This window comes from Gilliamella sp. M0320, from assembly GCF_016101635.1.
GTDB classification, from domain to species: Bacteria; Pseudomonadota; Gammaproteobacteria; order Enterobacterales; family Orbaceae; genus Gilliamella; species Gilliamella apis.
On the sequence record NZ_JACFQD010000001.1, the window covers coordinates 70757 to 186099 of the forward strand.

General features: G+C 33.7%; 102 protein-coding genes, 1 tRNA gene and 1 pseudogene (2 of these 104 running past the window's edge). 79 read left to right on the forward strand and 25 right to left on the reverse strand.

All coding sequences use genetic code 11. The annotated features are described in order from the left end of the window. The 5 genes in view from H3T83_RS00315 to yciH are tightly spaced (at most 30 nt apart) and all read left to right on the forward strand, a layout consistent with a single transcriptional unit that may run on beyond the window. Nucleotides 1-1195, forward strand: the 3' portion of a protein-coding gene (locus H3T83_RS00315; RefSeq protein WP_198214792.1) for an MBOAT family protein. Its footprint begins 206 nt before the window's first position; the window shows 1195 of its 1401 coding nt (coding positions 207-1401); its start codon lies off the left edge, out of view; it ends in the stop codon at nucleotides 1193-1195. 18 nt (nucleotides 1196-1213) lie between these two features. Then, a complete protein-coding gene (locus tag H3T83_RS00320) occupies nucleotides 1214-2419 on the forward strand; it encodes an SGNH family hydrolase (RefSeq protein WP_081300023.1) in 1206 nt (401 codons plus the stop codon). Continuing rightward, a complete protein-coding gene (locus H3T83_RS11475; RefSeq protein WP_198214793.1) occupies nucleotides 2412-3581 on the forward strand; it encodes a GDSL-type esterase/lipase family protein in 1170 nt (389 codons plus the stop codon). The genes H3T83_RS00320 and H3T83_RS11475 overlap by 8 nt, the downstream gene beginning before the upstream one ends. Before the next feature lie 30 nt (nucleotides 3582-3611). Then, on the forward strand, nucleotides 3612-4319 hold the full coding sequence (gene pyrF / locus H3T83_RS00330) for an orotidine-5'-phosphate decarboxylase (protein WP_198214794.1): 708 nt from the start codon (nucleotides 3612-3614) through the stop codon (nucleotides 4317-4319). Nucleotide 4320: 1 nt separating this feature from the next. Further along, nucleotides 4321-4641: a stress response translation initiation inhibitor YciH gene (yciH, locus tag H3T83_RS00335; RefSeq protein ID WP_086361093.1), complete on the forward strand. Its 321-nt coding sequence runs from the start codon at nucleotides 4321-4323 to the stop codon at nucleotides 4639-4641. Nucleotides 4642-4690: 49 nt separating this feature from the next. Here the strand turns inward: yciH and tmaR are convergent, their stop codons facing one another. Further along, on the reverse strand, nucleotides 4691-5011 hold the full coding sequence (tmaR, locus tag H3T83_RS00340; RefSeq protein WP_065577725.1) for a PTS system regulator TmaR: 321 nt from the start codon (nucleotides 5009-5011) through the stop codon (nucleotides 4691-4693). Between the two features lie 307 nt (nucleotides 5012-5318). Between tmaR and accD the strand changes: the two genes are divergently transcribed. From accD to H3T83_RS00445, 21 genes are all read left to right on the forward strand, one after another. Further along, nucleotides 5319-6209 carry an acetyl-CoA carboxylase, carboxyltransferase subunit beta gene (gene accD, locus H3T83_RS00345; protein ID WP_065577724.1) on the forward strand — a complete coding sequence of 297 codons (891 nt, stop codon included), beginning with the start codon at nucleotides 5319-5321 and terminating at the stop codon, nucleotides 6207-6209. Nucleotides 6210-6215: 6 nt separating this feature from the next. Continuing rightward, nucleotides 6216-7493 (forward strand): bifunctional tetrahydrofolate synthase/dihydrofolate synthase, encoded by a 1278-nt coding sequence (gene folC / locus H3T83_RS00350; protein WP_232351080.1) that lies wholly within the window; start codon nucleotides 6216-6218, stop codon nucleotides 7491-7493. A gap of 12 nt (nucleotides 7494-7505) precedes the next feature. Next, nucleotides 7506-8048: an SPOR domain-containing protein gene (locus tag H3T83_RS00355; protein WP_086357355.1), complete on the forward strand. Its 543-nt coding sequence runs from the start codon at nucleotides 7506-7508 to the stop codon at nucleotides 8046-8048. A gap of 61 nt (nucleotides 8049-8109) precedes the next feature. Beyond that, nucleotides 8110-8595 (forward strand): CvpA family protein, encoded by a 486-nt coding sequence (locus H3T83_RS00360; RefSeq protein WP_034903542.1) that lies wholly within the window; start codon nucleotides 8110-8112, stop codon nucleotides 8593-8595. Nucleotides 8596-8613: 18 nt separating this feature from the next. Then, the gene (gene purF / locus H3T83_RS00365; RefSeq protein WP_198198465.1) at nucleotides 8614-10131 is read left to right on the forward strand and encodes an amidophosphoribosyltransferase; all 1518 of its coding nucleotides are present in this window, start codon (nucleotides 8614-8616) and stop codon (nucleotides 10129-10131) included. Nucleotides 10132-10580: 449 nt separating this feature from the next. After that, nucleotides 10581-13292 (forward strand): inverse autotransporter beta domain-containing protein, encoded by a 2712-nt coding sequence (locus tag H3T83_RS00370; protein ID WP_198214795.1) that lies wholly within the window; start codon nucleotides 10581-10583, stop codon nucleotides 13290-13292. A 120-nt stretch (nucleotides 13293-13412) separates the two neighbouring features. After that, entirely contained in the window at nucleotides 13413-14555 is a 1143-nt protein-coding gene (locus H3T83_RS00375) for a hypothetical protein (protein ID WP_198214796.1), read from the forward strand. A gap of 176 nt (nucleotides 14556-14731) precedes the next feature. Next, nucleotides 14732-14938, forward strand: a complete 207-nt coding sequence (locus H3T83_RS00380; protein WP_065614372.1) for a YheU family protein — start codon at nucleotides 14732-14734, stop codon at nucleotides 14936-14938. Nucleotides 14939-15022: 84 nt separating this feature from the next. Then, nucleotides 15023-15655, forward strand: a complete 633-nt coding sequence (gene crp / locus H3T83_RS00385) for a cAMP-activated global transcriptional regulator CRP (protein ID WP_034903327.1) — start codon at nucleotides 15023-15025, stop codon at nucleotides 15653-15655. A gap of 46 nt (nucleotides 15656-15701) precedes the next feature. Further along, nucleotides 15702-16427 carry an isoprenyl transferase gene (locus H3T83_RS00390; protein ID WP_034903310.1) on the forward strand — a complete coding sequence of 242 codons (726 nt, stop codon included), beginning with the start codon at nucleotides 15702-15704 and terminating at the stop codon, nucleotides 16425-16427. Next, on the forward strand, nucleotides 16427-17269 hold the full coding sequence (locus tag H3T83_RS00395) for a phosphatidate cytidylyltransferase (RefSeq protein WP_086320413.1): 843 nt from the start codon (nucleotides 16427-16429) through the stop codon (nucleotides 17267-17269). The genes H3T83_RS00390 and H3T83_RS00395 overlap by 1 nt, the downstream gene beginning before the upstream one ends. 13 nt (nucleotides 17270-17282) lie before the next feature. Further along, the gene (gene rseP / locus H3T83_RS00400) at nucleotides 17283-18605 is read left to right on the forward strand and encodes an RIP metalloprotease RseP (protein WP_232351095.1); all 1323 of its coding nucleotides are present in this window, start codon (nucleotides 17283-17285) and stop codon (nucleotides 18603-18605) included. Between the two features lie 25 nt (nucleotides 18606-18630). Then, the gene (bamA, locus tag H3T83_RS00405) at nucleotides 18631-21054 is read left to right on the forward strand and encodes an outer membrane protein assembly factor BamA (RefSeq protein WP_065650804.1); all 2424 of its coding nucleotides are present in this window, start codon (nucleotides 18631-18633) and stop codon (nucleotides 21052-21054) included. A gap of 39 nt (nucleotides 21055-21093) precedes the next feature. Next, nucleotides 21094-21582: an OmpH family outer membrane protein gene (locus tag H3T83_RS00410; protein WP_034903430.1), complete on the forward strand. Its 489-nt coding sequence runs from the start codon at nucleotides 21094-21096 to the stop codon at nucleotides 21580-21582. Next, nucleotides 21582-22610, forward strand: a complete 1029-nt coding sequence (gene lpxD / locus H3T83_RS00415; protein ID WP_086320410.1) for a UDP-3-O-(3-hydroxymyristoyl)glucosamine N-acyltransferase — start codon at nucleotides 21582-21584, stop codon at nucleotides 22608-22610. Before H3T83_RS00410 ends, lpxD begins: the two co-directional genes overlap by 1 nt. Before the next feature lie 108 nt (nucleotides 22611-22718). Continuing rightward, nucleotides 22719-24020, forward strand: coding sequence for a trigger factor (gene tig / locus H3T83_RS00420; protein WP_198198461.1), 1302 nt, complete (start codon nucleotides 22719-22721; stop codon nucleotides 24018-24020). Nucleotides 24021-24110: 90 nt separating this feature from the next. Beyond that, nucleotides 24111-24713, forward strand: coding sequence for an ATP-dependent Clp endopeptidase proteolytic subunit ClpP (gene clpP, locus H3T83_RS00425; protein ID WP_174565253.1), 603 nt, complete (start codon nucleotides 24111-24113; stop codon nucleotides 24711-24713). A gap of 20 nt (nucleotides 24714-24733) precedes the next feature. Further along, on the forward strand, nucleotides 24734-25999 hold the full coding sequence (gene clpX, locus H3T83_RS00430) for an ATP-dependent protease ATP-binding subunit ClpX (RefSeq protein ID WP_065614377.1): 1266 nt from the start codon (nucleotides 24734-24736) through the stop codon (nucleotides 25997-25999). Nucleotides 26000-26175: 176 nt separating this feature from the next. Beyond that, nucleotides 26176-28587, forward strand: a complete 2412-nt coding sequence (gene lon, locus H3T83_RS00435; protein WP_198214798.1) for an endopeptidase La — start codon at nucleotides 26176-26178, stop codon at nucleotides 28585-28587. Between the two features lie 150 nt (nucleotides 28588-28737). Continuing rightward, entirely contained in the window at nucleotides 28738-30606 is a 1869-nt protein-coding gene (locus tag H3T83_RS00440) for a SurA N-terminal domain-containing protein (protein ID WP_198214799.1), read from the forward strand. A gap of 152 nt (nucleotides 30607-30758) precedes the next feature. Next, nucleotides 30759-31064 (forward strand): helix-hairpin-helix domain-containing protein, encoded by a 306-nt coding sequence (locus tag H3T83_RS00445; RefSeq protein WP_198195779.1) that lies wholly within the window; start codon nucleotides 30759-30761, stop codon nucleotides 31062-31064. 40 nt (nucleotides 31065-31104) lie between these two features. On the opposite strand, the gene priA is transcribed toward H3T83_RS00445, so the two are convergent. Next, entirely contained in the window at nucleotides 31105-33273 is a 2169-nt protein-coding gene (gene priA / locus H3T83_RS00450; RefSeq protein WP_198214800.1) for a primosomal protein N', read from the reverse strand. 194 nt (nucleotides 33274-33467) lie between these two features. On the opposite strand from priA, the gene moaC reads away from it, so the two are divergent. From moaC to H3T83_RS00475, 5 genes and pseudogenes are all read left to right on the forward strand, one after another. Next, nucleotides 33468-33962, forward strand: a complete 495-nt coding sequence (gene moaC / locus H3T83_RS00455; RefSeq protein WP_065577707.1) for a cyclic pyranopterin monophosphate synthase MoaC — start codon at nucleotides 33468-33470, stop codon at nucleotides 33960-33962. Further along, a complete protein-coding gene (gene moaD / locus H3T83_RS00460) occupies nucleotides 33959-34204 on the forward strand; it encodes a molybdopterin synthase sulfur carrier subunit (protein WP_198214801.1) in 246 nt (81 codons plus the stop codon). The genes moaC and moaD overlap by 4 nt, the downstream gene beginning before the upstream one ends. A gap of 4 nt (nucleotides 34205-34208) precedes the next feature. Continuing rightward, nucleotides 34209-34652, forward strand: a complete 444-nt coding sequence (gene moaE / locus H3T83_RS00465; protein ID WP_198214989.1) for a molybdopterin synthase catalytic subunit MoaE — start codon at nucleotides 34209-34211, stop codon at nucleotides 34650-34652. A 124-nt stretch (nucleotides 34653-34776) separates the two neighbouring features. After that, nucleotides 34777-35387: pseudogene (locus tag H3T83_RS00470) on the forward strand (Bax inhibitor-1/YccA family protein); the annotation flags it as partial. Between the two features lie 178 nt (nucleotides 35388-35565). After that, on the forward strand, nucleotides 35566-37386 hold the full coding sequence (locus H3T83_RS00475; protein WP_198214802.1) for a sulfatase-like hydrolase/transferase: 1821 nt from the start codon (nucleotides 35566-35568) through the stop codon (nucleotides 37384-37386). Nucleotides 37387-37421: 35 nt separating this feature from the next. Here the strand turns inward: H3T83_RS00475 and sppA are convergent, their stop codons facing one another. The 6 genes from sppA to pcnB form a co-directional block, all read right to left on the reverse strand. Beyond that, the gene (gene sppA / locus H3T83_RS00480; protein WP_198214803.1) at nucleotides 37422-39239 is read right to left on the reverse strand and encodes a signal peptide peptidase SppA; all 1818 of its coding nucleotides are present in this window, start codon (nucleotides 39237-39239) and stop codon (nucleotides 37422-37424) included. A 22-nt stretch (nucleotides 39240-39261) separates the two neighbouring features. Continuing rightward, entirely contained in the window at nucleotides 39262-40077 is an 816-nt protein-coding gene (apaH, locus tag H3T83_RS00485) for a bis(5'-nucleosyl)-tetraphosphatase (symmetrical) ApaH (RefSeq protein ID WP_086353911.1), read from the reverse strand. A gap of 4 nt (nucleotides 40078-40081) precedes the next feature. Continuing rightward, on the reverse strand, nucleotides 40082-40879 hold the full coding sequence (gene rsmA, locus H3T83_RS00490) for a 16S rRNA (adenine(1518)-N(6)/adenine(1519)-N(6))-dimethyltransferase RsmA (protein WP_086320399.1): 798 nt from the start codon (nucleotides 40877-40879) through the stop codon (nucleotides 40082-40084). Next, nucleotides 40872-42185 carry a peptidylprolyl isomerase SurA gene (gene surA / locus H3T83_RS00495; protein ID WP_198214804.1) on the reverse strand — a complete coding sequence of 438 codons (1314 nt, stop codon included), beginning with the start codon at nucleotides 42183-42185 and terminating at the stop codon, nucleotides 40872-40874. Before surA ends, rsmA begins: the two co-directional genes overlap by 8 nt. A gap of 64 nt (nucleotides 42186-42249) precedes the next feature. Then, nucleotides 42250-44628, reverse strand: coding sequence for an LPS assembly protein LptD (lptD, locus tag H3T83_RS00500; RefSeq protein ID WP_198214805.1), 2379 nt, complete (start codon nucleotides 44626-44628; stop codon nucleotides 42250-42252). A gap of 74 nt (nucleotides 44629-44702) precedes the next feature. Further along, nucleotides 44703-46004, reverse strand: a complete 1302-nt coding sequence (pcnB, locus tag H3T83_RS00505; RefSeq protein ID WP_065650793.1) for a polynucleotide adenylyltransferase PcnB — start codon at nucleotides 46002-46004, stop codon at nucleotides 44703-44705. A 421-nt stretch (nucleotides 46005-46425) separates the two neighbouring features. Between pcnB and oxyR the strand changes: the two genes are divergently transcribed. Next, on the forward strand, nucleotides 46426-47352 hold the full coding sequence (gene oxyR, locus H3T83_RS00510) for a DNA-binding transcriptional regulator OxyR (protein WP_198214806.1): 927 nt from the start codon (nucleotides 46426-46428) through the stop codon (nucleotides 47350-47352). Between the two features lie 33 nt (nucleotides 47353-47385). Next, nucleotides 47386-48030 (forward strand): HTH-type transcriptional repressor FabR, encoded by a 645-nt coding sequence (gene fabR / locus H3T83_RS00515; protein WP_034902293.1) that lies wholly within the window; start codon nucleotides 47386-47388, stop codon nucleotides 48028-48030. Between the two features lie 404 nt (nucleotides 48031-48434). Here fabR and pntB read toward each other — a convergent pair whose 3' ends face one another. Next, nucleotides 48435-49826: a Re/Si-specific NAD(P)(+) transhydrogenase subunit beta gene (gene pntB / locus H3T83_RS00520; protein ID WP_034902291.1), complete on the reverse strand. Its 1392-nt coding sequence runs from the start codon at nucleotides 49824-49826 to the stop codon at nucleotides 48435-48437. Nucleotides 49827-49841: 15 nt separating this feature from the next. Then, a complete protein-coding gene (gene pntA, locus H3T83_RS00525) occupies nucleotides 49842-51374 on the reverse strand; it encodes a Re/Si-specific NAD(P)(+) transhydrogenase subunit alpha (RefSeq protein WP_034902289.1) in 1533 nt (510 codons plus the stop codon). A 363-nt stretch (nucleotides 51375-51737) separates the two neighbouring features. Here pntA and rbsK point away from each other — a divergent pair, with 363 nt between their 5' ends. The 3 genes from rbsK to H3T83_RS00540 are packed head-to-tail and all read left to right on the forward strand — an operon-like array spanning nucleotide 51738 to nucleotide 55294. Beyond that, on the forward strand, nucleotides 51738-52931 hold the full coding sequence (gene rbsK, locus H3T83_RS00530) for a ribokinase (RefSeq protein WP_198214807.1): 1194 nt from the start codon (nucleotides 51738-51740) through the stop codon (nucleotides 52929-52931). Nucleotides 52932-52955: 24 nt separating this feature from the next. Then, nucleotides 52956-53909: a nucleoside hydrolase gene (locus H3T83_RS00535; RefSeq protein ID WP_370527995.1), complete on the forward strand. Its 954-nt coding sequence runs from the start codon at nucleotides 52956-52958 to the stop codon at nucleotides 53907-53909. Then, nucleotides 53906-55294, forward strand: coding sequence for an MFS transporter (locus tag H3T83_RS00540; RefSeq protein ID WP_034902285.1), 1389 nt, complete (start codon nucleotides 53906-53908; stop codon nucleotides 55292-55294). Before H3T83_RS00535 ends, H3T83_RS00540 begins: the two co-directional genes overlap by 4 nt. 48 nt (nucleotides 55295-55342) lie before the next feature. Here the strand turns inward: H3T83_RS00540 and H3T83_RS00545 are convergent, their stop codons facing one another. Further along, on the reverse strand, nucleotides 55343-56068 hold the full coding sequence (locus H3T83_RS00545; protein WP_034902283.1) for a DUF4198 domain-containing protein: 726 nt from the start codon (nucleotides 56066-56068) through the stop codon (nucleotides 55343-55345). Between the two features lie 299 nt (nucleotides 56069-56367). On the opposite strand from H3T83_RS00545, the gene mukF reads away from it, so the two are divergent. The 3 genes from mukF to mukB are packed head-to-tail and all read left to right on the forward strand — an operon-like array spanning nucleotide 56368 to nucleotide 62886. Further along, nucleotides 56368-57690 carry a chromosome partition protein MukF gene (mukF, locus tag H3T83_RS00550; RefSeq protein ID WP_034902280.1) on the forward strand — a complete coding sequence of 441 codons (1323 nt, stop codon included), beginning with the start codon at nucleotides 56368-56370 and terminating at the stop codon, nucleotides 57688-57690. A 43-nt stretch (nucleotides 57691-57733) separates the two neighbouring features. After that, nucleotides 57734-58465 carry a chromosome partition protein MukE gene (gene mukE / locus H3T83_RS00555; RefSeq protein WP_081298793.1) on the forward strand — a complete coding sequence of 244 codons (732 nt, stop codon included), beginning with the start codon at nucleotides 57734-57736 and terminating at the stop codon, nucleotides 58463-58465. 2 nt (nucleotides 58466-58467) lie between these two features. Then, nucleotides 58468-62886: a chromosome partition protein MukB gene (gene mukB / locus H3T83_RS00560; protein WP_198214990.1), complete on the forward strand. Its 4419-nt coding sequence runs from the start codon at nucleotides 58468-58470 to the stop codon at nucleotides 62884-62886. A gap of 103 nt (nucleotides 62887-62989) precedes the next feature. Here mukB and lepA read toward each other — a convergent pair whose 3' ends face one another. After that, on the reverse strand, nucleotides 62990-64786 hold the full coding sequence (gene lepA, locus H3T83_RS00565; protein ID WP_232351082.1) for a translation elongation factor 4: 1797 nt from the start codon (nucleotides 64784-64786) through the stop codon (nucleotides 62990-62992). Between the two features lie 133 nt (nucleotides 64787-64919). Between lepA and H3T83_RS00570 the strand changes: the two genes are divergently transcribed. After that, entirely contained in the window at nucleotides 64920-65351 is a 432-nt protein-coding gene (locus H3T83_RS00570; protein WP_198214809.1) for a MerR family transcriptional regulator, read from the forward strand. Nucleotides 65352-65491: 140 nt separating this feature from the next. Here H3T83_RS00570 and H3T83_RS00575 read toward each other — a convergent pair whose 3' ends face one another. Next, nucleotides 65492-66241 carry a DeoR/GlpR family DNA-binding transcription regulator gene (locus tag H3T83_RS00575; RefSeq protein ID WP_198214810.1) on the reverse strand — a complete coding sequence of 250 codons (750 nt, stop codon included), beginning with the start codon at nucleotides 66239-66241 and terminating at the stop codon, nucleotides 65492-65494. A gap of 183 nt (nucleotides 66242-66424) precedes the next feature. Here H3T83_RS00575 and H3T83_RS00580 point away from each other — a divergent pair, with 183 nt between their 5' ends. The 7 genes from H3T83_RS00580 to H3T83_RS00610 all read left to right on the forward strand — a co-directional run bounded on the left by H3T83_RS00580 (nucleotide 66425) and on the right by H3T83_RS00610 (nucleotide 72863). Further along, entirely contained in the window at nucleotides 66425-67273 is an 849-nt protein-coding gene (locus H3T83_RS00580; RefSeq protein WP_198214811.1) for a class II fructose-bisphosphate aldolase, read from the forward strand. A 44-nt stretch (nucleotides 67274-67317) separates the two neighbouring features. Next, nucleotides 67318-67737 carry a PTS sugar transporter subunit IIA gene (locus tag H3T83_RS00585; RefSeq protein ID WP_198214812.1) on the forward strand — a complete coding sequence of 140 codons (420 nt, stop codon included), beginning with the start codon at nucleotides 67318-67320 and terminating at the stop codon, nucleotides 67735-67737. 48 nt (nucleotides 67738-67785) lie between these two features. Beyond that, nucleotides 67786-68277, forward strand: a complete 492-nt coding sequence (locus tag H3T83_RS00590) for a PTS sugar transporter subunit IIB (RefSeq protein WP_065577689.1) — start codon at nucleotides 67786-67788, stop codon at nucleotides 68275-68277. A 36-nt stretch (nucleotides 68278-68313) separates the two neighbouring features. Further along, the gene (locus tag H3T83_RS00595; RefSeq protein WP_065614396.1) at nucleotides 68314-69120 is read left to right on the forward strand and encodes a PTS sugar transporter subunit IIC; all 807 of its coding nucleotides are present in this window, start codon (nucleotides 68314-68316) and stop codon (nucleotides 69118-69120) included. Further along, nucleotides 69117-69953: a PTS system mannose/fructose/sorbose family transporter subunit IID gene (locus tag H3T83_RS00600; RefSeq protein WP_065650784.1), complete on the forward strand. Its 837-nt coding sequence runs from the start codon at nucleotides 69117-69119 to the stop codon at nucleotides 69951-69953. The genes H3T83_RS00595 and H3T83_RS00600 overlap by 4 nt, the downstream gene beginning before the upstream one ends. Nucleotides 69954-69987: 34 nt before the next feature. Further along, the gene (locus H3T83_RS00605; RefSeq protein WP_198214813.1) at nucleotides 69988-71094 is read left to right on the forward strand and encodes a zinc-binding dehydrogenase; all 1107 of its coding nucleotides are present in this window, start codon (nucleotides 69988-69990) and stop codon (nucleotides 71092-71094) included. 1409 nt (nucleotides 71095-72503) lie between these two features. After that, the gene (locus H3T83_RS00610; protein WP_037489287.1) at nucleotides 72504-72863 is read left to right on the forward strand and encodes an MmcQ/YjbR family DNA-binding protein; all 360 of its coding nucleotides are present in this window, start codon (nucleotides 72504-72506) and stop codon (nucleotides 72861-72863) included. 159 nt (nucleotides 72864-73022) lie between these two features. Here the strand turns inward: H3T83_RS00610 and H3T83_RS00615 are convergent, their stop codons facing one another. Continuing rightward, a complete protein-coding gene (locus H3T83_RS00615; protein ID WP_198214814.1) occupies nucleotides 73023-73919 on the reverse strand; it encodes a LysR family transcriptional regulator in 897 nt (298 codons plus the stop codon). Nucleotides 73920-73998: 79 nt separating this feature from the next. Here H3T83_RS00615 and H3T83_RS00620 point away from each other — a divergent pair, with 79 nt between their 5' ends. Beyond that, a complete protein-coding gene (locus H3T83_RS00620; protein ID WP_280523627.1) occupies nucleotides 73999-74640 on the forward strand; it encodes an NADPH-dependent F420 reductase in 642 nt (213 codons plus the stop codon). A gap of 168 nt (nucleotides 74641-74808) precedes the next feature. Here the strand turns inward: H3T83_RS00620 and H3T83_RS00625 are convergent, their stop codons facing one another. The 3 genes from H3T83_RS00625 to secG form a co-directional block, all read right to left on the reverse strand. Beyond that, nucleotides 74809-75042 (reverse strand): primase-like DNA-binding domain-containing protein, encoded by a 234-nt coding sequence (locus H3T83_RS00625; protein ID WP_198214991.1) that lies wholly within the window; start codon nucleotides 75040-75042, stop codon nucleotides 74809-74811. A gap of 81 nt (nucleotides 75043-75123) precedes the next feature. Continuing rightward, a tRNA-Leu gene (locus H3T83_RS00630) sits at nucleotides 75124-75209 on the reverse strand. 7 nt (nucleotides 75210-75216) lie between these two features. Then, nucleotides 75217-75609, reverse strand: coding sequence for a preprotein translocase subunit SecG (gene secG / locus H3T83_RS00635; protein ID WP_034901097.1), 393 nt, complete (start codon nucleotides 75607-75609; stop codon nucleotides 75217-75219). A gap of 178 nt (nucleotides 75610-75787) precedes the next feature. On the opposite strand from secG, the gene thiI reads away from it, so the two are divergent. From thiI to trmL, 4 genes are all read left to right on the forward strand, one after another. After that, nucleotides 75788-77236 (forward strand): tRNA uracil 4-sulfurtransferase ThiI, encoded by a 1449-nt coding sequence (gene thiI, locus H3T83_RS00640; RefSeq protein WP_086353904.1) that lies wholly within the window; start codon nucleotides 75788-75790, stop codon nucleotides 77234-77236. Between the two features lie 125 nt (nucleotides 77237-77361). Next, complete coding sequence (locus H3T83_RS00645; protein ID WP_034901102.1) at nucleotides 77362-78081, forward strand: response regulator; 720 nt, start codon at nucleotides 77362-77364, stop codon at nucleotides 78079-78081. Between the two features lie 30 nt (nucleotides 78082-78111). Then, the gene (gene cpxA / locus H3T83_RS00650) at nucleotides 78112-79485 is read left to right on the forward strand and encodes an envelope stress sensor histidine kinase CpxA (RefSeq protein WP_198195854.1); all 1374 of its coding nucleotides are present in this window, start codon (nucleotides 78112-78114) and stop codon (nucleotides 79483-79485) included. Nucleotides 79486-79503: 18 nt separating this feature from the next. After that, nucleotides 79504-79989, forward strand: coding sequence for a tRNA (uridine(34)/cytosine(34)/5-carboxymethylaminomethyluridine(34)-2'-O)-methyltransferase TrmL (trmL, locus tag H3T83_RS00655; RefSeq protein WP_370527985.1), 486 nt, complete (start codon nucleotides 79504-79506; stop codon nucleotides 79987-79989). A 206-nt stretch (nucleotides 79990-80195) separates the two neighbouring features. On the opposite strand, the gene efp is transcribed toward trmL, so the two are convergent. After that, nucleotides 80196-80762 carry an elongation factor P gene (gene efp / locus H3T83_RS00660; RefSeq protein ID WP_034901106.1) on the reverse strand — a complete coding sequence of 189 codons (567 nt, stop codon included), beginning with the start codon at nucleotides 80760-80762 and terminating at the stop codon, nucleotides 80196-80198. A gap of 32 nt (nucleotides 80763-80794) precedes the next feature. Between efp and epmB the strand changes: the two genes are divergently transcribed. The 6 genes from epmB to nudC all read left to right on the forward strand — a co-directional run bounded on the left by epmB (nucleotide 80795) and on the right by nudC (nucleotide 85268). After that, on the forward strand, nucleotides 80795-81820 hold the full coding sequence (gene epmB, locus H3T83_RS00665; RefSeq protein WP_198214815.1) for an EF-P beta-lysylation protein EpmB: 1026 nt from the start codon (nucleotides 80795-80797) through the stop codon (nucleotides 81818-81820). Between the two features lie 160 nt (nucleotides 81821-81980). Continuing rightward, nucleotides 81981-82121 (forward strand): 50S ribosomal protein L34, encoded by a 141-nt coding sequence (gene rpmH, locus H3T83_RS00670; protein ID WP_025314679.1) that lies wholly within the window; start codon nucleotides 81981-81983, stop codon nucleotides 82119-82121. Nucleotides 82122-82132: 11 nt separating this feature from the next. Further along, nucleotides 82133-82489, forward strand: coding sequence for a ribonuclease P protein component (gene rnpA / locus H3T83_RS00675; RefSeq protein WP_034901111.1), 357 nt, complete (start codon nucleotides 82133-82135; stop codon nucleotides 82487-82489). Next, nucleotides 82456-82779 carry a membrane protein insertion efficiency factor YidD gene (gene yidD, locus H3T83_RS00680; RefSeq protein WP_081298823.1) on the forward strand — a complete coding sequence of 108 codons (324 nt, stop codon included), beginning with the start codon at nucleotides 82456-82458 and terminating at the stop codon, nucleotides 82777-82779. Before rnpA ends, yidD begins: the two co-directional genes overlap by 34 nt. Continuing rightward, on the forward strand, nucleotides 82779-84404 hold the full coding sequence (gene yidC, locus H3T83_RS00685; RefSeq protein ID WP_198214816.1) for a membrane protein insertase YidC: 1626 nt from the start codon (nucleotides 82779-82781) through the stop codon (nucleotides 84402-84404). Before yidD ends, yidC begins: the two co-directional genes overlap by 1 nt. A gap of 60 nt (nucleotides 84405-84464) precedes the next feature. Continuing rightward, the gene (gene nudC, locus H3T83_RS00690; protein WP_065578153.1) at nucleotides 84465-85268 is read left to right on the forward strand and encodes an NAD(+) diphosphatase; all 804 of its coding nucleotides are present in this window, start codon (nucleotides 84465-84467) and stop codon (nucleotides 85266-85268) included. A gap of 23 nt (nucleotides 85269-85291) precedes the next feature. On the opposite strand, the gene H3T83_RS00695 is transcribed toward nudC, so the two are convergent. Together H3T83_RS00695 and hemB are read right to left on the reverse strand one after the other, a co-directional pair. Next, nucleotides 85292-86215, reverse strand: a complete 924-nt coding sequence (locus H3T83_RS00695) for a hypothetical protein (RefSeq protein WP_198198435.1) — start codon at nucleotides 86213-86215, stop codon at nucleotides 85292-85294. A 428-nt stretch (nucleotides 86216-86643) separates the two neighbouring features. Further along, on the reverse strand, nucleotides 86644-87654 hold the full coding sequence (gene hemB, locus H3T83_RS00700) for a porphobilinogen synthase (RefSeq protein WP_198198434.1): 1011 nt from the start codon (nucleotides 87652-87654) through the stop codon (nucleotides 86644-86646). Between the two features lie 182 nt (nucleotides 87655-87836). Here hemB and rpsU point away from each other — a divergent pair, with 182 nt between their 5' ends. The 14 genes from rpsU to H3T83_RS00770 all read left to right on the forward strand — a co-directional run bounded on the left by rpsU (nucleotide 87837) and on the right by H3T83_RS00770 (nucleotide 103723). Beyond that, on the forward strand, nucleotides 87837-88052 hold the full coding sequence (gene rpsU / locus H3T83_RS00705; RefSeq protein WP_034882800.1) for a 30S ribosomal protein S21: 216 nt from the start codon (nucleotides 87837-87839) through the stop codon (nucleotides 88050-88052). Between the two features lie 133 nt (nucleotides 88053-88185). Beyond that, nucleotides 88186-89967 carry a DNA primase gene (dnaG, locus tag H3T83_RS00710; protein ID WP_034901120.1) on the forward strand — a complete coding sequence of 594 codons (1782 nt, stop codon included), beginning with the start codon at nucleotides 88186-88188 and terminating at the stop codon, nucleotides 89965-89967. 82 nt (nucleotides 89968-90049) lie between these two features. Continuing rightward, entirely contained in the window at nucleotides 90050-91888 is a 1839-nt protein-coding gene (gene rpoD, locus H3T83_RS00715; RefSeq protein ID WP_198198433.1) for an RNA polymerase sigma factor RpoD, read from the forward strand. A 63-nt stretch (nucleotides 91889-91951) separates the two neighbouring features. Further along, nucleotides 91952-92923 carry a bile acid:sodium symporter family protein gene (locus H3T83_RS00720; protein WP_198214817.1) on the forward strand — a complete coding sequence of 324 codons (972 nt, stop codon included), beginning with the start codon at nucleotides 91952-91954 and terminating at the stop codon, nucleotides 92921-92923. 68 nt (nucleotides 92924-92991) lie between these two features. Beyond that, a complete protein-coding gene (gene pitA, locus H3T83_RS00725) occupies nucleotides 92992-94506 on the forward strand; it encodes an inorganic phosphate transporter PitA (RefSeq protein ID WP_198214818.1) in 1515 nt (504 codons plus the stop codon). Nucleotides 94507-94570: 64 nt separating this feature from the next. Then, complete coding sequence (gene uspA / locus H3T83_RS00730; protein WP_034901127.1) at nucleotides 94571-95023, forward strand: universal stress protein UspA; 453 nt, start codon at nucleotides 94571-94573, stop codon at nucleotides 95021-95023. Between the two features lie 122 nt (nucleotides 95024-95145). Then, nucleotides 95146-95898 (forward strand): SDR family oxidoreductase, encoded by a 753-nt coding sequence (locus H3T83_RS00735; protein ID WP_198214819.1) that lies wholly within the window; start codon nucleotides 95146-95148, stop codon nucleotides 95896-95898. A 143-nt stretch (nucleotides 95899-96041) separates the two neighbouring features. Then, nucleotides 96042-96371 (forward strand): hypothetical protein, encoded by a 330-nt coding sequence (locus H3T83_RS00740; RefSeq protein ID WP_086320962.1) that lies wholly within the window; start codon nucleotides 96042-96044, stop codon nucleotides 96369-96371. A 321-nt stretch (nucleotides 96372-96692) separates the two neighbouring features. Beyond that, a complete protein-coding gene (gene thrA, locus H3T83_RS00745) occupies nucleotides 96693-99149 on the forward strand; it encodes a bifunctional aspartate kinase/homoserine dehydrogenase I (RefSeq protein ID WP_065578145.1) in 2457 nt (818 codons plus the stop codon). Next, nucleotides 99150-100088, forward strand: coding sequence for a homoserine kinase (gene thrB / locus H3T83_RS00750; protein WP_198214820.1), 939 nt, complete (start codon nucleotides 99150-99152; stop codon nucleotides 100086-100088). It abuts the gene before it with no gap. A gap of 77 nt (nucleotides 100089-100165) precedes the next feature. Further along, nucleotides 100166-101455 (forward strand): threonine synthase, encoded by a 1290-nt coding sequence (gene thrC / locus H3T83_RS00755; RefSeq protein ID WP_198191893.1) that lies wholly within the window; start codon nucleotides 100166-100168, stop codon nucleotides 101453-101455. Between the two features lie 162 nt (nucleotides 101456-101617). Continuing rightward, a complete protein-coding gene (gene nrdR / locus H3T83_RS00760) occupies nucleotides 101618-102070 on the forward strand; it encodes a transcriptional regulator NrdR (protein ID WP_034901142.1) in 453 nt (150 codons plus the stop codon). A 20-nt stretch (nucleotides 102071-102090) separates the two neighbouring features. Then, a complete protein-coding gene (gene ribD / locus H3T83_RS00765) occupies nucleotides 102091-103194 on the forward strand; it encodes a bifunctional diaminohydroxyphosphoribosylaminopyrimidine deaminase/5-amino-6-(5-phosphoribosylamino)uracil reductase RibD (RefSeq protein WP_065651616.1) in 1104 nt (367 codons plus the stop codon). A gap of 76 nt (nucleotides 103195-103270) precedes the next feature. After that, entirely contained in the window at nucleotides 103271-103723 is a 453-nt protein-coding gene (locus H3T83_RS00770; RefSeq protein ID WP_198214821.1) for a hypothetical protein, read from the forward strand. Nucleotides 103724-103839: 116 nt separating this feature from the next. On the opposite strand, the gene H3T83_RS00775 is transcribed toward H3T83_RS00770, so the two are convergent. The 4 genes from H3T83_RS00775 to H3T83_RS00790 form a co-directional block, all read right to left on the reverse strand. After that, the gene (locus H3T83_RS00775) at nucleotides 103840-104277 is read right to left on the reverse strand and encodes a PTS sugar transporter subunit IIA (RefSeq protein ID WP_086320958.1); all 438 of its coding nucleotides are present in this window, start codon (nucleotides 104275-104277) and stop codon (nucleotides 103840-103842) included. Nucleotides 104278-104345: 68 nt separating this feature from the next. Beyond that, nucleotides 104346-105755: a PTS fructose transporter subunit IIC gene (locus H3T83_RS00780; RefSeq protein ID WP_065578139.1), complete on the reverse strand. Its 1410-nt coding sequence runs from the start codon at nucleotides 105753-105755 to the stop codon at nucleotides 104346-104348. A gap of 19 nt (nucleotides 105756-105774) precedes the next feature. Then, nucleotides 105775-106695 carry a 1-phosphofructokinase family hexose kinase gene (locus H3T83_RS00785; protein WP_034901149.1) on the reverse strand — a complete coding sequence of 307 codons (921 nt, stop codon included), beginning with the start codon at nucleotides 106693-106695 and terminating at the stop codon, nucleotides 105775-105777. Between the two features lie 10 nt (nucleotides 106696-106705). Continuing rightward, nucleotides 106706-107560, reverse strand: coding sequence for a tagatose bisphosphate family class II aldolase (locus H3T83_RS00790; RefSeq protein WP_034901151.1), 855 nt, complete (start codon nucleotides 107558-107560; stop codon nucleotides 106706-106708). 335 nt (nucleotides 107561-107895) lie between these two features. Here H3T83_RS00790 and H3T83_RS00795 point away from each other — a divergent pair, with 335 nt between their 5' ends. Beyond that, nucleotides 107896-108714, forward strand: a complete 819-nt coding sequence (locus tag H3T83_RS00795; protein ID WP_198214822.1) for a DeoR/GlpR family DNA-binding transcription regulator — start codon at nucleotides 107896-107898, stop codon at nucleotides 108712-108714. Nucleotides 108715-108719: 5 nt separating this feature from the next. Then, nucleotides 108720-109688 (forward strand): sugar kinase, encoded by a 969-nt coding sequence (locus H3T83_RS00800; RefSeq protein ID WP_198214823.1) that lies wholly within the window; start codon nucleotides 108720-108722, stop codon nucleotides 109686-109688. A 229-nt stretch (nucleotides 109689-109917) separates the two neighbouring features. Here the strand turns inward: H3T83_RS00800 and hemW are convergent, their stop codons facing one another. Beyond that, entirely contained in the window at nucleotides 109918-111051 is a 1134-nt protein-coding gene (hemW, locus tag H3T83_RS00805) for a radical SAM family heme chaperone HemW (RefSeq protein WP_198214824.1), read from the reverse strand. 187 nt (nucleotides 111052-111238) lie between these two features. Here hemW and H3T83_RS00810 point away from each other — a divergent pair, with 187 nt between their 5' ends. The 5 genes from H3T83_RS00810 to mraZ form a co-directional block, all read left to right on the forward strand. Beyond that, nucleotides 111239-112111 (forward strand): D-hexose-6-phosphate mutarotase, encoded by an 873-nt coding sequence (locus H3T83_RS00810; protein ID WP_065651609.1) that lies wholly within the window; start codon nucleotides 111239-111241, stop codon nucleotides 112109-112111. Nucleotides 112112-112297: 186 nt separating this feature from the next. Next, on the forward strand, nucleotides 112298-112582 hold the full coding sequence (gene rplY / locus H3T83_RS00815; protein WP_034901157.1) for a 50S ribosomal protein L25: 285 nt from the start codon (nucleotides 112298-112300) through the stop codon (nucleotides 112580-112582). Nucleotides 112583-112773: 191 nt separating this feature from the next. Next, complete coding sequence (zwf, locus tag H3T83_RS00820; RefSeq protein WP_198214825.1) at nucleotides 112774-114234, forward strand: glucose-6-phosphate dehydrogenase; 1461 nt, start codon at nucleotides 112774-112776, stop codon at nucleotides 114232-114234. A gap of 13 nt (nucleotides 114235-114247) precedes the next feature. Then, nucleotides 114248-114946 (forward strand): 6-phosphogluconolactonase, encoded by a 699-nt coding sequence (gene pgl, locus H3T83_RS00825; RefSeq protein ID WP_198214826.1) that lies wholly within the window; start codon nucleotides 114248-114250, stop codon nucleotides 114944-114946. Between the two features lie 384 nt (nucleotides 114947-115330). Beyond that, a protein-coding gene (mraZ, locus tag H3T83_RS00830; RefSeq protein ID WP_034901162.1) for a division/cell wall cluster transcriptional repressor MraZ crosses the window boundary here: on the forward strand, nucleotides 115331-115343 show its beginning. Its footprint extends 434 nt past the window's final position; only the first 13 of its 447 coding nucleotides appear in the window; the start codon lies at nucleotides 115331-115333; its stop codon lies beyond the right edge, outside the window.

The window sequence follows — 115343 nt, forward strand, 5'->3', positions numbered from 1 at the left end:
CAAACATTATGCCAATCGATGGTTGATTTTAGGGTTGGTTGCTTCAATCATCAATTTAGCATTATTTAAATATTTTGATTTTTTTCGATATGAGTTACAGTCATTATGTAATTATTTAAACTTATCAATTTTAATACCTGTTGTTACTGTTCTTATTCCAATAGGCATTTCATTTTATACCTTCCATTCAGTAAGTTATTTGGTATCAATTAAAAAGAGAGAATTACCCGTAGCGAAATTTTGGGATTTTGCCTTATTTTTAGCTTTTTTTCCTAGTTTAATTGCTGGGCCAATCAATCGAGCAAAAACGTTTCTGCCTCAAATTGCGGTAAGTCAACCTAGAGATATTTTAGAACCTTTCCGAGCTTTTACATTAATTATTCTAGCAGTCATAAAAGTTTATTGTCTGGGTGGATTAATTAGTGAAAATTGGGTAACGCCAATTTTTTCAAACCCTTTAGAATATAGCTTTATTGATTTATTAGTTGGCTTATATGCTTATGCTATGCAAATTTATCTTAACTTCTCTGGTTATACTGACTTAGTGACTGGGATTGCGCTTTTATTAGGTTTCCGGCTGCCGATTAACTTCAATTTTCCTTATTTATCTTCTAATTTACGTGAGTTTTGGGATCGCTGGCATATTAGTTTATCTCATTGGATTAGAGATTATATTTATATTCCATTAGGTGGTAGTCGTCGTGGATTTGTTCGCACTCAAATTAATGTGATGTTAGCTATGTTACTGTCTGGATTATGGCATGGAGCAGGGATTAATTTTATTATTTGGGGCGCTTGTCACGGTATAGGTATTGCCTTTCTTAATATTTTAGACCGTTATATAGGTCGAGGATGGATAACAGAACGTTCGCCAATTGTTGCTCGATTATTAACTTGGCACTATATCTGTTTTACTTGGCTATTTTTCTGTTGTGAGAGTTTAGCGGATGCGTTAGATTATCTAAATGCACTATGCCACAATTTTACAGTCGAACCACATTATATGGCGGCATTTATAAGTATATGTGTCATATTTTTTATATATCCATTATGTAAAAATATTCCTACTTGGTGTACGGTACAGCTTAGTAGAATAAATAGTATTTACCTGCCAGTTTTATTTATCTTTATACTATGGCTAACAATCTATTTAGCACCTTCTGGTGTACCAAACTTTATTTATGCTAATTTTTGATTATGATGAAAAATTAAAATGACATACAAAAAAACATTTTCGAAAAATAGAAGAAATAGGTCCAGAAAAAATGGACAGCAAAATAGAGTATTAAAAAATAATACTTCTAATAATAACAAAAGAACTAAAAACAATTTTAAAAAATCAGATTGTTTACTAAATAATCATGATACGCTTTCTGCAAAAAAAATTTTTTTCCTATTATTTATTACTGGTATTGCATTAATTGCAATTTATCACAGATCAATTTTAATCTATTGGCAACAAACTTATCATTCCGATCTTTTTAATTCAGGAGGTGTTACTCAAGACTTCATAAAAGAAGATTCTGACGAAGCTATAGATGAAATTTTGTTAGGATCACAAGCAACAATTATCGATCATGATGACAATGTAGAAGATACCAATATTCATTTAATTAAAGATATTCTAATTATTCCACAGCCAGATATTGTTAAAAAAAATCAAACGAATAAACCAGAAAACAATCAAGCATCTTTATTAACTGACCTTGAAACACCTAAGATACCAAAGCATGATATTCCATTAATTCATGAACCATTACCAATAGTATTAACCGAAAATGATAAGGTTTTTTTTGCCGGTGATTCATTAATGCAAGGCGTTGCACCATATGTTAAAAAAATGTTATTCAAACAATATAAAATAGAAAGTATTGATCTTAGTAAACAAAGTACGGGACTTGCTTATCCAAAAGCCTTTAATTGGCCAAAAACAATTAGTGATAACTTAATTACCGATCCTTCTATTAAATTACTTGTGGTATTTCTAGGGCCTAATGATCCGTGGGATTTTCCCGTAAAAGGATACCCTAAATACGTTAAATTCAAATCACCTATATGGGAAGAAGAATACCGTTTGCGTATAGCTGCTATTTTAAATAGTGCTTATGAGCATGATGTACAAGTCCTTTGGCTAGCTGCACCTTGTATGCGTAAACCAAAACTCAATGATGGCATGGTGTATTTAAATATGTTGTATCAATCTGAAATAGAAAAAGTACAACAACATTTTTTAACTACTAATCAGTTATTAGGTTGTACTTATGAGAACTTTACAAGTTTTGTTGAATCCGATAAAGGAAAAATAAAAGTAAGGGTTGATGATGGCGTCCATTTTACCTCCACCGGCCAGAAAATTTTAGCCACGGCTATTATGGAAAAAATTATCTTTAAACAATTAGAGGACAATGATAGTGATTAAACTTTTAAAGTATATTTTTACTGTAATGATTGTCACTGTTTCTGTTGGTTGCAGTGTTGCTGAAAGTAGAACAAGTACACTATCAAGTATTGTTGACTTTGGCGATCCCAATAGCAAACAATTTATCCAACATTTAAATTCATTGTCTAAAAATAGTAATCAAGTTGTGAATATTACTCAGCTTGGTGATTCTCACTCAGCGGCCGATTTTTTTACTGGTGAATTTCGAACATTGATGCAACAAAAATATGGTAATGCAGGGATTGGCTGGGTCACTCCGGTTGCGATAAAAGGTCAAAGCCATGCCGGGGTAAGTTGGAAAACAAAAAACTGGAATGTATTAAGTAGCCGTACATTAAGTAATTTAGATTTTCCGATGGGAGGATTTATTGCTAAGCCAACCAAAGATGTAGCGACTATTCAGCTGATGCCTAAAAATGCTGGCAATAAAAATTGGCAAGTACAATTAACCGTTAAAGCTTTAAAAAATAGTCCTAATTTGCTGAATATTTATGATGCTAATGATAAAAAAATAGATATTAATTATTCATCCAAAAGTAATGTCTGGCAGACAATATCTTTTATCACTAAAGCACCTTTTTCTATCAAAGCAACTAGCGATATTGAAATCGGTGGTATATGGTTAACTCGTCACCAACAATCTGGGGTTATTGTCTCTTCGATTGCAACTAATGGCGCCAAACAGACAATATGGCAGAAATGGGGGCCTAACTGGTTAAATGAATTATCGGCCTCAAAAAGCGATTTGATTATTCTTGAATATGGTACAAATGAAAGTTTTGATGAAACCTTAGATGCGAATGCTTATCGTAAAAACTTGGTGAAAAATATTCGTCAAATTCGCAAATCATCACCAAATTCGGTAATATTATTAATGACGCCACCAGATACGATGTTAAATGAAAAGAGTTTTCCAAAATCTTTTGCTAAAGTAATGAGTATCCAAAAACAAGTCGCTAAATCAGAGAAAACGCTATTTTGGGATTGGCAACTGGCTATGGGCGGCCCTCATTCTATTAAAGATTGGCGTAAACGAGGCCTTGCTCGCCCAGATTTAGTACATCAAACTTTACAAGGTTATAAAGAAAGTGCTCGTATATTCTATGCTGATTTAAATGAATTTATTAAAAAGAATAGTTAAAAATTTATAATTAAAAGGAATAACTAAGTTATGTCATCTCCAATTATTGTTGCTGTTGATTTTTCTGATACAAAGTCCGCGTGGAATTTTATTGATAAAGTTGAACCTAAAGATTGCCGTCTTAAAATTGGTAAAGAATTATTTACTCATGCTGGACCTGATTTTATTAAACAGATAAAACAAAAAGGTTTCGATATTTTTTTAGATCTCAAATTTCATGATATACCTAATACGGTAGCCAAAGCAGTAGCTGCTGCTGCTGAACTAGGTGTCTGGATGACAAATGTTCACGCCAGTGGTGGAGTTCGTATGATGGCGGCGGCAAAAGATGCGCTTTACCCATATGGAAAAGATGCACCTTTATTAATTGCGGTCACTGTACTAACGAGTATGGAATCTTCAGATCTTAAAGAAATTGGTATTGAGGTATCGCCATTAGAACAAGCAACTCGTTTAGCATTATTGGCCAAAAATTGTGGGCTTGATGGTGTAGTTTGTTCTGCCAAAGAAGTACAGAGTTTTAGAACACGGCTTGGTAGTGATTTCAAATTGGTTACACCTGGTATTCGTCCAGCAGGTTCTACTCCTGATGATCAGCGACGAATTATGACTCCACAGCGAGCACAAGCAGCGGGTGCCGATTATTTAGTCATAGGCCGTCCTATAACGCAAGCGGAGGATCCAAGCAAAGCATTACAGACTATTTTATCAACCCTTGATTCATCTAAGAGCAATTAGTATGACAGATAATCCAATTGTTTATTCAACTGAGCATGGTCGAATAATGCCTGAAAAAGCCACTAAGCCTCGGCCTAAAGGTGATGGTATCATTCGTATTTCACGTCAGACATCGGGCCGAAAAGGGAAGGGTGTTTGTGTGATTGATGGTTTTGACTTAGATGATAGCCAATTACAGCAATTAGCTGCCGATCTTAAAAAACGTTGTGGTTGTGGTGGTTCGGTTAAGGATGGAAAAATTGAGATTCAAGGTGATAAACGCGATCTATTAAAATCACTAATAGAAGATAAAGGATTTAAAGTTAAACTTGCTGGAGGTTAGTTAACCAAAAAATAATACCCTTTTGAAAAGGGTATTATTTGAAAAAAAATTAATTAGAGCGGTAACCACGCATTTTTTTACTGATGTCGCGACGTTCCTTAGAAATTTCAGCATTTTTGATGATGTAATCATCAACACGATCATCATAATCGCTTTTCATGTTGGCAATAATAGCTTGAAGCTCTTCGTAAGTCATATCAGGTTTAATATAATCACTTAAATTTTCAAGTAATAATACGCGCTTTTGGTTGTCACGAATTTTCTTCTCGTTATCTGAGATTTCGCGTTTTAATTTGTTTAAACGACGTGACAAACGAATGTATTCAAGAACATCTTGAAATGATGGTGCGGCTGATTTTTCCTTGTCCATCTATAACCCCTTATTTCTGAAAAGATGAAAAACAATTATTCTTTAATTATATACTAATAATTTTTTGTGGTCATATTAAATATAGTTTCATTTGTTAAATGATAAATTTAACAATTAACATAGATGGTTATTTTTGTTTTATCTGAACTTTTTTAAAGTTTGGTTGTATATTATTTTTGTGTAGTATCAAAAACGTTATCTAATTACGGATAAATTGGAATAAAAGCAAAAACAAGTATTAAGAATTATTGCAAAGTATTATACAATACGTTGTTAATTGTAAAGAGTACCGAATGAGAGAATCATAATGAGCTGGATTGAAAAAATTCTGAGTAAAAATAATATATCGTCAGATCATAAAAAGGCGAATATTCCAGGTGGTGTTTGGACTAAATGTAGCAATTGTGAGCAGGTCATTTATCAAGCTGAACTTGACCGAAATTTAGAGGTTTGTCCGAAATGTGATCACCACATGCATATTCCTGCCCGAGTTCGCTTATATCGTTTTTTAGATGAAGGTTCTGATGTTGAAATTGGTGCAGAACTTGCGCCAAAAGATATTTTAAGATTTAAAGATACTAAAAAATATAAAGATCGTTTAACTGCTGCGCAAAAAGAAACTCACGAAAAAGAAGCTATGGTTGTTATGAAAGGAACGCTACTAGGCATACCGGTTGTCGTAGCTTGTTTTGAGTTTGCTTTTATTGGAGGATCAATGTCATCAGTGGTCGGTGCTTTATTTACTCGTGCTGCTGAACAAGCAATAGCAGATAAATGTCCATTAATTTGCTTTTCAACCAGTGGTGGTGCTCGTATGCAAGAAGCACTATTCTCATTAATGCAAATGGCAAAAACAAGTGCTATTTTAGCCAAAATGCAAGATGAAGGGTTACCATATATTTCAGTAATGACCGATCCAACAATGGGTGGTGTATCTGCAAGTTTAGCTATGTTGGGCGATATTAATATCGCCGAACCTAAAGCATTAATTGGTTTTGCTGGTCCTAGAGTAATACAACAAACTGTGCGTGAAACCTTACCAGAAGGATTCCAACGTAGTGAGTTTTTACTTGAAAAAGGTGCAATTGATATGATTATTCATCGTCGAGATATGCGACCAAAAATTGCTGGTTTATTGGCTAAGTTAATGAAACTTCCTAACCCTTTTGATAATATCGCTAATGATGAGACAATTTAACTGATCATGCAAAATAAAATCCCAGATGCCATGTCAGATCTTAAGACATGGCTTTGTTATTTGGAACAGTTACACCCTTCAAGTATTGAACTAGGGCTGGAAAGGGTAAAGTCAGTTGCTGAGCGATTAGATCTATTACAACCAGCTCCTTATATTTTTACTGTAGCAGGAACTAATGGCAAAGGGACAACTTGTCGTACCTTAGAAATGATTTTACTTGCTGCTGATAAGCGTATTGGTGTTTATAGTTCTCCACATTTATTGCGTTTTACTGAGCGGGTTAGAATCAATAATCAAGAGTCAACATCGTCTGATACCGTTAAGGCATTTGTAGCGATTGAAAAGGCCAGAGGAGATGTTTCATTAACCTATTTCGAATATGCAACACTTGCAGCTTTATATCAATTCAAGCAAGCCCAACTAGATGTTGTTATTTTGGAAGTCGGGCTAGGTGGTAGACTTGATGCCACCAATATTGTTGATGCTGATATAGCAATTATAACGACAATCGGTATTGATCATGTTGAATATTTGGGAAATACAAGAGAAAGTATTGGTCGAGAAAAAGCCGGTATTTTTAAACCGAAAAGTATTGCTGTTGTTGGTGAACCTGAAATACCATCGTCCATTTTAGACGTTGCTCATGCCGTAAATTGCTCGCTCTTTGCTGTAAACAAAGATTGGTCTTATCAGCAAATTGATAAATTAACATGGCAATTTAATTCTTCAATTAAGCAATATCAAAATCTGCCGATTCCGCAAGTCCCTCTAGGTAATGCCGCAACAGCAATTGCTGCCCTTAGTCATTCACCATTTTCATTTTCTATCACTCAAAAACAAATAGACAGTGCTCTTGAAAAAACTAGCTTAATAGGACGTTTTCAAATTATCCAATTATCACCAACTGTAATTGTTGATGTTGCGCATAATCCTCATGCGGCCAGTTATTTAGTCAAGCAAATTGAGTTATTAAAACAGCAACAATCAACAGTTGGAAAAGTGAGATTTGTGATAGGGATGCTTAAGGATAAAGATATTAAAAGTACTTTATCTATATTTAATGCTGATCAGTGGTATTGTGCTTCACTTTATGGTGAGCGCGGATGTAATGCTGATATATTAAAGCAGTTTTTACAAGAGGGAAATGTAGAGAATATCGCAACATTTGATTCGGTGAATGAAGCATATCAAAAGGCTATGCAAGAAGCAAAAGAAGATGATATTATTGTCGTTTGTGGCTCATTTCATACCGTTTCTGCCGTTTTGGATATAGTAGGCAACTAGGTAAATGTGAACATGGATAATAATCAAGAGAAAATTAAATGTAGCTCAAATAAAGTTAGAAATCAACTTGTTGGTTTTGCTACATTTTTGTTAATAATTGCTATTATTGCCCCTAATATAATCACTGATAAATCTAATTCGCAAACATCAACAGTTCCTATATTACAATCAGGTGTAATAGATGGACAAAACCAAGATGTTGCAGTGAAAAATGAATCTTCTTATACACCTGATTCAGATCAATATCCTAGCCCTTTAGCTTCACCTGATATTATTGATGATAGTGTTGATTCTCAAATAACGACATCTTCTGAACAAACTGATAAACCCTATATGATTCAGCTTGGTGCATTAAAAAATAAGAAAAAAATTGAGGAACTAGTTGCCTTATTAAGGCTGAATAACTATAACGTTAGAGTGATACCAAATAATCCAGGACCAAATCAACTAATAAAATTACAAGTAGGTCCTTATGCGAAAAGAGAACAAGCTGAACAGTTGATTAGTAATTTAAATAATTTAACTAAGTTAAAAGGTGTAATTGTTGTCAATTAATAATCATTTTATGATTTATCAAAATTAAAAAATATTAATGTAAAAATTGTGAGTTATTATGATGAATTGGGTTGATTTTACGATTATCGGTGTGATTATTTTATCTGCACTGATTAGTATTATTAGAGGCTTTGTCAAAGAAGCGCTATCTTTAATTAGTTGGGTGTTAGCTTTCTTTATAGCTAGTCGTTTTTATATGTACATCACTAGTTATTTGACTTATTTTGATAGTGATGTCATTCGGATTGCAGTTGCTATTGCGATACTTTTTATTTCGACATTAATTGTTTGTGCAATCGTCTCTTATCTTATAGGACAATTAGTTCAAAAAACGGGACTATCAAGCACCGATCGAGTATTGGGAATTTGTTTTGGGGTATTAAGAGGTATTTTAGTTGTTGCAGCAGTGCTCTTTTTTGTTGATACCTTTACGCCTTTATCCCAATCTCCGTATTGGGTGCAATCACAACTTATCCCGCATTTCCATTTTATCATTCGCTGGTTTTTTGATTTTATACAGCAGTCGTCTTCATTTTTAGTTCAATAAGTTTGAGGTAATCATTGTATGTGTGGTGTTGTTGGTATTGTAGGATGTAGTACAGTTAATCAATCTATTTATGATGCTTTAACTGTTTTGCAACATCGTGGACAAGATGCAGCTGGGATTGTAACCATTGATGAACAAAATCGCTTTCGTTTACGTAAAGCAAATGGTTTGGTGAAAGATGTATTTCAAGAACATCATATGCAACGATTACAAGGTAACCTAGGTATAGGTCATATTCGTTATCCAACCGCGGGTAGTTCAAGCCCTTCAGAAGCTCAACCTTTCTATGTAAATTCGCCATATGGTATTGCACTGGCTCATAATGGCAATTTAACTAATACTGATCAGTTACGAGATAAGGTGTTTGAATTAGCAAGACGTCACATAAATACTAGCTCAGATTCAGAAGTGTTACTTAATATTTTTGCCAGTGAACTTGATAAATTCCCGACTTATCCATTAACCGCAGATAATATATTTAGTGCTGTCCATCAAGTTCATCAAATTATTAAAGGTGCTTATGCTTGTGTAGCAATGATAATTGGTCATGGGCTGGTTGCTTTTCGAGATCCATTTGGCATCCGACCATTGGTTATTGGTAAAAAAGTCATTGATGATCAAAAAACAGAATATATGGTTGCATCAGAAAGTGTTGCTTTAGATATTCTCGATTTTGAATTTATGCGAGATGTGGAGCCTGGTGAAGCTATTTATATTACTCAAGATGGCCAGCTTTATTCTAAACAGTGCTCTGATAATCCTCAATATTATCCGTGTATTTTTGAGTATGTCTATTTTGCTCGACCTGATTCGTTAATGAATGGTGTATCTGTTTATCAGTCACGGATATTAATGGGGCAAAAACTGGGACAAAAAATAGCCAGAGAGTGGAACGATATTGATATTGATGTCGTCATTCCTATTCCAGAAACATCCTGTGATGCTGCTCTTGAGATTGCTCGTATTTTAGGAAAACCTTATAGACAAGGATTTGTTAAAAATCGTTATGTAGGGCGTACTTTCATTATGCCAGGACAAAATGCCAGAAAACTGTCAGTAAGAAGAAAACTTAATGCGAATCGTATTGAGTTTGAGGGTAAAAATGTGCTTCTTGTTGATGATTCTATTGTACGAGGAACGACATCTGAAAAAATTCTTGAAATGGTACGTTCTGTCGGTGCTAAAAAAGTTTATTTAGCTTCGGCTGCGCCAGAAATTAGACATCCTAATGTTTATGGTATCGATATGCCTGTTGCGAGTGAATTAATTGCTTATAATCGATCAGTTGATGAGATTGCAAAAGAAATTGGAGCAGATAAATTAATATTTCAAGATCTTTCTGATTTAATTGATTCTATTCGAGAACAAAATCCCGATATTCATCATTTAGAATGTTCCGTATTTAATGGCAATTATATTACAGAAGATGTTGATGATAATTATTTTAATCAATTAGAGAATAATAGAGCTGAAACGAAAACATCTTTATCAATTAAAGAATCTGAAAATCTTGAAATTTATAACGAAGAACAATAGCAATTATTTAATCTTGTAAAATTATGACAAGATTATAATAAATAAATCTGAAATATTTTTTCAGATTTATTTATTGAAAAACTAACCAATTTTATTAGTTTAAAATTTGAATATATTTATTAATAAAAAACAGTATTTTTCAATAAATTAATTAAAAAGCTAATTTACCTTCAAAATCGCATCAATATAACCTAATGAAAAATAATAATAAAAATATTCTTTACAAAAAAAATCAAAAAATAAAATAAAATATTTTGATAAATTACTTTTTTGTAATAAAATCCTTATAAATTTGGTTGTTTTGTAAAGAAATATTAATTTTGTAAAAAGTAATTTAAAAAAATATATAAAAACCAATAAATAATTACAACTATTAATGACAATGCAGTAATGATAGAAAACAGAAAAAACATTGTAATATTGTCAGAGGAATATAAGGAATAATTAAGATGACTAAGAGTCTTAATTTAAAAATTATCTCAGCTTTCGTGATTGCAACACTATCTCTACAGCCTGTTTACGCTACAGACTCGGAGACGTCTTCAAATGCAGTTGATAGTAATAAGATAATTGAATTGAAAAATGGCACTAAAGCTCGAGAGATGATAAATAATCAACAGCGCAGCCTATATCAGATTGCGTTGTTAAGTAGTATTTCGATTTCAGAGCTAAGAGCGATGAATGCCGGTCGATTTGACAAGAAAGATGTCGTTGATATTGGTGAGCGTCTAGTTCTGCCTGAAAATTCTCCTTTATTACCTGCTATAAAAATTAATGATGATAAAAAAGATAAATATTCGAATTTACCTAAATTAAGTTCTGACGATAATTATGATGTAAAACAAGATAAAGATGCTTTAGCTACTCAAGTGGCGTCTACATTACAAACTCTCGCTACTCAAGATTGGAAGCAAATTACTTCATCAGATAATGGTGGTATATCAGGACATCTGAAAGACAAAGGTAAAGATTATGCTGAAAATTATGTTCGTAATGGCGTTAAAACGCAAATTGTTGACCCAGTTCGTAATGCAGCACAAGATTTCTTAGGTCGTTTTGGTACAGCTCAATTACAGTTTGATTTGAGTGATAAAGGCCAATTTAATAACGTTAATTTAAAATTATTTAGTCCTTGGATTGATACTGAGGATATGTTGATTTTTAGCCAAATTACATTCCAAGAATATGAACATAATCGCCGTATAGGTAATATTGGTATTGGCCAACGTTGGGATGTAGCCGATAAAAAATGGTTACTTGGTTATAATGTTTTTTTGGATCACGACTTTCAACGTGCACATAATCGTTTAGGTATTGGTGCCGAGGCATGGAGTGATTACATGAAATTCGCGGTGAACTATTATCATCCTCTCTCGGACTGGAAAGAGTCTAAAGATTTTGATGAATATTTAGAAAGAGCTGCTAAAGGTTTTGATATCCGTTTTCAAGGTTATTTGCCACAATATCCACATCTAGGTGGGTCGCTAATGTATGAACAATACTTTGGTGATAAAGTTGCATTGTTTGGTAAAGATAATTTACAAAAAGATCCACGAGCGATAACAGTTGGATTAGATTATACTCCTGTTCCGCTTTTCACGATAAAAGCTCAACATAAACGCGGGCAAGATAATAAAAAAACTACTACAGCAGAATTAACCATGAATTATCGGATTGGTACGCCATTAAAAGATCAATTAGATCCAGATATGGTCCAATCAGCAAGATCCTTAAAAGGCAGTCGATATGATTTAGTTGATCGTAACAACTATATCGTCCTTGAATATAAAGAGAAAAAAATGACTGTCGATTTAGGATTAGAATCTATTCAAATAATCGAAGGTACAACATCTAACATCTTTATAGCTTTGCATAATGCTAAAGGTGTATCCAAGTTGGTGTGGTCTGGTAATATGCAAGATATCGATGATGGTGGTGGTTTCTTATGTTCGGCAATCGGAACTTGTACCGCTTCTTCATGGTTTAATCCTCCAGCAAGTGTTGATAATTGGAAAATAGTTGCTCCAAAGTATCTTGATAAAAATGGTCAACGCCCCCCAGTTAGCACCAATGGTATTTATTCTTTATCGGTAACCGTTACTGATGGAAAGGGGAAAAGATCAGCAACATCTAACTCAGTTTCTTTTGAGGTTCTACCTAATAACGAACTACGCAAAGTGGGCGTTTGGGCTATTGATGTTTATGGTAGACCAAGTGCAGCTCCTGTTCACAATCCTGCGAATGGTAGGGATACCGTTACGTTAATGGCTACGTTGGTCACACCAAAAGAAGGCGTAGAAACTCGGGGCCTAACTGATTATGATGGATTTAGTGATAATATCTTAATGGATAGTATTGGAAATTCGTTTGAAGCTTCCGTTACCGATTTGTGGGTAGCAACTAGTAATGGTAATCCAATTAATTTGATTGATGGAACCACTGGAAATATAACAGCTTGTCCGACAGCAGAACCTTGTGTCATTGTTAAATCATTTGAAAAAATCAAGATGGGACGAAAGATATCTAATAGAGATATAGAGGTAATTGGTGATACTTATGCTATCAATGTTGCTTCTAATATCACTGGTACAGTTGATTTTGTAGCTAAGCTGAATCAATATGGCCAATCTTTAAACCATGCGATTGTTTACTTTAATGGTGGTCAGTCCGGTAGACTTGAAGTTTATCGAAGTTCAGATAATGCATTAGTTGCAGCTACTGATGATAGCCCTTACCTAGTATTTAATCCAAATGGTCCAAATGAGTGGAAAGTTCATAACGAATATTATGTAGTCGCTTATGATCTGGCTGACAACGTAATTCAGGACCCATTTATTGTCTGGTCTCTTGTTGGATCAAATGATAGCGCATGCCCTGGAAATAGAGCGGTTCATCTTGAAAATGCCTTGGGTAATCCTGACTATCGAAATGGACCATGGTTTAATGTGAGTATGGGTAAAAATGCACGTTATAAGATTCGAGGAATCAAATCAACAGTAAATGGCAGTAATATCGACGGTGAAGATAGCTATGCGTTTATTGGTACAAGTATTGAAAAAGTTGAAGGTGCACCTGAGCACGTGAATTGGCAGCAAGTATCTATTCCTGAAAGTGCATGTGCTGGAGACCAAGGTTTCTTATTACAAGTTATTGCTTATTAAAGTTAAAAAGTTTTTTAATTATCACAAATTATCGTTGATAATTTAAAAGGGAACACCAAAAAATGGTGTATTTATATAAATACAACATGTTAATTTATCAAAGAAAATAGGAAGTTAAACATGAAAAATCTAACAATCAAAAAAGTCGCATTAGGCTTATTCTTAGCTGGTTATGCTGCAAGTAGTGCTTACGCAGTAGATATAACGGGCGAAACCGTTAATCAAATACAAGGTAATGCACCGGTTATTTTCGCTAAAGATCATGATATTGAACGTGCTATTACCATTCGTATTACCGAAGATACTGTTGGTAATACAGCTCCTGGTAGCGATAAAAAAGCTAAAGTTGGTGATTATATTCATATTTGGTTTAATTTAAAAGATTCAGATGGTGATATTGATTCAACAGGTGAAATAAAAGACACATTAAGAGTATGGATTAATAAAACTACTGATGATGTGTCATGGTCAAATGTGACTAGTGCTCTTTCTTCACTTACCTATGAAAATACTGGTGAACAAGGTCATATATATTTTAAAATTACTGAAGATATGGCTGGTGCGGTGAAAGTTGGTTTACAACTTCAAGAGAAAACTTCATTTGGTAATCCAAATGTAAATGAATGGTTAAACCTTGCTGATATTTGGAGTACTCAAGCTCCTCAACATCAAGAAACACTAGGTGATAACGAACAACCAGCTCCTAATACTGGTTCTGGTGACCCAGATCCTAACAACCCAGTAGGACCAATTTACTCTGATCAAAGTACAAAAATTGGTATTTTCAAATATAAAACTGATGGTACACTTGACATGGATATAAATATAGCAGCTGCTTTACCAGCTCGACCAACTGGAACTAGTGAGGCAGACTGGGCGAAACGAACAGTTCCACAATATGGTGATCGTTTAGGTGCTGTTGTATGGCAAATAACGGATGGAAATACTACTGGGGATCATAGCTTACCAAATACTGCTGGTACTGATAGAATAATTACTGATTCATATAGCTTCTCATGGTATCTTTACGGTACCTCTAGTGCTAATACAGGTAGTGTAGCTGCACCTGCAGATGCATTAACTACAGGTGTGTATAGTGTAGCTGGAGCTGGTATTAGTGATTCAATTGCCTTAGGTGCGGTAGAAGCAGCTGGTGGCAATGTTGCTACGATAGCAAATACTAAACATAACTCATTATATAATACCTTAACAACGACTAAAGCAGGTATTCAAGGCTTCAAACTTCAAGTTATAGCAAGATAATTATCTATTTAGTTATGAAATTGATAAAAACCACTCTATTGAGTGGTTTTTTTTAATAAAATAAGCTTAATCAAATTAAATTAAATGGATAAAAAGTGTTACGTAATATAATATTTAATTGTGCACTTCTAAGTATTAAATTGATACAATAATTAATCGAATCGATAATTACACCCATGATTATTCCTTGGCAGACTCTTGATCCTCAAACATTAAATAATCTTATTGAATCTTTTGTTTTACGAGAAGGTACCGATTATGGTATGCAGGAAAAAACACTTGCAGATAAAGTCAATGATGTAAAACTTCATTTAATTAATGGAACTGCCGCAATTTTTTGGTCTGAATTACATGAAACAATTGATATCAAAATTATTAAATAATGATTAAAATCGTTTTACTGAGTATATGATTTATTGTGTAACTTTGTTATAGTGTCATTGTAGTAATTGAATGGAGAGGACGGAATAATGATTGGTAAACAGCAATCAGATACAACATTAGAATGGTTTTTATCTCATTGCCATATTCATAAATATCCAGCTAAAAGTACCCTTATTCATCAAGGAGAAAAAGCCGAAACTCTCTATTATATTTTGAAAGGATCTGTTGCTGTATTAATTAAAGATGATGAAGGTAATGAGATGATTTTGTCTTATTTAAATCAAAATCAATTTTTAGGTGAATTAGGTCTTTTCGAAGAAGGAACAGAGCGTAGTGCTTGGGTAAAAGCGAAAACAAGTTGTGAAGTGGCTGAAATTTCTTATAAAAAATTTAAACAGCTTGTACAAGTTAATCCCGATATTTTAATGCGTCTCGCTAGTCAAATGGCAAGTCGATTACAAGTGACATCAGAAAAAGTGAGCAACTTAGCCTTTTTAGATGTTGCTGGACGAATTGCACAAACCTTATTGAATTTAACCAAACAGCCTGACGCAATGACCCATCCAGATGGCATGCAAATCAAAATTACCCGTCAGGAAATCGGTCAAATAGTTGGTTGTTCACGTGAAACAGTGGGTAGAATTTTAAAAATGCTTGAAGACCAACATTTGATTTCAGCACATGGCAAAACAATTGTGGTTTATGGTACCCGTTGATTATCGAAATTATGATTAAAATGATTGAGATATTACGAGATATTAAATGACACAACAAAGATACATCCCAAATCATGTTGCTATTATAATGGATGGTAATGGTCGCTGGGCTCAACAACGTAATCAATTAAGGGCAATTGGTCATCGAGCTGGTTTAAAAGCAGTTCGTAAAATTGTCACTCATGCAGCAAAACTAAATATCAAAGTACTAACTTTATATGCTTTTAGTAGTGAAAATTGGAAGCGACCATCAAATGAAGTTTCAGCTTTAATATCACTTTTTATTTATGCTTTAAATCGAGAAATCCAAAAGTTAAATAAACATAACGTTCGTTTAAATATTATTGGTGATATTTCAAAGTTTAATGAACATCTTCAAAAACTGATTATTGATGCTCAATGCTTAACACAAAATAATACCGGCCTTATTCTCAATATTGCGGCTAATTACGGTGGTCGTTGGGATATTGTACAATCAGCACAAAAAATGACGACTAAAGTTTTGCAAGGAGAGATAAAACTTGAAGATATTAATGAGGATAGTTTTGCCACAACCATTTGCATGAGTGATTTGCCTGAAGTTGAATTAGTTATACGTACTGGTGGTGAGTATCGAATTAGTAACTTTTTATTATGGCAAAGTGCCTATGCAGAATTCTATTTTACCGACACACTTTGGCCTGACTTTAACTCAATATCCTTCGATGAAGCGATAGACGTATTTAATACTAGAGAACGACGTTTCGGCGGTGTTCAAAATGAGGAAATTTAATGTTAATTCACCGTATTCTAACTGCACTAATACTTATTCCACTGGTAATTATTGCCTTGTTTTTTGCGCCATTATCAATATTTTCTTATCTAGTTATCGCTGTTTGTGGAATAGCTGCATGGGAATGGACTAATTTTCTAGCTATGACTAAACCATTACATAAAATTGTTTTTACATTTTCTGTTGTAATGTTATTAAGTTTAGTTTATCTAATTCCAAATACAGCATTAATAAAATATAGATTATTTAATTATATAATTTGTTTATCGATTATTTGGTGGTTAGTTGCATTTTTATTGGTTATTGGTTATCCAAAGTCAGTAAAATACTGGTCTAATTCACTGATTATTAAATTATTATTTGCTTTTTTTACACTGTTTCCTTTCTTTGTCGGTATGATTGAGCTTAGGTCAATTAATTATATATTTAATACTTATACAGGTGCTGTTTGGTTGCTATATGTATTTGTGTTAGTATGGGCAACCGACACCGGTGCATATTTCGTTGGTAGAGCGATAGGTAAACGAAAATTGGCAGCAAAAGTATCACCAGGGAAAACAATAGAGGGCTTTTTAGGTGGGATTAGCTCAGCCATTTTGATTAGTGTGTTTGTTTATTTAACCGGTTATTTCCAAATTAGTTTCATAACTTTTATATTGAGTTCTTTGTTAGCTATTTTAGTTTCAGTATTAGGTGATTTAACTGAAAGTATGTTTAAACGAGAAGCAGGCATTAAAGATAGTGGTAATATTATTCCTGGACATGGCGGTATTTTAGATCGGATTGATAGTTTAACTGCTGCAGTTCCAATATTTGCAGCACTATCTTTACATTTACTTTAAAAGGTTATTGATTTTGCTCTGGTCACTGTTATTATTTCTCATTACTATCAGTATATTAGTCACTGTACATGAGTTTGGACATTTCTATGTGGCTAGGTTATGCAAGGTCCATGTTGAATGTTTTTCGATTGGGTTTGGAAAAAAAATATGGGCGCATAAGTTTTCAAGTGGAACAGAGTTAGTTATTGCTATGATTCCACTAGGTGGCTATGTTAGAATGCTTGATAGTCGAGCTAGTGAATTAGCTCCCAATTTTGAAAAATTTGCCTATGACAAAAAGAAACTATGGCAAAGAGCAGCAATTATTTTTGCTGGTCCATTTGCCAATTTTGTTTTAGCAGTGCTTATTTATTGGATTATTTTTTTGATGGGGGTCATTGAGTACCCCGTTAAAGTAAAAAATGTTATACCTTTAACTCCGGCTGCAACATTGAACATTCCAGCTAATTCAGAGTTAAAAATGATAGATAATACAAAAATTTATAGTTGGAATGATGTAAATATTGCATTAATTACTGCGTTAGGCAATCAAAACGTTAATATTACATATATTGATAGTTCTAATGGTGATAGTAACCAAAAAGAAATCATTAAAAATGTTAATATTAACGATTGGTATTTTGATATTGAGAAAGATTCTGCTATAACAGCTTTTGGTTTTATACCTAAACAGTTGGAAATTTATCCAATTGTGAGTAAAATTGTGACAGATTCGGCTGCTGAACAAGCTGGTTTGCAAGTTGGTGATAAAATTATCAGTTATAATGATCACTTATATACAAATTGGAGTGATTTTGCGAATACAATAAAAAAAGCCGAAATCATGGTATTGAAAGTGGATCGTAATGGTAAAGATATCAATCTGACGCTGACACCCAAAATAAATCAAAATGGAGAGGGGGTTGCGGGATTTTATCCGACATCTGATTCGGTAATTAAGCAGTATAGTTTTTTAAATGGATTTGACAAGGCGATGGAACAAACTATATTAACAACAAAGTTAACAGTTCGATCTCTTTATCAATTAGTAACAGGTGTTATTGGTCTTAAGCACTTATCAGGACCGATAACAATAGCAAAAAGCGCAGGGCAAACAGCAAGTTATGGTTTTACTCCTTACTTATATTTTCTGGCTTTTATTAGTATAAGCTTAGGTGTAATCAATCTTGTTCCATTACCAATGTTAGATGGCGGGCAGCTTCTTTTTTTATTATTTGAAGGAATAAAAGGAAATGCCTTATCAAATAAAGCACAAGAGCGTTTTTTTCGTATCGGATTTGTTTTATTAATGGTAATAATGGGAATTGCACTATTTAATGATATTTTACGATTGTAATGGGATGAGGTTATAAATATATACGATGAAAATAAAAAACTTACTTATAGCATCTTTGCTGTTTAGTACTACAGCAGTATATAGTTCCAATGCATTTTGTGTTGATGATTTTGTGGTTAAAGATATCAAGTTTGAGGGGCTACAGCGTGTAACTGTTGGCGCAGCTATGCTTGAAATGCCAATCCAAGTTGGTGACTATGTAAATGAAGCTGACTTAGGCCGTATTATTAAATCTCTTTACTCAAGTGGTAATTTTGATGATATAACCGTATCAAGAGATGGTGATAGATTGATTGTACATGTGCAAGAACGTCCTACTATTGCTAGCATTACTTTCTCTGGCAATAAATCTGTCAAAGATGATATGTTGAAGAAGAATTTAGATAGTACTGGTATTCGAGAAGGTGATGCATTAGATCGCACTATGCTTTCAGGTATTGAAAAAGGTTTAGAGGATTTTTATTACAGTGTTGGTAAATATAATGCTCAAATTAAAGCTGTAGTTACGCCATTATCTCGTAATCGTGTTGATCTAAAATTAGTTATTGCTGAAGGTAAATCGGCGTTAATTGATCAAATCAATATTGTTGGTGCAAAAGCATTTTCATCAGAAGAACTGATTTCTCGTTTTACATTACGTGATGAGGTTCCTTGGTGGAATATGTTAGGTGATCGTAAATATCAAAAACAAAAATTAGCATCTGACTTAGATGAATTGCAAAGTTTTTATCTAAATCGAGGTTATGCACGTTTCAATATTGAATCTACACAAGTTAGTTTAACGCCAGATAAAAAAGGTATTTATGTAACTATTAACATCCATGAAGGTGAACAATATAAATTATCAGAATTGGATTTTAAAGGTAACTTTGCTGGTCATAAAGAGGCAATAACCAAAATAGCCAAAGAAAAACTGACTGTTGGGGAACTTTATAATGGTAAAAAAATTACTGATATTGAAGATAATGTTAAACGTTTGTTAGCTAATTTTGGTTATGCTTACCCACAAGTAGCTATTCAACCAGAAATGGATGATGCATCACATACCGTTAAATTAATAGTATTAGTTGATGTTGGACAACGTTTCTATGTCCGTAATATTAAGGTTGTCGGAAATACAATTACTAGTGAAAGTGTCGTTCGTCGTGAACTTCGTCAGATGGAAGGCTCATGGTTAAGTAATGGTTTGGTTGAACTAGGTAAAGATCGTTTAAATCGACTTGGATTTTTTGATTCGGTAGAAGCAAATACTGAACGTGTTCCGGGAGTAGATGATCAAGTTGATATTATTTATAAAGTTTCCGAGCGAAATACAGGTAGTATTAAATTTGGTATTGGTGTTGGTTCTGATAGTGGTGTCAGTTTTAATGCAGGTATTTCACAAGATAACTGGTTAGGCACAGGTAACAGTGTTTCTTTTGATATTAATACTACTAGCAATGATAAGACAGCATCGATATCGATAGTAGACCCATATTTTACGGTTGATGGTGTCAGTTTAGGCGGTAGTGTTTATTACAATACTTATAAAACTGATAGCGATGATGATGAATCAGAATATTCAAGTAAAACTTGGGGCGCTACAGCTAATTTAGGTTTCCCAATAAGTGAAAATAATTTTCTCCGCTTTGGCACAGAATTTGCTAACCATCGATTAACTGATATGAATGCGCAATATAATATGTGGCGCTATTTTGAATCCATGGGTGAAAATATGGAAAATAAAGGTAAATCTTTTTCATATGATACCAACGATCTATTATTAAATGCTTATTGGACATATAACTCGTTAGACCGGGGGTACTTTCCTACTGATGGTCTAAAAGTAACTGCAAATATAAAAGCGACAGCACCTGTCTTTGATAATCGATACTATAAGATGGTTACTGATGCATCTTATTACTATCCAATTGACGGAGATCATAATTGGGTGTTCCTAGCACGAGGTCGATTAGGCTATGGCGGTGGATTTGGTGGTAAAGAGTTACCATTTTATGAAAACTTCTATGCTGGTGGTTCAACTGTTTTACGTGGTTTTAAATCAAATACTGTTGGTCCTAAAGCAGTATATTTTGATAAATATGGTTGTAGAACACTAAATGATACATCCAGATGTGAAAAATCTAAAGATGCGATTGGCGGTAATGCCTTAGCATTTGCTAGCACAGAATTGGTTGTTCCAACACCATTTGCCAGTGAAAAATATGCCGATAGTATTCGAACATCAGTATTTTTTGATGCCGGTACTGTTTGGGATACGGAATGGGATCTAAAAGGAAAAAATGTTCCTGATTATAGTTCCCCATCAGATATTAGAATGTCAGCTGGTCTTGCTGTTCAATGGATGTCTCCATTAGGTCCATTGGTATTTTCTTATGCACAACCACTTAAGAAATATAATGGTGATTCAGCGCAACAATTTCAATTTAATATAGGTTCAACATGGTAATACCAAGTTGAGAATAACTAAAATATATAGGTGAATAAAGTGAAAAAAATTATATCTGTTCTTGGCCTTAGTGTTGCATTACTTTTTACTGGTGCAGCGAATGCCGAAATTAAAATTGGTGTTATTGATGTTATGTCAGTATTACAACAAATGCCGCAACGAGAAACAGTTGGAAAGGCTTTAGATAAAGAATTCGAAGCTAGAGCGAAAACACTACAGCAAGAAGAGAAGAAAGCTAATGATGCGGCAGCACGTTTAAAGAAAGATGGTTTAACTTTATCTTCTTCTGAAAAAACAAAATTGAATAAAACTATTTCTGATTTTGAAAATAAAGCAAAAGCGTTTTCAAATGATTATCGTAAACGAGAAACTGAAGAAGCAAGTAAATTATTAACTAAAATTCAAGAAGTAGTTAAAAAAATTGTTGAAGAAGAAAAATATGATTTAATATTAAAAGCTGAAGCAACTTTATCGGCTTCAGATGCTGTTGATATTACAAATAAAGTTTTGGAAAAGGTTAAAAATTAATGTTTGCTTTTCGTTTAGAGCAATTAGCTGAACAGTTGGGTGCTACGTTACACGGTGATGGTGAATTAATCATCACTGGTGTGGCATCAATGAAAAGCGCCACCGAAGGCCAAATAACTTTTTTGTCCGATAAGAAATTCCAAAATAATTTATCTAGCTGTAATGCATCTGCTGTTGTCATGACTGAAGAAAGTCTTAAGTATTGGAATGGGGCAGCTTTAATAGTAAAAAATCCCTACCTATGTTATGCAAAATTAGCCCAAATTTTGGATACAACTCCTTTACCCGCTAAAGAAATTGCTGATTCAGCAGTTATCGATCCTACAGTGCAATTAGGTAACAATGTTGCTGTTGGAGCTAATGCTGTTATTGAAAGTGGTGTAGTTCTTGGTGATAATTGTATTATCGGTGCCGGTTGTTTTATTGGTAAGGATACAGTTATTGGAGCAGGCACTAAACTATGGGCTAATATATCTATATATCATAACTGTGTTATTGGTGAAAATTGCTTAATCCAATCAGGAACTGTAATAGGTGCAGATGGATTTGGTTATGCTAATGATAAAGGTAAATGGATAAAAATTCCTCAACTAGGTCGAGTAGTAATAGGTAATAATGTTGAAATTGGTGCATCAACAACCATAGATCGTGGTGCTCTAGATGATACTGTTATCGGCAATGGTGTTATTATTGATAATCAATGTCAAATAGCTCATAACGATATTATTGGTGATCATACTGCTGTTGCCGGTGGTGTAATCATGGCAGGAAGTTTAACTATTGGTCGTCATTGTTTAATTGGCGGTGCTAGCGTCATTAATGGACATATGGAAATTTGCGATCAAGTTACAGTGACAGGAATGGGAATGGTAATGCGCCCAATTACCGAACCTGGTGTATATTCATCGGGAATCCCTTTACAACAAAATAAAGTATGGCGTAAAACAGCTTCATTAGTATTACATATTGATGAAATGAATAAACGTTTGAAAGCACTTGAGAAGAAGCAGTTAAATATCTCGACGTAGTCGATTACGGTCGGTATAATGCTTTCCTATTTTGTAAAATTAATTAGCTCAATTATTGTTTATAATATGATTATGAGCAAATATATTTAATAATTTCGAGGTATAAAGATGCAAGTTTCGGTAGAAACAACACAAGGTTTAGGTCGTCGTTTATCAATTACTATTAAATCAGAAGATATCACTAAAGCGGTTAATAAAGAACTTTTAAATACTGCAAAAAAAGTTCGTATCGATGGCTTTCGTAAAGGAAAGGTTCCTTTAAAAATTGTTGAACAACGCTATGGTGCTTCTATTTTACAGGATGCTTTAAGCGATTTAATGCAACGTAATTTTGTCGATGCTATTATTCAAGAAAAATTAAACCCAGCTGGTGCACCTGTATATACTCCAAAAGAATATAAAGATGGTGAAGATTATACATTTACTGTTGAGTTTGAAGTTTATCCTGAAATCAAAATTAAAGATTTAGATAAGATCGAAGTTGAAAAACCGATTGCCGAAATTGTTGATGCAGATGTTGACACAATGATTGAAACTTTACGTAAACAACAGGGTTCTTGGAAAGTTGTTGAACAAAAAGCTAAAGAACAAAATCGTGTTACTCTCGACTTTTTAGGTAAAGTTGACGGTGATGAATTTGAAGGTGGTAAAGCTGATGATTTTGCACTTGTTTTAGGACAAGGTCGTATGATTCCTGGTTTTGAAGATGCAATTATTGGTCATAAAGCCGGTGATCAATTTGATATCAATGTTACTTTCCCAGATGACTATCATGCTGAAAATTTAAAAGGTAAACCTGCGGTATTTGCTGCTACACTTAAGAAAGTTGAAGAACTTGAACTTCCAGAACTTACTGAAGATGTGGTTAAAAGATTTGGTATTGCTGATGGAACTGTTGATAGTTTACGTGCAGAAGTGCGCAAAAATATGTTACGTGAACTTAATGCTACAATTCGTAATAAAATTAAATCACAAGCTATTGATGGTTTAGTTAAAAATAACGATATTGAAGTGCCAGCGGCTTTAATTGATCGTGAAGTTGATGTGTTACGTCAACAAGCGGTAACTCGTTTTGGTGGTAATGCTAAACAAGCAATGGATCTTCCTAAAGAGTTATTTGAAGCAGAAGCAAAACGTCGAGTATTAGTTGGATTGCTATTTAGTGAAATTATTGAAAGCAATAAATTACAAGCTGATGATACTAAAGTTCAATCATTAATCGATGAAATTGCAACAGCTTATGAAGATCCAAAAGAAGTAGTAGATTATTACCACAAAGATAAGAAAGCAATGGATAATATCCGTTCTGTTGCGCTAGAAGATCAAGTAGTTGATTTATTATTAGCTAGTGCTAAAGTAACAGAGAAAACCTATTCGTTTTCTGAATTAATGAATCAGCAAGTTGCATAAGCAATTTGTTATTTTATTTAGTTAAAAATTTCTATAAAGCCCAAATAAGGATTAACTGTTTGGGCTATTTTGTTTAATTAGGAGATGAAAATGCCTTTAGAACCATGCATGAGTGTGATTCCAATGGTTGTTGAGCAAAGCTCTCGAGGAGAAAGAGCTTATGACATTTACTCACGACTATTAAAAGAAAGAATTATATTTTTGACTGGACAAGTTGAAGATAATATGGCGAATCTAATAATAGCTCAAATGCTTTTTCTTGAAGCAGAAAATCCTGAAAAAGATATTTACTTATATATTAATTCTCCTGGTGGAGTTGTAACTGCTGGTATGGCTATATATGACACAATGCAGTTTATAAAACCAGATGTAAGTACTATCTGTTTAGGACAAGCATGCTCAATGGGATCTCTACTTTTGACCGCAGGAACTAAAGGTAAGCGTTACTGTTTACCGAATGCACGTGTTATGATTCATCAACCTTTGGGTGGTTTTCAAGGCCAAGCATCTGATATTCAAATTCATGCTCAAGAAATATTACAGGTAAAAAGTCGATTAAATAATATTTTGGCAAAACATACCGGACAAGATATTAGTGTAATTGAGAAGGATACAGATCGTGATAATTTCATGTCAGCTGAGAAAGCAGTTGAATATGGATTGGTTGACGCCATATACAGTAAACGATCTTAAAACTAAATAGGTGGAAAAAAGTGGATAAAGAAAACTCAGAAAAATTACTCTATTGTACTTTTTGTGGTAAAAGTGAGCATGAAGTCCGTAAACTAATTGCTGGGCCATCATCTATTTATATTTGTAATGAATGTATTGGTTTGTGTAATGATATTTTAAAAGAAGAGACCAAAAATTTTCTTTCTCATGAAGAATTTATAAGTAAACCATTGCCAACTCCTCATGAAATACGTGACCATCTTGATGAATATGTCATTGGTCAAGAACGAGCAAAAAAAGTATTATCTGTGGCTGTTTATAATCATTATAAACGCTTGCGTAGTTATTCTACACGTAGTGATGTAGAGTTAGGTAAAAGTAATATTTTATTAATAGGTCCAACTGGTAGTGGTAAAACATTATTAGCTGAAACATTAGCGCGCTTTTTAGATGTTCCTTTTGCTATGGCGGATGCAACAACTTTAACCGAAGCAGGTTATGTTGGTGAAGATGTTGAAAATATTATTCAAAAATTATTACAAAGTTGTGATTATGATGTAGAAAAAGCTCAACGAGGAATTATCTATGTTGATGAAATAGATAAAATCTCAAGAAAATCAGATAATCCATCTATCACGCGAGATGTATCTGGTGAAGGGGTACAGCAAGCATTGTTAAAAATAATTGAAGGAACAGTAGCATCGGTTCCTCCTAAAGGTGGGCGTAAGCATCCACAACAAGAGTTTTTACAAGTGGATACATCAAAGATTCTCTTTATTTGTGGCGGTGCTTTTAGTGGCTTAGATAAAGTTATTGAAAATCGTGTTTCTACCAATACTGGTATTGGTTTTGGTGCAGATGTAAAAAGTAGCAAAAATAAAGCAACAGAGTCTGAATTACTAGCGCAAATTGAAGCAGAAGATTTAGTCAAATTTGGTTTAATTCCTGAATTTATTGGTAGATTACCTGTCATTGGAACTTTATCGGAACTAGATAAAGATGCTTTAGTCAATATATTGACTGAACCTAAAAATGCTTTAACTAAACAATTTAATGCATTATTAGAATTAGACGGTGTAGAACTAGAATTCACACAAGAGGCTTTAGAGGCAATTGCCATAAAAGCGATGAAACGCAAAACAGGTGCTAGAGGATTACGCTCAATCGTGGAAAATATATTGTTAGATACAATGTATGACTTACCATCAATGGATAATGTAAAAAAAGTCCTTGTTGATAAAGAAACTGTTGAACAGTTGCAATCACCTAAATTAATTTATAGTGGAAATACAGAATTGTCAGCTTAATAGATAAACCAATATGTCTTTTTAAGCAGACAAATCGCAGTTAATGTTCAGTTCGCTAAGATACGGATGTGCTTTGAAAGAGCACTTACCGTATTTAAAACATCAAAGGATAAGCTTGAATATCTTAAAATGGCCCCAATATAAGACAGATAAGTTTGTACTACCGAGAGAATAAAATGAAGACAAAACAAACTAAACAAATGATTATGCCTATTTTACCATTACGTGATGTTGTTGTATTTCCTCATATGGTGATTCCTCTCTTTGTCGGTCGAAATAAATCAATTCGTTGCTTAGAAAGTGCAATGGAAATGGATAAGCAAGTTTTTCTTGTTACGCAAAAGCATCCTTCTCAAGATGAACCAAATGTTGAAGATTTATATGAAGTGGGGACAGTAGCTAATGTCTTACAATTACTTCAATTACCAGATGGAACTGTGAAAGTACTGGTTGAAGGGGTTACTCGAGCTAAGATAGGTGATATAGTTGAACGAAAAGAGGATGACTTTTTAATAGCTGATATCAAACCATTAAAAGAGTCGAAAAAAACAGATAAAATCAATCAAGCAATGACAAGAGTACTATTGTCAAACTTTGATGATTATGCCAAACTTAATAAAAAAGTAACACAAGAAGTTGTTGATTCTATTCATCTTATAAAAGAACCATCACAACTTGCGGATTCCATCGCCGCAACCTTATTTATAAAAGTTGAGCAAAAACAAGATATTTTGGTTACTGCTGATTTAGAAAAACGTTTTGAATTACTTATTTCATTAATGGAAGCTGAAATAGACTTGTTGCAAGTAGAAAAGAATATTCGTCAGCGAGTTAAACAACAGATGGAAAAGGCTCAAAAAGAGTATTATCTGAATGAGCAAATTAAAGCAATCCATAAAGAACTAGGTGATATAGATAATAAACCTGATGAATTTGAAGAGTTAAACTTAAAAATTTCCAAGGCAAAAATGCCTCAAGAGGCCAAGGAAAAAACGCTATCCGAACTTAATAAACTTAAAATGATGCCGGCTATGTCAGCTGAAGCAACTGTCGTTCGAGGTTATATCGATTGGATGCTACAGTTGCCTTGGCATAAACGTAGTAAAGTAAAAAAAGATATCCAAGCTGCACAAAAGGTTTTAGATAAAGATCATTATGGGCTTGAGCGTGTAAAAGACAGAATATTGGAATATTTAGCTGTACAGGGGCGAGTTAATAAGGTAAAAGGTCCAATTTTATGCTTAGTTGGGCCTCCAGGGGTTGGTAAAACATCTCTAGGCCAATCTATTGCAAAAGCAACTGGTCGACAATATGTGCGTATGGCTTTAGGTGGTGTTCGTGATGAAGCGGAAATTCGTGGCCATAGAAGAACTTATATTGGATCCATGCCAGGTAAATTAATCCAACGTATGGTTAAAGTTGGAGTTAAAAATCCACTATTTTTGTTAGATGAAATCGACAAAATGGCTTCTGATATGCGAGGTGATCCAGCGTCTGCATTGCTTGAAGTACTAGATCCAGAACAAAATAATGCATTTAATGATCATTATTTAGAAGTAGACTATGATTTATCTGACGTAATGTTTGTGGCAACGGCTAATTCAATGAATATCCCAGCCCCGTTACTTGATAGGATGGAAGTCATTAGACTGTCTGGTTATACTGAAGATGAAAAATTAAATATAGCTAAACAACACTTAATATCTAAACAGATCGCTAACAGTGGCTTAAAAGCCAAAGAAATAGATATTGATGACTCTGCTATCATTGGTATTATTCGCTATTATACTCGTGAAGCTGGTGTGCGTAGTTTAGAAAGAGAAATAGCTAAAATTTGCCGTAAAGTAGTTAAACAATTGGCTTTAAATAGTAAATTACATAAAGTGAATATTAGCCAAGACAATCTAAAAGACTTTTTAGGTGTACAACGTTTTGATTATGGCAAATCAGAAAGTGAAAATCGAATCGGTCAAGTTACTGGTTTAGCCTGGACTGAAGTTGGCGGCGATTTATTGACAATTGAATCGGTAAGTGTAGTTGGGAAGGGGAAATTAACTTACACCGGCTCTCTTGGTGATGTGATGCAAGAATCAATTCAGACAGCACTGACTGTTGTTCGTTCACGAGCAGAAAAACTTGGTATCAATAACGATTTTTATGAAAAACGTGATATACATGTGCATGTTCCTGATGGAGCTACACCTAAAGATGGTCCAAGTGCTGGTATTGCGATGTGCACCTCGTTGGTTTCGACCTTAACAGGTAATCCTGTTCGTTCTGATGTTGCAATGACCGGTGAAATAACCTTACGAGGTGAAGTATTACCAATTGGTGGATTAAAAGAAAAATTATTAGCTGCGCATAGAGGTGGTATAAAAACAGCATTGATTCCTATTGATAATGTCAAAGATCTTGAAGATATTCCAGATAATGTGAAATCTGAAATCGAAATTAAACCAGTAAAATGGATTGATGAAGTATTAACTATCGCCTTACAAAACAATCCATTTGGTATTGAACCTGTAATAGGAAAAGCTAAAAGAAGAAAAGATAGCGTAAAATCTAGCAAAAATATAAATAAATTATAAACCTATTAGCTAATGTTTTTGAGTTTTATGAATGAAAAAGTCAACCGTGTGTTGACTTTTTTTATCGACTTTTAATTGAATAATAGCCTATTTTAGCAAATATGCTATACTTGCGAAATTAAAATTCAGGTGTATGGAGAATAGCCAGTTATGATGGAAACAATTAGAACAGCAGCAAATAGTGTTGTTGTTAAAATAATCTTTGCAATCATTATTTTATGTTTTATTTTTACCGGCGTAGGATTTTTAGGTTTTGGTGGTAGTGGTAATAGTGCCAACGATGAACAATTATATATTGCTAAAGTTGATGGTGAAGGTATCAGTCGTGCAGGATTTGAAGATCAAGTCAAACAATCCTTAGCAAAAACTACTGGTGATGCATCTTTTATCAAAATCTTGCGTCGTAATATTTTAGCTCAGCAAATAGATAATTATTTAGCTTATCAGTTTGCAGATAAAATTAATACCGCCATCAGTAATGAGAATATAAAGAATTATATTAAACAACAAAAAGTTTTCTTTATAGACGGTAAATTTGATAATCAGAACTATTTAGATTTACTGGCTGAAAATGGTTTCACTCCTGATAGTTATGCTGAAATATTAAAAACGTCATTACAACAACAACAAGTTATGGATGCATTAGTACAATCGAGTTTTGTTTTACCATCTGATTCAGAAATAGGATTATTAAAAAATCAAACGAGAAATATTTATGCGACGGTAATTGATTCATCAATTGATGATAATAAAGATATAAATATTTCTGAAGCTGACGAACAAAAATATTATGATGAGCATAAAAATAATTTTCACAAAAAAGAACGTGTAAAAATTAAATATATTTATAATTCTAAAGATCTTATTGCTCAATCAGTTAAAATCAGTGATGATGAAGTTAAAGCAGAGTATAATAAAAATATTCATGAATATAGTTATCCAGCGCAAAAAGCTTTTAGTGTAATTTTTGTAACTGATAAAGCACAAGCATATAAAATTACTAAAGAATTGGCTACAGGTGCTAATTTTGAACAAATTGCGCAAATGCTGAATACAAATAATGATATGTCAGCTTATGGTAAAAATGGTTCATTAGGTTGGTTTGCTGAAGATAATTCTTTACCTGAAGTATTTAAAAAAGCAAATTTAAAAAAAATTAACCAAATTTCAACACCGATACCTACCGATGAAGGGTTTGCAATAATTAAGTTAGATGGTATACAGCCAAGTAAAAGTATGGATCTTGATTTAGTTAGAGCTAGGATTGGAGCAAACATAGCTAATCAAAAAATACAAAAAGAATTCAATGCAATTGAAGATAAAATTAAAGTTGCATTAAGTGAATCACCGAAATCTCTTGAGGAGTTAGCTGAAAAAACAGGGCTTACTGTAAATACGACTGATTGGACAACTTATCAAGATCCATTTTCAATCATGATTCATCCTGAAATAAGCGATTTAGTTTTTAGTGAAGAAATGATAGTTGATGGTCAGTTAACTCATAAAATGTCTGATTTAATTCCAATTGAAAGAAAACAAGGTAGTTATGATTTTGTAATTCAAGTTACTGATAATCGTCCTGAAGGGATAGCACCATTTGATGAAGTTAAAGATACAATTAAACAACAGTTAACTAAGAATATATCTGATAATCGTTTTAAATCTAATGTTGAAAATTTATTAGCTGAATTAAATACTACTGGTAAATCTGATAAAATTAGATTAAGTCAAAGGTATGAGTTAAATAGAGACTCAACCAATTTAGATAAACAGGTTGTCGATATGGTATTTAATTTAGAGCAACCGATTAAAGGTGTTAAATCTGTGACTTATGGAGCACAATTTTTAGAAAATAATACTGCTTATATTGTTGCATTAACTAAAGTAGATACACCAACAGAGTATCAAGATATTTCATCAGAATTATTACCATTATTCGTTGATGATACTTATTATTATCTTCGTGATGATATTCGTTCTAAATCAAAAATTGAAATAATGCCTGATGCGAATATGTGATTGAGATCGAAATAAATTTATATTCGCTGTAATTAAAGTAAAGCCACTTAAGTGGCTTTTCGCATTTTTATTAATAGTAAAATTCATTTTATTAACTTAATGAGATAGTTAACTTGCAAATTTACTTGCATAATTATTTTGGAGTTAATCAAATGAAAATTTTTACAATATTATGTTTTTTATTCTCAAGCTTCTTTTTTTCAACTTTCAGTTTTGCAGAATCAAAATCAGAAACCACTACCACAGAGGTACAAAAACAAGTTGTTCAAGTTAATATCAACACAGCAACAGCTGAAGAGTTAACTAAAGGGTTAATTGGTATTGGTATGAGTAAGGCTCAGAAGATTATTGAATATCGAGAAAAATTTGGTCCTTTTATTTCTATAGAGCAGTTAAAAGAGGTTTCAGGTATTGGTCAAGCAACACTAGATAAAAATATAGGAAAAATTACATTATAAATTTAATCTCTTCCAACTGGTTACCTGTTGGAAGAGATGTTTAATTATCAATCGGATCAACATCAATACTCCATCTTACTTTTGATGTATCTTTCCACTGTTCAATAACTATAAGAAGGTTATCTAATATTTGCTGTAATACTTGTCGGTTGCTATGTTGCAAGAGTAATTGCCAACGATTATAGCCCGCTTTTTTCGGTTGGCTTGCAGGTATAGGCCCAAGTTGCCATAAATCTTGATTATAATTTGCTTTTAGCCAATCATGGATACGCTGTAAAAATTTTGGTGCTTGTAGATTATTACGATCAGCGGCACGAATTAGCACCTGGTAACTAAATGGTGGTAATAATGTTTGCTTACGTTCTTGTAAGGTTTGTTTGGCAAATGCTTGGTAACCTTGCGTTAGTAATATATTTAATAATGGATGTTCTGGATGATAAGTTTGTAGAATAACCTCGCCAGCTTTTGTTTCCCGACCAGCACGTCCTGACACTTGGGTATATATTTGTGCAAATCTTTCTGTGGCTCTAAAATCACTTGAAAATAGAGCGCCATCAACATCCACTATTCCAACTAATGTAACATCGGGAAAATGATGTCCTTTAGCCAGAATTTGCGTACCAACTAAAATATGAGCACCGCCTTTTTGGATGTCATGTAAATAAGTGTTTAATGCCTCTTTTTTGGTTATGGTATCACGATCAATACGAGTGATTTTTATATTCGGAAATAATATATTGAGTTGTTTTTCTAGTTGTTCTGTTCCAAATCCAATCGGTAGTAATTGTGTCGAACCACATTTAGGACATTGTTGTGGGATATTTCTAGGTGTATCGCAATAATGACAAATTAGTCTATTTTGTTTTTTATGAAAGGTATAAGGTCGATCACAACGTGGGCACTCGGCAATCCAACCGCAATCATGACAAATGATTAATGGCGCAAATCCCCTACGATTAAGAAACAACATAACTTGATTATTATTATCTAAATGTTTTTTTATTCGGGCAATTAATGGCTGGGAAAGTCCAGAAGTTAGAGCCATACCGCGAATATCTAAAATAGATTGTTTTGCTAATTTGGCATTACCTGCTCGTTGTGTAAGCTTGAGCTGTTGATACTTATGATTTTGGGCATTATTAATGGTTTCAAGAGAGGGCGTAGCCGATCCTAAAATAATAGGTATATTTTCAATTTTTGCTCGGATGATTGCTAAGTCTCTGGCATTATAACGCCAGCCTTCTTGCTGTTTATAAGAACTATCATGCTCTTCATCAATAATAATAATACCTAAATCTTGAAATGGAGTAAAAAGTGCTGATCGTGTACCTACGACGATAGCATTGTCACCATCTTTACTTTTTAACCAAACATCTAAACGTTCCTTATCAGTAAGGCCTGAATGTAAAATATCAATTGGTGCATTAAAACGTTGTTTAAAACGTTTGATAGTTTGCGGTGTTAAACCAATTTCAGGTACTAATACTAAAGCTTGTTTTCCTTGAGCTAAAACATCAGAAATAATATTTAGATAAACTTCCGTCTTACCAGAACCAGTTATACCATCAAGCAAAAATACACCAAATTGTTTGTTTTGTTTATTAATAGTAGTGATTGCATTTAATTGTTCATGATTTAATTGGATCGGTGCTTTGTTGGTTGAATAATTTGTCTGCCAACAAATTTTATCAGGTTGGCGATAAACAAGCTCGATAATCTGTTTTTTCTGTAATTCTTGATAGATATTCGAACTAAATTCACTTTCATTCAAACAGTTGTTTTTGAGTGAAGATACTAATAATTTTTGTTTTGGTGTTCGTGATAATAGGTTTAAATCAATTTGTTGCCCTTTTGGTGTTAATTGCCAATGTTTTATACTATCTTTGATGGCGGGTCGACCTTGTCTTAGTAGGATCGGCATAGCATGAAATATTACTTCACCAATCGGAAAATGATAATAACTGGTTGCCCAATTTAATAATTGCCAAATTGGTTGAGGAAAGATTTTTTTTGTATCAATAATCTCGGTAATAGGTTTTAAATTTTCGATATCAAAAGTTGTTTGCTGATCAATTTTAACGATGATTCCAATTATTTCTCGCTTACCAAATGGCACTTTAACGCGCATACCAATTTCAGCCTGCGTCGTAAGTGTGTAATCAAACAGTTGATAAAGGGGTACCGGTAAGGCTACATGGGCAATCAGCATTAACAATCACTATTACAGTTATAAAATTGCTATTGTACGCAGATTTTGTTTAACTCGCAAAAATTACGCAGGCAGACTAATTAATTATTTCTAAATTAAATATTAATACTTTATGTATATGCTAGTAGTATCGATAAACAAAATTTGTTATCTTGAGTGACAAATTAAAACATAATGTTTAAGGGTGTTCAAAAATGTCAGCGTCATTTTCACATATTAATCAGCGTGGTGATGCTCATATGGTGGATGTTTCAGAAAAACAGATAACCCATCGAGAGGCTAGGGCAGAATCAATAGTATTAATGAATGAAGAAACATTTAATATGATTATTGAAGGAAAACATCATAAAGGTGATGTGTTTGCAACTGCTCGAATTGCTGGAGTTCAAGCTGCGAAAAGGACATGGGAGTTAATACCACTTTGTCATCCATTACTACTTACTAAAATAGAGGTTAATATTGAACCTCTATTTGAAAATCATAGTGTAAGAATAGAGTCAGTTTGTAAGGTAACTGGTCAAACAGGCGTAGAAATGGAAGCGTTAGTTGCTGCTTCTGTAGCTGCATTAACGATATATGATATGTGCAAAGCTAGTCAGAAAGATATGATTATTAATCAGGTTAGATTATTAAATAAAATTGGTGGAAAATCTGGTGACTATAGCTTAATTAGAAAAGTGAAAGTATGAATAAAATTTATTTTTTTGCACAAATTAGAGAGCTACTAGGAATTGAATCTTTGGAATTAATGGTAGAGCAAATGTCAATAGCACAACTTTTAGATCAGCTGAGTTTACGTGGTGACAAATGGTCATTTGCTTTAAAAGAAAAGACTGTATTATGTGCGGTAAACCACACGCTAGTTGATTATCATCATATAATTCAACATGGTGATGAAATTGCATTTTTTCCACCAGTAACAGGTGGATGACAATATGAATATTATTGAAGTCAACCAATCATATATTGACATAAATTCATTAATAACGTGGCTCTATGAGTTACCTCAAGATGGAGCAGTAGTCACTTTTATTGGGAAAGTACGTAGTTTAGAAAACCAAGTGATTAGTTTAACGTTGGAACATTATCCTCAAATGACAGAAAAAGTGTTGAGGAATATTATTCATCAAGCCAGAGATAGATGGTCAATTAATCGAGTTGCATTAGTGCATCGTGTGGGCAAAATTAATGTTAATGAGAGTATTGTTTTTGTTGGCGTTAGTTCTGCGCATCGAAGTGATGCTTTTGCTGCAACAGAATTTATTATGGATGTATTAAAAAACGAAGCACCATTTTGGAAGAAAGAACAAACTGGTAATGGTGAAAATTGGGTTGAGGCAAAGCAATCTGATGTAAATTCCTTGGAAAAATGGTATTAATCTTTATTTAATATATAATAAGGTATTATGTTACTTTTATGGGAGTTAAGATATATCAAGTTATACTCCTAACGGTTCAGTTAAAGAATAAGCGCCGTATACAACAAAACATGAGTCAAGTATATGGATGGCTGTTGGTTTACTTTTAACTGCTTTTGTTGCTTGGTTTGCATCAACTAGTTTTGAGTTTCTCATTTTATTATCACGAGTAATATGGGTACTTTTAATTGCTGAAATTGGATTAGTATTTGTTATTTCAGGAATGATTAATCGTTTATCTGGTGCTGCCGCGACAACTTTATTTATGCTTTATTCAGTAATAAATGGTTGTACTTTTTCTATATATTTTATTTATTATACGTCATCTTCTATTGCCAGTGTCTTTTTTATTACCGCTGGAATGTTTAGTGCGTTAGCATTTTATGGCTATACGACTAAACGAGATTTATCTGGTTTTGTAGTTTATTATTCATGGGATTAATTGGTATTGTTAGCGCCTCTCTAGTTAATCTATTTTTGCAAGGCGAACCTTTAATGTGGGCGGTAACCTATATTGGCGTATTCGTTTTTGCCGGATTAACAGCTTATAATACGCAAAAACTTAAATAATTGAGTGTTAATTTATCATAAGAAGAGCAAAATATGCTTAGGCGTTATGTGATATTAGATGCATTAGCACTATATTGTGAGTTTATTAATTTATTTATCATGTTAGTTACCGCGAGTATTTGCTGAACGAAGGTAACGATTCATAATATTATAAGAAGACTCTATAACGAGCCCTTTTTGTTAATTTTATATTAATTTCTATACTTTTATTGTTTTTTTGTTAAAAAATTTTTGGAAAGCAATAAATCAAAATAAAAAAAACATTATTATTAAAGAATTTCAGCCTTTTACCTAATGGATTTCTATGAAAAAACTTTATTTGTTCTTGTTAGTAAATATTTTTATTTCGTCAATAATAGCAATCCGATATTTTGGGGTACCTGGCTCTTCGTTTACTTGGGATGGAAGCCTTTTTGCATTTATTGCAGTTTTAGGTCATTTTTTTTCAGCTTATTTATTAATTTTTGTTATATCTATTCCTATCCTTTGGATAAATAAAAAAATAACTAATATCTGCTTGGCACTTATATTCAGTTTATTGCAAATTGTTTTATATATAGATACTATCGTTTTCCAACAATATCGATTTCATATCAATGAGTCGGTAGTATCTATGGTTTTGTCCGGTCAGGTCGTGGATTTTTCAATTCCGACTTATGTATTAATGTTTTTGTTAATATTCGGTTTTTGTGGAATAGAATATTTAATCCTTTATCTATTTGATAAAAAATTTAATCATAAAACTATTCGACCTAAAATATTAATTATACCAACAGTTTTTCTTGCTAGTTGCTTGGTTATCAGTCATTTGATACATATGGTTGCTTTTTATTACGCCTATTCTCCGATTATGGTTATAAAAGAATATATTCCTTTATATCGTCCGTTTACCTCAAAAAAGATAATGGGATATTTTGATAAATCAGGACAACATAAAGTGCTTATTGACAGGGATAGCCAGCACGCAAGTATCTATTACCCTAAAAAAGATCTTATGATTAATCCAGATAATCAAGTAACACCTAATATTATGTTTATTGTGTTAGATTCTTGGCGTTATGATACTTTTAGTCCAGATATTTCCCCCAACACCTATCGTTTTGTTAAACAGAATGATGGCATAATTTTTAATAATCATTATTCAACAGGTAATGCAACTCGTACAGGTATTTTTGGTCTTTTCTATGGTATTCCCGGGACATACTGGGATTCATTTATAAGAAACCGTATTCCATCGTTATTTATAACTACTCTACAAAAAGAAAACTATAATATTGGAATTTTTACTTCAGCTAAAATCACCTCACCTGAATTTGATCGTACTGCTTTTTTAACTATCAAAAATTTAAGAATCAGTAGTAAAGATGGTCTAGCGTCAAGTCGTGATAAACAGATAACGGATGACTGGCTAAATTGGTATGAATCTAGGGACAAATCTAACCCTAGTTTTTCCTTTTTATTTTTTGATGCGCCACATGCTTATGATTTCCCGAAAGATTTTGATGTGAAATTTAAACCAGTTGGTGACCTCAATTATATGACATTAAATAATAATACAGATCCCGTTCCAATTTTTAATCGTTATAAACAGAGTGTCTATTATGATGATTATTTGTTGCAGAAAGTTTATGATGAACTTAAACAGTCTGGTTCATTAGATAATACATTGATTATTATTACTGGTGATCATTCACAAGAAATGAATGATAATAAATTAGGTTTTTGGGGGCATAATGGCAATTATACGGATGCTCAAACTAAAGTACCTTTTATTATTGTTGGCGCAAAAGATCTCCAGTATATAAGTGATAATATAAATAAATTTACCAGTCATGAGGATGTAGTGCCTTCGATAATGCGTAATTATTTACATGTAAAAAATGATATTACTGACTATTCGACCGGTTATGATTTGTTTAGTCCAATAATGGATAGAGATTGGTTACTTATGTCTAATTATAGCTCATATGCGGTACGGACTAAAGACAACATTTATTTTGTTAATCGTCTCGGTATTAGTCATTATTTGGATGCTCATAATAATGAAGTAAATGAAACACCTGATTATAATCTCATTAATGCAGCTATGAATAATATGCGTTATTTTTTCCAAGCAGACAAATAATAGTAAAAAAATCCACCTTAGAGGTGGATTTTTTATTATCTAATATCTGCACAATTTAGGCAGTAAATATAGCGGTTTTGCCCATCTTGGAATTTGTCCCAGAATGAAACTTGCTGTTTGATCTGTTTTATTTCGGGTATTTGTTCGAACAATACCTCTGCTGTTGATTTAGGCATCATTGCAATCATATCTGAATAAAAAGCATTGAGCCAATTACCTTCTTGTTTTTGCCAATCTATTTGATAATCTGAAATATTAGCTAATGTGGCGGCCATTTCGATTGCATCATCAAAATCACCTAACTTATCAACTAAACCGTTTTTACTTCCTTCTGAACCCAGCCACACTTGTCCTTGGGCTATATTATCTACTTGTTCGGTAGTCATATTTCGTGCTTTTGCTACTAAAGAAATAAAAGTGTGATAACCATTGTCAATATTCATTTGGATAAATTGGTTCATTTCACTCGATAGATTTTGAGTTAGGCTTCTATTTGCTAATGGTGATGTTGATACTCCATCATTATAGACTCCGATATGAGAAAGTGAATTTTCAAAGGTTGGTACTATACCGAAGATGCCAATGGATCCAGTAATAGTATTTGGGCTGGCAACAATATAGTCCGATGCAGTTGATATCCAATAACCACCTGAAGCGGCCATACCACCCATGGAGACAACAACTGGAATTTGGTAACTACGTAAAGCTTCTAATTCATTGCGAATCGCTTCTGAAGCATCAACACTTCCTCCAGGGCTATTTACTCTAAGTATGACCGCTTGTATATTATTTTTATTTAAATTTTTACGAATTTTTCTTAATTGCTCAACAATATCCTGGCTTCCAGCAACATTGCTGCTATTTTCACCATTGGTAATTGTTCCATTGACAAAAACAACGGCTATTTTTGGTTCTTTACTTGCGGGCATGGCATTTTCTTTCAGCTGGTAATCATAAATACTTACTCTATTTTTTATATTGATTTCTAGTTCAAATTCTTGATTAGTCGCTATTGCATCGATCAAACCATTTGCTAAAGCGTATTGTGCCATGTTGCCATTAGCTGCTTTTAGTTCTGATAGCATGTTTTCGGGTAATGGTACTAATTGTGAGGGTGCTTTTTTTCGTTCTTGTGAAATGTCACCAAGGTAGTTATTCCACATTAGATTTAACCATCGAGAGGTATTGCTTCTAGCTTCTTCCGACATATTGTCTCGAATGAATGGTTCAATAGCAGATTTATAAGTACCGACACGGAAAACATGAGTATTTACCTTTAAATTATCTAATAATGTTTTGTAATATAAATTATTGGCTGATAACCCAAATACATTTACAGCTCCTAATGGCGTTAAGTAGATTTTATTAGCATAACTGGCTAAATAATATTGGCTTTGATTAAAGTTTGAGCCGATGGCATAAATAGGTTTATTGGCTGCTTTGAATTTCGTTAAATATTTTCCAATATATTGTAGAGAACTCATGTCAGCACCAACAAAATTATCTAATTTCAATACCATACTTTTAATATTAGGATCTGATGTGGCTTGAGATATCTTTTGCACTAAATCAAATAAGCTATTTTCACGAGATAGATTTACTTTTTTGCCATAGATCTTATCTTGTATTTCATAAATTTCATCACTATAAAGTGAGTTGTCAACGACAACTCCCTCAAGATCCATAATTAAAGTGCCAGATTGAGGAATGACATCTTGTTTGTTGACTTCTTTTATTAATGCGATACCACTAAAAATCAAAAGAATAATGATTAAGAAAACGAGATTAAGAAATATTTCTCTGATTAAATTGATAATTTTCCAGATTGATTTTATAACAGATAGTGCAGACATAATAAAATAGCCTTTTTCTAATTTAATTGGTTTCGGTATTTTTCTTTTTGAAGTATTTTTTGTCTTCAAATCGCAAACAAGTTAATTTGCCGCCCCAACAACATCCTGTATCAAGCGCGTAAATATTCTCTGGAGTTCCTTTTCCATTCAGTGCTGCCCAGTGACCAAAAGCTATACTATAACCTGTTGGGATTTTTCCTGGCAGAGCAAACCAAGGTTTAAGTTTTGAGGGTGCTTGATCAGGTTGATTTTTGTAATAAAAATCAAGTCGGCCATCTTCGTAGCAATAACGCATTCGAGTTAATGCATTGGCAATATATCGTAGTCGATCTAATCCTTGTAGATCCATTGACCACTCATCTGGAAAATTACCATACATTTTGTCGAGGAAAAGGGGATATGAATCACTACTTAAAACGACATTTAGATCATGGGCACATTTTTTTAATGTTTCCAAATCCCATTGTGGTGTTACTCCCGCATGAGTCATAATAAGTTTTAGTTTTTCATCTATTTGGAGAAGTGGTTGTTTACGTAACCAGTTCATTAATTCATCAAAATCATCAGCATGAATTAATTCATCGAGATTATCCTTCTTTTTAGAAGGAGTAACATTGGCATAGATTGATAACAAATGTAAATCATGATTACCTAGTACTAATCTAATTTGTTCGCTATTTTTTTTAACAAATCTGATAACTTCCAGTGATTTAGGTCCTCTAGCAACTAAATCACCAGTTAACCATAACGTATCCGATGATGAAAAACCTGCTTTTTCAAGTAAACGCATAAATTCATCATAACACCCATGAATATCACCAATTATTAGATTTGCCATAAGATTATTTCCAAGCGTTTGCCAATAGACAATATTGTTTTACCGTCAAATTTTCCGCCCGTAAATTAGGATCAATATCTAATTCAAGCATTTGTTCTGCCGTAAATAAATTACCTAAGCTATTGCGTATGGTTTTGCGTCTTTGATTAAATGCTTCTGTAGTAATCCGTGAAAGTACTTTGACATCATTAACTAAATAAGGTTTTTGCTTATAAGGTATTAGTTTAACTACAGCTGAATCAACTTTAGGGGCAGGTTTAAAAGAAGTTGGTGGTACTTCTAAAACAGGGATAATTTGGCAGTAATATTGTGCCATCACACTTAAGCGCCCATAGTCTTTACTATTTGGAGCTGCAACTAAACGAGTAACTACCTCTTTTTGTAACATAAAATGCATATCAGCAATAATTGGCGCGTATTCAAATAAATGAAACATTAAGGGCGTCGAAATATTATAAGGTAAGTTACCAAATACTCTTAATTGCTGACCTAATTGATCGAATAATAGATTAAAATCAAATGTTAATGCATCTTGTTCAATCACACTAATTTTATTTTGTAAAAAAGGATTTTCGACCAATCGACTAGCTAAATCCCTATCAATTTCAATCACAGTCAGATGATCAACATGTTTACTTACCGGTATTGTCAATGCAGCAAGTCCTGGGCCTATTTCAACTAAAGCTTGCCCTTGTTTAGGTTGTATCGCTGCAACAATACTTTCAATAATATAATCATCATGTAGAAAGTTTTGACCAAATCGCTTGCGAGCAAAATGTCCTTGATGAACACGACTATTCATTCTTTCCTTCACCTGTAATTTTAATATAAGCATCACCTTTTAGTTCTTGAATCCAAACTTGTGCTTCTTCGGCAAATTTTCGGTTAAAAATAAGTCGGTAAGCTTGATCTTTCTTAACCATATTAGTGCCGTCAGTCTGTCTGGTATCAATTAGTTGAATTAAATGCCAACCGAAAGATGATCTTATTGGCTGACTGATTTCACCTTTTTTCAGTTGTAATAGTGCACTTTTAAAGCCATTATCATAAACTTCAGGTCTATTCCAGCCTAAATTACCGCCATTGTCCTTCGAACCTGTATCTTCAGAATTAGCTTTTGCTGCAGCAGCGAATGTGGTTGCTCCACTAGCAATGGCTTTACGGATATCAGTTAATTTTTGTTTAGCAATTTGATCGGTAACTAATACGTTAGTTTTAATTAATATATGTCGAGCATTCACTTCTTGAAGGGTAATTTTTTTCGGCGCTTCAGAACGAGTATCATCAACTTTTATTATATGAATACCGACACCTGAACGGATAGGACCGACTACACTACCTTTTGCTGCACGAATCAAACGTTCTTCGAATATAGTCGGTAGTTCATTGAGCTTTCGCCATCCCATAGAGCCACCTTTTAGTGCGAGGTCATCATTAGAGTATGATGTGGCTAATTTAGCAAAATTTTCCCCTTTTTTAGCTCGATTAATAATGTCCATGGCTTTATTTGTGGCACTATCAACTTGTTGTTTAGATGCTTTTTCTGGAATGGAAATTAAAATATGACTAATTTTGACATCGATATTATTAGTCGGTTGATTAGTCATTGTTTTAGTTAAGTTTTCTACTTCTCGAGGTGATACTTTGATTCTCGGTCTAACCTCATTTATACGGGCTTGCTCAATCAACATATCATTATGAATACGTTCTCGATAAGTGCTATAACTAATTCCCATTGCAGATAATTTACTTCGTAATTGATCGATTGTCATACCATTTTCAGCTGCAATACTATCAATCGCGCCGGTTACTTCATCATCACTTATGTTAATTTTAGCTTTAGCTGCTTTTTGTAAAATCAAATTTTCAACGATTAAGCGCTCGATGATTTGCTTTCGGAGTACTTTATCGTTAGGTAAAGTTCTCGGATCGGCGCTTGCTTTAATGGTTTTTAACATATCATTAACGTCACTTTCTAAAATGACATTATTATTAACCACCGCAGCTACTTGTTCTATAACTTTGGGAGCTGCATGAGCTGAAAGTGGGGTAAAGAGTGCTACATTAATACTTAAGTTTAATGCAATAAAAAGTTTTAATAATTTCATAGTTATTTAACTCATTATATTGTTGTGATATTAATTCATCACTATAAATTTATTTGTTAGTTTATTAAAATATTGATGTATAAGGTAACTTACCAAAGTCTAACATTTTAGCTTTGTAATCACCATTGTTACCTAAACCTTGTAATTCAAAGTTAATTGAAAGTTTATTTTTATATTTGCTCACATGGGTTTTGTCGTCCCAATCGGTTAGCTTTCGTCCATATTGCATGGTTACTCCCCAGCAACAATCACTATAATGTAGGCCAACAAAGCTATCTGCAGTTTGGTTCTGTTTCATATCAAAATAATACGATCCGACAGCACTTACAGTTGCCGATAATGGCCAACTCGCCATGATACCAGCTTGAGATAGATCTTGCTTATAGCGTTTTTCTGATGAATATTTATATCTGTCATCTACAGTAGTAATATAATTATGGTTTGCATATCGATAAGATAATTGCATTAATTTATCACTGTTAGGTCGATACTCAAAGGTAGTGTTAGCTAAGGCAATGGTGTCAATTCGGGTATCATATTGGATGCCACTACGAAAAACAATATCATTACTTATACGCCAAAAATTATCTGTTGCCCATGTAATACTACCCGTATCTGAATTTTTATCTAATTCATTATTATGCTCACTAGTTTTAGATTTTGTAAAATAAGTAATTTGACCAAGAGATAAATTGAACTTTTCAATTTTATTACTATCATAAACTCGTGTGGTTACCCCTGTAGCAAGTTTGTTAGTCGAGGCTATCCGATCTAAACCGCTGTATGCCAAATCTCTAAATAATCCAACATAATCAGTTTGTAAATAACTTGAGTCATAGTTATCGATATTGGATTGATCGCGATAGGGAATATAAGTATATTTAATGCGTGGTTCAAGTGTTTGGATATAACCATTCTTAAACTCAATGTCACGTTCGAAAATGACTTTACCATCCATCCCAAATTTAGGTATAAAACGATTTACATTACTTTCTAACTTTTTATTTAAGCTGTAGTTTAGCTTATTATATCTTTTGAGGTTTTGCTGTTTGTAATGGGTAGCCATAAAACTTGTTTCAGTCGCTAATGAAGCCCAAGAATTAGTTACTGTATAATTCAGTGTAGGTTCAATGTGAGCTCTCCATGCATTAGGCTGGTTTTTTGCTGAGTTTATAAAATGAGACACCTGTGAAAATGTCTTGAATTTTAGTGCACCCAAATCGTAATTATAGTAGTTAATATCCAATTGTGGTTGGGTCTGATAGATATAATTATAATAAAATGGTTGAAAATGTTTGTAACCTAAAGCTACATCCCAATTTTTATCATTATAGGCTAATTTATAAAATTGTGTTAAATATCCAGCTGTTTGGGAAGCATATTTAGAGCTAAGATCAGTTAAATATTGATTATCACTAACCCGTGTAACATCAGTATATAAGCGCCAATTATAATTTATTAATTCGTCATTTTTCCAATGGAATAACCAGCGATTATTATTATCATCATAATTATTGCCATTTAATAATGTTTTTCTATCTTCTTGGTATTTTTTATCATGTTGTAACCAGTCAAAAGCGATAGTTCCTAATCCTAACTGATTTAAATAGCGAAATTCGGTTTGTAATTGTATACCTCGATGTTGTAATACTCTTGGTGTTAATGTTGCATCATAATTTGGTGCTATATTCCAATAAAAAGGTAAAGCGAAGTCAACACCATCAATACTGTCATAACCAAAAGTGGGTATTAATAAACCAGAACGTCTTTTATTGCCGGTTGGTAATTGTAAATAAGGCGAATATAGAACAGGTACTTTGCCGATGCTAAATACTGCATTCCAGGCTTCAAGCAATTGTTCTTCGTTATCATGAATTATTGTAGTACCTTTAATATTCCAAGTACTATCATCTACTGGACAGGAAGTAAAACTACCATTTTTTAGAATGATATAGCGGTTTTTTTCTAGCTTCATTTCATCGGCTTTACCACGCCCAAGCCGATCAACTAAATGATACTCACTGGGATGCATATCAGAATTATTATTGTTGAGATTTATCGCAGCATGATCACCTTTCATTTTTATTAAATTATCTTGATAAGTGATGTTTCCATCCAATATTGCCATGCGGTTATTTGTATCTTTAGAATCAATAGTTACTTTATCTGCTAGAACGGTGCGATTACCTTGTTCAACATACACGTCGCCACTATAGATAGCTAAATCTGGATAAATTGCTTCGAATTCATTAGATTCTGCATTAACCGGTAATGTATTTATATCACCATTTACAATTGGTCGCTCAAATTTTGGTACATTAATAAGACACTTAGGATTGTTAGTATCATTTTTAGGTAAGCCAATTGCATAGCTAGGACTATTATAATTATACAAAGAAAATGTAACAGCTATAGCAATAAGAGAGAGTGATAATTTTTTCATCAATGATTAGAGTGTAATTATGATTATTTTAATTAAAACATTATAGCGGTTATTTATAAAAGTGCGAATGAAAATTAACGTTTAGTTCGTCGTTTATTGCTTTTGCCTAGTTGTTTAACCATAGATATTTTTCTTTCGGTGGATACATGTTGAAATTCATCCCACCATTTAGCTAAATCTAACAATTCACCTTTTTCAATAGATGATCGCATTTCTAACAAATCATAGGCAGCACGAAATTTAGGATGTTCTAAAATCACAAAGGCGCGTTTCCCTTCTCGTTTCTTCATTCTTAATTGTAAACGCCATATATCACTCATTATATTTGTTAATCGTTTGGGTATTGCGATAATTCGACACTGTTCGCTTAACACATCATTAATGGCCATAGAAAAAGAATCATAATACTGAAGGCCGCTTTCAATACAATTAATCTGAGTTTGTTCTATAATTGGATACCAAAAAAAGGCAGCGTATAAAAAAGCAGGATTGACACGTTGCTCGTTTGCTATTCGATAATCAGTATTTTTTAATACGTGAGCAATAATTTTCTCTAAATTGCCATTATTATTGTGTACAAATAAGCGTTCAACTACCGGGAAAAGTTGTTCAAAAAGTTGGTACTGTTTTAATAAGATATAAGTGTTGTAACCATGACCGCATTGCAATAATTTTAATGATTCATCAAAAAGTCGTGCTGATGGAATATTTTTTAGCAACGGGGCCAGCGTTTTAATGGGATCAGCCGTTGCTTGATCTATTTTCATGTTAAGTTTGGCGGCAAAACGAATTGTCCTTAACATTCTAACAGGATCTTCACGATACCTTGTTTGTGGATCGCCAATTAATCGAATAACGCCATTTTTTAAATCGTTTAATCCGCCACAATAATCACGGATAGTAAAGTCTTTAACGTTATAATAAAGGGCGTTCATCGTGAAGTCCCGTCGGATAGCATCTTGTTCAATCGTACCGTATACATTATCACGTAACAGCATGCCAGATTGTGATCTTTTAGAGATATTGGTATGTTCACTTTGACCATCATGGTCACCACGAAAAGTGGCAACTTCAATTATCTCTTTACCGAACATAATGTGTGCTAAACGAAAACGTCTTCCGATCAGGCGACAATTACGAAACACCTTTTGAATTTGTTCTGGAGTAGCATTTGTGGCAATATCAAAGTCCTTAGGTTTTTTACCTAAGAGAAGATCTCTAATACATCCACCAACTAGATAAGCTTCATATCCTTGTTTATTTAAGCGATAAAGAACTTTTAGGGCATTTTCGCTTATATTTTTACGAGAAATATTATGTTCATTGCGAGAAATGGAGACATAGTGCGATTTTTGCTGTTCTTCATGCTGAAACATTTTACGATAAAAGCGAGAAACTTGTTTAAAAATAGCACACCTCAAATTAATAATAGTCTATATAGCAATCTAGCGCGCGATTATATCGCAATTACTTTTAACTTTCCATTTTTCTTAATATGGCTATGGTAAGTAGAATGATGGGATTTAGTTTATAATCATCAAAGATTCTATTTGATTTTTTAAACATAATTATCAACAATAGCAATTTATATAGTACAATTAATAAAGTTAGCCTATTAAGCATCAAGAAATTATGCATAACAGCAGGTTTTATCTGTATTTAAATGACTAATTAATTTTACTGAATTTGATACTCTTATTTTATAAATGATTTTTATACAAAAAACAGTAGTATTTTATATCTATTTATTATATTTCTGAGTATATAACCATTAACTGATAATTTTTTGGGGACACTATGAATATTCGTGATTTGGAATATTTTGTATCGTTAGCTGAATTTCGGCACTTTCGTAAAGCAGCAGATGCTTGTAATGTTAGTCAACCAACATTAAGTGGTCAAATCAGAAAACTTGAAGACGAATTAGGTGTAATGTTACTTGAGCGAACTAGTCGCAAAGTGTTATTTACCCAAACCGGTATGATGCTTGTTGAGCAAGCCAAAGAAATTTTACGTAATATACAGATTTTAAAAGAGATGGCTAGTCGTCAAGGTGAAGAGATGTCTGGTCCGATGCATATAGGTTTGATCCCAACTATTGCACCCTATTTATTACCGCATGTAATTACCGTTTTACACGAATCTTTTCCTCAATTAGAACTTTATTTGCATGAAGCTCAAACTGCCAATATTGTTGCTCAACTTGAGAGTGGAAAACTGGATTGTGCGATTATTGCTCAAGTAAAAGAAACAGCACAATTTATTGAATTACCATTGTTTAATGAACCTATGTTTTTAGCGGTTCCAGCAAATAACGAATTAGCAACTAAACAAACAGTTAAACTTTCTAATTTAAAAGGGCAAAAATTTTTAATGTTAGAAGATGGTCACTGTTTGCGTGAACATGCGATGGGATATTGTTTTCAAGTCGGAATTGATGAAGACAAACAATTTAAAGCAACAAGTTTAGAAACATTACGAAGTATGATATCTGCTGGGCGTGGTATTACCTTATTTCCAGAGCTTGCTGCACCGAATGAACGTACTCGTGATAATATTTGTTATATTCCTTGTAGTGATCCTATACCAATGCGAAGTATTGCTTTGATTTATCGACCAGGCTCTCCACTAAGAGCACGTTATGAAACTATAGCTAAAACTATTCGCGATCATATGCCAAAAGTTTTTGCAGAAAAAGAGCGGTTATTAGGGCAAACAAACTGATAACTTACATTTGTATCATGCTGAATTTTGAAAATGAAAAACATTAAAACCGGTGGTATCAGAGCGCAGCAAAAGGAAAGAACGCGTCGAAGTTTGATTGATGCTGCGTTTAATCAACTTAATGCTGAACAAGGTTTTGCAAGTTTAAGTTTGCGTGAAGTTGCTCGTGAAGCAGGTATTGCCGCTACCTCATTTTATCGACATTTTCGTGACATGGATGAATTAGGTTTAGCGATGGTTGATGAAAGTGGTTTAACTCTTCGTCAATTATTAAGACAAGCTCGAAAACGTATCGAAAAAGGTGGCAGTGTGCTTCGGACTTCTGTAACCACCTTTATTGAATTTGTAGATAAAAATCCTAAAGTATTTCTATTATTACTGCGTGAAAAAGCTGGAACCTCTTCTGCTTTTCGCTCGGCGATTGCACGTGAAATTCAGCATTTCATTGTCGAGCTTGTTGACTATTTAGATAATGCTAATCAAATGCCACATCATTATAATGAAGCTCAAGCAGAAGCGATGGTTACTATTGCTTTTAATGCTGGTGCTGAAGCGCTTGATTTTGATACTATTCAACGTCAAAAATTAATAGAAGATCTTATTTTTCAACTTCGAATGGTTTCTCGAGGGGCTTATTACCTTTATCATAAAGAACAAGTAAAACTTGAAAATCATTGATCATTTTTTTCATTTCATATTTATTCCCAAATTGTAATTTAGATTTCAATAGTAATAGCCATAAATAAACTTTATTACATCATTTTATAATTATTTTAATTTATTTCTTATTTACAAACATTTCTAGCTAAATCCTCCGCAATTTATATAATTAATCCAGATGTAATGCATTTCAGTTTTATTCAAATTTGTAAATCCAAAGCAAAAGATATCTTAAATCAACAAAAATAAGGTTAGGGTATTTATTGTAAAGATGGTGGTTATCATACAAGAGGTGAGAAACATCGTGAAGTTACAGATCTCATTATTGGCTTTTTGTCTAAAACATTCAAAAAATGAAAATTGCCATTAAAAAAACTGCGACATTAAGTCGCAGTTTGTTGTGATTTATAATGGTAATATCATTATAAATTTTGTAGCACTTTTTCAACACTATCTTTAGCATCACCAAATAACATGTAGCTATTTTCTTTAAAGAATAGTGGGTTTTGCACGCCAGCATAGCCGGTATTCATAGAACGTTTTGAAATAATGACAGTTTTTGCTTTCCAAACTTCTAGAACAGGCATTCCTGCGATAGGGCTATTTGGATCTTCTTCTGCTGCAGGGTTAACTGTATCGTTAGCACCAATTACCCAAACAACATCAGTATCGGGGAAGTCATCATTAATTTCATCCATTTCCAATACAATATCATAAGGAACTTTTGCTTCAGCTAATAATACGTTCATATGGCCAGGTAAACGTCCAGCAACTGGATGGATACCAAAACGGACTTCAATACCCATACCACGAAGTTTTTCAGTAATATTACTTACAGCACCTTGTGCTTGAGCTACAGCCATACCGTAACCAGGTACAATAATCACTGAGCGAGCTTCTTTTAAGGTTTGTGCAACTTCTGCAGGTTGCATTTCACGATATTCACCTTGTTCTTCTTCTGATGAGCTTGATGAACTACCGTCGCTACCAAAACCACCGGCAATTACGCTGATAAATGAACGATTCATTGCTTTACACATAATGTAAGAAAGAATTGCACCTGAAGAACCAACCAAAGCACCAGTAACAATAAGTAAGTCATTACCTAACATAAATCCTGCTGCTGCTGCGGCCCAACCAGAATATGAGTTAAGCATTGAAATAACCACTGGCATATCGGCGCCACCAATTGAAGCAACAAGATGGAAGCCAAACACTAATGCAATGATTGTCATAACTAGTAAACTAACAAGTGCGCCTGCGCCAGTTTTTACACCAATAAAAGTAAACATTAAAATTACTGATACAACAATAGCTGCTAAGTTCCAGTAGTGTTTATATGGAATAGATAGTGGTTTAGAACTAATACGACCATTTAGTTTACCAAATGCAACTACTGAACCAGAGAATGTAACCGCACCAATGAAGATACCAACAAAGATTTCAACTAAATGCACAGTTAATTCATTGCTGGTAATCATTGTATGTGCATCTAAGAAACTATTAAAACCAACAAGAACCGCCGCCATACCAACAAAACTATGGAGAAGCGCAACCAGTTCTGGCATTTGGGTCATTTCTACTTTCTTAGCAAGATATAGACCGATAGCTGCACCAATAACCATAGCAATAATGATCCAGTGCAGTCCACCTTTGATACTAGCAACAGCAGCAATAAGAGCAATTGCCATACCAATCATGCCATAAATGTTTCCAGATTTAGCTGATTCTTGATTTGATAGGCCTCGTAAACTAAAGATAAACAGTAATGCAGCAATAACATAAGCTGCTTGAATGATTCCATGACTTAACATTATCAATAATCTCCTTTACTTGCCACGTTGGAACATTTTTAGCATTCTTTGGGTAACAAAGAATCCACCAAAAATATTGATACTAGCAATCAAAATAGCAACGAAGGCAATCGCCGTAGTTAAGCCATTATCATCACCGACTTGCAATATTGCACCGACTAATATAATACCGGATATAGCATTAGTAACTGACATTAGTGGTGTATGTAATGAATGGGTTACATTCCATACTACGTAATAACCAACTACACATGATAAAGCAAATACAGTAAAGTGGCCTAAAAAGCTCTCAGGCACAGAGTTTGCTAACCAGAAATAGGCAATAATTAATAAAGCAAAAATACCATATTTTTTGGCTGGTGACATTGGTTTAGGTTCAGGTTTAGCCACAGGCTCAACCGCTTTTTTCTGTGGTTGTGCTGAAACTTGAATCGGTGGTGCAGGCCAAGTGATTTCTTTATCTTTGACTACAGTTACGCCACGAATAACCACATCTTCAAAGTTGATATCAATATTACCATCTTTTTCTTTGGCAAGTAATTTTAATAAATTAACAATGTTGGTGCCGTATAATTGTGATGCTTGTGCTGGCATACGGTTAGCTAAATCAGTATAACCAACAATTTTAACATTATTATCAGTTTCAAATACTTCACCTGGTTTAGTTAATTCGCAGTTACCGCCAGTTAATGCTGCTAAATCAACAATAACACTGCCTGGTTTCATTGATTCAACCATCTCTTTTGAGATAAGTTTTGGTGCAGGTTTACCTGGAATTAATGCTGTAGTAATGATGATATCAACATCTTTAGCTTGTTCAGCGAATAATGCCATTTCGGCTTCGATAAATGCGGCAGACATTTGTTTAGCATAGCCGTCACCAGAGCCCGCTTCTTCTTCGAAATCTAATTCTAAGAAGTCAGCTCCCATACTATTAATTTGTTCTGCAACTTCAGGTCGGGTATCGAATGCACGAACAATCGCACCTAAGCTAACCGCCGCACCAATTGCAGCAAGACCCGCTACACCCGCACCAATTACTAAAACTTTTGCTGGTGGCACTTTACCTGCAGCAGTAACTTGCCCTGTAAAGAAACGGCCGAACTGGTTTGCAGCTTCAATAACTGAACGGTAACCGGCAATATTAGACATTGAACTTAATGCATCAAGAGATTGAGCTCGTGAAATACGAGGTACACAATCCATTGCCATTACAGTAATATTTTTAGTTGCAAGTTTTTCTAAAAGATCTTTATGTTGAGCAGGATAAATATAACTGATAAGTGTTAATCCCTCTTTCATTAGAGCGATTTCTTCATCAGTTGGCGCATGAAATTTTAAAATAAGATCATTTTGCCAAATATCCTTTGTACTTTGAATAGTGGCTCCAGCATCAATAAAAGCTTGGTCTTCGAAATGAGCAGCATGTCCAGCACCTTGTTCTACTGAAACTGTAAATCCTAGTTTTAACAGTTGTCCAACGGTTTGAGGTGTTGCTGCAACTCTAGCTTCATTGGCTAACCGTTCTTTTGGTATACCGATATGCATTGCGTTACATCCTTATGTTAAGAAAGATTATTCATGTTTTGTGATTTTAGCATAAATTAGCGACAGTGCGAGTAAGGAATTAATTTTTTATTATCGAAATTAGATTATTATTTTTTATGATAACTTGATATAGGGTTATGAGTTATAGCAAAAGTATAATTGTTTTGCTGATAGTTATTACTAATAGACGTGACAATAATAAGATGGATAGTTTTCATTAAATTTTACTATTTTTAAAGCAGTCGAGTTTAACCTATGTTTGTTCCGTTTGCTTCTGTTTTATCTCATAAGTTATGATTATTATCACTCTTTTAATGATTTAATCCAGCTATACTTTGAATTAATCATCAAGAGGTTTACTTTATGTTCTTAGAAGAAAGACAAAAAGCTATCTTAGATTACTTAGATAAACATGAAAAAGGTAGTGTTCAATATTTTTCGGAAATATTTAAAGTATCTAAAGAGACTATTAGAAAAGATCTCTCTACGCTGGCGAAACAATTATTAGTTATTCGTTGTTATGGTGGAGCCATGATTAAAAGGCATAGATTAGTAAGCAATATTACTGATAAAGAGTGTATTACCTCATTAATGACAAGATATGATAAACAGAAATTTAAAAAACGAGGAGACAGAATGAACGGTAATGTTTGTATTTTAGGTTCATTTAATGTTGATATTGTTGCACAAGTGGCAAGATTTCCCAAAGGCGGTGAGTCAATTCTAGCGCAAAAAAGTATGATTGGTCCAGGTGGAAAAGGTGCTAATCAAGCACTTGCTGCAAGTCATGCCGATGCAAAAGTTCATTTTGTCGCAAAAGTTGGAACCGATCAATTTAGTCAATTTGCTCATGATCATCTATCTTCATCAAAAATTAACTCATTTACTTTGTATCAATCAGATAAAGAACCTACCGGCAATGCTGTCATTTATGTTTCTGAAGAGAATGGCGAGAATATGATTGCCATCTATCCTGGTGCAAATTTAACAATTACTAATAAAGAAATTGTAATGTTAGAAAGTTATCTTAAACAATCTGATATTCTATTAGTTCAACTTGAAAATAATATTGATGCCGTTTTAAATGCAATGAAATTAGCTAAAGCAATGGGGGTTAAAGTGGTGTTAAATCCCGCGCCTTATTCTAAAGATATTCAGCAGTTATTATCTTATATCGATATTGTTACTCCAAATGAAACTGAAGCAAGTTTAATGTCAGGAGTTGAAGTTAATGATTTCGATAGTGCCAAGCTTGCAGCAGAAAAAATCTATTCATTAGGGATTCAAACAGTCATTATTACTTTAGGTAGTAAAGGTTCTCTTATTTATGATGGTAAACATCATCAACATATTAAGCCTTTCTTAGCTGTTCCTGTTGATACAACTGGTGCAGGTGATGCTTTTAATGGAGCTTTTTGTGCTTCATTGGCTAAAGGAGAAACTCTTTACCAAGCAGCAGTTTATGCTTCAGCTTTTGCATCTTTAGCCGTTGAGCGTGAAGGTGCATCAAATATGCCATCGCATCAAAATGTGCTTAAACGAATGGCAAATATATAAATTTACTTGAGGAACCGATTTATGATGAATCAGCCAAAAAAAATTATCCTTGATTGCGATCCCGGTCATGATGATGCTATCGCACTTTTATTAGCTCATGGTAATCCAAATATTGAATTGCTAGCGGTAACTACGGTTGTTGGTAACCAAACATTAGAAAAAGTAACTCGTAATGCATTATCTGTTGCACGTATCGCTAATATTACTAATGTTCCTTTTGCTGCAGGAGCGGTAAGACCTTTAATTAGAAATGTAGAAGTGGCACCGGATATTCATGGTGACTCTGGACTTGATGGCCCCGTTTTACCTGAACCGGCAATTCAATTAGATAAAAGGCATGCTATTGATTTAATTATTGATACCATCATGTCTCATCCCCCTAAAACAGTCACATTGGTTCCAACAGGCGGTTTAACTAATATTGCAATGGCGGTACGTAAAGAGCCGAAAATTGTTGAACGAGTAAAAGAAGTTGTTTTGATGGGTGGTGGGTATCATGTTGGCAATTGGAGTGCTGTTGCTGAGTTTAATATCAAGATAGATCCAGAAGCAGCTCACATAGTATTTAATGAAAAATGGCCAGTTACTATGGTTGGATTAGATCTTACCCATCAAGCATTAGCTACACCAGAAGTAATTGAAAAAATATCTGCAATAAAAACAAAACCAGCTAAATTTGTTTTGGAAATGCTGGAATTCTTCGGAAAAATGTATAAACAAGCTCAAGGTTTTACTTATCCGCCAGTGCATGACCCTTGCGCTGTTGCTTATGTTATTAATCCTGAGTTAATAAAAACTAAACGAGTACCCGTTGATATTGAATTGACAGGTACATTAACTTTAGGAATGACCGTGGCTGATTTTCGTTTTCCTCCTGATGATAGTTGCCATACTCAGGTTGCAACTGAACTTGATCATACTGGTTTTTGGGATTTAATTGTTGACTCCCTAGAACGAATAGGTGAGGTTAATCTATGATTGAAAAAAGTAAAGATAAATCCAGTGTATTTACACTGATGATGGCTTTGCTTGCTGCATGTGTTGCTTTCCAGCTTAATGCTAGTATGTTAAGCCCTGTATTAGTAACCATAGCAAAAGAGTTAGGAACTAATGATGCTGCTGTTGGGCTATCGCAAACCTCGTTTTTCACAGCAGCAGCTTTATTTTCATTATTTTTACCACGATTAAGTGATATAAAAGGGCGAAAAAAAGTCTTAACTGCTATGTTATTAATCATGACATTAGGTACAGTTTTAGCTGCTGTTGCACCAAATATTGAAGTGTTATATGCCGCGAGGATTATTCAAGGTGTCTCAGGGCCAGTCGTACCTCTATGCTTGTTAATGTTAAGTTTTGAAGTAAAAGATGTTAAACAGTATGGTATGTTAATGGGAATAATAACAGCAGTAAATGGTGGTATTGCTGGTGTTGATGCGATAGCTGGCGGTCTACTTGCTACTCATTTCGGGTTTCGTTCTGTATTTTGGGTTATAGCTATAGTTGCCGCAATTTCCACTTTCTTTGTTCATCGTTTTGCCTCCGAATCTAAACCATCGGCAGGCACCAAAATGGATTGGTTAGGTGTTTTACTAATTGTTCTAACCATAGCTGCGCTATTACTCGCACTTAATGAAGCGGGTAAACTAGGTAACGCAAATTGGTTGATTGTGGTAGGATTAACTCTGTTTGCTATCTTATGTTTTATTCTGTTTTGGCATGTAGAAAAAAGAAATAAACAACCGCTTGTTACCACTAATCATTTGAAAAAACGTGCTACATGGGCTTTGTTATTAACAACAACTTTAACCATGACAGGTATTTTCGCTATTGTTAATGGTTTAGTTATGTCAATTGCTCAAAATCATGAGATTGGCTTTGGATTAGAAGCTGATTGGGCTTCACTCATTTTTCTAACTCCTTATGCTTTAATTGGCTGGTTTGTGGGACCATTTTCTGGAAGATTGGCACCAACAATGGGGTATAACAATGTGCTAAAATTAGGTCTTGTGGGCTGTGTTATTGGCATCTTAGTTATTATGTTTTATGGCATTCATTCTCTACCTATTTTATCAGTAGGGGTTATTGTGCTAGGTATTTTCTACGCAGGCATGGCCAATATTATTTTGAATGGCCTAGGTGTTGTTTTATCACCTAGCGAAAACCCAGGTTTTCTACCAGGTATGAATGCTGGGGCATTTAATTTAGGCGCTGGCTTAAGTTTTGCATTATTACCAGCAATTCAAATGATGAATGGTAACTCAATTGATGGTTATTTCAATGGCATGTTACTTGGATTAGTGATCACGGTATTAGCTCTACTTTGTAGTTTTCTTATACCTCGTCCAATCAATGCTGAAGTTTAATAATCGAATTAATAAAAACGGGATAATAATCCCGTTTTTATATGTAAATTAATCTTCTTCAGGAATTAGTGTAAAAACTAGAGTGGTAAAAAACTTATCTTGTGTCGCTAATTGATTATCTTTAAGCGGAAAACCAATTTCAACGCCAATAACGTTTAAACCTTGGTTTGGCACAATAATAGTAGTTTGACCTTTATCATCTGTTTTCACTGTTTTATCTAAGTTATTCACCACATCAACAATAACTGCTGTGTTAGCTAGTGGTTTTCCATCTTTATACACAGTAATTGGTAAACTATCACCACGTTTCAATTTTGTCGGATCAACAGAAGGAACGATTTGTAAAGGAATATCTTCAACCATTTTAGGGTTATTAACGGATGATAAATAATTAACGCTATATTTTATGGCGTGAGTGCCATTACTGGCTCCTTTAACTTTATTCATGGGTAAATTAACATACTTACCTTCTGAATTTTTGGTCCAATAGCCATAATCAAAATCAACCGTTACTACCGCTGTTTGATCTGACGGTTCAATAGTCACAAAATTATCATGTGACTTTTTAGATATCGGTAGCAGTGACCAATTACTATTATAAGCTTTAACATCTTTTACACTTTCAGTCTTATAACCATTGTCTAAAGGCCCTTCACCTAAAACAATTTGTTTTTGATCGACTCGATTAGTAATCCATATACCATGAGCAATTACTGATTGTGAAACCAAACCAATAAAAGTCCCCAATAAAATTGATAATAATACTTTTCGCATAAATACCTCTACATTTTAAGTGAAAACGATAATCATTATCATTTTTATATTTACATAAGTCAATTCAAACCTAATGTTAATTAGATAATAAATTTGCGTTTTTTGTAATGGCAATTAGCGTATTTAAAAAAATTAATTATTGATTATTACTTCTAATAATAAATCCTAAACTTAGCTATTTTTAACTACTACAATTTGTTATATAATCGATAAAATTTTGTCCATAACACAATATATTGTGTTTCTCATATTATTTTAAGATGTCAGGCTTGCTGAACATCCTTAATTAAGGAATCACTATGATGGATTTTTCCCAATCAGTGCCAGAACTGGTCTCTTGGGCAAAAAAAAATGATTTTTCGATTGCTTTGCCTGTTGAGCGATTAGCCTTTTTGTTAGCAATAGCTGTATTAAACAGTGAACGCTTTGATGGTGAAATGACTGAATCTGAATTAATTGATGGTTTTCGACATGTTTCACACATTTTTGAGCAAAGTGAAGATACTATTACTGTCCGTGCTAATAATGCGATTAATGATTTAGTACGCCAGCGTTTAATCACACGTTTTGCTAGCGAAATGACCGATGGTTATTCTATTTATCGATTGACACCTTTGGGAATTGGTATATCTGATTACTATATTCGTCAACGAGAATTCTCGACTTTACGTTTATCAATTCAACTTTCAATTGTTGCACAAGAATTAAAACGTGCCGCAGATGCTGCTCTTGAAGGTGGTGATGATTTACATTGGCATCGTAATGTTTTCGCACCTTTAAAATATTCAGTAGCTGAGATCTTTGATAGCATTGATATCACTCAACGAGTGATGGATGAACAACAAGCTGATGTAAAACAAAATATTTCTGCATTATTAAGTCAAGATTGGCAGGCGGCAATTAGTAGCTGTGAGGGCTTACTGACAGAAACATCGCAAACCTTACGAGAATTACAAGATACATTAGCAGCGGCTGGAGATAAATTACAAGCTAGTTTACTTTCAATACAAGATGCGACTTTGGATAATCCTGAGTTAGATAAAATTAATAACGTGGTTATTGATTTACAAGGTAAATTAGATCGAATCATCGGTTGGGGACAAAAAGCAATAGACCTATGGATAGGTTATGATAGGCACGTTCATAAATTTATTCGTACTGCAATTGATTTAGATAAGAATCGAGTTTTTTCTCAACGATTACGCAAATCGATCCAAAGCTATTTTGATTCACCATGGTCACTTACTTTTGCGAATGCTGAACGTTTACTGGATATGCGTGACGAAGAGTTGGCATTACATGAAGCTGAAGTGACTGGTGAGTTACCTTCTGAACTCGAATTTGAAATGATTGAAGAAATTCAAGAGCATATAGTTGCACATATTGAACAAAATCTATTGATCTTTAAACAAGAAAATAAACCACTTGATATGAGTATTGCTATTCATAGTTATTTAGCTCAGTTCCCACGAGAACAGCATTTTGATATTGCAAGATTGTTTATTGATCAGGCTATTCGATTAGGTATTGCCGAAAGTGATTTACTTGGTATTCCTGCCGAATGGAAACCTATTAACGATTATGGAGCTAAGGTACAAGCACATGTCATCAACAGATACTAAAGATATAGAAATGGAACAAACTGCTCATCATCTTGATGAAGTCATGGGACGTATTGCTGCAAGTTCTCAAGCGTCTATAGATAAATATATGCCAGTCAAATTGGCTCAAGCTATTGCCAATCCAATTTTCCCTGAACTAGATAGTTTATTACGCTCAGGTCGCCATATTGGTATTGATGAACTGGACAATCATGCATTTTTGATGGATTTTCAATTTGAACTTGAACAGTTTTATCAACGTTATAATGTTGAGCTTATTCGCGCACCAGAAGGCTTTTTTTATCTTCGTCCTCGTTCAACCACTTTAATTCCCCGCTCAGTTCTTTCTGAATTAGACATGTTAGTGGGTAAAGTATTGTGTTATCTCTATTTAAGCCCAGAACGATTAGCGCATGAAGGTATCTTTACTTTGCAAGAACTTTTTGATGAGTTGGTTTCTTTAGCGGATGAAAGTAAATTGTTGAAATTAGTTAATCAACGTTCAACGGGATCTGACTTAGATCGTCAAAAACTATTTGATAAAGTAAAAACCGCATTAAATCGCTTACGTCGACTAGGCATGATCTTTTTTATTGTAGGTAATGACAGTAGTCGTTTTCGTATAAATGAATCTATTTTCCGCTTTGGCGCTGATGTTCGCAGTAGTGATGATGCGCAAGAAGCGCAATTACGCTTAATTCGTGATGGTGAAGCGATTAAAATAGAATCATCACTTATTTTGGATGATGATAATAGTGAAGAACAAGATGAAGATGTTAATGAGGAGATTGAATAATGATGATGGGACACGGTAAATTTCATTCATTAACATTAATTAACTGGAACGGTTTTTTTGCCCGAACCTTTGAGCTTGATCAACTAGTTACCACGCTTTCAGGTGGTAATGGCGCGGGTAAATCAACGACTATGGCTGCATTTGTCACAGCGCTAATTCCTGATTTGACTTTATTACATTTTAGAAATACCACTGAAGCGGGTGCCACATCTGGTTCTAGAGATAAAGGTTTACATGGTAAGTTAAAGCCAGGTGTTTGTTACTCTATGCTAGACGTTATCAACTCTCGTAATCAACGAATTATCTGTGGTGTACGTTTACAGCAAGTAGCAGGGCGTGACAAAAAAGTAGATATTAAACCTTTTTTAATACAAGGTTTGCCAGTCAATATTAGTCCAACTGAATTGGTAACAGAACGTTTAAATGATAAACAGGCTCGAATTTTATCATTACCTGAATTAAAAGATAAAATTGAGTCAATGGAAGGAGTTATTTTTAAACAATTTAACTCTATTACTGATTATCATTCAGTCATGTTTGATTTTGGTATATTACCGAAACGGTTACGCTCTTCATCTGACCGAAGTAAATATTATCGCTTGATTGAAGCTTCTCTATATGGGGGGATTTCAAGTGCTATTACACGATCATTACGTGATTATTTGTTACCGGAAAATAGTGGTGTCAGAAAAGCCTTCCAAGATATGGAAGCAGCATTACGTGAAAATAGAATGACGCTTGAAGCTATTCGGGTAACACAATCGGATCGTGATTTATTCAAACACCTTATTACTGAGTCTACCAACTACGTTGCTGCTGACTATATGCGTCATGCTAATGAACGTAGAATTCATATCGAATCGGTTTTAGGATTGCGTCGTGACATGTTTAAAACGCAAGATCTACTGATTAGTAATCAATTTCGCCAAGTTGAAATGGCAAAAGAATTAAAAGAATATCAAGATGCTCAAAGCGATTTAGAAACGGATCTTCAGGCTGCCAATGATCATCTTAACCTTGCGCAAACAGCTTTACGTCAACAAGAAAAAATAGACCGTTATCAAGCGGACTTAGATGATCTGAATTTAAAACTTGAAGAGCAAAATGAAGTTGTCCTCGAAGCCAATGAACAGTATCAAACTTACCGTGATCAGGTTGAACATACTGAGCAAGAAGTTGATGAAATAAAAACCCAATTAGCTGATTATCAACAAGCTTTAGATGTGCAGCAGACTCGGGCAATCCAATACCAACAAGCTATCCAAGCTTTAAAAAATGCTCAGCAACTATGCCAATTACCAAAATTAGGTATAAGTAATGTTGAAAATCATTTTGAAATCTTTGAAGAAAAACAAAAAGAAGTTACTGAACAACTGTTAGAATTAGAGCAAAGACTAAGTGTTTCTGATGCCGCCATTAATCAATTTGATAGAGCTTATCAACTAGTTGTTAAATTAGTTGGGGACGTAGTGCGCAGTGATGCTTGGAGTGCCGCTAGAGAAGCATTAAAGCAGTGGCCTTCACAATGTTACCAAGCCGATCAAGCAGAACATTTACAACTGCAATTAGATGAATTAGAGCAACGCTTTTTTGAGCAAAAAGAAGCTGAATCATTATTAACTCAATTTTGTAAGCGTTTTGGTCATCAACTTAATTATGATGAGCTTGATGAATTCAAACAAGAGCTAGAAGTGCAATTAGACCAAAATGCTGAGCTTGCCAATGAATCAAGTGAAAAACGTATTGAATTTAAGCAAGAGCTTGAGCAAATTCAAACGCAAATTGGTGCTTATCGACAAAAAGCACCAGTATGGTTAAAAGCCCAAGATGCACTTATCGCATTGCAAGAACAAACAGAGCAAACGTTTACTAACAGTCATGCTGTCACGCAACATATGCAACAATTGCTTGAACAGGAACGCACTTTAGTTACACAACGTGATCAAATAAACTTCAAACGCAATCAACTTGATGCACAAATTGAACAACTCAATCAACCAAGTGGTGTTGATGATGGTCGTTTATCGACATTAGCGGAAAGGTTTAATGGTGTATTACTTTCTGAAATTTATGAAGATGTAACCATTGATGATGCGCCTTACTTTTCAGCATTATATGGTCCATCAAGACAAGCTATTGTGGTACCTGATTTATCACTGGTAAAAGCTCAACTAGAAAGCCTGACAAATAGTGAAGAAGATTATCCAGAAGATATCTATTTTATCGAAGGTGATCCATCTTCATTTGACGATAGTGTTTTTGATTGTGAAGAGATGACGAAATCCGTATTGGTTAAAACTGGTGATCGGCAATGGCGCTTTTCCAGCTTTCCTAAGGTACCTTTATTTGGCCGAGCAGCACGTGAAATTCATCTTGAAAAATTATCGGCAGAACGCGATGAACTACATGAACGTTATGCAACAATTTCATTTGATCTGCAAAAATTACAACGTATTGAGCAAAATGTTGGGCAGTTTATTGGTGAATATCTATCTGTAGCATTTGATATCGATCCAGAAGCCGAAGTGCAAAAGTTATCGACAAAACGTAATGAAATCGAACGTCAGCTCTTGGCACAAGAAAGTATTGATAAACAAAATCAACAACAAGTTGCAAATTGTAAAGAGCAGTTAATCACTGTAAATCGATTGGTAGCTCAAATGCATTTATTGGCTGATGATGATTTAGCAGATCGGGTTGATGATCTCCGTGAGCAAGTTGCTGAAGCGCAAGAGGCCGCGCAATATGTTAGTCGTCATCGCCATACTATTGCCGAACTTGAACCCATTGTTGCAGTATTGCAAAGTGATCCTGAGCAGAATGAATCATTACGTGAGCAGTACAATACTGTTAAAGCTCAGCAGCAAACCATTCGCCAACAAGTTTTTGCTTTAACGGAAGTGATGCAACGTCGTGCTCATTTTAGCTATGAAGATTCAGCTGGTATGTTGAATGAAAATAGTGATCTCAATGAAAAATTACGTACTCGATTAGAAGTTGTTGAAGGACAACGAGGTGAAGCTCGTCGTCAAATGCAACAGTATCAAGATAAATATAATCAATACAATCAAACATTAGCATCACTTAAAAGTGCATTTGAAACTAAGCGAGACATGCTTAATGAATTGCATAAAGAGATCGAACAAATTGGTGTTAAAGCGGATGCAATCACTGAAGAGCGAGCACGTATCCGTCGTGATGAAATTCATCAAAAACTCAATAGTAATCGCCAACAATGCACGTCTTTGGAAAAACAACTTATTATGTGTGAAAGCGAAATGACGCAAATGCAAAAACGCTTAACACAAACACTGCGTGATTATAAACAGTTACGTGAACAAGTTGTTGAAGCAAAAGCTGGTTGGTGTTTAGTGTTACGACTCGTTAAAGAAAACAGTGTAGAACGACGATTACATCGACGAGAATTGGCTTATCTCAGCGCTGATGAACTACGTTCTATGTCGGATAAAGCACTTGGTTCATTGCGTTTAGCGGTAAATGATAATGAACACTTACGTGATGTATTAAGATTATCCGAAGATCCGAAACGACCAGAACGTAAAATCCAATTTTATATCGCGGTTTATAAACATTTACGTGAACGAATTCGCCAAGATATCGTCAAAACTGATGATCCGATTGAAGCCATTGAACAAATGGAAATTGAGTTGTCACGCTTAACTGAAGAACTTACTTCACGAGAACAGCAATTGGCTATTAGTTCAAAAAGTGTGGCTAATATTATTCGTAAAACTATACAACGTGAACAAAACCGTATACGTATGCTTAATCAAGGATTGCAAGCAGTGGCATTTGGTCAGGTTAATGGTGTTCGTTTGAATGTTAGTATTCGTGAGGCACACTCTTCATTATTAGCTGCATTAGCTGATGATCAAAATGAACATCAGGATCTATTTAGTAATAATCGTATTACCTTCTCAGAAGCGTTAGCGAAACTTTATCAACGTTTGAATCCACATATTGATATGGGGCAACGAACTGCACAAAATATTGGTGAAGAGTTGCTAGATTATCGAAACTATTTAGAGATGGATGTGGAAGTTAATCGTGGCGCTGACGGTTGGTTACGTGCTGAAAGTGGTGCTTTATCAACGGGGGAAGCGATTGGTACAGGTATGTCTATTCTACTAATGGTTATTCAAAGTTGGGAAGAAGAGTCTAAACGTCTGCGCAATAAGGATATTTCACCATGTCGCTTATTATTCTTAGATGAAGCGGCACGTCTTGATGCTAAATCGATTGCGACGCTCTTTGAGCTTTGTGAACGATTAGAAATGCAACTTATTATCGCCGCTCCAGAAAATATCAGCCCGGAAAAAGGTACCACCTATAAACTAGTTCGTAAGGTTATCAATAACCAAGAACATGTTCATGTTGTTGGATTGAAAGGCTTTGCTTAGTTATTACTGACTAAAAACAGTTTCGCCGGCAATTGCCGGCGAAACTGTTATTTAATGTTGATTAATTATGTGAGTTATGGTTAATTTCGATTAGCATACATCATTAATGAATATCCAACACAGCATGAAAGGCCTCTTGAGGAATCTCAACACCACCAAATTTACGTTGTCTAATTTTATTTTCCTTGATATTTTTAGCTATCTTTTTCTTTTTCGATGCTGAGCCCGAATAGCCACGTCCGGTAACACTTTTGCGTAATGGTGGAATGTCTTCCCGAGCAATGACTTTATTTTCGACTACTGATTGAACCGGCATTGGGTAGAGTTTGCGAGGAATAACATGTTTCATCTTCTGCACAATTTGTTTACCTCGTTCAAAACTTTTATCTCGAGGTAAAATAAATGAAAATGCATCAACAATTTCATCATTCAACCAAATATCCATTTTTACCAAATCCGATGCAATATAGCTTCTATCACGATAATCTATAGATGCATAGCCATGAGTAATCGATTTAAGTGAATCATAAAAATTGTATGCAATTTCTGAAATTGGCAGTTTAAAGGTCAACTCTGCCATTTTATTATTTAGATAAATCATATCGACGTAGATACCTCGTTTTTCCTGACAAAGTTCCATAATTTCGCCAATATTTTCCATAGGAATAATAATTGCTGCATCTATAAATGGTTCTTCAATATAGTCAATTTTTTCAAAACTCGGTAACAACATAGGATTATTAACATTGATGATTTCACTATTTTTTAATGTTACACGGTATTCAACACTAGGAAAGGTAGAGAGAATTTCGATACCATATTCTCTTTCAAGTCTTTCTTGAATAATCTCCATATGTAAAATACCGAGAAAACCACACCTAAAACCAGCCCCCAATGCCATGGAATTTTCTTGTTTATAAATGAAAGCCGAATCATTAAGCGATAATTTTTCAACCGCATCTTTAAGTTTTTCTTGGTCTTCATTTTTTATTGGAAATAATCCAGCATAAACCATAGGTTTGACTTCTTTATAACCAGGTACTGCTTCGGTATTTGGGTGATTAGGATCAATTAGGGTATCACCGACTTTAACATTTGCGACGATTTTAATATTAGTCGAAATATATCCAACTTCACCTGCATCAAGTAAATCAACAGTTTTCATTGCTGGTAAAAATACGCCCGTTTGTAATGCTTCGAACTCAATATCACTTTTGAGCATTTTAATTTTCATTCCGGTATGAATGGCACCATTAAAAACGCGTACGTGTAGCACTACACCGCGATACACATCATAATGAGAATCAAAGATTAACGCTTGCAGTGGCTTATCTTTATTACCTTCTGGCGTAGGAATGTTTTCAACGATCGATTCTAAAATATTATCAACTCCTACGCCGGTTTTAGCTGAAGCTAAAATAACTTTATCTAAGTTTATGCCATCTAACTCTTTGATTTCTTTAATCACGCTGTCAACATCCGCATTCGGCATATCGACTTTATTGATAACTGGAATAATAGTTAAATTCTGCTCTTGAGCCAGTTTTAAATTAGCGATTGTTTGTGCTTGTACGCCTTGGGTTGCATCAATTAGCAACAAAGCTCCTTCACAAGCAGCTAAACTGCGTGAAACTTCATAATTAAAATCAGTATGTCCAGGGGTATCGATGAGATTAAGCTCATATTCAATATTATTAGAAGCTTTATAGTACATGCGTACAGTTTGTAACTTAATGGTAATACCACGTTCTCTTTCGAGATCCATGTTATCTAATAATTGCTCTTTCATATCACGTTCAGAGACAGTATTGGTCATCTCAATTAATCTATCTGCCAGTGTTGATTTACCGTGATCGATATGGGCAATAATACAAAAATTTCTTATATTATTTGGGTTCATGTTAATTTCTCCCATACTTTTCTTAAATGTTGGCGTGAACTATAATGGTTAGAGTAACTCTAAGTCAAGTTTGGCCAAATTATCATACTTGCTAATCTATTTAATTGATTTTTATGAAAACATGGGTATAAATATGGTAAATATAAATGATTGTATTGCATCAATTGCACAAAATGGTGAATTAAACCAAACACCTAAATACTCGGTGACTAAAGCAGCAAAACTATTAGGCTTGTCAGCCCACACGCTTAGGTATTATGACTCACTTAATCTATTTCCATTTTTACAACGCGATCAAAATGAAAAACGGTTATTTTCTGATGCAGATTTACAGTGGGCAAAATTGATTGAATGTTTACGTAACGCCAATATGTCAATTAAAGATGTTCAACACTATGTCAAGCTGTGTCTTAAAGGTGATGAAACATTGGATGAGCGTCTAATTATCATTAATCAACAAGAAAAGATATTAATCGATACTATAACTCAACTAAATGAGCAATTGGCCTTATTGAAATTTAAAAAACAATACTATAAAGCCACTCATCAAACAATAAATAACTAAGCTTTTTCCAATGAAAACTTTACCAATGAAAAAATTTTGAGGAAAGGGGTTTTTTTACTAAAAATTAATTAAATAATTTTAATAGTCATATACCTAAAAACTCCATTTATAAAGTATGTCAGCCTTTATATATTAATGCGCTAATAATGAATTTCAACATTTTCTTTTTCTAATGCATTTTTTAAACTGTTAGGAAATGGTTGATCTGAAATAGCGATATCAATATCTTCTAATGTAAATGTTTGGTTGAAAAATTTTTTGTTAAATTTACTACTATCAACTAATAGAATTATTTTTTCTGCATTACGACAAAATTGTTTTTTTACCATGGAATCCGCTTCGCTAACATCTGTCGCTCCCATATCAGGATCAAGTCCTCGACATGAAGCAAAAAATAAATCAGCATGATAATGTGAAATAAAGTCACAGGATTGTAAACCGCAGATGCTCAAATGTTTAGGTAGAAGTCGACCTCCAGTACAATACACCTCGGCATTGGTCTCTTCAACTAAGATGTTAGCTGTTGTAATACCATTTGTTAGTATAGTTAAGCCTTTTTTTTCATTTAATCTTTTTGCCAAATAGAGGCAAGAACTACTAGCTTCAATAAACAGTGTTTGACCGTCTTCAATAAATGCTAAAGCTAAATCAGCAATATACCTTTTTTGTTCAATATTTTCTTTATTTTTCAGTGTAATAGGTGTTTCAATCGAGCTTTTTTGAACATAAATCGCTCCCCCATGTGTTCTTCTTATTAAACCTTGTTGTTCAAGCTTAGTAAGGTCTCGTCGAATAGTTGCTTGACTGATAAATAATAACTTACAAAGTTTATTAACTGTCACAAAATTCTTTTCTTTTATGATATTTAGTAATTTATCTTCTCTGGTCATCTTTCCTCCAACATGACTGTGATCAAGATCACTAAGATTTGCTCGATATCAATCATATTTTAAAGTTTAACATGACCGAATTTGATTGTTAATCAATATATTCGCCAGCAATTTGCAATGAAATATTTGTCTTTATAATTACTTTAACTATCTAGTTTAAATATCGTTTTATTGGAGGTAAGGATGTTAGTCACATTACGTGAAGTTTTATCAGATGCTCAAAAAAATCAGTATGGAGTAGGATTATTTAATACTATAAATTTAGAAATGGCCAAAGCAGTACTTGAAGCCGCTGAACAATCTAAATCGCCAGTGATAATAGGTACTGCAGAATGTTTTTTAGATATATCCTCATTACAAGAATTAGCTTATTTTTTAATCCCTATGGCGAAAAAATCTAAAGTTCCTGTTGTTGTTCACTTAGATCATGGATTAACAGAAGACGCAATTAAAGAAGCGTTGAGATTAGGCTTTTCTTCAGTTATGTATGACTGTTCCACTGATAGTTATCAAAATAATATAAAACGCGTAGCCAATATTACTAAATTGGTTCATCAATATGGTGCTTCTATTGAAGCGGAATTAGGACATGTAGGAGCTAATGAGCATGCTTCAGAAGGTCATGGTGAGCAAGATAATAGTATCTATACCGATCCTTTAGAAGCTAAGCATTATATTGAACAAACCGGAGTAGATGCCTTAGCTGTAGCTATTGGTACTGCTCATGGTGCTTATAAATCAACACCTAAATTAGACATAAATCGTTTAGATCAAATTGCTCAAGTTGTTAAAGCTCCTTTAGTTTTGCATGGCGGTTCAGGATTAAGTGATACCGATTTTCAAAATTGTATAAAGCATGGTGTCAGTAAAATTAATATTTTTACTGATATTAACTGTGCTGGATTAGAAGCTATTCATCAACTTTATGTTAAAGGCAAAGGTATCTCGGATGTTGCTGTCGCAATGAAAGAAGCGATACGTGAAGCCACGTTAAAAAAGATGTTGATATTTGGTTCTAATAATCATGCATAGTTTTAGTTTGAATAACGTTATTTATAATTAAAAGGATCTAATTAATGATAAAAGTCCTCATCGTAACCCATGGCAAATTAGCAGAAGGTATTGTTAATACATTAAATATGTTAATTGGTGATAAACAAGATATTACCTATATTAATGCTTATATTGATTCGAGTGATTTTACGATTCAAGCTGAAGATTTTTTAAAAAAATACCAACATAATTCTCAAATCATCGTTTTTACTGATTTAAACGGCGGTAGTGTCAATCAAAAATTTGCACAATTAAAAAGTTGTTATTCTTTTCAATTAATAACAGGATTTAATTTACCACTTGTATTAGAAGTTATCCTCACTGATATGCAACTTTCTGAAGAAAATCTAACAGAAATAATCGAACAATCGAGGCAAGAGATGCAACTGGTTAATATACAACCACAGAAACTTCTAGAAGATAACCAATTTTTTGATGATTAAATAAAAAAGAAGTTTTAGGAATAATTATAAAAATACGGAGCAATAATTATGATAGTAGAAATAAGAGTTGATGACAGATTGATTCATGGTCAGGTAGCCTTAGTATGGACCAAAAAACTCAATGCTAAAGCTATTGTTGTGGCAAATGATCATGCAAGTAAAGATCACATTCAACAAATGACATTGAAAATGGCAACCCCGGAAAATGTCAAACTCGCTATAAAATCCATGCAAGATGCTGTGCAATTGATAAATAATCCAAAAGCAAAAGATATGCGCATTTTTGTATTAGTTAATTCAATTTGTGATGCACTGTTTTTGTCTGAAAATATAGATGACATAGAAAGAATCAACATTGCCAATGTTGGTCGTTTTGACGGTGTCGATGAAGCTGAAAAAAGTAAATTGAGTTCTACGATCTTACTTAGCAAATCAGAACAAGTTGCCTTAGAACAATTGCTTGCTAGTAATCGAAAAGTTGTTCATCAGATAGTCCCTGATAATGCAGAAAAGCTTTTTCATGATCTAATGAGTAATTAATTTGGAAAATTTTATTACATAAAAAGGGATAGTATTATGATAATGTCAGCTTTTTTACTTGCAGTTGTTATGTTTATAACTTTTGGTGGTAATTGGCTTATTGGTCAAAATATGGCTGATAGGCCTATTGTTGTTGGCTCATTAGTTGGATTAGTTCTCGGTGATCTGCAATCTGGAGTGTTAATGGGAGCGGCACTAGAAGCTGTTTTTATGGGGGCGGTTAATGTTGGAGGTGCTACACCATTAAATCCTTCCTTTGGTACAGTACTCGGTGCTGGTTTTGCTATGCTCTCAGGTGGTGGTGTAGAAATTGCTATCACATTAGCAATTCCTTTAGCATTGTTAGGTGGTTTATTGGAAACTACTATGAGTGTCGTTTTAAGTTTTTTTGCCGGTCGCTTTGATAAATTAGCACTTGAAGGAAATGATAAAGCTATTGTTGCAATGCACTATGGGTTATGGTTTTTACGCTATATTGTCTTTGCGATTGTTGTTTTTATCGCAATTATGTCAGGTGCGACTCCAGTTAAACTTTTTGTCGAAAATATTCCAGAAGTTATTATGCGAGGTCTGGCTGCTTGTGGTGGATTAATACCCGCAGTCGGCTTTGCGATGTTGCTAAAAATGTTATGGAATAATAAGCTCTCTATTTATTACATTTTGGGTTTTGTCATTGTTGCTTATATCAAAATTCCACTTATCGCATTAGCAATTATTGGTACAGTTATTGCTGTTGCAATCGCTTATCGAGATTATGAAATTCTTAATCTCAAGTCGGATAAATTTCACACTAATAATAATTCAAATTCTATAATGGATGATGATGAGGAGTTCTTCTCATGAGTAATTTAAAATCAATAATTAAACAAATCTCAACTACCGATAGAAAGTTATTAAGAAAAATGTTTTTTCGTTCTTTCACGATATTCGCTCCATTTAGTTTTGCTAAACATGGCGCTTCCGGTTTTTGTTATGCCTTAATGCCGTTTATTAATCATTATTACACTAAATTACAAGATAAAAAAGATGCGTTAACGCGACACATAGTTTGGTTTAATACTACGCAAAATGTGTCAACATTTGTAATGGGATTGGCAGCTTCCATGGAAAAAGAAAATAGTGTTAAAGCGGATTTTGATGCTCAATCTATCAATGCGGTCAAGTCAAGTCTAATGGGGCCACTTGCAGGGATCGGTGATTCTCTATTTTGGGGTGTTTTAAGAGTTGTTGCCGCTGGAGTTGCGCTGAGTTTAGCGCAAGAAGGTAGCTTTCTTGCCCCGATTGTTTTTTTACTCGTTTATAATATTCCCTCTATCGCTTGCCGTTATTTTTTGGGATTAATTGGATTTTCATTAGGCTCTAAATATATTGAAGAATTATATGCTTCAGGCCTAATCAATATTTTGACCAAGGCTGCAAGTGTCCTTGGATTAATTATGGTAGGCGGAATGACAAGTAATATTGTTACTTTTAATTCTGTATTAACAATTAGTTCAGGTGAAAATTCTTCATTATCACTACAAAGCATACTTGATCAGATATTTGTTGGTATTATCCCATTAACTACAACATTACTTTGTTTTTATTTAATGAATAGTAAAAAGGTAAGTTTTAATTTCATCATCATTGGCATCGTTGGGATGAGTATCATATTAGCCACGTTAGGTATTGTTTGATTATCGTCGAATAAATTGTGATTAAGGACATAAAATGAATATTGAAAATCTACCAAAGCAAGCTAACGTAGCTATATTAACTGGTAACAAAAAAATTGAATTAAAATCATTAACATTACCAAATATTAATGATGATGAGATACTCGTTAAAGTTGAAGCTTGCGGTATATGTGGAACGGATGTGCATGAATATAAGGGTGATCCATTTGGTTATATACCAATTCAATTAGGGCATGAGGGAACAGGTACAATAGTAAAACTTGGTAAAAACATTACTCATGACTTTACTGGTAAGCCACTAGCTGTCGGCGATAAAATCGTTACAGGTTTACGTCCTTGCGGAAAGTGTGATATTTGTTTAAACCATCCAGAACAAATTCACTTATGTAATGGAGGTGAAATTTTTGGTTTAATGCCAGGTGAGAACCATTTTTTTAATGGTTGGTTTGGAGATTATATCAAAATAAATAAGGGAGGAATTGTTTTTAATGTTAGTGATATGAGCCTTGATTTACGTGTCTTAATTGAACCAGCGGCTGTTGTAATACATGCAATTGAAAAAGCGAAAGAAATCTTTAATTTCAAACATGATTCAACAGTTTTAATTCAAGGCTGTGGACCAATTGGATTGTTGTTATTGACCATTATTCGAACTATGGGCGTTCGCCATATAATTGCTGTTGATGGTGAGGATAGTCGTTTGCAACTTGCTCAAGAATTGGGTGCGCAACACACCATTAATTTTATTAAAAGTTATGACAGTATCAAGGATGTTATTAAATTGTCAAAACAAGGTGTTGATATGGCGTTTCAATGTACTGGTTCCACAAAAGCTGCTTCCACTATTTGGAAATATATTCGTCGAGGTGGAAGTTTATGTGAACTTGGTTTTTTTGTTAATAATGGTGAGGCGAATTATAACCCGCATTTTGATATTTGTAACAAAGAGATAAAAGTTGTTGGCTCCTGGACTTACAAAACGGAAGATTGGGTACACGCCTGTGAATTCTTAAAAGAAGCACAAGCAAGAAAATTGCCTATTGAGAAGCTCATTTCTCATCGCTATCCATTAAAAGAAATCAATCAAGCTATGGAAATGAATATGAGCATGCAAGGTTACAAAATTATCATTCAAAACTAATGATTAATCAATGGGCTCGAGCATTAAAAAAGTTAGAGCCTATTATCAAAATTACTGCAAACTATTTTTTATTGCAAATGAATTGGAAAAAGAGGTTATTATTAATTAGATAGTTAAAATACTTTTGCCTATTAGTCATTTGTATAAAAACTCTGCGAAGAGTTTTTTAAGAAGAGATTAATTTCTGTCAATTAATCATAAAAAGAGCCTCTTTTTTTAAAAGAAAGATACCCATCGTTGTTAAATTAATTACTGCTAATTATCTGGTGAATCTTCTTCTGTATTATCATTGATTTTGTTTTTTATTCTTTTTACATTTTCGCTAGCCGCTGACGCCATTCTACCCATGGTTTCTCTTAAAATTTTTCCATCATCGGTTTTAAATGAGTCAACTTTTCATGATCACCATAGCTAGAAGCTATATCTGAAATTCGTCGAGCGATATCATGTCCTTTTTTGACGGTGTCATATATATTTTATTGATTTTTTTAATATTTTAAGCTAAACGTCTAAGTTTATTATATTCCAAAAATAACAACACTAAAATTGCTATAAGAATTAAAAATAAAGTAGTTAATATAAATATATAGTCCTATTCATAATTAAATGATCTAATAATCAGATAGGTAGCATTTTTTATAATTACAATGTAGCGTTTACGTGAGGTTAAATTATTGTTACCTTTTATTAATTTATATGACTGGTTCAATCAAAACAATAATTTATCTTACCCCCAAATATACTCCCCATTCTTTTTGGTTGTAAATATATCTTACTGGTGCTTAATGAATAACAAAATAGGCTTTAAGCCTTGTATTTGTTAGTTTTGATGTGTTTTAAAGGATTTAAAAGAATGTTAATGAATATTGAATTGATTGAATTGGTGCGTGGGCGGGACTTGAAAAGCATGTATTAAACCTTTTTAGTAAAAGTGTTTTATCTATTTAAAATTTACTTCGTATACCTAAACGTATACCTAAAACGAAAAGTGACCCCTAAAATTGGGTATTTTTAATGCTCTCTTATTTTTGATTTAAAGTTGATTTTTCGCGGATATAAAAAACTGTCCAAAGAGGCGGTACCCAAATTTGAGTGTTAAAGAAATTAACTATCCCCCATTAAAATAAAATTTTATAAAAAACTGTGCATACTATACATCATTTCTTGTAAGCCTTATTCTATAAGGGTTTACGTTATGTATGGTCTACATTTTAACCCTGCATAACTCTACATTCGAACTGTACATAATTCAGTGGTGTGAAAATTTTTCATTAGATTAGCTAAATAATGGACTATTTATTTTTTATGATTTTGATTAGTGCAAGATAACTATAATGTTATACTTAATGAGATAAACTTCAATGCAGTTAAGTTGTATTTTCTATATCCAACATCTTTAGGAGATTATAATGAATAGAGAAACATTATTTAACTATGCAAAAAAACATTTTCATTCAGAACCTAACTATCTTTGGGAAAATTTACCTAACTATGCAGTATTGCGTCATCATCAGGATGGTGATAAATGGTATGCTATTGTTATGAATGTATCTGGCTCAAAACTTGGGCTAAAAGATGATAAAGAGATTGATGTTCTGGATATTAAAGCAAGGCCTGAACATATAGGCTCTTTAAGGAAAAAAGAAGGTATTTTGCCAGCATATCATATGAATAAAGAACATTGGATCAGCATTATTCTTTCTGGACATTTATCAGATAAAGAAATATTCGATTTATTGACCGAAAGTTATCACTTAACTTCAAAGTAATTTTAGCTTTAGCCTTAATATATTTGTTTATTTCCTTAAGTATCTATTTTGTTTAATACAAAAAACCGCCAATCAAGGCGGTGTAAACAGTAATAAACAATTAGCTTTAGATAGGCTCTTCTGCTTTAGGTAACCGATTTATACAGCCTATTATGATTTCTAACTTTGTTCACATTCACCAAATTTTTTAATACAAAAATCAATAAAACATCTTAGTTTAGGTAGAACATGTCGATTAGATGCATAAAGAATATGCATGGGTCGGGTTGGCACGTGATAGTCAGGTAAAAGATGAACTAACAGTCCTTTTTCTATTGCTGGTGTCACCATTTCGGCTGATTGTAACATAATACCTAATCCAGCAATGGCTGCTGGTAATAGTGCATCACCACTGTCGGTCATAAATCGCCCTGATACAGGTACAGAAAAATGACCTTCAGCTCCCTCAAATTGCCAATGAGTTTGTAATGTTGTGTGAGAAAAACCTAAACATTCGTGATATTTAAGATCTTTTGGCGAATTAATCGGTGGCGAGGATTTTAGATATAAAGGAGCTGCACACAAAATCAATTTATAAGGTTTTAATTTTCTTGCAATTAATCCACTATCAGGTAATTCGCCAACTCTGAAAACTAAATCAAATCCTTCATCAATTAAATCAACAATACGATTAGTAAGTGATAAATCAATGGAAATTTCTGGATAAGTACTTAAAAATTCGGGTAACTTTGGTGCTAATGCATGAGTGCCAAATGTTATTGGTGCACTAATCTTAATTCGCCCTCGAGGTGTGGCATTAATTTGTGCTGCAATCGCTTCTGACTCTTCAACTTCGGCAAGAATATTTTTGGCACGTTCATAAAATGCGCGTCCTACTTCGGTTAAGCTCTGGTGACGAGTTGTTCTATTTAACAAACGAACATTTAGGTGTTCTTCAAGCATGCGGACATGTTTACCGACTAATTGTGGTGACATATTAAATACGTTTGCTGTAGCCGAAAATGAGCCTAATTCAACGGCTTTCACAAAAACAGACATAGAAGTTAATCTATCCATTAGAAACAATTTGTTTTTAAATATGAAATATAACTGAAATTTATCACTTTTTATTTCTATTGTATAGTTTTATCAATTCATTCATAAACAGGAGAAAAAAATGAAAATTGCTATTATTGGAACAGGAAATATGGGGACAGGACTTGCAAATGTACTTGCCACAACAAATCATGATATTGTAATTGCAAGCAGAAACTCAGCAAAAGCTCAGACTCTCGCAAAAAATATCGGTGCTGAAAGTGGTTGTATTGAAACCGCGGTAAAATCAGCCGAAATGGTGATTTTAGCACTACCTTATCAAGCCGTAAAAGAGGTATTACTCTCTTGTGGTGATTTAACCGATAAAATATTAATTGATATCACTAACCCAGTTACGCAAGACTTTAAAGAGTTACTGATTGGGCATGTCACATCAGGCGCAGAAGAAATTCAAGCATTGGCACCAAAGGCGAAAATCGTAAAAGCATTTAATACTATCTTTGCTCAATTATTACCTACATCAGCACGAACAAAACAAACTTTGCAAGTTTTTATTGCTTCTGATGATGATAACGCGAAAACCGTTGTATCAAACATTGCTAATTCAATTGGATTTGAACCGATTGACGCTGGTTCTTTGTGTAATAGTCGTTTTATTGAACCTATTGGTGCAATGAATATTCATTTTGCCTTTTTCCTTGGGCAAGGACCAACAGTAGCCCCGATTTGGGTCAAAGCATAAATACGAAAATAACAGCCAATTTTGTTATTTAATTTATAATGAACAAAATGATATTAAAATTTATATTGCTAAATAGTCGCCATGTACGGTCTATATTTTAACTCAACATTCGTACTATACAAAAAAACCGCCAATCAAGGCGGTTTAAACATTAATAAATAATTAGCTTTAGATAGGCTCTTCTGCTTTAGGTAACCAGTCTTTACTAGCGTTTAAATTAAGTTCTAAATTAGTTTTAACCCCTACTGTAAAGCGCTTCTTCATGTATTGCTTGCCGTTCTCGTTCATTGCATAACTTAAAGATGTACCGAACTGGGTAAGGGATAGGGGATTGCTTAACCCTGTGTTGCAGATGTATTCGACATAAGCATGGTAAAGATACTTTCTTAGATTAAAATGAATAACAAAATAGGCTTTAAGCCTTGTATTTGTTGGTTTTGATGTGTTTTAAAGGATTTAAAAGAATGTTAATGAATATTGAATTGGTGCCGTGGGCGGGACTTGAACCCGCATGCCCTTAGAGCACTACCCCCTCAAGATAGCGTGTCTACCAATTTCACCACCACGGCGCCGTTTTTATTCTGGAATATCGGATGTAGGATTAATCTTTTGTGGTTGAATAACAGGATCAGTAGTTGGAATTACGTCTCCATTACCGCTAGTGCTTTCGGTATTTTGTTGCGTAGTCGCAGGAGCACTATCTCCAATATTTTTAAACTCATCACTTGAAGTTGTGGTTTTTGCGCTGCCAAGATTTGATAAAATAATGCTTAACACAAAAAATAACACACCAAGTATTGTTGTTGTGCGAGTTAGAAAATTGCCGCTTCCTGATGAACCAAATAAAGTTGCAGAAGCGCCAGCACCAAAAGATGAGCCCATGTCAGCACCTTTACCGCGCTGAATTAGCACTAAAACGATTATCGCAAGTGCGATAAATAAATAACCTATAATTAAAAGTTCGTACATTTCAACCTGTCAATTTTTATGTTATAGAACAGAATTTATTGATGCGAAATATTAGCGAAAGAGTGAGCAACAAGCAAGTATATTTTATTATTTTCTGTATTTATCATAATCAATTGTACGTTTTTAGGGGAAAAATCAGTATAATGTCGCCATTTTTATTCTTGGCTAATGCAGTTGTATGAAATTTATAGTTAAACTTTTCCCTGAAATTACCATCAAAAGCGAGTCTGTTCGTTTACGTTTTATTAAAATTCTTACTAGCAATATTCGTAATATTTTAAAAAATGCTATTAATGATGTTGCAGTTATTCGTCATTGGGATTTTATTGAAGTTCGCCCTAAAATTGAAAATAGCGAAAATCAAATTTTAGAACTATTAACAAGAATTCCTGGTATCCATCATATTTTAGTGGTTGAAGAACTTACTTTTACCGATTTACATGATATTTATGAAAAAGCGTTTAATCACTATGCGCCTTTAATTGAGAATAAAACATTTTGTGTAAGAGTTAAACGACGAGGTAAGCACGAATTTACCTCAATTGAGGTAGAGCGTTATGTCGGTGGTGGTCTTAATCAGCATGTTGCGACCTCTAAAGTCAAATTAACTCGTCCAGATATTACGGTTAATCTTGAGATTGATAAAGATAAACTTCTACTAGTTAAAGAACGGCATGCCGGAATAGGTGGTTTCCCAACCGGAACACAAGAAGATGTCATTTCTCTTATTTCTGGTGGATTTGATTCTGGTGTTTCTAGCTATATGTTGATCAGACGAGGCTGTCGAGTCCATTATTGCTTTTTTAATTTAGGTGGCAAAACCCATGAAATTGGCGTGAAACAGATGGCTCATTATTTGTGGGATAGATTTGGAAGTTCTCATAAAGTTCGTTTTATTGCCATTGACTTTTCAGATGTTGTTGGCGAGATTTTGGAAAAAATTGATGATGGCCAGATGGGGGTTATCTTAAAACGGATGATGATTCGCGCAGCCTCTAAAGTTGCACAGCGTTATAATGTTGAAGCTCTGGTTACAGGCGAAGCGTTAGGTCAAGTATCAAGTCAAACCTTAACTAATTTGCGTTTAATCGATAATGTCAGTGATACATTAATTTTACGCCCACTTATCACCCATGACAAAGAAACGATAATTAATCTAGCTCGTCAGATAGGTACTGAAGATATTGCTAAGACTATGCCTGAATTTTGTGGTGTCATATCAAAAAGTCCAACGGTAAAAGCAGTTAAAGAAAAAATAGAAGCTGAAGAGGAAAATTTTGATTTTGCTATTTTAGATAAGGCTGTTGAAGAAGCTGAAAATATTGATATTCGTGAAATAGCTAAACAAACTAATAATACTATTACTCAGGTTGATACTGTTACCACATTAGAAGATAATCACGTTATCATTGATATTCGAGCGCCTGAAGAGCAAGAGGAGTATCCACTTGCAATCGAAAATGTTGAAGTTAAGCTTATACCATTTTATAAATTGGCAACTCAATTTGGTGATTTAGATCAATCAAAGCAATATTTACTGTATTGTGCTAAAGGCGTGATGAGTAAACTACAAGCACTTTATTTAATGGAGCAAGGTTTTAACAATGTTAAAGTATTTAAACTGTAATTCTTAACAATTATTTACGATATTTTTTTCATATATCTATATAATATTTTTTAAAATACAAAGCCTAGTTGTCGTCTATTTAATAGATATAAAATTAAGGATTTCATTACTTATTGAGGATTATAATGAGCAAATTACTTGTAGTTGATGATGATCTAGAAATTGCGTCGTTATTATGTGAATTATTAGAATTGGAAGGGTTCACAGTCGAAGTTGCAAATAATGGTATTGAAGCGTTAGAAAAGTTTGATGATTCCATCGATCTGGTTTTACTTGATATTATGATGCCAGAAATGAATGGATTAAGTGTCTTGTCTTCACTAAGAAGTGAATTCACCGTTCCTGTTATTTTCTTAACAGCTAAAGATAGCGAACTCGATAAAATCAATGGTCTTGAACTTGGCGCTGATGATTATATTCTTAAACCTTTCAATGATCGAGAATTAATTGCTCGAATTAACGCTTTATTGCGTAGGGCTAAATGGGATACTGCCGGTAATGAAAGTAGTGAAAAACCATTACAATATATTATTGATAAACTTGTGGTAAATACCAAACAACAATCTGTTTATTTTGATGATAAATACATCGAATTAACTGGCACAGAATTTCAAGTATTACTTAAATTACTTGAAAATAAAGGGATGACTATTTCAAGGGATACTCTTAGTGAGACAGTGTTAGGGAAAGAATTTATCCCATTAGCACGTTCAATTGACGTTCATGTCTCTAATTTACGGAAAAAACTTCCACCTCGAAGTGATGGCTTACCATGGATTAAAACATTGCGTTCAAAAGGATATCTATTTGTTGTAGATCAAAATGATGATTTGTTGCAAAATTAGCTTTTTTAAATATGGTAAGAATCTATGTGGATTTTTGATCGTCTAACAATTAGAATTTTCACAATATTCTTACTTACTATCGCTTTTTTCCTTGCGCTTGTAATGGTATTGCCCGAACTCGACTCACGTAATTTAACTTATTTAGCCAATAAAGATAAAGAAAGTGGTGAAGTTCTTGCAAGTCAGATAGAAAAAGATCTCACTAAAATACCGAAAGATAGTTTTCGCTGGTGGATGAGATTTATTGTGGTAATGGATAATTATCAAAAAACTGGTCAAGTCCTATTTATTGTTACACCTAATCAGCAAATTATTACTGCAGATACTAAAAATATTGATTTAGTAAAAAGTTTTAGTGAAAAATCGCATGATGTTGATGATCCGGCGAAAAAAATTTATGATAATCAAGAGATTATTGGTCCTTTCCTTATTCATTATGCTAATGATGAATATCAACTATTTTTATTACAGCCCGCATCAGATATTCAATCTCAATTTGTTAATTTGATTTTTGATCATCCTTTCTTACTTTTAACATTAACCATGTTAGCCAGTTCTCCTTTTTTGTTGTGGTTGTCTTGGAGTATAGCTAAACCAGCACGAGGACTTCGATTGGCAGCAGAACAGGTCGCAAATGGTAATTTACAACAGTGGCCTGAGCTTGAAAAAGTTGGTTCTTATGAATATAAAGCCACAGGTGCAAGTTTTAACCATATGCTTAGAGAATTGAAACGGATGCAAGATCTACAGCAACGGCTGTTTTCTGATATTTCCCATGAATTACGTACTCCATTGACCCGATTGCAATTGGCAACTTCGTTATTGCGCCGTAAGCAAGGTGAAAGCAATGAAGTTTTGCGGATAAATAATGAAGCTTTAAAGCTTGATTCGATGATAGGTGACTTATTATCCTTAGCAAGGAATCAGCATGATAATAATGAAGTTCGTGAATTTAAATCATTAGATGTATTATTTAAAAATGTATTGGATAATGCGACTTTTGAAGCCAATCAGATAGCAAAACAATTTTCTATTCAAAATTCTCCTTCTAATCATACAATTTTGTGCTATCCAGAAGCGTTATGTAGTGCGCTTGAAAATGTGATAAGAAATGCATTTCGTTATTCAAATCAAAGGATTGATGTGAATTTTATTATCCAACAACAAACTGTGACTATTACTATTGATGATGATGGTCCAGGTGTTGCCGATAATGAGCTTGAGCAAATTTTTAGACCATTTTATCGTACTAATGAAGCTCGAGACCGAGAGTCGGGTGGTACAGGGTTAGGCTTAGCAATTGTAGCGAATGCTATTACTCGAGATAACGGCACAGTTAAAGCTGAGAAAAGTCAGTTAGGTGGGCTGAAAATTGTGATAGTATTACCACTTCAAAAATATTAATTGTTAAGAGAAATTATTGTGTTGAATGCGCCTTTAAATATTGTGTTGTTTGAACCTGAAATTCCGGCTAATACGGGTAATATTATTCGTTTATGTGCTAATACTGGTTTTAATCTATATATTATTGAACCAATGGGATTTTTTTGGGACGATAAAAAACTAAGGCGAGCAGGACTTGATTATCAAGAATTTGTCGATGTAAAACGTTATAAAAATCTTGATCATTTTTTAGAGGCAAATCAGCTTGATTTGGCTTCACAAGTTTATGCCTTAACCACAAAAGGCCAAAAATCACATAGTGAAGTCAATTATAAACAAGCAGATTTTTTAATGTTTGGCCCTGAAACCCGCGGTTTACCAAATCGCATTCTTGATGTGCTACCACAAGATAGAAAAATTAGAATTCCAATGGTTGCCAATAGTCGAAGTATGAATTTATCTAATTCTGTTGCTGTAGTAGTTTATGAATCATGGCGACAATTAGATTATATTGGTGCTAAATAAACTAAAATTCTTAATTTAGATATTGTTAGTTTATTAGTATTCGCTGGTTTGATTGAGTGCTGGATAGGTAATTGTCGAAAAGCTGAGCCTAATTATTGAAATAAAAACCCCTTTCCTCAAAATAAATATTAACTTTTTTATTTAGTTAATAAAAAAGAGGTCATATTGACCTCTTTTTTAAAAATAGCATTTATATCTCGTTGATATTATTTAACACGTGAAACATATTCACCAGAACGAGTATCAACTTTAAGTACTTCACCAATTTGTACAAATAATGGAACACGTACTACAGCACCAGTTGATAGTGTCGCTGGTTTACCACCAGTCCCTGCTGTATCACCTTTTAGACCTGGGTCAGTTTCAATAACCTCTAGTTCAACAAAGTTTGGTGGCGTTACCGCAATTGGTTGACCATTCCATAAAGTTAAAATACATTCAGCTTGATCAACTAACCATTTAGCATTGTCACCTACAGCTTTAGCATCAGCAGAAAGTTGCTCAAATGTATCGTTATTCATGAAATGCCAGAATTCACCATCAGTATATAAATAGGTTAAATTCATATCAACAACATCAGCGGCTTCAACGGATTCACCTGATTTGAATGTTTTATCAACAGTCTTACCTGAAAGTAATTTTTTTATTTTTACGCGGTTAATTGCTTGTCCTTTTCCAGGTTTATAAAATTCATTTTCAACAATTACACACGGTTCGCCATCTTGCATTATTTTAAGACCGGCTTTAAACTCATTAGTACTAAAAGATGCCATAAAAGCTCCAACTATCATTCTGAATTACAAAAATGAGCCACATTATACAGCAAAATATTGAACAACCAAATAAAGATGAGTGGATTTTTGAACTTGCTAATGTCGTTACCGATATCAAAGAGCTTTATCGTTGTTTGAATTTAGATCCTGAGGAGATTTCTCTGCCTATGTTGCAAGCGAGAAAGCAATTCCCGCTTCGGGTTCCTATGGCTTTTATAAATCGGATGAAAAAAGGTGATAGTCAAGATCCATTGTTGTTACAAGTTCTTTGTGATGAAAAAGAATTAATTAATGTAGCGGGTTTTAGTGAAGATCCTTTAGAAGAGCAGAATAATACCATTCCAGGGTTACTACATAAATATCATAATCGTGCATTATTAATGACTAAAACTGCATGTGCGATTAATTGTCGGTATTGTTTTAGACGACATTTTCCTTATCACGATAATCAAGGAACTAAAAAAAATCTTGGGGCTGCATTGGCATATATTGCAAGCCATCCAGAACTGGATGAAATTATCCTTTCTGGTGGTGATCCTTTAATGGCTAAAGATCACGAAATGGCTTTTTTAATAACCGAATTAGAGAAAATACCTCATATCAAGCGTTTACGTATTCATAGCCGTTTTGCTGTGGTGATACCTAATCGTATTACTAGCGAACTGTGTCGGTTATTTGCTAAAACCAGGTTACAAATTGTATTAGTTACTCATATTAATCATCCAAATGAAATTGATGATAATGTTACTAATGCTATCAAGTGTTTAAAGGAACATCAGGTAACGGTTTTGAATCAAAGTGTATTATTGAGAAAGGTTAATGATGATGCTGATGTATTAGCTTGTTTAAGTAATAAATTATTTTCAATAGGCATTTTACCTTATTACATCCATTTATTGGATAAAGTGCAAGGAGCTGCTCATTTTTTAGTGGATGATGATAATGCTAAGCAAATTATGAGACAACTTGCGAAAAATGTATCAGGTTATCTTGTGCCAAAATTAGCTCGTGAAATCGGTGGTGAAAAAAGTAAGCGAGTCATAGCGATTAATGATTAATAAAGGCGATATATTTATTTAATATAGTCCTTACAATTTATGTATTAAAATCTCATTGACGAAAAATAAAATAGCCTCTATAATTCGGGCCTCTTTAATTAATGCTGTGGAGTTTATACTCTACAACTTGTTGATAAATTAGATTTGGATATAAATCGTCATGAAACGCACATTTCAACCATCAGTATTAAAACGTAATAGAACTCACGGTTTCCGTGCACGTATGGCTACTAAAAACGGTCGTCAAGTTCTTGCTCGTCGTCGCGCTAAAGGCCGTGTTCGTTTAACCGTTGCTAGCTAATTTAAAGTTGAGTGACTAAACTCACTTTTCCTCGGGAGTTACGTTTGTTAACTCCCTTCGATTTTAATCGCGTCTTTCAAGAATCTATTCGTGCAGGTTCGCCCTTTCTTACTTTAGTTACACGGAAAAATGATCTAGCTCATTCTAGATTAGGTTTTGCTATAGCTAAAAAACAGGTTAAACGAGCACACGAGCGTAATCGAATTAAACGATTAGCTAAAGAATATTTTCGTCACCATCAACATCAGTTTCCTAATATCGATTTTATTTTGATGGCTAAACAGCCTGTTATACAATTGAATAATCAACAATTAGTTGAGACATTAGACAAACTATGTCAACAAATCATCAAAAAACAAAGAAACTGAATAAATTAATATTGATATTTAAACAGCATGTTTATGCGTTTAAATATTTGATTATTAATATTTTTGTTTTTACCATTAAAATATACCAGCGTATTATTAGTCCTTTATTAGGACCTAAATGTCGCTTTACTCCTTCTTGTTCTCAATATGCTGTAATTGCATTAAGACGCTTTGGATTAATAAAAGGTAGTTGGCTAACTGTCAAACGTGTATTAAAATGTCACCCTTTACATGAAGGAGGTGAAGATTTTGTACCTCCTAAAACTAAAACCGATAGAGAAAAACACTAATGGGATCTCAACGTAATATTTTAGTCATTGCTTTACTTTTCGTCTCTTTCCTGCTTTGGAAAGCATGGGTAGAAGATCATGCACCAAAACCGCCAGTTGCTAATCAATTGACGCAACAAATAGGTGAAGATTCACCAGCGGATTTTACACAAGGTAAAACAATCACGATAAAATCTGATGTATTGTCATTAACGGTTAATACCTATGGTGGCGATGTACAAGCTGCACAATTGTTAAAATATGAGCAGTCTCTTCATTCTGGTACGCCTTTCCAATTATTAACATCTAAACCTGACTTTATTTATATTGCTGAAAGTGGCTTAACAGGTAAAGATGGTCCAGATAATGCAATTCAAGGAAGTAAACGCCCAGTATATCAAACTGCTCAATCTGAATATGTTTTAGCTGATGGTGTAGATGAGTTGAAAGTTCCATTAACGTATCAAGTTAATGGAGTGACTTATACTAAATATTATATTTTACATCGTGGCAATTATGCTATTGATGTTCAGTATAATATTGATAACCAAAGCCAAAATCCTATAGAAGTATCAATGTATGGTCAGTTAAAACAAACTATTGATTTACCAGATGATGCTGTTACTGAAGGTGGTGGCGGATTAGGATTAAGTGCGTTCCGTGGTACCGCTTATTCCAGTGCTGATACTAATTATAGTAAATATAGCTTTGGTGATATCAAAGATAAGGCTTTATCTGTGGAAACTAATGTCGGTTGGGTTGCTATGTTGCAACACTATTTTGCTTCAGCGTGGATCCCTGCGCAGGATCAAAACAACCTATTTTATTCACGTGCTACGGCTAAAAATTCCCAAGCTACGATTGGTTTTAAAGGTGAAACCGCCGTTATTCAACCAGGTAAAACTCAATCAGTTAGTGCAAAATTATGGTTAGGTCCTGAAATCCAAAGTCAGTTAAAAGAAACCGCTAATCATCTTGATTTAATTGTTGATTATGGTTGGTTATGGTTCTTATCTCAACCACTGTTTTATTTATTAAAATTTATCCATAGTTTTATTGGAAACTGGGGCTTCTCAATAATAGTTATCACCTTTATCGTGCGGGGTATTTTATTTCCACTTACGCGAGCACAGTACCGTTCAATGGCTAAAATGAAGTTATTACAACCTCGTATACAAGCACTAAAAGAACGTTATGGAGATGATAGACAAAAACTGAGTATGGAAACAATGGCACTTTATCGACAAGAGAAAGTTAATCCTCTTCGCGGTTGTTTACCATTGTTGATTCAAATGCCGATCTTCTTATCACTGTTTTATATGTTAGGTAATACAGTAGAGTTACGTCATGCTCCATTTGCTCTTTGGATTTATGACTTATCAGCGCAAGACCCATATTATATTTTACCGTTATTAATGGGTGGTACCATGTTCTTAATTCAGAAGATGTCACCATCACCGGTTACTGATCCATTACAGCAAAAATTAATGACTTATATGCCATTAATCTTTACGGTGTTCTTCTTATGGTTCCCATCAGGTTTAGTTTTATACTATACTGTAAGTAACTTGTTTACGATTGCTCAGCAACGTATAATTTACTGGGAACTTGAGAAAAAAGGTCTTCATGAGAAGAAAAAGAAATAGCTTGATAAAAAGGAGGAGTAATATCCTCCTTTTTAATATTCATTTTTTGGTATTGGTATTATGGATATACAAAAACAATATAATTTAATCGGTAACGAAAAAGGCTACTGGTTTGTGAGTAAAAATGGTCGTTTATGGTTACCTAATGGCGAAGTTCCTAACGGTATCGCCAGCGAATTAGGATTTACCAATAAACTCGCTCAGTCTATTGGTGAATGGAATGGACAAACAGCGTGGTTAATTTGTCAAGAAATGAGTAGTTCCATGGGCTCGATTAGACCTTTACTTAATAGTGCTGATCAGTCTTTGTTTAATATGGCTGGTAGAGCGGTACAATTGTCTGAGTTTTATCGGTCTCATAAATATTGTGGCTACTGTGGCCATGAGATGTATATCAGTCAAACCGAATGGTGTTGTCTATGTGATCATTGTCATCAACGTTATTATCCACAAATTTCACCATCCATTATTGTCGCTATTCGCAATAAAAATAAAATTTTATTGGCAAAACATGTAAGGCATAATCAAGATAATTTATATACTGTATTAGCGGGTTTTACTGAAATTGGTGAAACCATGGAAACGACAGTGGCTAGAGAAGTTTATGAAGAAACAAAAATAAAAATTAAAAATATTCGTTATGTCGGTTCGCAACCTTGGCCATTTCCTAATTCTATGATGATGGCTTATTTAGCAGATTATGACAGTGGTGAGATTACTATCGATAAAAATGAGTTAGTAGAAGCTGATTGGTACCATTATTCTCAATTACCAAAAATACCTGAATATGGCACGATAGCAAGGCGTTTAATTGAGGATACAATTATACTTTGTCGTGAATATGATGAGTTTGGTGAAAACTGATCATATTCACTTTATTTAATAAGTTATAGATACTCGATGGTTCTGGTTAAATTAATTTTGCTGGAACCATTTCCGGTTGTTTCACAAACAGCTTTGGTCCAGTCATTATTTTGGTTATATTCAGAGTAATTACAAGTTTCAGTTGATTCCAATTCTTGTTCATTTTTATCATTAATGATGACTTCACCTTTGGCAGATAATTTAAAGGTTCGAGTAATCGTTTTTTCTAATTGCTTGTTTGCATTATAAATAACATCTTTTTCTCTTACTAAAACGGGTAATTGTTTTTTATCATCCATTTTTACATAAGCGTTATATAATACTTGTTCAACCAGATCATTTTCATAAATAATCTTACTGGTAAAATTAATATTATTATCAGCGAAGTTAGATAAAGTGGTTTCAACTAAACGGCCTTGTTCATCAAATTCACTAATAGCAACAATTTCATCATTACTATTTTTCATACCAATAATATTTTTAGATTCATCGAAGGTAATGTCATAACTGTTTCTGGTATCTTTCATACCATAAATGTATTTAGCTGTATCATAATTTATTTCGCCATATAATCCTTCCAAGTCGTAATCTTTAACATAACCTTTATCGTTATAATTAATAGATTTTTTATCCGAACTTTGAATAGTTTGCTGTTTAATGAGTTTCTTATTAGGTAACAACTCTGGTTCGGTATGAAATAGATAACTATTAGTTACTTGGGTTGGTAACTGTGATTTATTGTCATTACTAGATTTGATTGTATTGTCTTCATTGTTATTTGTTGTACCTGTAGTTTTATCAGTTGTATCATTTTGGGTATTAGTATTAACTTCGTTATTTTGATTAGTCGTTGGAGTTTCATCAGATGATGATTGGCTGTTTTTTTTATTATCACATCCAGTTAATAAGAAAATACTTAATAAAAATAGATAGATATAATTTTTCATAATATTGGCTTCTTAATGTTATTGGTTAAAATTTTATTTATATCTAATAGCGATATTAATATTTCGATTCATCGGTTTATTCTAGCTATGGGCAGAATAATTCTGTTATCGCGTCGTTACTTGATCATTACATCAAACTAATCTTTACTCTCAGCGATTAATTTGTGACTTTTAGTGTCAGAATAAGTAACTTAATATATTTTATCCATAAATTACGATTTTGTAATTGATTTAATTTAATGTTTATAAAAAAAATTAAAACATTAATGATGTTATTTATTATGAAAATTTTTGATTGAGCTAATTTTGGTTATTTTTTTATCTAAAGAGATTCGATTTTGCTTTAAAAAGTTGTGCTTATTTTTCCGTGGTTAATCATATCAATTCACTATAATTAGCAAATTGATATGATAAATATAATGTAGCTATCACTGGTTATTGAGCCATTGAGCTACTTGCTTAGCAAAATAAGTTAACACGCCATCGGCGCCTGCTCGTTTGAAACAGAGTAGAGATTCCATGATAGTAGACTTTTCATCTAACCAACCGTTTTCGATTGCAGCCATTAACATTGCATATTCTCCTGATACTTGATAGGCAAATGTAGGTACTGCAAAAGTTTCTTTTACTCGACGAACGATATCTAGATAGGGCAATCCAGGTTTAACCATGACCATATCTGCGCCTTCACTTAAATCTTGATAAATTTCTTGTAAGGCTTCATTGCTATTGGCTGGATCAAGTTGATAGGTCTTTTTGTTACCACCTTTGATATTATTGGCTGAACCAACTGCATCACGGAAAGGTCCATAAAAGCTAGATGCATATTTTGCCGAGTAAGCCATTATTTGGCTATTAACAAAATTATGTGATTCTAGCTCTTTACGTATTGCGCCAATTCGTCCATCCATCATATCACTTGGTGCAATAATATCTGCCCCAGCATCAGCTTGTATTAATGCTTGTTTTTTTAAAGCTTCGACAGATATATCATTGAGAACATAACCGTTGTCATCAATAATACCATCTTGACCGTGTGTTGTATAAGGATCGAGAGCGACATCGGTTAAAATTCCAAGTTCTGGTATTTCTTTTTTTAATGCTCGAATTGATCTAGGAACTAAACCTTTATCGTTATAAGCTTCTTCGGCCAATAGTGATTTAAGTGAAGAATCAATAGCCGGAAACAATGAGAGTACTGGTATACCTAGTTTAGCAACTTGTTCAGCTTCTTTCACTAATATATCAATACTCATTCGTTTTACATTTGGCATTGATGGTACGGATTGACTGATATTGTTGCCTTCAACAATAAATACTGGATAAATTAGATCATTAACCGTCAAATGATTTTCTGCTACCAGACGACGACTAAAATCTTGTGCACGGTTTCGACGTAAACGTTTTTGTGGATATTGACCAGTAAAGAAAGACGACATAAAACACCTATATATCCTTAATTAAACTATTTTATTATCTGATTGAAAAAGTAGATTAGCAAATTAATTTATCATATAGTAATTATACGATATTTTACTTTACAACCCATACCAAATAGGAGTAAAATTGCGCACTAATTTTAGTCCTTTGTGATATTAAACAAATTTGAGGTGAGAGGCACATGCCAGTAATTAAAGTACGTGAAAATGAACCTTTCGATGTAGCATTACGTCGTTTTAAACGTTCTTGCGAAAAAGCAGGAGTATTAGCTGAAGTTCGTAATCGTGAATTTTACGAAAAACCAACAACTATTCGTAAACGCGCAAAAGCAGCTGCTGTTAAACGCCATGCTAAGAAATTAGAAAGAGAAAACGCTCGTCGCACTCGTCTATATTAATTTTTATACTGAAAATTTAAATTGTTTTTAAAAAACAATTCATTTATATTCTAGATATAAACAATTTTAACAAGCCGTATTATTATTACGGCTTGTTGTCTTTTTATAATGCCATAATTGGTTGAATTTTATCATGAAAGGTCTTATTCCTCGCGATTTTATTTTAGATTTGCTTGCCCGCACAAGTATTCTTGATGTGATAGGTAAGCGCGTTAAAATGAAAAAAAAGGGAAATAATTATTTTGGTTGTTGTCCTTTTCATGATGAAAAAACCGCTTCTTTTTCATTAAATGAAAAAAAACAAATTTACTACTGTTTTGGATGTGGTGCATCAGGTTCTGCTGTAAATTTTTTAATGCAGTATGAACGACTAACATTTCCTGAAGCCATTGAAGAAATTGCTAGTATGCAAGGTATTCGTGTTCCTTACACAGAAAGTAATACTAATCAAGCTGATCAATCAAAGCAAATTGAATCGCGTAATTTGCGTCGTGATCTCTACTCCCTGATGGCAAAAATCACCGATTTCTACCAACAGCAATTAGCATTATCGACTTCAAAAGATGCCCATATGTATCTTGAACAACGTGGTTTAAATCAAGAGATTATAACTAGATATAAAATAGGTTATGCGCCTAATGAATGGCGTTTAACTTCACAAAATGTGGTAAAAACTAAAGCTGAAACAAAATTATATAATCAAGCTGGCATGTTAGTTACCAATGATAGTGGTAATCAATATGATCGTTTCCGTGGTCGTATAATGTTTCCAATTCGCGATAGGCAAGGTAATGTCATTGCTTTTGGAGGTAGAACGATTGTTAATGATTCAGCCAAATATATTAATTCACCAGAAACGCCAATTTTTCATAAAGGTTTCCAATTATATGGTCTTTATGAAGCGCAGGAGGTTAATCGAAATCCAGAACAACTGATTGTGGTTGAAGGATATATGGATGTCGTATCACTTGCTCAATACGGAGTTGATTATGCGGTTGCTGCATTAGGTACATCAACCTCTGAAGAACATATCAAATTATTATTTAGAGCAACTGATTCTGTCATATTTTGTTATGATGGTGATAATGCAGGGCGAAGCGCAGCTTGGCGAGCACTTAATGTATTACTACCTTGTTTGATTGATGGTAAAGAAATTACTTTTGCTTTTTTACCACAAGATGAAGATCCTGACAGTTTTGTGCGTAAAGTTGGTAAAGACGGTTTTGAAGATTATGTAAAAAATTCTCCTAATTTATCTGAATTTTTATTTGATGAATTATTAAAACAAGTTGACCTAAAAACTGCTGAAGGTAAAGCTAAATTGAGTTCGCTTGCCATACCTTTACTTGAGCAAGTTAAAGCAAAAGCATTCAGACTTAATTTACTTCAGAAATTAGGTCGTTACTTAGGTCTACTTGATATATCACAAATAGAACAACTTATTGCCGCTAATCAAAATAAAAGTGAAAATAAACCTATTGAGGCCGTGTCTGCACCGCAGATGAAATTAACGACCATGCGGATTTTGATTGGTTTATTACTGCAATATCCGAATATGGCTAAAATGGTTGCAGATATTAATGTTATGCGACAAGTTAATTTAGCAGGCATAGATATATTTATTGAGCTACTTGAATTATGTCAACAATACCCAAATATAACTACAGCACAGATATTAACAGAGTGTACTAGTCGACCATTTTATAAACAGTTAAGTCGTTTAGCTACATGGGAGTACCATTACCAAGATGATGAAATAGAGTCAATTTTTTCTCATACTTTAAAAGAGTTATATGATAATATACTCGCCCAAAGGCAAGATGAACTGATCGCAAAAGAGAGAGTCTCCGGATTAAGTACCGCAGAGAAAAAAGAATTAGCGACATTAATACTTGTTTTATCAAAAAAAGACTAAATATACAGGGTATATGTAGAAAATTATTTCTTATTCTGCATATATAATATACATGACCGAATAACTAAATGTGGATACCTTTATGGAGCAAAATTCTCAATCACAGTTAAAACTCCTGATCATCCGAGGAAAGGAGCTAGGATACCTGACCTATGCTGATGTCAATGATCACTTGCCTGAAGAAATCATTGATTCAGATCAGATTGAAGATATTATCCAAATGATCAATGATATGGGCATTCAAGTACTTGAAGAAGCCCCAGATTCAGATGAATTATTACTTTCAGATAATGTTCCGGATGAAGAGGCCGTTGAAGCAGCTACAGCACTAGTTTTATCTAATGTAGAATCAGAAATAGGCAGAACGACAGATCCTGTCCGTATGTATATGCGTGAAATGGGTGCAGTTGAACTATTAACTCGTGAAGGTGAAATTGATATCGCTAAACGTATTGAAGATGGTATTAATCAAGTTCAAACCTCAGTATCTGAATACCCAGAAGCGATTACTTATCTTTTAGAACAATACAATTTAGTGGAAAGTGGTGAGGTTCGTTTATCTGATCTTATTACTGGTTTTGTTGATCCTAATGCTGAAGAAGCATCTGAAGATCTTCCAGAAGAGTTGGAAGAGAGTGAAGCTGAAATCGATATCGATGATAACGATGACGAAAGTGAAGAAGATGGCGATTCCTCAGCTGATGATGATGTTTCAATTGATCCTGAAGTGGCAAGAGCGAAATTTTCTGAACTTAAAGAACAGCATGATAAAACCTCAGCAGCAATAAAAAAATATGGCCGTGCTCATAAAAAAGCACAACAAGAAATTGAAAATTTATCTGAAGTTTTCAAACAATTCAGATTAGTAGGTAAACAATTTGATATTCTTGTTAATAATATGAGAAGCATGATGGATCGCGTAAGAGCACATGAACGTGTAATTATGAAGATCTGTGTTGAACAGTGTAAAATGCCGAAAAAACAATTTATGACGTATTTTAGTGGCAATGAAAATAACATGAATTGGTATAAAAAAGCCGTCACAGGTAAAGGCGCTTTTGCTGCTAATTTAATGGAATTTGAAGCGCCAATTGAGGCTGAAATTATCTGTTTACAACAGATAGAAACAGAAACGAATCTTTCTATTGAGCAAATTAAAGACATTAATAGACGAATGTCTATCGGTGAAGCAAAAGCCCGACGAGCTAAGAAAGAGATGGTAGAAGCCAATTTACGTTTGGTAATTTCAATAGCGAAAAAATATACTAACCGAGGTTTACAGTTCTTAGATCTTATTCAAGAAGGTAACATTGGCTTGATGAAGGCTGTTGACAAGTTTGAATATCGCCGAGGATATAAATTCTCTACATATGCGACTTGGTGGATTCGACAAGCGATTACACGTTCAATTGCTGACCAAGCAAGAACAATACGTATACCTGTACATATGATTGAAACAATCAATAAGCTAAATCGAATTTCACGTCAGATGTTACAAGAAATTGGTCGTGAACCAACGCCAGAAGAGTTATCTGAACGCATGCAAATGCCTGAAGAGAAAATTCGTAAAGTATTGAAAATTGCTAAAGAGCCTATTTCAATGGAAACACCAGTTGGTGATGATGAAGATTCACATTTAGGTGATTTTATTGAAGATACAGCACTTGAACAACCATTAGAAGCCGCTACATCTGAAAGTCTGCGTAGTGCAACACGTGATATTTTATCTGGCTTAACACCACGTGAAGCTAAAGTGTTACGCATGCGATTCGGTATTGATATGAATACCGACCACACTCTTGAAGAGGTTGGTAAACAATTTGATGTAACACGTGAACGTATTCGTCAGATTGAGGCGAAAGCATTACGTAAATTACGTCACCCAAGCCGATCTGATGTACTACGAAGCTTCCTAGAGTAAAAGTATAACTTTAGATATATCGCCACTTTTGTGGCGATTTTTTTAACTAATCAAACTAATATCATGAATATAATTCAACGTTTTAAAATTGACTCATTCTTGCTGATTTTGATTTGTGTTGTGATGACGGCAAGTATTTTCCCATGTGAAGGACAAGCAAAGGTTATTTTTGAAACTCTCACAACTTTTGCTATTGGTCTATTATTTTTTATGCATGGAGCAAAATTGTCATTTGATGCAATAGTTATTGGTATAAAAAATTGGCGATTGCATTTATTGATATTTGTTATTACTTTCGTGGTGTTCCCGATTCTAGGGATGATGATGCAACTACTTGTACCAACTTTTTTATCGGAAGATCTTTATCTAGGCTTTGTTTACCTTTGTGTCCTACCGGCTACAGTTCAGTCGGCAATTGCTTTTACATCAATAGCAAAAGGTAATGTGGCTGCAGCAATTTGTAGTGCATCGGCATCGACATTATTAGGTGTATTTATTACTCCCGTCTTAGTCGGTTTATTAATGCATACTCAATCTGCTGCTTCGATGAATATTTTAGATGCCATTGAATCTATTATGCTTAAACTGATGTTACCTTTTGTGGTTGGTCATTTATCTAGACGTTTTATTGGCAAATGGGTGGATAAATATAAAAGTGTTATTTCAAAAACTGACCGTATATCAATATTATTAGTTGTTTATGTTGCTTTTAGTGATGCGGTAGTTAATGGTATTTGGTCTAAAGTCAGCTGGTTATCTCTTGTAGAGATCATTGTTTATTCAATAATTTTGTTAACCATCGTGTTATTAATTACTACTTATAGCTCGCGATTGTTGGGTTTTAGCAAAGAAGATGAAATCACAATTGTATTTTGCGGTTCTAAAAAAAGCCTTGCAAGTGGTATTCCTATGGCTAGTGTGATTTTCCCTATGTCTATAACTGGAATAATGATTTTGCCGTTAATGATTTTTCATCAAGTTCAATTAATGATCTGTGCTGTTCTAGCCTCCCATTATGCGAAACGAAAAATGTAAAAATTGTTTTGCTCATTGCGGTATTCTCAAGGATAATAGAGCCGCTATTAACAACAGAAAGATATATTATGTTTCATCTATTTGCTGATTTAGACTTTTCAACCATTATATTGCTAGTTTTAGCACTATTTTTTGTTCTTTTTTACGAGGCAATTAATGGCTTTCATGATACTGCAAACGCAGTTGCGACAGTAATATATACTAGAGCATTAAAAGAACAGCTTGCTGTTTTTATGGCTGGTATGTTTAACTTTTTAGGAGTATTGCTTGGTGGACTTAGTGTTGCTTATGCAATTGTTCATCTTTTACCTACTGATTTATTATTAAATGTAAGTTCTGCACATGGCCTGGCAATGGTATTTTCGATTTTATTTGCCGCTATTATATGGAATTTAGGTACATGGTATGTAGGTATACCAGCGTCAAGCTCTCATACTTTAATTGGTGCAATTATTGGTGTTGCATTGGCTAATGCATTTATTATGGATACTTCTATTATTGATGCACTTAATATTCCTAAAATGATTCAAATCTTTTTATCATTAATAATTTCGCCTGTTGTTGGTCTTGTTATAGCCGGATTAATGATTTTTTTACTGCGGAAATATTGGACTCGTAAAGGTCAAAGTAAAAAACGTAGTAAAAAAAGAGAGCGTATTTTTATGACGCCCGAACAACGCGAAAAACTCTATGGTAAGAAAAAACCACCATTTTGGATTCGCATAATGTTGATCATTTCTGCTGCTGGAGTAAGTTTTTCTCATGGCGCTAATGATGGACAAAAAGGTATTGGTTTATTAATGCTAGTATTAATGGGAATTGCGCCTGCTGGATTTATTGTAAATATGGGAGCATCAACCTATGAAATTACTAATACCAGGAATGCCATTCATAATATTGAAGAATATTTTATTTCCCATAATGATGAACTTAATACTGTAATAGGAAAACAGTCTGCTGTAGATACTTCAATTCCTGTAAATGATTTAAATCAATATCATTGTGATTACTCTCGTTCGTTTACTACATTAGGGATTGCTAATAATTTGTTTAATAAAATGAATGATTATGGTTCTCTTAATGTAGATCAACGCTCCCAGGCTAGACGTATTTTATTATGTTTATCCGATACGGTATCTCATGTAGCTAAACAACCAAATGTACCTGCAGAAGATAAGCAATACTTAAAATCGCTAAATAATGATTTATTAAAAACTGTAGAGTACGCACCAGTTTGGATTATTATCGGCGTAGCTTCAGCGCTTGCTGTAGGTACTATGATAGGTTGGCGACGGGTTGCAGTAACCATTGGTGAAAAAATCGGTAAAAAAGGGATGACTTATGCTCAAGGTGTCTCTGCACAAATTACAACCGCGTTATCAATCGGTATAGCAAGCTATACTGGAATGCCTGTATCAACAACTCAAGTTCTTTCCTCATCGGTTGCTGGTACGATGATTGTTGATGGTGGTGGGGTACAAAGTAAAACAATTAAAAATATTGCATTAACTTGGATTCTTACATTGCCAATTTCAATTTTGTTATCTGGGTCACTATTTTGGCTTGCTCAAAAATTAATTTAGTAGTAAAAAGGAAATATAAATTCTAATTTAATTAGAGCATCAAAAATAGGAAGGAGTGAATATTATGGCTTATAAACATATTTTAGTCGCAGTGGATTTATCACCTGAAAGTGAAGTTCTTGTTGAAAAAGCAGTTTCTATGGCTAGACCATATAATGCTCAAATATCACTAATTCATGTCGGTATTAATTATTCTGATCTTTATACTGGTTTAGTTGATATTAATATGAATGATATGAAAGATCGTATCACTGAAGATGCTCATATTGCATTGAATAAACTTGCTGATGATGCTGGTTATCCAATTGCACACACTCTTTCTGGCAATGGTGAATTTGGCCAAGTATTAATTGAAGCTATCCATGAATATGGTGCAGATCTGGTTGTTTGTGGTCATCACCAAGATTTCTGGAGCAAATTAATGTCTTCTGCTCGTCAACTAATTAATAATACCCATATTGATACGTTGATTGTTCCTTTGAAAGATGAAGAGCCTTCCGAAGAACCAGCTAAATGAAATATTCGATGTCAACCCGCTATGTAGCGGGTTTTTTTGTATTTAATGCAGAATAATCTATTATTTATTTCAATGTTATAAAGGTAAAATCAGACAATTATCATGAGTAAAGGGGATTGAATATGAATATCGCTTTAGTTACTGGAGCTTCTTCTGGTTTTGGTCAAGCTATTTGTCGAAAACTTATTGCTGACGGTTATAAAGTCATTGGTGCTGCTAGAAGAGGTGATAAATTACAGAAACTTGCTGATGAGTTAGGGGATAACTTTTTACCTTTAACGTTTGATGTAACCAAAAAAGATGCCGTCGAAACCATCTTATTGCAATTACCGAAAGAATTTCAACCGATTGATATATTAATCAATAATGCTGGATTGGCACTGGGATTAGAACCTGCATATGAGGCGAATTATAATGATTGGGAAACAATGATTCAAACTAACATTATCGGCTTAGTTCACCTAACTCATCAAATTTTACCGAGTATGGTTGAACGCAATTATGGTTACATAATAAATCTTGGATCAGTGGCGGGAACTTATGCTTATAAAGGTGGTAATGTTTATGGTGCCTCAAAAGCATTTGTTAAGCAATTTAGTGCTAATTTACGGACAGATTTATTAGGTAAAAGAATCAGAGTAACAAATATTGAACCAGGATTATGTGGTGGTACAGAATTTTCAAATGTACGATTCCATGGTAATGACGAACAAGCTGCGACAGTTTATAGAGATGTTGATTATGTTACTCCTGAGGATATTGCTAATACGGTGTCATGGTTAGTGAATACGCCTAATCATTTTAATGTGAATTCAATTGAAATTATGCCAGTTGCCCAAGCTTCGGCAGGGTTATCTGTTTGTAAACAAGTTTAACATTAAACCAAATTGGCATTGATATATATCAATGCGTTAAACAAAAAATAATAAAAAAATAGAATTGAAAATCAAAATAGACTTGCACTTATGTTAATGGATTGCTATTCTTTTCGCTTGTGATTTTGATTGAGGTTTTAGCAATGACATTTTCTGACGTAACAAAAACATTTGCGACAAGCTTACCTGGTACCGACTCGTATGTAAAACTACGTAAGGCTATGAGGGCTTTAATCCAAAATGATCCAAAAAATGCATCAGTTTATTTTTTGATCTTTGGATTTGCGCGTACTTATGTCATGTTATATGAAGATCAGGAAGTTTCCCCACAATTTGCTGAAGATAATCAAAAACTAATGTTATCGTATCTCAATATACTTGATGAAGCATTAAAAAAACAGGATGCAGAAAGTATCTACCAAGCTTTAAATAAGGTAGTGAATGAATACGAAAACAGCAAAAAAGTTTTTTAATTTTTACAGCCTGACATGAAAATGTCGGGCTGTTTTGTTTAGGGATTTTTTAGGAAAAATAATGAAAACTGTGATGATGATGATTTCAGGTATTATTGGCACCACCGGCACTATTATTAATTATAGGGCGGGTTGATTTTTCCTTAAAAAATATCGAAAAACCCGCCTAAAAAGGCGGGTTTTTTGTTTTATAAAATAAAAAATATTCAAAAACATTAATAACAAAAAAAAGAATTCAAAATATTGATTTTATAAGTGATTTAAAAAAATTACATTTTGAATTGTCATTGGCATAAATTAGAAAAATAAGTAAGGTGTGATATGAAAGTTTTAAAATTTGGAGGAACATCTGTTGCCAACGCAGAACGCTTTTTGCGTGTAGCAGAGATTATTGAGAATAATGCTAAACAAGAACAAACAGCAACAGTTTTATCTGCACCAGCTAAAATTACCAATCATTTAGTCGCAATGGTTGAAAAAACTGTAGCACGGCAAGATATACAAACAAATATTTATGATGCAGAAAAAATCTTTGCGGATCTCTTAGCAGGAATATCACAAGCACTGCCTAATTTTGCCTATGAAGAGATGAAAAAATTTGCACTCAATGAGTTAAATAATGTCAAACAATTGTTAGAAGGTATTCGGTTATTAGGTCAATGTCCTGACAGTATTAATGCTACTATCATTTGCAGAGGTGAAAAACTTTCAATTGCAATCATGCAAGAGGTGCTAAAAGCAAAAGGTCATGCAGTGACCGTAATTAATCCGGTAGCAATGTTAATTGCCGAAGGTGATTATTTAGAATCAACGGTTGATATTGTTGAATCTTCCCATCGCATCAGTGAGATGCGTATTCCACCAGAAAATATTATTTTGATGCCAGGTTTTACCGCCGGAAATGAAAAAGGTGAATTAGTTGTTCTTGGTCGTAATGGATCTGATTATTCGGCATCAGTTTTAGCTGCATGTTTACGTGCAAATAGCTGTGAAATTTGGACCGATGTGGATGGGGTTTATACGTGTGATCCTCGAATTGTTCCAGATGCCAAATTATTAAAAACCATGTCTTATCAAGAGGCAATGGAGTTATCTTACTTTGGTGCAAAAGTGCTTCATCCAAGAACAATTTTGCCAATCGCCCAATTCCAAATTCCATGCTTAATTAAAAATACCAATAATCCAGATGCTCCGGGGACTTTAATTGGTGCTAATGTTGTGGATAGTTCAACTCCAGTAAAAGGTATAACCAATTTAAATAATATGGCGATGATTAATGTATCAGGGCCAGGGCTAAAAGGTATGGTAGGTATGTCTGCTCGAGTATTTTCTGCTATGACTTATGCCGGAATTTCGGTGGTACTGATTACTCAATCATCATCTGAATATAGTATTAGTTTTTGTGTTCCTCAAACCGAACTATATCGTGCTGAAGAGGCATTAAGTGATGAATTTTATTTAGAATTAAAAGATGGCTTACTTGAACCTATCGAAGTGATTGACAAATTGGCAATTATTTCTGTAGTTGGTGATGGTATGCGAACGTTACGTGGTTTATCAGCTAACTTCTTTACTGCATTAGCTCGAGCCAATATTAACATCGTAGCAATTGCACAAGGTTCATCAGAGCGTTCAATTTCGGTTGTGGTTGATAATGATGTTGCTGTAATGGGAGTACGTGTAACGCACCAAATGCTTTTTGGTACAGACAAAATGTTAGATGTGTTTGTTATTGGTGTTGGTGGTGTTGGTGGTGCATTGGTCGATCAAATTGGTCGTCAACAAAAATGGCTTAAAAATAAACAGATCGATTTACGGGTTTGTGGTTTATTCAATTCCAAACATTCTGTACTTAATCGTGATGGTATTGATTTAGCTAATTGGCGTGATCAAATAAAACAAAGTGATACAGATTATACTCTAAATAGTATTATTGATTTTGCTAAAAACAATCGATTACTTAATCCAATTTTAGTTGATTGTACTTCAAGTAGTGATGTATCAGATAAATATGTTGATTTCCTTGCCAATGGCTTCCATGTGGTCACACCAAATAAGAAAGCCAATACAAGTTCAATGGCTTATTATCTTCGTCTACGTCAAGAAGCGGCCAATAGTAAACGTAAGTTTCAATATGATACCAATGTTGGTGCTGGTTTACCTGTAATAGAAAATTTACAAAATCTGCTCAATGCTGGTGATGAACTGATCAAGTTTTCCGGCATATTATCTGGATCGTTATCTTTTATTTTTGGCAAATTAGATGAAGGTATGTCTTTATCAGAAGCGACTAAATTGGCGAAAGAAAAGGGCTTTACCGAACCAGATCCTCGTGATGACTTATCAGGGACAGATGTAGCCAGAAAATTGTTGATTTTAGCCAGAGAATCAGGATTACAACTGGAATTAGATCAAATTAAAGTTGAATCAGTTCTGCCTGCGGAATATTCTCAAGGTAATATCGATGAGTTTATGTCAAAATTACCACAACTAGATGCTGAATTTAAAGAAAAATCAGAAAAAGCAGCCAAAGAAGGAAAAGTATTACGGTATGTAGGTAGTATTGATGGTGGTCAATGTTGCGTCAAAATTGAAGCTGTAGATACAGATGATCCACTTTATAAAGTTAAAAATGGTGAAAATGCTTTAGCATTTTATACTAGGTATTATCAACCAATTCCATTAGTATTACGTGGTTATGGCGCTGGTAATGACGTGACAGCGGCAGGTGTTTTTGCTGATATTCTACGAACCACATCGGGAAAAATTGGAGGCTAAATGAGTCATAAATCATTAACAGTTTATGCTCCTGCATCAATGGCAAACATTAGTGTTGGTTTTGATATTTTGGGGGCGGCAATCAATCCAATTAGTGGTGCAATGTTAGGTGACTGTATTACTATTGAGTCGGCAACGGAGTTTAACCTTACTTGCAAAGGTCAGTTTGTCAAAAAACTGCCAAAAGATCCCAAATTTAATATTGTTTATCAATGTTGGCAGCGTTTCTGTAAAGCTATGGATAAAACATTACCTGTGAGTATAACTCTTGAAAAAAATATGCCAATTGGTTCTGGTTTAGGTTCAAGTGCTTGTTCCGTCGTTGGTGCTTTTGTGGCATTAAATAAATTTTTTGATGAACCATTTAATCAATATGAAATGCTTTCCATGATGGGGGAACTAGAAGGTCGAATTTCCGGTAGCGTGCATTATGATAATGTCGCTCCTTGTTACTTAGGTGGAATGCAACTTATCCTTGATGAAATGGGTGTTATCAGTGAGTCGATACCTCACTTTGAAAATTGGTATTGGGTAATGGCCTATCCTGGTATTAAAGTCTCTACAGCAGAAGCCAGAGCTATTCTGCCTGCTCAATACCAAAAAGCTGATTGTGTCGCTCATGGTCGCTATGTCGGTGGTTTTTTGCATGCTTGTTATACTAAACAACCTAAACTTGCTGCGGCAATGTTAATTGATAATATTGCTGAACCTTATCGTAAACAATTACTACCTAATTTTGATGAAACTCAAAAGAAAGTAAAACAACTTGGTGCATTAGCTTCAGGGATATCAGGATCTGGACCGACGATGTTTGTTGTGGCGGATAATCTTGAAACGGCACAGCAGATAGAGTCATTATTAAAAAGCTCTTATCTACAAAATGAAGATGGTTTTACCCATATTTGTAAAATAGATCCACAAGGTGCAAGACTGATTTAAGTTAATTGTTATTAAATTGAACAATAAGATTAAATCAAAAAGAAAACAATTAAAGTATAAAATAGTTGGAACAAATTATGAAATTGTATAACTTAAAAGATCATTCTGAACAAGTTAGTTTTGCTCAGGCCGTACAACAAGGATTAGGTAAAGGGCAAGGATTATTTTTCCCAGAGCAATTACCAAAATTTTCAGATGCAGAAATAGAGTCATTGCTAAATATGGATTTTGTTACTAGAAGTGCCAAAATATTATCGGCTTTTATTGGTAATGAAATTAGTGATAACGATATGCATCGATTAGTACAAAATGCCTTCCAATTTCCAGCTCCAGTCAAATCAGTAGAAGATGATATCGGTTCACTTGAACTGTATCATGGTCCAACATTAGCATTTAAAGATTTTGGTGGCCGCTTTATGGCACAAGCATTAGTTCAAGTCGCTGCGGATAAAAAAATCACAATCTTGACGGCAACCTCTGGGGACACTGGTGCAGCTGTTGCCCATGCATTTTATCACTTACCGAATATTCGCGTAGTGATTTTATATCCAGAAGGTAAAATTAGCCCGTTACAAGAAAAACTATTTTGTACTTTAGGTGATAATATTCACACCATTGCTATTCAAAGTGATTTTGATGCCTGCCAAGCATTAGTTAAAAAGGCGTTTGATGATGAAGAGTTAAAAACTGCTATTGGTTTAAACTCAGCAAACTCTATTAATATAAGTCGGCTTTTAGCGCAAATTTGTTATTATTTTGAAGCTTATGCTCAATTGACAGCAAAACAACGAGAACAATTAGTTATTTCTGTGCCAAGCGGTAACTTTGGTGATTTAACTGCCGGATTGCTGGCTAAAACTATGGGATTGCCAATTAAACGTTTTATTGCTGCAACTAATGCCAACGACACTGTTCCTCGTTATTTAGAAACAGGTAAGTGGGAACCTCATAAAACTGTAGCTACATTATCTAATGCTATGGATGTAAGTCAGCCTAATAACTGGCCAAGAATTGAGGAAATTTATCAACGAGAAGGTTGGGTATTAAAATCATTAGGTCATGCAGCTGTTTCTGATAAGGTTTCTGTACAAACCGTTCAACAATTGGATAAAAAGGGTTATTTATCTGAGCCTCATGGAGCTATTGCTTATCGAGCTTTACGCGATCAATTGCAAGAAGGGGAGTATGGTTTATTTTTAGGAACAGCTCATCCAGCCAAGTTTAAAGAAGTGGTAGAGGATATTCTTGGTCGATCCATTCCATTACCACCTGCATTAGCTGAAAGGGCTGAAATGCCGTTGCTGTCTCATTATATGCCAGATGATTTTGCAAAATTACGCGATTTTTTAATCTCATTAACATGGTAAATCAATTTTCCGTCACTAAATAAGTGGCGGAAATCTAACATTCATTTGAGTATACTGCAGTTAGAAATAGTATGCAGTAACTTATATTACTTAGCTTAAATCTTGTTTAAAATAATAATTTCAGCTATTGTAATGTAGGTTAAACGTTTTCAGGATATATTTATGCACTGTCCGTTTTGTAATGCTGATGATACAAAGGTTATTGATTCTCGATTAGTTGGTGAAGGTTTTCAAGTTCGTCGTCGTCGACAATGTGTCGAATGTAATGAACGTTTCACAACCTTTGAAGTGGCTGAATTAATTATGCCTAATGTTATTAAAAGTAATAAGGTTCGAGAACCTTTTAATGAAGAAAAACTTCGTAATGGTATAAAACGAGCTCTTGAAAAACGTCCGGTTAGTTTTGATGCAATTGAAGATGCTATTACGCGTATTAAATCAAAACTTAGAGCTACTGGCGAACGTGAAGTGCAGGCAAAATTAATTGGTGATTTTGTAATTGAAGAGCTTAGAAATCTTGATAAAGTTGCTTACATACGCTTTGCTTCTGTTTATTTCAGTTTTGATGATATTGAACAATTCAGTAATGAAATAGCGAAGTTGCAACAAAAATAATCTTAATTTAAAAGATAGCTATGGATAAAGATCTATATTATATGCAGCAAGCTATAGAGCTCGCTGAACTTGGTCGCTTTACCACTACCCCTAATCCTAATGTTGGTTGTGTTATTGTTAAAAATGATCAGATCATTGGCAAAGGTTATCATCAAAAAGCCGGGCAGCCTCATGCCGAAGTTTATGCATTAAGAATGGCTGGTGACCAAGCAAAAGGGGCAACGGCTTATGTAACATTAGAACCTTGCAGTCATTTTGGCCGAACTCCACCTTGTGCTGACGCTCTTATTCAAGCTGGCATAAAGCGAGTAATTATTGCTATGCAAGATCCTAATCCTAACGTTGCTGGTAATGGCATTAAACGATTAAAAGATGCTGGAATTGAAGTTCAAGTTGGCGTTTTAACCGAGCAAGCCGAAGCGATTAATAAAGGTTTTTTAAAACGTATGCGAACAGGTCTGCCATACGTTCAACTTAAAATGGCGGTTTCATTGGATGGTAAAATTGCTATGGCCTCCGGTGAAAGTAAATGGATTACATCTGCATTAGCAAGACAAGATGTTCAACAATATAGAGCTCAAGCTAGTTGTATATTGAGCACAAGGAAAACAGTTCAAGCTGATAATGCCAGTTTAACTGTTAGATTTAGTGAATTGCCTGATTCAATTAAAAAAATTTATCCTTTCGATGAAGTTCGCCAACCAGTACGAGTGATAATCGATAGTCAAAATCAAATGATGGGTAATGAAAATATTTTCGATCAATCTGGTGAAATATGGATTGTTCGCAAGCAAAATCTGCCAATATTATCTTCAAATAGCAAACTTATCATTGAATCATCAAATAATCATCAAGTTGATTTATCAAAGTTATTATCCATATTAGCTGAGCAACAAATTAATTCTGTATGGGTTGAAGCTGGAGCTCATTTAGCCGGTGCACTAATTGAACAAGATCTGGTTGATGAATTAATCATATATTATGCTCCTAAATTGCTAGGTCATAATGCCCAAGACATGTGCGTATTACCTAATCTACAAAAACTCTCATTAGCGCCGCAATTTCGTTTTGAATCAGTTGAAATGATCGGTGATGATTTAAGGATTATTTTAAAAAGAAAGTAAACTTTAATCTTGGCGATAGTTGAATAATCTAGTTTGAATAAGATCAAACGGAAAATAGAAAAGCGATTTAATTGATATGTATGATAAAACAAAATTTAGTATGCTCAATATTGATGATTTTTTTAGTTCAGATCAATATCAGACTATTGAAGATTTCAGTTATGCTGATGTCCAAGGAATACTAAAAGGTGGTTATCAAATTGAATTTTTTTATATTTTAGATCATGTTGAAGTATTATCAATTCAAGAAGTTATGGATAACACTTTTTTAATTGATAAAGCTAATCAAATTTTAAGTTACCTTGGTTTTGATTTTAAGATTGGTCACCCGTTTGAATTAACTGATGAATTTAACCATAATTATAGATTTAAAGATGGTAGTTATAATAAAGATTATATGCTTTATTACTATGATTTTGAAGGCATGTTAATTGTTTTAGGTATTACTTGGGAAGGCGTTTTAATCTCATTTGAAATGGTTAACAATAAAACAATTGTCAATAATCGTCTGGAATTTTTTAATACCTAATATTCTTCTTATAGTTTAAAAACTTACTGTATTAACCGCTTTAATTGATTGATTGTTAATCAGTTGGAGGTAACCTCCCATGAGTTCATATCGTCTCTTCTCATGGGATGGTTATATTAGTTGCCTTGAAGGATTGTTAATAGCTCTTCTGGTTTTTTAACGGATTGAATTCGCGCTAAAGTATCTTCAGCAATAACTGCTCTTGTTAATTGACGCAAAATATCTAAGTGTTCATTACTTTTTGCCGCTATACCAATAACAACATAGGCAATATTATTATCTTCATCCCAATTTATACCATCAGGGTAATAGATAACTTTTAATCCTGTTTGTATAACACTATCACGTTTATCGGTAGTTCCATGAGGAATTGCTATACCATTACCCAGAAAAGTTGATATTTGCAGATCACGATCGAACATCGATTGAGTATAATCGGGCTTTACTAATCCCGCTTTTATCATATTTTCTGATACCGCTTTTATTGCATCTTGTTTAGTATAAACGCCATTTATAATAGATATATCTTCAATTTTTAATTGTATATTGCTCATTTATTTACCTTAAAAATTCATATATATTCAAAAGATCAATTTATTAGCCATATTTAATAATTGACTTTTTATTTTTCAACAGTCGATTTTCGTTTTTCACGTATACGACATAAACCTAATAAAATCGCTCCGACTAATGCACCTATAAAAATACAACCAACCCACATGAAAGGTTTATTGACTAAAGGTAGGACTAAAAATCCTCCATGAGGTGCAGGAACTTGGATTTGACTAATAAAAGTTAATACTGAGGCAATAGCTGATGAAAACATCATAATTGGAATAACGTGTAATGGATCTTTGGCAGCAAATGGAATAGCGCCTTCGGTTATATGAGTTGAACCAAGTATATAATTTACAATGCCAGCAGCACGCTCTTCTTCAGTAAATGCTTTACTTCGGAAAATAGTAGTTGCAAAGGCAATAACAAAAGGAGGTACAATACAGGCCGCGGAAACACCAGCCATAAAATAGTAATTACCTTCTCCTAACAGCATTGTACCTGTTACATAAGCAGCTTTATTGATAGGGCCACCGAAGTCGAAAGAGCACATTCCACCAATAACAATTCCTAATAAAATAGGATTAGCAGATTGCAATGAGGCTAACCATTCTTTCATGCCATTATTAACAACAGCAATCGGTCCACCAAGTAAAAACATGCCTGCACCAATCACAAATACCCCTATTAATGGCATTATGAAAATTGATTTAAGTCCTTCAAATGCACGAGGAAGGCCATCTAAAAGTCTTTTAACAATCAGCATTAAATAACCAGCAGCGAATCCAGCAATAATACCACCTAAAAAACCTGCACCAGTTATATTAGCAATTAAACCACCGACAAAACCAGCTACCATACCTGGTCGCCCACTTATTGAATAAGCTAAAAAACCTGTAAAAATAGGGACCATAATACCGAAAGCTTGGCCACCAATTTTCATTAGTAATGCAGCAAACTCATTATATTCAGGATTGCTTTGATCTGCGGAATAAATACCCCATAGAAATGACAATGCAATTAATACTCCTCCAGCAACAACGAATGGTAACATATTTGAAACACCACTCATAAGATGCTTATATATTTGTCGACCAACAGATTCTTTTAATTCATTTTGATTTGGTAGTTCTGATGAGTGACTGTTGTTTTTTAATTTTTTGCGAATAGGTACTGTTCCTGAGTTTATTTTTTCAATAAGCATAGTCGCTTTATGAATACCATCTTTTACAGGTACTTCAATAACCGGTAATCCATTAAAACGATCAGGATTAACATCTTTATCAGCCGCAATAATCACACCAATTGCATCAGCAATATCTGCATCAGTTATTAGGTTTTCTACACCACTTGCGCCATTGGTTTCTACTTTAATTTCAACCCCAGCTTTTTGAGCTGCTGATTTCAATGCTTCTTCTGCCATATAGGTATGTGCTATACCAGTAGGACACCCTGTTACTGCTAGTATTTTTTTCATAACAATTTTCCATTTAATTTTATTTTATTTGAGTCACTTCAAGTTGTTTGATATAGGTACTAACTTTGTTTAATAATCCTAAACCATTTGATTCGGCAACATTGGCACCAGTTGCTGATGCCTTTTTCATGGCTAGTTCATAATTGTTTTGAGCAGGAAGCCATTCGCTAAGAAATGCAGCTAGCGATGCATCTCCTGCACAAGCAGAACTTAATTGTTTTATGGATACTGAATTACAGAACCAAATATTTTTCCCGTTTGAAAAGTAAAGTCCTTTTGAACCCATAGTTAGTAAAATATTTTGTGCTCCTTGCTGATGAACATTTTCTAATGCTGCAATTATTTGCTCTGTTGTATCAGTTGTAAAACCAAAAATATCTTTTAACTCTTCATTATTAGGTTTGATAAGTAAAGGTTTATAAATTAATAAATCTTTTAATTTAGTATGACTAATATCTAAAATTATTTTGATATTTTTGCTTATGCAAATTTTTAAAATTAATTCCAAATAATCAGGTTCAATGTTATTTGGCAAACTACCACTTATAACTAAATAACTGTTATTGTTGAGTGACTCAATAATAGTTAGCATTTCAGCTTTTTTGTTATCAGGAATAAAAGGTCCCTTAGAGACCAATTTAAATTCATTTTGTTCATCATTAATAAAAACATTAATTCTGGTAATATCATCGATCAAACAAGGGATAGTTTGAATTTGCATCTTAGTTAGTTCATCAATAATATATTTTCCCGAGAAACCACCAAAAAAGCCTAATGCACAAGTAGGTTTATCAAATTTATTTAATACAATTGAAACATTAACTGCTTTACCGTTAGGGCTATATTCTGTATCTAGTGTTCTATTTACTGAATTGGGTTTTAGCCCTTGGCAATGAATATTCATATCAATTGCAGTATTAAGTGTTAAAGTGTAAATCATATGATTTCCTTTATAACTTACCTGCACAGCCACAAGTTGTAATGATTTTTTTGACAATCTCTTTCATTGCTGCTTTAGCTGGTTTCATATAGTGTCGAGGATCATTAGCATCTGGATTTTCAATAAAGTATTGTTTTAGGGCATCAGAAAAAGCAATTTTTAATTCAGTTGCAACATTTACTTTACAAATACCACGTTTGATACATTCACGAACATCTTTATCTGGAACACCTGAAGCGCCATGTAAAACTAATGGTATATCTACTACTGAACGAATTTCGGATAAGCGGTCAAAATCAAGTTTTGGTTCTGATTTATACATTCCATGTGCTGTACCTATCGCAATAGCCAGAGAGTCTATATTTGTTTTCTTAACAAATTCTATAGCTTGTTGTGGATTTGTATATAATGCATCTTTAGCATCGACAACAAGATCATCTTCAACACCACCAAGGCGGCCAAGTTCTGCTTCAACACTTACGTCATATCGGTGAGCATAATCAACAACACGTTTTACGAGGGCAATATTTTCATCGAAAGGAAAGTGTGAACCGTCAATCATTACTGATCTAACACCAGCATTAATTTTGTTAGTTATATCATTGAATTCTTCATGGTGATCTAAGTGTACTGCTAATGGAACATTATGTTTTCTTGATAATTCATTGGCAATAGCAATGATATTTTCAGTTCCTGCATAGCTATATGTTCCTGGTGTACCAGCCAAAATGACAGGAGATTGACATTCTGCCACGGTTTCAACAATTACTTGCATTGTCTCTAAATTATGAATATTAAAGGCGGGAATAGCATACTGCTCTTTTTGGGCTTTTTTTAACATATTATGACTTGAGATAATACTCATTTTACTGCTCCTTAACTGTAGTGAACCTCATAACCTTAAGTTACTTTCAAATTGGAATTATTTTTTATCAATTATGATTGCAAAATGAAAGTTATACTAGTGTAAATTTTGTGAGATGGATCACAAATACTAACTTTTGTCGCTGAATAAGAAATGTAATTGAGTATTTTTTTTGTCAAAAATTTTTTCCTAACCTAGAATAAGAAATAACGGATCATATATATGAAAATTATATAGTTACAGTTTGAAACAGTTATGGTTCGTTACTAAATATTTATATGACCTGTTTTATGTGTCTTGTACAAAGTATTTACCATTAACATAGGAAGTGAAAATTGGCTAAAGCATCTTCAGCGCTATTGAAACGTCGATTAGATATCGCAAAAATTGTACGCCAAAATGGTGAAGTAAAAGTTGATGAGTTGTCTGATCAGTTAAAGGTTTCTCATGTTACTATCCGACAAGATTTAACTTACCTTGAGCAACAAGGATATTTAAAACGTTCATTTGGCGGCGCTATTTATATTTCTCCAGAAGGGCAAGTGCATAATTCTGCTACAATTAATTCAAGTCAAACCAAAGGCAATTCTGATATTGATTTAGCAAAAGCTTGTTTAAGCTATATTAATGATGGTGATACTATTTTTTTAGGACATGGTTTTTTAACTCGGAAACTAATCCCTTTTTTGCATAAAAAAAAATCGTTACGTATTATCATGAACGATCTAAGAAATGCACAATTAGTACGTGAATTTTCCGATGCAGAAGTCATTTTAATTGGTGGCGTTTTATGTGAAGGAAATATTATTAAAAGCTGTAATGACCTAATCAGTATTCGCAATAACTACGCCATTTCCCATTTCATTATCGAATTGGCAGCAATTGATGAAAATAATGATCTAATTATTGAAAATAGTGAACAAAAAGAAACATATCAACAAATCTTAAAAAACTCTAAACATACTATTGGTCTTTTATTAGAAAGATCTTTGTTTACGGATAATCATAGTATTGGTAAATTAAAACATATAGATGTCACAATTTTATCTAAAGCAGCGGTGACTGAATATCATCACCAATTGTTAAATTCTAATTTTAAACAAATTGCAATTAATAAATATTGTATGACTTATCATAATCTATTGGGGACATAACTAAGATGGAATTTAAAATTTGTACTGTAGGTGAATTGCTGGTTGAATTTTTGGCAAAGGAAAGTAATCAACGCTTTGATCAAACAGGTGAATTTATTGGTCCTTATCCAAGTGGTGCTCCAGCAATATTTGCCGATCAAGTCGCTAAATTAGGTTTTCCTGTCATTTTTTTTAGCTGTGTGGGAAAAGATAGCTTTGGAAAAATGTGTATTAATCGGCTTAAAAAAGATGGTGTGATTATTGACGGTATAACTTCACATAGTATGGCTAATACTGGTAGTGCGTTTGTTAGTTATCAAGACCATAGTGATAGAGATTTCATTTTTAATATTCCCAATAGTGCATGTGGTTTATTATCTTTTAATCATATTGATGAAAAATTGTTAAAAGATTGTACTCATTTGCATGTTATGGGCTCTTCGCTTTACTCTTTTCGAGCCATTGATGCCATGAGAAAAGCATTAGATATCATTAAAAATAAAGGAGGAACAATTTCGTTTGATCCTAATTTACGTAAAGAGATGTTTAACATTCAAGAAATGGAGCAATCTTTTGGTTATATTATGGAGTATACCGATATTTTCTTACCTAGCGAAAATGAGGTTTGTTATTTTGCTCAAAATAATGATGAGAGTGAACAACAAACTATGTCAACTTTATTAAACAATGGTATTAAGCATATTGTTGTAAAAGGTGGTACTAAAGGTGCCAATTATTATGGTTTAGATGAACAAAAAAGCTTAAAAATGATTCATGTTGATGGTTTTAATGTCAATCCAGTCGATCCAACAGGCGCTGGTGATTGTTTTGGTGCAACATTTGTCAGTTTATTATTAGCCGGGTATCCTGTTGAAACAGCATTGCAATTTGCTAATGTGAGTGGTGCATTAGCTGTATCAAAACAAGGGCCAATGGAAGGAACATCTTCACTTGTCGAAATCAAACAGTTTTTATCACAACATACAACTGTTTAACGAGATAATGAAAACTTAATTTTCCTTATTACAAAAAAATCCCAATAACATTGTTATTGGGAAAACATAAGGAATAGGAAAACAATGAAATAAATGCATTGTCAAATCTAGTATGCTCTTTTTTTAAAAAAATGTAAGTAAAGATCTCTATATGGTTGTTTAAATAGTTAGTATGCTTTTTGTTAATTTAGAGTAAAGAAAAATTGTTGTCTCATTTTAATTAATTTTGTTATAAGAAAATTTCAAGCAATGAATTTAAAAATAATTTGCCATGGTCTGTTATTTGCCAGTTTTTTTCATCTTCAACTAAATAGTTTTTTTCGATAGCAAGTGAAATTGATTGTTCAATAGATTGCATAGGTAAAAATGTTCTTTGTTCAAATTCGATTTTAGGTGTAGGTTCAAATAGTCTGAATCTATTCATAAAAAATTCAAAGGCTAATTCATCTTTAGCTACAGTATAAGATCGCTCTAAATAACGTCCTTGCATATATCCCTGCGGGTGTTTTGTTTTTACCGTACGAATAATGGTACCGTCATTTTGTGTTAGTTTGCCATGAGCACCACAACCAATACCGATATAATCGCCGAATCGCCAATAATTTAAATTATGTTGGCATTGATAATTTGGTTTTGCATAAGCCGATGTTTCATATTGTTGATATCCATGGTTAGTTAGCAATTGGTGGCCTTGTTGATAAATATCCCAGAGCATATCATCATCAGGTAAAAGCGGAGGTTTAGAACCAAACAAGGTGTTCGGCTCAATTGTTAGTTGGTACCAAGATAGATGTGGTGGTGCGATTGCAATTGCCTGTTTAAGATCATGCAATGCATCCTGAATTGTTTGATTTGGTAAGCCATGCATTAAGTCTAAATTAAAGCTTTTTAAATTTAAATCATGAGCTAATTTTCCTGCATCTATTGCTTCTTGTGGATTATGAACTCGTCCTAACTTTAAAAGCTTATCTGATTGAAAGCTTTGTACTCCGATCGATATTCGGTTGATACCTGCTTGCTGATATCCTTTAAATCTTTCTACATCAACGGAATTAGGATTTGCTTCGATAGTAATTTCTGCATTATGATTAATTGGTATTATTTTGTTTATACTTACCAACAATTTATTAATTAATTCAGCAGAAAAAAGGCTTGGGGTTCCACCACCGATGAAAATTGAATGAATGGAACGATCATGAGCAAGCAATACATCTTGTTTTAAATCATTAATTAAATGATCAATATATGCAGAGTAATCCGGCGCACTCTTCATTTTGTGTGAATTAAAATCGCAATATGGACATTTTTGCACGCACCATGGCATATGTATATATAAACTCAGTGGAATTTTATACTGAAACATATGCCTTTCCTCAAATTTTTTACAAAGCGTAAGTAACTGATAAGAAATAGCTGGCTATATTACTCCAATTTAGTAAAAAAAGCTTTTATTGTCTGTATTCCGTTTTTATAATTCGAGTAATATGCGTACAATTAGATCTAGATTATAGGCAGTATTCGCCAAGCAAATTAAATAGTTAGGAGTAAATATGAGTATTATTAAGCAGATTTTAGATAGTTATGCTACCGGTTCGTCATTGAGTTTATCAGTCCATCAAAATATATTTGGTGAATTACCTGTCTTAGTGATTAAACATCCAACATGTTCAGCAGCAGTATCGTTACAAGGTGCTCATTTACTATTTTGGCAACCTTCAACAGAAACTACTCCTGTTATTTGGTTGAGTCAAAAAGCGAATTTTAAAAAAGAAATGGCAATTAGAGGCGGAGTGCCAATTTGTTGGCCATGGTTTGGTAAATTGGGTGAGCCAATGCATGGTTTTGCTCGTTTAGTTCAATGGCAATTAGATTCTTGTAAAGAAGACAATAATGGTGTTGATCTAACTTTATCATTAACCAATAACCAACAGACAGAACGTTTTTTCACAAAACCTTTTCAGGCATGGTTAACCATTCATGTGGGACAAACTTGTGAAGTGACATTATCTTGCCAAGGAGATTTTGAAGCAACAAGTGCATTACATACTTATTTTGGTATTAATAATATTGATAATGTTACTGTTAAAGGTTTAGGGGATTTATATCAAGATCGCTTACCAGTTGAAAATAAACCGGCTATTTTAGGACAACTAACCTTTAATCAAGAAGTTGATCGTGTTTATACTAATGCTGATGAAGCAATCACCATCTTTGATGGGAAACGAACTATAAAATTAACTAATATTAATGCAAGTGATGTCGTTACTTGGAATCCTTGGATAGATAAAGCTAAAGCAATGGCTGATTTCGCTGATCAAGAATATCAATCTATGGTATGCGTTGAGACCTGTCGTATTAATAAACCGTTAAAATTATCGACAACACAAAAATCAGTATATGGGTTTAAGATTGAAGTGATTTAAGCATTATATTTTGCTTATTATAAATGCAATCAATATGTGACTTTATCTTTGTAGAGTTGATTATTTGATTGCGTTTACTAACATAACACTTTATAATCCCTAGCGCTTTTTAGAGCACTAATTTTATAACCAACTACTGGGTCGCCTGTAATTGGTTTTTATTTTGAATAAATAAGAGAAATCAATATGTTTACATTTAAAGCTGAAGTAAGAAAAGAGCATGGTAAGGGTGCGAGCCGCCGCCTGCGTCACGCTGGTCAGTTCCCGGCTATTGTCTATGGTGGAACAGAACCTGCAGTTTCTATCGTGTTAGATCACAACCAAGTATTCAATATGCAAGAAAAACCGGAATTTTATTCTGAAGTATTAACTATTGAAATTGATGGTAAAGCAGTTAAAGTTAAAGTACAAGCGGTACAACGTCATCCATTTAAACCAAAATTAGTTCATATGGATTTCGTACGCGCATAATTGCTGATTGTTGAAGTATTATTCAACATATTTTTAGATAAAAGGTCACCATATAGGTGACCTTTTATTTTTTTATTTGAGTCTAAAAAAGACAAATACCTATTATTATGATTTATTCTATTAACTTGATGTATACTGGTAATCAAACATAATAAAATAAATTGTAGATGACACCATTTTAGGAGAACTTCATGTCTGATATCCCAGCTTGCGATTTAGTTATTTTTGGCGCTAAAGGGGATTTAACGAGGCGTAAACTTTTACCGTCTCTATATCAATTAGAAAAATATGGAAAGTTACCAAAACAGACAAAAATTCTAGGTGTAGGCCGTGCTGATTGGGATCAAAAGGCTTATGCTGAAGTAGCTAAAGATGCGTTGACCTCATTTATGTCCGAGCCTTTAGATGAAAGTGTTTGGCAACGACTTAGTCAGCGTCTAAACTTTCATAAATTAGATGTTAATGATATATCAGGGTTTGATTCTTTGAAAAATAAACTTGAAAAATCGCATCCTGCTATTTTTTATTTTGCTATGCATCCGAATACATTTGGGACTATCTGTCAAGGCTTAGCAGCTGCAGGTTTGAACCAATCTCAAAGTCGAATTGTCATGGAAAAGCCATTAGGTTTTGATTTACAATCATCGAAAGAAATTAATGATTCAGTTGCAAAATTTTTTAGTGAGTCACAAGTTTATCGTATTGATCATTATTTAGGCAAAGAGTCAGTTTTAAATTTACTTGCATTACGCTTTGCTAACCCTGTGTTTGCTGCATTTTGGGATAGAAATTCAATCGATCATGTTGAAATAACTGTTGCCGAACAAGTTGGAATTGAGGGGCGTTGGGGTTATTTTGATAAAGCTGGGCAAATGCGAGATATGGTGCAAAATCATTTATTACAAATTCTTACTATGATTGCAATGTCGCCACCGGCAAATCTTGACGACGATAGTTTACGTAGAGAAAAGATTGCAGTACTGAATGCATTACGTCCAATTAATAAAGCTAATATTCGTGAAAAAGTAGTTAGAGGCCAATATACGGCTGGATTTGTTAATGGTATTAATGTGCCTGGTTATTTAGAAGAAGATGGTGCTAATAAGCAAAGTAATACGGAAACATTTGTTGCTATTCGTGTGGATATAGATAATTGGCGTTGGGCAGGGGTTCCTTTCTATTTAAGAACGGGTAAACGCTTACCAAGCAAATGTTCTGAAGTTGTGGTTTATTTTAAATCTTTACCGCTTAATTTATTTAGCGAATCTTATTCAGAATTGCCACAAAATAAACTAACTATCCGTTTACAGCCAGATGAAGGTATGGACATTGAAATTTTAAATAAAGTTCCTGGCTTAGATAGTACTCATAATTTACAAACTACTAAGCTAGACTTAAGTTTTAGAGAAACATTTCATCAACATAGTGCTGATGCTTATGAGCGTTTATTATTAGAAGTGATGCGTGGCAGACAAGCTTTATTTGTTCACCGTGATGAAGTTGAAGCAGCATGGAAATGGGTTGATTCAATTATTAGTGCTTGGAATTTAGATAATGAATTACCAAAAACCTATCCTGCAGGTACTTGGGGACCTGTCGCTTCAGTGGCTTTGATCACTAAAGATGGTCATTCATGGCATGAGTTTGAATAGAGGAAATGCGAAAATGTTTACATTAAATAAATACTCAAACAATCAATTATTGATTGAAGATTTAGCTGCCCATATTGTTAAAGAACTAAAAAAGGCTATTGAAAAAAAAGGACATGCCTCTATCGCCGTATCCGGTGGAAAAACACCTATACCACTATTTAAATTACTAAGCCAACAAGATTTAGATTGGCATAAGGTTTTTATTACATTAGTTGATGATCGATGGGTAAATGATACTGATGATGCGAGTAATGAGAAGTTAGTATTAACTTATTTACTACAAAATAAGGCTAAATTAGCTAATTTTGTCGGCTTGAAAAATAATTGTGATAATCCATTCGACGGTGCAGAAATTACCGATAAAATATTAAATAAAATTCCGATGCCATTTGATGTGTTAATTTTGGGAATGGGTGAAGATGGACATACTGCCTCGCTTTTCCCTGGTGCAGCTAATTTAATGGCGGGGTTAGATATGAAATCCGGTCGCAAAGTTATCGGTATGACACCATTAACCGCTCCACTTGATCGTATTACCTTAACATTACCTGCTATTTTAGATAGTGAAAATATCTATTTACATTTAGTCGGTGAAAGTAAGATGCAAGTACTTGAGCAAGCAGAACAAGGCGACAATATTAATCAAATGCCTATTCGTGCAGTTTTGCAGCAAAACAAAGTCAATGTTATTGGTTTTTGGACTGCTTCTTAACTAAATCAAGATTGCCAGTTCTGACTGGCAATATTCTAATTTTCAGTCTGGTACTAAAATCTATTGTTACCAAAAATCATTTATCTTTTATATTTATAATGCTCTGATCAACAGCATTTTTTATTAGAAAACATAACGTTTAGTATTTAATAACTACATCCATAATTCCTTTTAATATTTTTTATTACTTTATTCCAGTTGTTAGTATTTACTAGCAGTTATAGACATTTTTTACATTGTTAGAAATAAATTAATTAAACATCTATTATTTTATTAACTTTTGTGGTAAAAAGTGGGGTAAAGTGGTAAAAAATAGGATTTTAATTAACATATTGATTTTTTTATTAATTAAAAACAATAAAAATTGTTAATTATGGTGCTTTCATGTTTAGTGGTG

Coding starts and splice junctions, on each gene's coding strand:
- H3T83_RS00320 (WP_081300023.1), top strand. CDS start 1,214: ATGACATACAAAAAAACATTTTCGAAAAATAGAAGAAATAGGTCCAGA.
- pyrF (WP_198214794.1), top strand. CDS start 3,612: ATGTCATCTCCAATTATTGTTGCTGTTGATTTTTCTGATACAAAGTCC.
- yciH (WP_086361093.1), top strand. CDS start 4,321: ATGACAGATAATCCAATTGTTTATTCAACTGAGCATGGTCGAATAATG.
- tmaR (WP_065577725.1), bottom strand. CDS start 5,011: ATGGACAAGGAAAAATCAGCCGCACCATCATTTCAAGATGTTCTTGAA.
- accD (WP_065577724.1), top strand. CDS start 5,319: ATGAGCTGGATTGAAAAAATTCTGAGTAAAAATAATATATCGTCAGAT.
- folC (WP_232351080.1), top strand. CDS start 6,216: ATGCAAAATAAAATCCCAGATGCCATGTCAGATCTTAAGACATGGCTT.
- H3T83_RS00355 (WP_086357355.1), top strand. CDS start 7,506: ATGGATAATAATCAAGAGAAAATTAAATGTAGCTCAAATAAAGTTAGA.
- H3T83_RS00360 (WP_034903542.1), top strand. CDS start 8,110: ATGAATTGGGTTGATTTTACGATTATCGGTGTGATTATTTTATCTGCA.
- purF (WP_198198465.1), top strand. CDS start 8,614: ATGTGTGGTGTTGTTGGTATTGTAGGATGTAGTACAGTTAATCAATCT.
- H3T83_RS00370 (WP_198214795.1), top strand. CDS start 10,581: ATGACTAAGAGTCTTAATTTAAAAATTATCTCAGCTTTCGTGATTGCA.
- H3T83_RS00375 (WP_198214796.1), top strand. CDS start 13,413: ATGAAAAATCTAACAATCAAAAAAGTCGCATTAGGCTTATTCTTAGCT.
- H3T83_RS00380 (WP_065614372.1), top strand. CDS start 14,732: ATGATTATTCCTTGGCAGACTCTTGATCCTCAAACATTAAATAATCTT.
- H3T83_RS00390 (WP_034903310.1), top strand. CDS start 15,702: ATGACACAACAAAGATACATCCCAAATCATGTTGCTATTATAATGGAT.
- H3T83_RS00395 (WP_086320413.1), top strand. CDS start 16,427: ATGTTAATTCACCGTATTCTAACTGCACTAATACTTATTCCACTGGTA.
- bamA (WP_065650804.1), top strand. CDS start 18,631: ATGAAAATAAAAAACTTACTTATAGCATCTTTGCTGTTTAGTACTACA.
- lpxD (WP_086320410.1), top strand. CDS start 21,582: ATGTTTGCTTTTCGTTTAGAGCAATTAGCTGAACAGTTGGGTGCTACG.
- tig (WP_198198461.1), top strand. CDS start 22,719: ATGCAAGTTTCGGTAGAAACAACACAAGGTTTAGGTCGTCGTTTATCA.
- clpP (WP_174565253.1), top strand. CDS start 24,111: ATGCCTTTAGAACCATGCATGAGTGTGATTCCAATGGTTGTTGAGCAA.
- lon (WP_198214798.1), top strand. CDS start 26,176: ATGAAGACAAAACAAACTAAACAAATGATTATGCCTATTTTACCATTA.
- H3T83_RS00440 (WP_198214799.1), top strand. CDS start 28,738: ATGATGGAAACAATTAGAACAGCAGCAAATAGTGTTGTTGTTAAAATA.
- H3T83_RS00445 (WP_198195779.1), top strand. CDS start 30,759: ATGAAAATTTTTACAATATTATGTTTTTTATTCTCAAGCTTCTTTTTT.
- priA (WP_198214800.1), bottom strand. CDS start 33,273: ATGCTGATTGCCCATGTAGCCTTACCGGTACCCCTTTATCAACTGTTT.
- moaC (WP_065577707.1), top strand. CDS start 33,468: ATGTCAGCGTCATTTTCACATATTAATCAGCGTGGTGATGCTCATATG.
- moaD (WP_198214801.1), top strand. CDS start 33,959: ATGAATAAAATTTATTTTTTTGCACAAATTAGAGAGCTACTAGGAATT.
- moaE (WP_198214989.1), top strand. CDS start 34,209: ATGAATATTATTGAAGTCAACCAATCATATATTGACATAAATTCATTA.
- H3T83_RS00475 (WP_198214802.1), top strand. CDS start 35,566: ATGAAAAAACTTTATTTGTTCTTGTTAGTAAATATTTTTATTTCGTCA.
- sppA (WP_198214803.1), bottom strand. CDS start 39,239: ATGTCTGCACTATCTGTTATAAAATCAATCTGGAAAATTATCAATTTA.
- apaH (WP_086353911.1), bottom strand. CDS start 40,077: ATGGCAAATCTAATAATTGGTGATATTCATGGGTGTTATGATGAATTT.
- rsmA (WP_086320399.1), bottom strand. CDS start 40,879: ATGAATAGTCGTGTTCATCAAGGACATTTTGCTCGCAAGCGATTTGGT.
- surA (WP_198214804.1), bottom strand. CDS start 42,185: ATGAAATTATTAAAACTTTTTATTGCATTAAACTTAAGTATTAATGTA.
- lptD (WP_198214805.1), bottom strand. CDS start 44,628: ATGAAAAAATTATCACTCTCTCTTATTGCTATAGCTGTTACATTTTCT.
- pcnB (WP_065650793.1), bottom strand. CDS start 46,004: ATGTTTCAGCATGAAGAACAGCAAAAATCGCACTATGTCTCCATTTCT.
- oxyR (WP_198214806.1), top strand. CDS start 46,426: ATGAATATTCGTGATTTGGAATATTTTGTATCGTTAGCTGAATTTCGG.
- fabR (WP_034902293.1), top strand. CDS start 47,386: ATGAAAAACATTAAAACCGGTGGTATCAGAGCGCAGCAAAAGGAAAGA.
- pntB (WP_034902291.1), bottom strand. CDS start 49,826: ATGTTAAGTCATGGAATCATTCAAGCAGCTTATGTTATTGCTGCATTA.
- pntA (WP_034902289.1), bottom strand. CDS start 51,374: ATGCATATCGGTATACCAAAAGAACGGTTAGCCAATGAAGCTAGAGTT.
- rbsK (WP_198214807.1), top strand. CDS start 51,738: ATGTTCTTAGAAGAAAGACAAAAAGCTATCTTAGATTACTTAGATAAA.
- H3T83_RS00535 (WP_370527995.1), top strand. CDS start 52,956: ATGAATCAGCCAAAAAAAATTATCCTTGATTGCGATCCCGGTCATGAT.
- H3T83_RS00540 (WP_034902285.1), top strand. CDS start 53,906: ATGATTGAAAAAAGTAAAGATAAATCCAGTGTATTTACACTGATGATG.
- H3T83_RS00545 (WP_034902283.1), bottom strand. CDS start 56,068: ATGCGAAAAGTATTATTATCAATTTTATTGGGGACTTTTATTGGTTTG.
- mukF (WP_034902280.1), top strand. CDS start 56,368: ATGATGGATTTTTCCCAATCAGTGCCAGAACTGGTCTCTTGGGCAAAA.
- mukE (WP_081298793.1), top strand. CDS start 57,734: ATGGGACGTATTGCTGCAAGTTCTCAAGCGTCTATAGATAAATATATG.
- mukB (WP_198214990.1), top strand. CDS start 58,468: ATGATGGGACACGGTAAATTTCATTCATTAACATTAATTAACTGGAAC.
- lepA (WP_232351082.1), bottom strand. CDS start 64,786: ATGAACCCAAATAATATAAGAAATTTTTGTATTATTGCCCATATCGAT.
- H3T83_RS00570 (WP_198214809.1), top strand. CDS start 64,920: ATGGTAAATATAAATGATTGTATTGCATCAATTGCACAAAATGGTGAA.
- H3T83_RS00575 (WP_198214810.1), bottom strand. CDS start 66,241: ATGACCAGAGAAGATAAATTACTAAATATCATAAAAGAAAAGAATTTT.
- H3T83_RS00580 (WP_198214811.1), top strand. CDS start 66,425: ATGTTAGTCACATTACGTGAAGTTTTATCAGATGCTCAAAAAAATCAG.
- H3T83_RS00585 (WP_198214812.1), top strand. CDS start 67,318: ATGATAAAAGTCCTCATCGTAACCCATGGCAAATTAGCAGAAGGTATT.
- H3T83_RS00590 (WP_065577689.1), top strand. CDS start 67,786: ATGATAGTAGAAATAAGAGTTGATGACAGATTGATTCATGGTCAGGTA.
- H3T83_RS00595 (WP_065614396.1), top strand. CDS start 68,314: ATGATAATGTCAGCTTTTTTACTTGCAGTTGTTATGTTTATAACTTTT.
- H3T83_RS00600 (WP_065650784.1), top strand. CDS start 69,117: ATGAGTAATTTAAAATCAATAATTAAACAAATCTCAACTACCGATAGA.
- H3T83_RS00605 (WP_198214813.1), top strand. CDS start 69,988: ATGAATATTGAAAATCTACCAAAGCAAGCTAACGTAGCTATATTAACT.
- H3T83_RS00610 (WP_037489287.1), top strand. CDS start 72,504: ATGAATAGAGAAACATTATTTAACTATGCAAAAAAACATTTTCATTCA.
- H3T83_RS00615 (WP_198214814.1), bottom strand. CDS start 73,919: ATGGATAGATTAACTTCTATGTCTGTTTTTGTGAAAGCCGTTGAATTA.
- secG (WP_034901097.1), bottom strand. CDS start 75,609: ATGTACGAACTTTTAATTATAGGTTATTTATTTATCGCACTTGCGATA.
- thiI (WP_086353904.1), top strand. CDS start 75,788: ATGAAATTTATAGTTAAACTTTTCCCTGAAATTACCATCAAAAGCGAG.
- H3T83_RS00645 (WP_034901102.1), top strand. CDS start 77,362: ATGAGCAAATTACTTGTAGTTGATGATGATCTAGAAATTGCGTCGTTA.
- efp (WP_034901106.1), bottom strand. CDS start 80,762: ATGGCATCTTTTAGTACTAATGAGTTTAAAGCCGGTCTTAAAATAATG.
- epmB (WP_198214815.1), top strand. CDS start 80,795: ATGAGCCACATTATACAGCAAAATATTGAACAACCAAATAAAGATGAG.
- rpmH (WP_025314679.1), top strand. CDS start 81,981: ATGAAACGCACATTTCAACCATCAGTATTAAAACGTAATAGAACTCAC.
- yidD (WP_081298823.1), top strand. CDS start 82,456: ATGTCAACAAATCATCAAAAAACAAAGAAACTGAATAAATTAATATTG.
- yidC (WP_198214816.1), top strand. CDS start 82,779: ATGGGATCTCAACGTAATATTTTAGTCATTGCTTTACTTTTCGTCTCT.
- nudC (WP_065578153.1), top strand. CDS start 84,465: ATGGATATACAAAAACAATATAATTTAATCGGTAACGAAAAAGGCTAC.
- H3T83_RS00695 (WP_198198435.1), bottom strand. CDS start 86,215: ATGAAAAATTATATCTATCTATTTTTATTAAGTATTTTCTTATTAACT.
- hemB (WP_198198434.1), bottom strand. CDS start 87,654: ATGTCGTCTTTCTTTACTGGTCAATATCCACAAAAACGTTTACGTCGA.
- rpsU (WP_034882800.1), top strand. CDS start 87,837: ATGCCAGTAATTAAAGTACGTGAAAATGAACCTTTCGATGTAGCATTA.
- dnaG (WP_034901120.1), top strand. CDS start 88,186: ATGAAAGGTCTTATTCCTCGCGATTTTATTTTAGATTTGCTTGCCCGC.
- rpoD (WP_198198433.1), top strand. CDS start 90,050: ATGGAGCAAAATTCTCAATCACAGTTAAAACTCCTGATCATCCGAGGA.
- H3T83_RS00720 (WP_198214817.1), top strand. CDS start 91,952: ATGAATATAATTCAACGTTTTAAAATTGACTCATTCTTGCTGATTTTG.
- pitA (WP_198214818.1), top strand. CDS start 92,992: ATGTTTCATCTATTTGCTGATTTAGACTTTTCAACCATTATATTGCTA.
- uspA (WP_034901127.1), top strand. CDS start 94,571: ATGGCTTATAAACATATTTTAGTCGCAGTGGATTTATCACCTGAAAGT.
- H3T83_RS00735 (WP_198214819.1), top strand. CDS start 95,146: ATGAATATCGCTTTAGTTACTGGAGCTTCTTCTGGTTTTGGTCAAGCT.
- H3T83_RS00740 (WP_086320962.1), top strand. CDS start 96,042: ATGACATTTTCTGACGTAACAAAAACATTTGCGACAAGCTTACCTGGT.
- thrA (WP_065578145.1), top strand. CDS start 96,693: ATGAAAGTTTTAAAATTTGGAGGAACATCTGTTGCCAACGCAGAACGC.
- thrB (WP_198214820.1), top strand. CDS start 99,150: ATGAGTCATAAATCATTAACAGTTTATGCTCCTGCATCAATGGCAAAC.
- thrC (WP_198191893.1), top strand. CDS start 100,166: ATGAAATTGTATAACTTAAAAGATCATTCTGAACAAGTTAGTTTTGCT.
- nrdR (WP_034901142.1), top strand. CDS start 101,618: ATGCACTGTCCGTTTTGTAATGCTGATGATACAAAGGTTATTGATTCT.
- ribD (WP_065651616.1), top strand. CDS start 102,091: ATGGATAAAGATCTATATTATATGCAGCAAGCTATAGAGCTCGCTGAA.
- H3T83_RS00770 (WP_198214821.1), top strand. CDS start 103,271: ATGTATGATAAAACAAAATTTAGTATGCTCAATATTGATGATTTTTTT.
- H3T83_RS00775 (WP_086320958.1), bottom strand. CDS start 104,277: ATGAGCAATATACAATTAAAAATTGAAGATATATCTATTATAAATGGC.
- H3T83_RS00780 (WP_065578139.1), bottom strand. CDS start 105,755: ATGAAAAAAATACTAGCAGTAACAGGGTGTCCTACTGGTATAGCACAT.
- H3T83_RS00785 (WP_034901149.1), bottom strand. CDS start 106,695: ATGATTTACACTTTAACACTTAATACTGCAATTGATATGAATATTCAT.
- H3T83_RS00790 (WP_034901151.1), bottom strand. CDS start 107,560: ATGAGTATTATCTCAAGTCATAATATGTTAAAAAAAGCCCAAAAAGAG.
- H3T83_RS00800 (WP_198214823.1), top strand. CDS start 108,720: ATGGAATTTAAAATTTGTACTGTAGGTGAATTGCTGGTTGAATTTTTG.
- hemW (WP_198214824.1), bottom strand. CDS start 111,051: ATGTTTCAGTATAAAATTCCACTGAGTTTATATATACATATGCCATGG.
- H3T83_RS00810 (WP_065651609.1), top strand. CDS start 111,239: ATGAGTATTATTAAGCAGATTTTAGATAGTTATGCTACCGGTTCGTCA.
- rplY (WP_034901157.1), top strand. CDS start 112,298: ATGTTTACATTTAAAGCTGAAGTAAGAAAAGAGCATGGTAAGGGTGCG.
- zwf (WP_198214825.1), top strand. CDS start 112,774: ATGTCTGATATCCCAGCTTGCGATTTAGTTATTTTTGGCGCTAAAGGG.
- pgl (WP_198214826.1), top strand. CDS start 114,248: ATGTTTACATTAAATAAATACTCAAACAATCAATTATTGATTGAAGAT.